Source organism: Actinomyces ihuae, assembly GCF_001457875.1.
GTDB classification, from domain to species: domain Bacteria; phylum Actinomycetota; class Actinomycetes; order Actinomycetales; family Actinomycetaceae; genus Pauljensenia; species Pauljensenia radingae_A.
The window spans coordinates 115,344-230,686 of record NZ_CZPX01000005.1 but is presented as its reverse complement, the minus strand read 5'-3'; the positions used below and the strand labels follow the sequence as shown (position 1 = coordinate 230,686).

At 58.2% G+C, this 115,343-nt stretch carries 90 protein-coding genes and 1 tRNA gene (1 of these 91 only partly in view); 57 read left to right on the top strand and 34 right to left on the bottom strand.

Annotation, left to right across the window (positions count from 1 at the left end; translation table 11 throughout):
- Positions 1-123: 123 nt before the first annotated feature.
- Positions 124-1,038: a D-hexose-6-phosphate mutarotase gene (locus tag BN3002_RS05720; RefSeq protein WP_058237068.1), complete on the bottom strand. Its 915-nt coding sequence runs from the start codon at positions 1,036-1,038 to the stop codon at positions 124-126.
- Positions 1,039-1,386: 348 nt separating this feature from the next.
- Between BN3002_RS05720 and BN3002_RS05715 the strand changes: the two genes are divergently transcribed.
- Positions 1,387-2,952 carry a hypothetical protein gene (locus tag BN3002_RS05715; RefSeq protein WP_154955705.1) on the top strand — a complete coding sequence of 522 codons (1,566 nt, stop codon included), beginning with the start codon at positions 1,387-1,389 and terminating at the stop codon, positions 2,950-2,952.
- Between the two features lie 339 nt (positions 2,953-3,291).
- A complete protein-coding gene (typA, locus tag BN3002_RS05710; protein WP_058237066.1) occupies positions 3,292-5,211 on the top strand; it encodes a translational GTPase TypA in 1,920 nt (639 codons plus the stop codon).
- Positions 5,212-5,290: 79 nt separating this feature from the next.
- Here typA and BN3002_RS11545 read toward each other — a convergent pair whose 3' ends face one another.
- Entirely contained in the window at positions 5,291-5,476 is a 186-nt protein-coding gene (locus BN3002_RS11545) for a putative acetyltransferase (RefSeq protein ID WP_058237840.1), read from the bottom strand.
- A 306-nt stretch (positions 5,477-5,782) separates the two neighbouring features.
- Between BN3002_RS11545 and fdxA the strand changes: the two genes are divergently transcribed.
- From fdxA to BN3002_RS05690, 3 genes are all read left to right on the top strand, one after another.
- Positions 5,783-6,121 (top strand): ferredoxin, encoded by a 339-nt coding sequence (fdxA, locus tag BN3002_RS05700; RefSeq protein WP_058237065.1) that lies wholly within the window; start codon positions 5,783-5,785, stop codon positions 6,119-6,121.
- Between the two features lie 90 nt (positions 6,122-6,211).
- Positions 6,212-7,390, top strand: a complete 1,179-nt coding sequence (gene dapC, locus BN3002_RS05695; protein ID WP_058237064.1) for a succinyldiaminopimelate transaminase — start codon at positions 6,212-6,214, stop codon at positions 7,388-7,390.
- 136 nt (positions 7,391-7,526) lie between these two features.
- Positions 7,527-8,885, top strand: a complete 1,359-nt coding sequence (locus BN3002_RS05690) for a citrate synthase (protein ID WP_074026197.1) — start codon at positions 7,527-7,529, stop codon at positions 8,883-8,885.
- Positions 8,886-9,497: 612 nt separating this feature from the next.
- Here the strand turns inward: BN3002_RS05690 and dapD are convergent.
- Both dapD and BN3002_RS05680 read right to left on the bottom strand, forming a co-directional pair.
- The gene (gene dapD / locus BN3002_RS05685; protein ID WP_257525482.1) at positions 9,498-10,520 is read right to left on the bottom strand and encodes a 2,3,4,5-tetrahydropyridine-2,6-dicarboxylate N-succinyltransferase; all 1,023 of its coding nucleotides are present in this window, start codon (positions 10,518-10,520) and stop codon (positions 9,498-9,500) included.
- 199 nt (positions 10,521-10,719) lie between these two features.
- On the bottom strand, positions 10,720-11,553 hold the full coding sequence (locus tag BN3002_RS05680) for a Maf family protein (protein ID WP_058237063.1): 834 nt from the start codon (positions 11,551-11,553) through the stop codon (positions 10,720-10,722).
- Positions 11,554-11,821: 268 nt separating this feature from the next.
- Here BN3002_RS05680 and BN3002_RS05675 point away from each other — a divergent pair, with 268 nt between their 5' ends.
- The 6 genes from BN3002_RS05675 to galE all read left to right on the top strand — a co-directional run bounded on the left by BN3002_RS05675 (position 11,822) and on the right by galE (position 18,864).
- Entirely contained in the window at positions 11,822-13,078 is a 1,257-nt protein-coding gene (locus tag BN3002_RS05675) for an adenylate/guanylate cyclase domain-containing protein (protein ID WP_092648733.1), read from the top strand.
- Positions 13,079-13,313: 235 nt separating this feature from the next.
- Positions 13,314-13,994: a response regulator transcription factor gene (locus BN3002_RS05670; RefSeq protein ID WP_058237062.1), complete on the top strand. Its 681-nt coding sequence runs from the start codon at positions 13,314-13,316 to the stop codon at positions 13,992-13,994.
- 223 nt (positions 13,995-14,217) lie between these two features.
- On the top strand, positions 14,218-15,543 hold the full coding sequence (locus BN3002_RS05665) for a HAMP domain-containing sensor histidine kinase (protein ID WP_058237061.1): 1,326 nt from the start codon (positions 14,218-14,220) through the stop codon (positions 15,541-15,543).
- Positions 15,544-15,739: 196 nt separating this feature from the next.
- Positions 15,740-16,939, top strand: coding sequence for a 5-(carboxyamino)imidazole ribonucleotide synthase (locus tag BN3002_RS05660; RefSeq protein ID WP_074026257.1), 1,200 nt, complete (start codon positions 15,740-15,742; stop codon positions 16,937-16,939).
- Positions 16,940-17,125: 186 nt separating this feature from the next.
- The gene (gene purE, locus BN3002_RS05655) at positions 17,126-17,707 is read left to right on the top strand and encodes a 5-(carboxyamino)imidazole ribonucleotide mutase (RefSeq protein ID WP_058237060.1); all 582 of its coding nucleotides are present in this window, start codon (positions 17,126-17,128) and stop codon (positions 17,705-17,707) included.
- Between the two features lie 161 nt (positions 17,708-17,868).
- Complete coding sequence (gene galE / locus BN3002_RS05650) at positions 17,869-18,864, top strand: UDP-glucose 4-epimerase GalE (RefSeq protein ID WP_058237059.1); 996 nt, start codon at positions 17,869-17,871, stop codon at positions 18,862-18,864.
- Between the two features lie 186 nt (positions 18,865-19,050).
- Here the strand turns inward: galE and BN3002_RS05645 are convergent, their stop codons facing one another.
- The 4 genes from BN3002_RS05645 to BN3002_RS05630 all read right to left on the bottom strand — a co-directional run bounded on the left by BN3002_RS05645 (position 19,051) and on the right by BN3002_RS05630 (position 23,580).
- Positions 19,051-20,673 carry an LCP family protein gene (locus tag BN3002_RS05645; protein WP_257525481.1) on the bottom strand — a complete coding sequence of 541 codons (1,623 nt, stop codon included), beginning with the start codon at positions 20,671-20,673 and terminating at the stop codon, positions 19,051-19,053.
- A 262-nt stretch (positions 20,674-20,935) separates the two neighbouring features.
- On the bottom strand, positions 20,936-22,120 hold the full coding sequence (locus BN3002_RS05640; RefSeq protein ID WP_157843512.1) for an LCP family protein: 1,185 nt from the start codon (positions 22,118-22,120) through the stop codon (positions 20,936-20,938).
- 288 nt (positions 22,121-22,408) lie between these two features.
- Positions 22,409-22,900 (bottom strand): DUF2304 domain-containing protein, encoded by a 492-nt coding sequence (locus BN3002_RS05635; protein ID WP_257525480.1) that lies wholly within the window; start codon positions 22,898-22,900, stop codon positions 22,409-22,411.
- Between the two features lie 5 nt (positions 22,901-22,905).
- Positions 22,906-23,580, bottom strand: coding sequence for a glycosyltransferase family 2 protein (locus BN3002_RS05630; RefSeq protein ID WP_058237057.1), 675 nt, complete (start codon positions 23,578-23,580; stop codon positions 22,906-22,908).
- A gap of 124 nt (positions 23,581-23,704) precedes the next feature.
- Between BN3002_RS05630 and BN3002_RS05625 the strand changes: the two genes are divergently transcribed.
- From BN3002_RS05625 to BN3002_RS05615, 3 genes are read left to right on the top strand one after another with little or no spacing between them, the layout of a single operon-like run.
- Positions 23,705-24,367, top strand: coding sequence for an acyltransferase (locus tag BN3002_RS05625; RefSeq protein ID WP_058237056.1), 663 nt, complete (start codon positions 23,705-23,707; stop codon positions 24,365-24,367).
- Entirely contained in the window at positions 24,367-25,488 is a 1,122-nt protein-coding gene (locus BN3002_RS05620) for a DegT/DnrJ/EryC1/StrS family aminotransferase (RefSeq protein ID WP_058237055.1), read from the top strand. The genes BN3002_RS05625 and BN3002_RS05620 overlap by 1 nt, the downstream gene beginning before the upstream one ends.
- Positions 25,489-25,493: 5 nt before the next feature.
- Complete coding sequence (locus BN3002_RS05615; RefSeq protein WP_058237054.1) at positions 25,494-26,525, top strand: Gfo/Idh/MocA family protein; 1,032 nt, start codon at positions 25,494-25,496, stop codon at positions 26,523-26,525.
- Positions 26,526-26,608: 83 nt separating this feature from the next.
- Here BN3002_RS05615 and BN3002_RS05610 read toward each other — a convergent pair whose 3' ends face one another.
- Entirely contained in the window at positions 26,609-28,810 is a 2,202-nt protein-coding gene (locus BN3002_RS05610; RefSeq protein ID WP_058237053.1) for an acyltransferase family protein, read from the bottom strand.
- Between the two features lie 132 nt (positions 28,811-28,942).
- On the opposite strand from BN3002_RS05610, the gene BN3002_RS05605 reads away from it, so the two are divergent.
- On the top strand, positions 28,943-31,498 hold the full coding sequence (locus tag BN3002_RS05605) for an FG-GAP-like repeat-containing protein (RefSeq protein WP_058237052.1): 2,556 nt from the start codon (positions 28,943-28,945) through the stop codon (positions 31,496-31,498).
- 140 nt (positions 31,499-31,638) lie between these two features.
- Positions 31,639-32,880: a hypothetical protein gene (locus BN3002_RS05600; protein WP_058237051.1), complete on the top strand. Its 1,242-nt coding sequence runs from the start codon at positions 31,639-31,641 to the stop codon at positions 32,878-32,880.
- A 44-nt stretch (positions 32,881-32,924) separates the two neighbouring features.
- Here the strand turns inward: BN3002_RS05600 and BN3002_RS05595 are convergent, their stop codons facing one another.
- Together BN3002_RS05595 and BN3002_RS05590 are read right to left on the bottom strand one after the other, a co-directional pair.
- Positions 32,925-34,010, bottom strand: a complete 1,086-nt coding sequence (locus BN3002_RS05595) for an acyltransferase family protein (RefSeq protein ID WP_058237050.1) — start codon at positions 34,008-34,010, stop codon at positions 32,925-32,927.
- A gap of 36 nt (positions 34,011-34,046) precedes the next feature.
- Positions 34,047-35,567 carry an asparagine synthase-related protein gene (locus BN3002_RS05590; protein WP_157843510.1) on the bottom strand — a complete coding sequence of 507 codons (1,521 nt, stop codon included), beginning with the start codon at positions 35,565-35,567 and terminating at the stop codon, positions 34,047-34,049.
- Positions 35,568-35,821: 254 nt separating this feature from the next.
- On the opposite strand from BN3002_RS05590, the gene BN3002_RS05585 reads away from it, so the two are divergent.
- Both BN3002_RS05585 and BN3002_RS05580 read left to right on the top strand, forming a co-directional pair.
- Positions 35,822-37,294, top strand: a complete 1,473-nt coding sequence (locus BN3002_RS05585; RefSeq protein WP_058237048.1) for a hypothetical protein — start codon at positions 35,822-35,824, stop codon at positions 37,292-37,294.
- Between the two features lie 161 nt (positions 37,295-37,455).
- Positions 37,456-38,673, top strand: coding sequence for a lipopolysaccharide biosynthesis protein (locus tag BN3002_RS05580; protein ID WP_257525479.1), 1,218 nt, complete (start codon positions 37,456-37,458; stop codon positions 38,671-38,673).
- A gap of 2 nt (positions 38,674-38,675) precedes the next feature.
- Here BN3002_RS05580 and BN3002_RS10745 read toward each other — a convergent pair whose 3' ends face one another.
- The gene (locus tag BN3002_RS10745) at positions 38,676-39,893 is read right to left on the bottom strand and encodes a glycosyltransferase (protein ID WP_082628555.1); all 1,218 of its coding nucleotides are present in this window, start codon (positions 39,891-39,893) and stop codon (positions 38,676-38,678) included.
- 81 nt (positions 39,894-39,974) lie between these two features.
- Between BN3002_RS10745 and BN3002_RS05570 the strand changes: the two genes are divergently transcribed.
- Together BN3002_RS05570 and BN3002_RS11115 are read left to right on the top strand one after the other, a co-directional pair.
- Entirely contained in the window at positions 39,975-41,069 is a 1,095-nt protein-coding gene (locus BN3002_RS05570; RefSeq protein ID WP_257525478.1) for a glycosyltransferase family protein, read from the top strand.
- Positions 41,066-42,325 (top strand): glycosyltransferase family protein, encoded by a 1,260-nt coding sequence (locus BN3002_RS11115; RefSeq protein ID WP_154955704.1) that lies wholly within the window; start codon positions 41,066-41,068, stop codon positions 42,323-42,325. The genes BN3002_RS05570 and BN3002_RS11115 overlap by 4 nt, the downstream gene beginning before the upstream one ends.
- A gap of 25 nt (positions 42,326-42,350) precedes the next feature.
- Here BN3002_RS11115 and BN3002_RS05560 read toward each other — a convergent pair whose 3' ends face one another.
- The 3 genes from BN3002_RS05560 to wecB are packed head-to-tail and all read right to left on the bottom strand — an operon-like array spanning position 42,351 to position 45,805.
- On the bottom strand, positions 42,351-43,499 hold the full coding sequence (locus BN3002_RS05560) for a glycosyltransferase (protein ID WP_058237045.1): 1,149 nt from the start codon (positions 43,497-43,499) through the stop codon (positions 42,351-42,353).
- Between the two features lie 57 nt (positions 43,500-43,556).
- Positions 43,557-44,711, bottom strand: a complete 1,155-nt coding sequence (locus tag BN3002_RS05555) for a glycosyltransferase family 4 protein (RefSeq protein ID WP_058237044.1) — start codon at positions 44,709-44,711, stop codon at positions 43,557-43,559.
- A complete protein-coding gene (wecB, locus tag BN3002_RS05550) occupies positions 44,708-45,805 on the bottom strand; it encodes a non-hydrolyzing UDP-N-acetylglucosamine 2-epimerase (protein WP_058237043.1) in 1,098 nt (365 codons plus the stop codon). The genes BN3002_RS05555 and wecB overlap by 4 nt, the downstream gene beginning before the upstream one ends.
- Before the next feature lie 98 nt (positions 45,806-45,903).
- Between wecB and BN3002_RS05545 the strand changes: the two genes are divergently transcribed.
- From BN3002_RS05545 to BN3002_RS05515, 7 genes are all read left to right on the top strand, one after another.
- Positions 45,904-47,193, top strand: coding sequence for a nucleotide sugar dehydrogenase (locus BN3002_RS05545; protein WP_058237042.1), 1,290 nt, complete (start codon positions 45,904-45,906; stop codon positions 47,191-47,193).
- A gap of 53 nt (positions 47,194-47,246) precedes the next feature.
- Positions 47,247-49,127 carry a glycosyltransferase gene (locus tag BN3002_RS05540; protein ID WP_058237041.1) on the top strand — a complete coding sequence of 627 codons (1,881 nt, stop codon included), beginning with the start codon at positions 47,247-47,249 and terminating at the stop codon, positions 49,125-49,127.
- A gap of 47 nt (positions 49,128-49,174) precedes the next feature.
- Complete coding sequence (locus BN3002_RS05535; RefSeq protein WP_058237040.1) at positions 49,175-51,220, top strand: DUF6541 family protein; 2,046 nt, start codon at positions 49,175-49,177, stop codon at positions 51,218-51,220.
- Between the two features lie 126 nt (positions 51,221-51,346).
- On the top strand, positions 51,347-52,540 hold the full coding sequence (gene glf, locus BN3002_RS05530; protein ID WP_058237039.1) for a UDP-galactopyranose mutase: 1,194 nt from the start codon (positions 51,347-51,349) through the stop codon (positions 52,538-52,540).
- Positions 52,540-54,543 (top strand): glycosyltransferase, encoded by a 2,004-nt coding sequence (locus tag BN3002_RS05525; RefSeq protein ID WP_058237038.1) that lies wholly within the window; start codon positions 52,540-52,542, stop codon positions 54,541-54,543. Before glf ends, BN3002_RS05525 begins: the two co-directional genes overlap by 1 nt.
- A gap of 21 nt (positions 54,544-54,564) precedes the next feature.
- The gene (locus BN3002_RS05520; protein ID WP_058237037.1) at positions 54,565-55,449 is read left to right on the top strand and encodes an ABC transporter permease; all 885 of its coding nucleotides are present in this window, start codon (positions 54,565-54,567) and stop codon (positions 55,447-55,449) included.
- Positions 55,450-56,211: an ABC transporter ATP-binding protein gene (locus tag BN3002_RS05515; RefSeq protein ID WP_058237036.1), complete on the top strand. Its 762-nt coding sequence runs from the start codon at positions 55,450-55,452 to the stop codon at positions 56,209-56,211.
- Positions 56,212-56,267: 56 nt separating this feature from the next.
- Here the strand turns inward: BN3002_RS05515 and BN3002_RS05510 are convergent, their stop codons facing one another.
- Positions 56,268-57,251 carry a hypothetical protein gene (locus BN3002_RS05510; RefSeq protein ID WP_058237035.1) on the bottom strand — a complete coding sequence of 328 codons (984 nt, stop codon included), beginning with the start codon at positions 57,249-57,251 and terminating at the stop codon, positions 56,268-56,270.
- Positions 57,252-57,514: 263 nt separating this feature from the next.
- Here BN3002_RS05510 and BN3002_RS05505 point away from each other — a divergent pair, with 263 nt between their 5' ends.
- The 3 genes from BN3002_RS05505 to BN3002_RS05495 are packed head-to-tail and all read left to right on the top strand — an operon-like array spanning position 57,515 to position 62,806.
- The gene (locus BN3002_RS05505) at positions 57,515-57,784 is read left to right on the top strand and encodes a WhiB family transcriptional regulator (RefSeq protein ID WP_371935782.1); all 270 of its coding nucleotides are present in this window, start codon (positions 57,515-57,517) and stop codon (positions 57,782-57,784) included.
- 4 nt (positions 57,785-57,788) lie between these two features.
- Complete coding sequence (locus tag BN3002_RS05500; RefSeq protein WP_157843509.1) at positions 57,789-61,322, top strand: glycosyltransferase; 3,534 nt, start codon at positions 57,789-57,791, stop codon at positions 61,320-61,322.
- Complete coding sequence (locus tag BN3002_RS05495; protein ID WP_058237032.1) at positions 61,319-62,806, top strand: DUF5719 family protein; 1,488 nt, start codon at positions 61,319-61,321, stop codon at positions 62,804-62,806. The genes BN3002_RS05500 and BN3002_RS05495 overlap by 4 nt, the downstream gene beginning before the upstream one ends.
- A gap of 19 nt (positions 62,807-62,825) precedes the next feature.
- Here the strand turns inward: BN3002_RS05495 and BN3002_RS05490 are convergent, their stop codons facing one another.
- On the bottom strand, positions 62,826-63,200 hold the full coding sequence (locus BN3002_RS05490; protein ID WP_307781418.1) for a metallopeptidase family protein: 375 nt from the start codon (positions 63,198-63,200) through the stop codon (positions 62,826-62,828).
- Positions 63,201-63,338: 138 nt separating this feature from the next.
- Here BN3002_RS05490 and BN3002_RS10905 point away from each other — a divergent pair, with 138 nt between their 5' ends.
- On the top strand, positions 63,339-63,815 hold the full coding sequence (locus BN3002_RS10905; protein WP_082628673.1) for a DUF3499 domain-containing protein: 477 nt from the start codon (positions 63,339-63,341) through the stop codon (positions 63,813-63,815).
- 1 nt (position 63,816) lies between these two features.
- Here BN3002_RS10905 and BN3002_RS05480 read toward each other — a convergent pair whose 3' ends face one another.
- On the bottom strand, positions 63,817-64,656 hold the full coding sequence (locus BN3002_RS05480; protein ID WP_058237031.1) for an RDD family protein: 840 nt from the start codon (positions 64,654-64,656) through the stop codon (positions 63,817-63,819).
- On the opposite strand from BN3002_RS05480, the gene BN3002_RS05475 reads away from it, so the two are divergent.
- A complete protein-coding gene (locus BN3002_RS05475; RefSeq protein WP_058237030.1) occupies positions 64,655-65,668 on the top strand; it encodes a stage II sporulation protein M in 1,014 nt (337 codons plus the stop codon). The two genes, BN3002_RS05480 and BN3002_RS05475, sit on opposite strands and share 2 nt — an antisense overlap.
- Positions 65,669-65,674: 6 nt before the next feature.
- On the opposite strand, the gene BN3002_RS05470 is transcribed toward BN3002_RS05475, so the two are convergent.
- Genes BN3002_RS05470 through BN3002_RS05450 form a run of 5 tightly spaced genes read right to left on the bottom strand, consistent with a single transcriptional unit; the run spans position 65,675 to position 71,420 of the window.
- Entirely contained in the window at positions 65,675-67,054 is a 1,380-nt protein-coding gene (locus BN3002_RS05470; RefSeq protein ID WP_257525477.1) for a DUF58 domain-containing protein, read from the bottom strand.
- Positions 67,051-68,049 (bottom strand): AAA family ATPase, encoded by a 999-nt coding sequence (locus BN3002_RS05465; protein WP_227469282.1) that lies wholly within the window; start codon positions 68,047-68,049, stop codon positions 67,051-67,053. The genes BN3002_RS05470 and BN3002_RS05465 overlap by 4 nt, the downstream gene beginning before the upstream one ends.
- Positions 68,050-68,068: 19 nt before the next feature.
- Entirely contained in the window at positions 68,069-69,250 is a 1,182-nt protein-coding gene (locus tag BN3002_RS05460) for a DUF4350 domain-containing protein (protein ID WP_058237029.1), read from the bottom strand.
- A complete protein-coding gene (locus BN3002_RS05455) occupies positions 69,247-69,978 on the bottom strand; it encodes a DUF4129 domain-containing protein (protein WP_058237028.1) in 732 nt (243 codons plus the stop codon). Before BN3002_RS05455 ends, BN3002_RS05460 begins: the two co-directional genes overlap by 4 nt.
- A 14-nt stretch (positions 69,979-69,992) precedes the next feature.
- On the bottom strand, positions 69,993-71,420 hold the full coding sequence (locus BN3002_RS05450; protein ID WP_058237027.1) for a DUF7847 domain-containing protein: 1,428 nt from the start codon (positions 71,418-71,420) through the stop codon (positions 69,993-69,995).
- A gap of 163 nt (positions 71,421-71,583) precedes the next feature.
- Here BN3002_RS05450 and mtrA point away from each other — a divergent pair, with 163 nt between their 5' ends.
- The 6 genes from mtrA to secA all read left to right on the top strand — a co-directional run bounded on the left by mtrA (position 71,584) and on the right by secA (position 80,876).
- Positions 71,584-72,264, top strand: a complete 681-nt coding sequence (gene mtrA, locus BN3002_RS05445; RefSeq protein WP_058237026.1) for an MtrAB system response regulator MtrA — start codon at positions 71,584-71,586, stop codon at positions 72,262-72,264.
- Positions 72,245-73,903 carry an MtrAB system histidine kinase MtrB gene (mtrB, locus tag BN3002_RS05440; RefSeq protein ID WP_058237025.1) on the top strand — a complete coding sequence of 553 codons (1,659 nt, stop codon included), beginning with the start codon at positions 72,245-72,247 and terminating at the stop codon, positions 73,901-73,903. Before mtrA ends, mtrB begins: the two co-directional genes overlap by 20 nt.
- Positions 73,900-75,639 (top strand): LpqB family beta-propeller domain-containing protein, encoded by a 1,740-nt coding sequence (locus tag BN3002_RS05435; RefSeq protein ID WP_058237024.1) that lies wholly within the window; start codon positions 73,900-73,902, stop codon positions 75,637-75,639. Before mtrB ends, BN3002_RS05435 begins: the two co-directional genes overlap by 4 nt.
- Positions 75,640-75,687: 48 nt before the next feature.
- Positions 75,688-76,461 carry a ComF family protein gene (locus tag BN3002_RS05430; protein WP_257525476.1) on the top strand — a complete coding sequence of 258 codons (774 nt, stop codon included), beginning with the start codon at positions 75,688-75,690 and terminating at the stop codon, positions 76,459-76,461.
- 177 nt (positions 76,462-76,638) lie between these two features.
- Positions 76,639-77,313 carry a ribosome hibernation-promoting factor, HPF/YfiA family gene (gene hpf / locus BN3002_RS05425; RefSeq protein WP_058237022.1) on the top strand — a complete coding sequence of 225 codons (675 nt, stop codon included), beginning with the start codon at positions 76,639-76,641 and terminating at the stop codon, positions 77,311-77,313.
- Between the two features lie 584 nt (positions 77,314-77,897).
- Positions 77,898-80,876 carry a preprotein translocase subunit SecA gene (gene secA, locus BN3002_RS05420; RefSeq protein ID WP_058237021.1) on the top strand — a complete coding sequence of 993 codons (2,979 nt, stop codon included), beginning with the start codon at positions 77,898-77,900 and terminating at the stop codon, positions 80,874-80,876.
- A gap of 85 nt (positions 80,877-80,961) precedes the next feature.
- Here secA and BN3002_RS05415 read toward each other — a convergent pair whose 3' ends face one another.
- Positions 80,962-81,444 (bottom strand): Rv3235 family protein, encoded by a 483-nt coding sequence (locus BN3002_RS05415; protein WP_058237020.1) that lies wholly within the window; start codon positions 81,442-81,444, stop codon positions 80,962-80,964.
- A complete protein-coding gene (locus BN3002_RS05410; protein ID WP_058237019.1) occupies positions 81,441-82,589 on the bottom strand; it encodes a LysM peptidoglycan-binding domain-containing protein in 1,149 nt (382 codons plus the stop codon). Before BN3002_RS05410 ends, BN3002_RS05415 begins: the two co-directional genes overlap by 4 nt.
- A gap of 117 nt (positions 82,590-82,706) precedes the next feature.
- On the opposite strand from BN3002_RS05410, the gene BN3002_RS05405 reads away from it, so the two are divergent.
- Positions 82,707-83,279 (top strand): hypothetical protein, encoded by a 573-nt coding sequence (locus tag BN3002_RS05405; RefSeq protein ID WP_058237018.1) that lies wholly within the window; start codon positions 82,707-82,709, stop codon positions 83,277-83,279.
- Positions 83,280-83,286: 7 nt separating this feature from the next.
- On the opposite strand, the gene BN3002_RS05400 is transcribed toward BN3002_RS05405, so the two are convergent.
- Complete coding sequence (locus BN3002_RS05400) at positions 83,287-83,502, bottom strand: helix-turn-helix domain-containing protein (protein ID WP_058237829.1); 216 nt, start codon at positions 83,500-83,502, stop codon at positions 83,287-83,289.
- A gap of 258 nt (positions 83,503-83,760) precedes the next feature.
- Between BN3002_RS05400 and BN3002_RS05395 the strand changes: the two genes are divergently transcribed.
- The 3 genes from BN3002_RS05395 to BN3002_RS05385 are packed head-to-tail and all read left to right on the top strand — an operon-like array spanning position 83,761 to position 86,286.
- Entirely contained in the window at positions 83,761-84,381 is a 621-nt protein-coding gene (locus tag BN3002_RS05395) for a CpaB family protein (protein WP_058237017.1), read from the top strand.
- Positions 84,378-85,688, top strand: a complete 1,311-nt coding sequence (locus BN3002_RS05390) for a CpaE/TadZ family protein (RefSeq protein WP_058237016.1) — start codon at positions 84,378-84,380, stop codon at positions 85,686-85,688. The genes BN3002_RS05395 and BN3002_RS05390 overlap by 4 nt, the downstream gene beginning before the upstream one ends.
- A gap of 58 nt (positions 85,689-85,746) precedes the next feature.
- Positions 85,747-86,286 carry a DUF6912 family protein gene (locus tag BN3002_RS05385; protein WP_141757304.1) on the top strand — a complete coding sequence of 180 codons (540 nt, stop codon included), beginning with the start codon at positions 85,747-85,749 and terminating at the stop codon, positions 86,284-86,286.
- Positions 86,287-86,298: 12 nt separating this feature from the next.
- On the opposite strand, the gene BN3002_RS05380 is transcribed toward BN3002_RS05385, so the two are convergent.
- The 3 genes from BN3002_RS05380 to BN3002_RS05370 are packed head-to-tail and all read right to left on the bottom strand — an operon-like array spanning position 86,299 to position 91,621.
- Positions 86,299-89,490 (bottom strand): AAA family ATPase, encoded by a 3,192-nt coding sequence (locus BN3002_RS05380; protein ID WP_058237014.1) that lies wholly within the window; start codon positions 89,488-89,490, stop codon positions 86,299-86,301.
- Positions 89,487-90,776, bottom strand: coding sequence for an exonuclease SbcCD subunit D (locus BN3002_RS05375; protein ID WP_058237013.1), 1,290 nt, complete (start codon positions 90,774-90,776; stop codon positions 89,487-89,489). Before BN3002_RS05375 ends, BN3002_RS05380 begins: the two co-directional genes overlap by 4 nt.
- 35 nt (positions 90,777-90,811) lie before the next feature.
- The gene (locus BN3002_RS05370; protein ID WP_058237012.1) at positions 90,812-91,621 is read right to left on the bottom strand and encodes an inositol monophosphatase family protein; all 810 of its coding nucleotides are present in this window, start codon (positions 91,619-91,621) and stop codon (positions 90,812-90,814) included.
- Between the two features lie 93 nt (positions 91,622-91,714).
- Between BN3002_RS05370 and BN3002_RS05365 the strand changes: the two genes are divergently transcribed.
- A complete protein-coding gene (locus BN3002_RS05365; RefSeq protein ID WP_074026193.1) occupies positions 91,715-92,455 on the top strand; it encodes a glutamine amidotransferase in 741 nt (246 codons plus the stop codon).
- A 101-nt stretch (positions 92,456-92,556) separates the two neighbouring features.
- Here BN3002_RS05365 and rsgA read toward each other — a convergent pair whose 3' ends face one another.
- From rsgA to BN3002_RS05350, 3 genes are read right to left on the bottom strand one after another with little or no spacing between them, the layout of a single operon-like run.
- Positions 92,557-93,630 carry a ribosome small subunit-dependent GTPase A gene (gene rsgA, locus BN3002_RS05360; protein WP_058237828.1) on the bottom strand — a complete coding sequence of 358 codons (1,074 nt, stop codon included), beginning with the start codon at positions 93,628-93,630 and terminating at the stop codon, positions 92,557-92,559.
- Positions 93,627-95,066 carry a 3-phosphoshikimate 1-carboxyvinyltransferase gene (locus BN3002_RS05355; RefSeq protein ID WP_058237010.1) on the bottom strand — a complete coding sequence of 480 codons (1,440 nt, stop codon included), beginning with the start codon at positions 95,064-95,066 and terminating at the stop codon, positions 93,627-93,629. The genes rsgA and BN3002_RS05355 overlap by 4 nt, the downstream gene beginning before the upstream one ends.
- Positions 95,063-95,569, bottom strand: a complete 507-nt coding sequence (locus tag BN3002_RS05350; RefSeq protein ID WP_070726395.1) for a DoxX family protein — start codon at positions 95,567-95,569, stop codon at positions 95,063-95,065. The genes BN3002_RS05355 and BN3002_RS05350 overlap by 4 nt, the downstream gene beginning before the upstream one ends.
- Positions 95,570-95,762: 193 nt before the next feature.
- On the opposite strand from BN3002_RS05350, the gene BN3002_RS05345 reads away from it, so the two are divergent.
- The 4 genes from BN3002_RS05345 to BN3002_RS05335 all read left to right on the top strand — a co-directional run bounded on the left by BN3002_RS05345 (position 95,763) and on the right by BN3002_RS05335 (position 99,216).
- Entirely contained in the window at positions 95,763-96,491 is a 729-nt protein-coding gene (locus tag BN3002_RS05345) for a sigma-70 family RNA polymerase sigma factor (protein ID WP_371935781.1), read from the top strand.
- A complete protein-coding gene (locus tag BN3002_RS05340) occupies positions 96,488-96,799 on the top strand; it encodes a hypothetical protein (RefSeq protein ID WP_058237008.1) in 312 nt (103 codons plus the stop codon). The genes BN3002_RS05345 and BN3002_RS05340 overlap by 4 nt, the downstream gene beginning before the upstream one ends.
- 175 nt (positions 96,800-96,974) lie before the next feature.
- Positions 96,975-97,049, top strand: coding sequence for a 50S ribosomal protein bL37 (locus BN3002_RS11475; protein WP_371935780.1), 75 nt, complete (start codon positions 96,975-96,977; stop codon positions 97,047-97,049).
- Between the two features lie 757 nt (positions 97,050-97,806).
- The gene (locus tag BN3002_RS05335) at positions 97,807-99,216 is read left to right on the top strand and encodes an Nramp family divalent metal transporter (protein ID WP_227469278.1); all 1,410 of its coding nucleotides are present in this window, start codon (positions 97,807-97,809) and stop codon (positions 99,214-99,216) included.
- A gap of 34 nt (positions 99,217-99,250) precedes the next feature.
- On the opposite strand, the gene BN3002_RS05330 is transcribed toward BN3002_RS05335, so the two are convergent.
- The gene (locus BN3002_RS05330) at positions 99,251-99,853 is read right to left on the bottom strand and encodes a GDSL-type esterase/lipase family protein (protein ID WP_058237007.1); all 603 of its coding nucleotides are present in this window, start codon (positions 99,851-99,853) and stop codon (positions 99,251-99,253) included.
- Positions 99,854-100,188: 335 nt separating this feature from the next.
- Positions 100,189-103,971 carry a multifunctional oxoglutarate decarboxylase/oxoglutarate dehydrogenase thiamine pyrophosphate-binding subunit/dihydrolipoyllysine-residue succinyltransferase subunit gene (locus tag BN3002_RS05325; protein ID WP_082628548.1) on the bottom strand — a complete coding sequence of 1,261 codons (3,783 nt, stop codon included), beginning with the start codon at positions 103,969-103,971 and terminating at the stop codon, positions 100,189-100,191.
- A gap of 272 nt (positions 103,972-104,243) precedes the next feature.
- Between BN3002_RS05325 and BN3002_RS05320 the strand changes: the two genes are divergently transcribed.
- The 10 genes from BN3002_RS05320 to BN3002_RS05275 all read left to right on the top strand — a co-directional run.
- The gene (locus BN3002_RS05320) at positions 104,244-105,581 is read left to right on the top strand and encodes a hemolysin family protein (protein ID WP_058237006.1); all 1,338 of its coding nucleotides are present in this window, start codon (positions 104,244-104,246) and stop codon (positions 105,579-105,581) included.
- A complete protein-coding gene (locus BN3002_RS05315) occupies positions 105,578-106,627 on the top strand; it encodes a hemolysin family protein (RefSeq protein WP_058237005.1) in 1,050 nt (349 codons plus the stop codon). Before BN3002_RS05320 ends, BN3002_RS05315 begins: the two co-directional genes overlap by 4 nt.
- Before the next feature lie 258 nt (positions 106,628-106,885).
- Positions 106,886-107,986: a M23 family metallopeptidase gene (locus tag BN3002_RS05310; RefSeq protein WP_058237004.1), complete on the top strand. Its 1,101-nt coding sequence runs from the start codon at positions 106,886-106,888 to the stop codon at positions 107,984-107,986.
- On the top strand, positions 107,977-108,741 hold the full coding sequence (locus tag BN3002_RS05305) for a glycerophosphodiester phosphodiesterase family protein (RefSeq protein WP_070726404.1): 765 nt from the start codon (positions 107,977-107,979) through the stop codon (positions 108,739-108,741). The genes BN3002_RS05310 and BN3002_RS05305 overlap by 10 nt, the downstream gene beginning before the upstream one ends.
- Before the next feature lie 59 nt (positions 108,742-108,800).
- Positions 108,801-109,478, top strand: coding sequence for a DUF4126 domain-containing protein (locus BN3002_RS05300; protein ID WP_074026192.1), 678 nt, complete (start codon positions 108,801-108,803; stop codon positions 109,476-109,478).
- A gap of 84 nt (positions 109,479-109,562) precedes the next feature.
- Positions 109,563-109,635, top strand: a tRNA-Arg gene (locus BN3002_RS05295).
- 96 nt (positions 109,636-109,731) lie between these two features.
- The gene (gene argS, locus BN3002_RS05290; RefSeq protein ID WP_058237002.1) at positions 109,732-111,411 is read left to right on the top strand and encodes an arginine--tRNA ligase; all 1,680 of its coding nucleotides are present in this window, start codon (positions 109,732-109,734) and stop codon (positions 111,409-111,411) included.
- Positions 111,412-111,456: 45 nt separating this feature from the next.
- On the top strand, positions 111,457-112,911 hold the full coding sequence (gene lysA / locus BN3002_RS05285) for a diaminopimelate decarboxylase (protein ID WP_058237001.1): 1,455 nt from the start codon (positions 111,457-111,459) through the stop codon (positions 112,909-112,911).
- A 100-nt stretch (positions 112,912-113,011) separates the two neighbouring features.
- Positions 113,012-113,851, top strand: coding sequence for an aldo/keto reductase (locus tag BN3002_RS05280; protein WP_092648689.1), 840 nt, complete (start codon positions 113,012-113,014; stop codon positions 113,849-113,851).
- A 239-nt stretch (positions 113,852-114,090) separates the two neighbouring features.
- Positions 114,091-115,343: the 5' portion of a S8 family serine peptidase gene (locus BN3002_RS05275; protein ID WP_157843508.1), read on the top strand. Its footprint extends 976 nt past the window's final position; 1,253 of the gene's 2,229 nt are visible here — the first part of the coding sequence; its start codon is at positions 114,091-114,093; the stop codon falls past the right edge of the window.

Genomic DNA, 115,343 nt, shown 5'->3' with positions numbered 1-115,343 from the left:
ATTGGGGAGTGAGGATCTAGGGCACTTCGGAGAGTGAGGTTTAGGTGACACTGGTGAGCAAGGATCTGGCGCGACCTCGCGAGTGAGGCGCTGTGCCATAGCTTCTCGGTGAGGGATCGCTGCTCACTCCATCGAGTCAACGTAAATCGAGACAGTCATGGTGTGAGACTGGTCGGGTTCGAGTTCGATCGCTTCGTCTGCAACGTTGCCGGACTCGACACAAACAAACTCTTGCCATGCGCGCGATTCAAGATCATCAAATTGGCCAACCGTGTCTGACCAGGGGTTCCACACGATCGTGTTGGCCGAGCCGGACTTTTCAATCGAGACGATCCGCCGGAAACGGGGATCGCGGATCTGCACGTTCGCATCAGAGTGATAGATCCGGTCCGTGTACCGTACGAACGTCACCTCACCAATTTGCTTGCGCGAGTGGTCGCGTGCAAGCGACTTGTCGTCGTAGAAAGCGCCGTCGAGGCCCTCAATCGTGACGTCTTTGATGTCGCCAACCGCCACATAGGTGTGGAAAGCTTCCTGAAAGGTAAACGGTCGAGTGTCTGTGTTCGTCACAGTCAACCTCATCATCAGGGAATCGGCTACGTCGATCGAAAGGTTCGCCTCGAAACTGAAAGGAAAATAGCCGTCGGCGCCTGGCTGGACTGGCTGGTCCGACTGGCTGGAATTCTGTGAAGGAGAATGAGCCAGGGCGAATTCGGCATACGTGGAGTCGCTTTCCCCGCGCGCAATGTCCTTGTCGGCAGGATCTGGGCTGATCTGAGTCCACATAGCGGTGCGCGCGAAACCGTGTTTGGGAGCTTCAGGATCACTCAGATGAGCTCCGAACCACGGCAAACATATTGGGACCCCTCCTCGTGGCGTACGGACACCATCGTGTGCTGCCAGCGGAGACATCCAGATCACGGGTGTATCAGAGTCAACCGTCCACTCGAGCACCTGAGCGCCGAACGGGGAGATCGACGCCCGCGAGGATGAACCTTCCAGGTTAAGGGGAGTGGGAAGTGCTGATGAATCCGTCATGGTTTAAGAGTAGAGCGAAACAGGCTTTCATGGGCGCATTCGCCATGCGGGCTGCACAAGAAGGAATAACATCATTCGGGCTGTGCGCCATTCGGTGGGGCATTGGCGAGGGAGGCTGATGCGCTGTTGCCTTCACCGTGAACTACAGGAGCCCGAAGCGGTGCGAGGGAGGGGGCGGAGTTGGTGAATCAGTAATTCTGGGGAGGTGCCGTGTGCGTGGATGAGCAGTATCCACAGGCATGTGGCTGGCTATGGTCTTATCCACACTACTTTCACCCGTGGAGGCCACGTCCACAACTCGGTGACGGCCACTGCCAGGTGGCCGTGTCGTACTGCACAGTGGCTGCCATGACCACTAGGAAAGGCATAAACAGCGAGCCAGAACTCCGTCGCAATGGCACAGTCACGATCCCCACGGAGTCGAAAGAGGCGCGTGGCGATACCCACGGCGAGAACCCGGGCTCATCTGCTACGAGGCCCATTCGCGAGGGGATCCGAACCTTGACGCACTGCGAGCGCTTTGCTGCCTCGCGTGGTTCACCAGTTTTGCGTTTCCGCTCGCGCACCCTCGAGCAGTGGCAGACAGACCTTAAAGAACTCGGCGGAGTGACGCAGCCTCCCTCGGTCATGTGTGCCGATCGTGAAATGGTTGGCTCGCGCGTCGTGACATCGACATATGAACTGCGGCGGGCTGGAGTGGAAACCTCACAAATTGAGAGCGCGTGCCGCTCTGGACACATTGTTCACCTGGCGCGCGGATGGTATGTATCGCGCCGGCTATTCGACGGCGAAATGATGCATGCGGTCGCGGCGATTTTGCCTGATGATGCTGTTTTTGCCGGTGAAACCGCCGCTTTAATGTATGGGGTTAGTGTGCGGGATAGCCATGAGGCTGATGACGCCTTTCGGATCTGTGTGCTTCGCCCGGCCGGCACTCGCGCAGTACGCCGACCTGGTGTTGCATGCAGAGTTATGGAAGTTGATGAAAGCGAAATCGTGAGCATGGAGGGCATGCGCGTCACGAGCGCTTTGCGCACAGTGTGCGATGTTGCGATGGGGGCGACGATTGACCTCGCGACAGCGTGGATTGAAGGCTTTTTGCGCCAGGGACTCGTAACAGTGGACGAGCTGGTAGAGGCCGCGCAGGCGAGGGCTGGCAGGCGAGGTGTACGGATTTTACGTGCTGCGATTAACAATGCCGACATCAGATCCGAATCAGTTCAGGAAACTGCCCTTCGTCTGCGTTTACGTGAAGCAGGCCTTCCCCGTCCAATTCTTCAAATCCCTGTGCGTGTCAGCGCCACACAGCAAGGCCGAATCGCGAAAAGTAGGAGCATGAGTGAGGCGCGGGACTCGGTGACGGACAGCGAAGAGTCCCTCGTTTGCCCGCAGAACAGCACCAACTTGTGTGGAGGGCATGCCAGCGGTAAAGGCTCGTTCCGAATCGATCTGGGATGGTGCCTGCCTGCACAAGATGGTGGGCGCTCGAAGCTGCAAATATGCAGCCTCGGACGGTCGAGGGCGGACTCGACAGGGGCGCGGAGCGAGGGCGCGCACCATGTGCCCGGAGGGGCTACTGGTGAGATCTCAAGCGGGTTAAAAAACGCAGCGGTGAAGATAGGTGTCGAATATTTTGGCGAGGAGTTCCATCCGGAAACTGGTCCACAGGCCGAACATGACCGCTGGCGGATCCAGGTTCTTGAAGAGGCTGGGTGGACTATCCTCGTGGTTCGTCGTAAAGATCTTCGCGGCGAGACGCCGTATCTCGAAAGAAGGATTGCCCAGCTGTTAGGCCATTCGGCTTCCATTCCCATGCGGCGCTCGTGGAAGAAAGCGCTTTTTGATCGGCGTCGAAATGCGTGGACGCGGGACGAGTCGGTGAGCCATAGCTGGCAAGTGGCGGCGGTGTGCTGACCCTAGACCGAGCGGCGGCCGAAACGTCGCGATGCTGACCAAGCCGCTTCGACCTTAGGGGATGAGAACAAGTACACGATGAGACGTCGTGATCGATAAGAGCCGCAGTTCCAGGATGAAACGGAACACATTGTGTGTCGTAAAGTGTTCGATTTCGCATGCTCGTCTCTATCGGAGACGCCGATGAGTGATTAATCTGGTATTTCGTGTGCACAGCTGCGTGAAGAGGAATCGACCCCTACACTCAACTGGCAACCCCAGACGTTTATTGCCGAGTGGTCGCTTGCACGGGTCCACTCGGCGCATTTTCTTCGATCGTCGCCATAAAGGAGGCAGGCAATGCCTGTGCGTCAGGACATTCGTAACGTCGCTATCGTCGCCCACGTGGATCATGGGAAGACCACGCTTGTCGACGCAATGCTCTGGCAATCAGGAGCCTTCTCCGAACATGATTCGGTGGAAAAGACCGGCGAACGCGTCATGGACTCGGGTGATCTTGAGCGTGAAAAAGGCATCACGATCCTCGCCAAGAACACTGCTGTGCACTACCGCGGGCCCGCTGCGCAAAAACTCGGTCTGACCGAAGGCGTGACCATCAACGTCATCGACACCCCAGGTCACGCCGACTTTGGCGGCGAGGTTGAACGCGGGCTGTCCATGGTCGACGGCGTCGTCCTCCTCGTCGATGCCTCTGAAGGTCCGCTGCCGCAAACACGCTTCGTCCTGCGCAAAGCCCTCGAAGCTCAACTGCGGGTAGTCATTGTTGTCAACAAAGTGGACCGCCCCGATTCGCGCATTGAAGAGGTCGTCTCGGAAACCACTGACCTTCTGTTGTCCTTGGCTGAAGACCTCATGAACGAAGGCGTGGAAGCGGATGTTGATGCATTGCTGGACGTGCCCGTGATTTACGCATCAGCTAAAGCAGGCGTCTCCTCATTGACGAATCCCGGCGACGGCAAGCTTCCGGAAGAAGACCTCGAGCCACTCTTTGAAACCATCTTGCAACGTATTCCCGGTCCCAGTTACGACGAGGGGGCTCCTCTACAAGCCCATGTCACCAACCTCGATGCCTCTCCTTTCCTAGGGCGTCTGGCGTTGCTGCGCATGCACAACGGCACCCTGAAAAAGGGACAGAACGTCGGGCTCGCCCGTCATGACGGCACCATCAAGTCTGTTCGCGTCACGGAGCTACTACGCACAGAAGGTTTGGAGCGCGTGCCTGCTGAAGAGGCTGGCCCCGGCGAGATCGTTGCAATTGCCGGCGTCGACGATATTACGATCGGTGAGTCGCTGGTCGACCTCGACGATCCTCGTCCACTTCCCTTGATCAAGGTGGATGACCCCGCGATTTCCATGACCGTGGGAATCAACACCTCGCCGCTGGCTGGGCGTGTCAAGGGTGCGAAAGTGACTGCTCGCCAGGTTAAGGACCGTCTCGATCGTGAACTGGTGGGTAACGTGTCGTTGCGGGTTTTGCCGACTTCTCGGCCCGATGCGTGGGAAGTTCAGGGACGAGGCGAGCTTGCGCTCGCAATCCTCGTCGAACAGATGAGGCGTGAAGGGTTTGAGCTTACTGTCGGTAAACCACAGGTTGTGACCAAGGAAATTGACGGTAAAGTTCACGAGCCGATGGAGCAGATGACCATCGACATTCCTGAGGAGTATCTGGGCGCGGTGACCCAGCTGATGGCTCAGCGTAAAGGCCGCATGAACTCGATGGCTAATCACGGGAGTGGTTGGATCCGCCTCCAGTTCACGATCCCTGCCCGCGGGCTGATTGGCTTCCGTGCGCGTTTCTTGACTGAAACTCGTGGAACGGGAATCGCCTCGTCAATTTCGGAGGGATATGCTCCGTGGCAGGGGACGATTGAGCAGCGGCTGACCGGCTCCTTGGTTGCTGACCGTGCAGGGCAGGCAACGCCTTACGCGATGACCAACCTGCAGGAGCGCGCATCGTTCATTATTGAGCCGGGGTCAGAGGTTTATGAAGGTCAGGTTGTAGGGGAGAATCCCCGTAACGAGGATATGGACGTCAATATCACGCGTGAGAAGAAGCAGACGAATACGCGTTCGGCCACCGCTGATGTGTATGAAACGTTGACTCCGTCGCGAAAACTGACGCTGGAAGAGTCGCTGGAGTTCGCGTCTAATGATGAATGCGTTGAGGTCACGCCTGAGGCGATTCGTATTCGTAAGGTCGTGTTGGATTCGCAGGAGCGTTTTAAGATCGCAGCGCGTCAACGTCGTAAAGATAAGTAGTCTAGGTTTTTTCGCCGAGTAGACGCGTGCAAGCGACCACTCGGCGAAATTTCAGGGATGGTTGCCTTTTCGTGCCCTGCTACCAGCGCGCAGGAGGGACGACTTTTCCGGTCACCATCGTGTCCGCTTCGACACGAACGATTCCCCGCCGCGCCTCGATAGTAACGTGGTCGGGCGCAACTTCCAGTAAAGTCCCCAGAGCATCGCGAAAGCCTTCGCCTTCGCGATACCTCACCACGACCCGAGTGCCAACTGCCCATCTCATCCAAGGAAGCTCAGGCGGTTGTTTAGGAAAGCCGTGTTGAGCCCTATTGGCAGGTTGTGACGTGTTTTCTGAGAACATGAGCTTTCTTTGATTGATTGGGCGCCACTGCGACTAAGTGGCGTCTTTACAGGAGAAATCGCTGAGAGTCCACGCGCAAATGGTGGTCGCAGCCTGAATGCTGTCGCATATGAGTGATAATAGTGGCACTAATATAGTCAACGCGTCGAGCTGTGCGATGAGCCGGCAGTCCCGTGGGATATGTGATGGCCTCGAGTGCACGTCGCGTTGAGAAGAGGGAGGGATCTCATGACGTATGTCATCGCGCAACCTTGCGTGGACGTCAAAGACCGTGCTTGCGTGGATGAATGCCCTGTGGACTGCATTTACGAGGGGAAACGATCGCTGTACATTCATCCCGATGAATGTGTTGATTGCGGGGCATGCGAACCTGTGTGCCCGACCGAGGCCATTTTTTACGAGGATGACCTTCCCGAAGAATGGTCGGATTATTACCGCGCGAATGTCGACTTCTTCAAAGATCTCGGCTCGCCAGGCGGCGCGCAGCGTGTCGGAGCACAAGAATTCGACGATGAGATGATTCAGGATCTTCCGCCTCAAAACGAGGAGTACCTGTCCCAAAACTGAGGCAGTCCCATCAGTGCATCGCTGTGATGACTATATTGGCGAGTGGTCGCGTGCAAGCGACCACTCGCCACTTATTTGCTGGAGACTTGTATGAATACTCTGCTCCGTCCCTTGAATTTGCCTGACTTTCCCTGGGACAGTCTGGAACCGGCGCGCGCACGCGCCGCGGAGCATCCCGGTGGCGTGTGTGACCTTTCGATCGGCACACCGGTCGACCCCACACCCACGATCATCCAGGACGCCCTCGCCAATTCCACTAATGCTGCTGGATATCCTCGGGTTGAAGGCACGCTGGAACTCCAGGAGGCAATGGCTCTGTGGGCATCGAAGCGAGGTATGGTTCCTCTCCAATCTCCACGGGAGGCAACTGCACAATCGGCGGCCGTCATTCCGACGATCGGGTCGAAGGAAGCGGTCGCATGGCTGCCGTTCGAACTGGGGTTGACTAGCGATGACACCATCCTTGTGCCGGAAGTTTCCTACCCTACATATGACATCAGCGCCCGCCTCATCCGTGCGCGATGCATCCGCGTGGATCCAGAGCGCGTCGACACGTGGCCTGACGCATCCCTCGTCTGGGTGAACTCGCCGTCGAACCCCACTGGGCACGTCCTCACTCGCGAGAAGTCGCATGCAAGCGTCCAATGGGCGAGAGAGAAGGGCGCGATAGTGGTCTCGGATGAGTGCTACGCCGCCTTGCCTTGGCAGGCTCCTTTTACTTCCGAGGGTGTCCCATCCTTGCTTGATCGCGACATTTGCGACGGTGACCCAACCGGAATCATAGTCCTATACTCCCTGTCGAAACAGTCCAATTTGGCTGGCTACAGAGCCGCACTGATGGCGGGGGATCGCGACCTGATCTCTCGAGTTCTCACCGTGCGACGCCATACGGGAATGATCCTCCCCGCGCCCATACAGCACGCGATGGCTGTCGCACTCACGGACACCGACCACGTTGAGCACCAGCACGCCCTGTATGGAGCTCGCCGCACCATTTTGATGCGTGCCCTTGAGGACGCGGGGCTGTGCGTCGACCCGCACTCGGCAGCAGGTCTTTACTTATGGGTAAGCGATCCGAGTGGACGCATGAACGGCTGGGACCTTGTCGACTGGTTTGCCGAGCGTGGAATGATCGTGGCACCAGGCGACTTCTACGGAGAACGCTCAACCAACTTCGTACGAGTCTCCCTGACCGCGACCGACGAACGCATCCAAACTGCGGCCCGCCGCCTCATTTCTGACGGGTTTGCGAGCGCGAATAGTCGCTAAGATCCAATGCGACGAGGATGGGGCTGCGCTACTGGATGTGAGATCCCTGCGCGAGCTGACCTCGGGGGTATTAAAGTAGGACTATAAGCCCATGCGTCGATGTAGTCGCGCCTGTTTGAGGAGGTAGTACATACCGATGAGCACTGAAGCTTCCGATCAGTCAACGAAAGCAGCCCCGTCCTCGTCAAAGCCACATGACGCCGAAGCTAAACCGGACGGCTGCCTGACTATTGGTGACAAGACGCTGCCGCTTGAACGCGTCCATGCGACCGCCGGCTCTGATGGCGTACGCATCACGAAAATGCTTTCAGACACTGACGTTGTGACGTTGGACCCCGGCTTCGTCAACACCGGATCGTGCGAGTCTGCCATCACGTTTATTGACGGCGCGAAAGGAATCCTGCGTTATCGTGGATACCCCATTGAACAGCTCGCGAAGCATTCCTCCTTCCTCGAGGTTGCCTACCTGCTGATTTATGGTGAACTTCCCGACGCGCAGACACTTGAGCTGTTCATCCGTCGTATCCAGCGTCACCGCCTGCTTCACGAGAATTTCAAGGCGTTCTTTACAGCATTCCCGCACCGCGGGCACCCGATGGCGATCCTCCAGGCAGGTGTCGCCGGTTTCGCCACCTATTACGAGGACACGCTGGATCCGCGCGACCCCGAGCAACTCAACGTGGCGCTCGTATTGCTGCTGGCGAAGCTTCCCACCATGATCAGCTACATCGCGAAGCGAGCCGCCGGCCTGCCACTGCTGTACCCAGATGCTCAACGTTCCTACACCGAGGATTTCATCCGTATGACGTTCGGCATGCCGTACCAGTCCTATGACATTGATCCGGCGCTGGTGCATGCTCTCGACACATTGTTCATTTTGCACGCCGATCATGAGCAGAACTGCTCGGCGTCCACCGTCCGCCTCGTCGGCTCCTCGCAAGCCAACCTGTATGCATCAGTGGCAGCGGGAATTGGCGCGCTGGCAGGTCCGCTTCACGGCGGTGCCAACGAAGCCGTGCTGAAGATGCTCAACCAGATCATCGAATCGGGCGAATCAGTTCAGTCCTACGTTGAGAAGGTTAAAAACAAGGAAGAGGGCGTGCGCTTGATGGGCTTCGGCCATCGTGTGTACAAGAATTACGATCCGAGGGCGGCCATCGTAAAAGAAACGGCTCACGATGTGCTGTCTCGTCTGGGCAAACGCGATGAGATGCTGGATGTCGCGATGGAGCTCGAGGATATTGCCTTGAATGACGATTACTTCAAGGAACGCAAGTTGTACCCCAATGTTGACTTCTACACTGGCCTGATTTACTCGGCGATGGGCTTCCCAACCAAGATGTTCACACCGCTGTTCGCACTGGGGCGTCTTCCCGGCTGGATTGCGCAGTACAAGGAGATGACGGAGGACCCGGCAACGAAGATCGGTCGGCCCCGTCAGGTCTACATTGGTGAGGTTGAACGCGACTACGTGCCGTTACGCCAGCGTAGCTAGTCCGCGCAGTTTTTGTTTTTTCGCGAGTGGTCGCTTGCACGCGACCACTCGCGAGATCTTGTTGAGGGCTGGGGGACTTCTCCTTCCGCGTTTCGGTCTGTGTGGCCTAGTTGCGGGCGACTGGACGCGAGGACTGTGGATAAAACTGTGGACTGTGTGGAACCAGTCGGCGCAGTCCCGGAAATCGTTGGAAAGACGCCAATTTGACAATTAAGTTTGGGTGCGCTACAGGGTGTGACCTTACTGAAAAGGTGCAGTAATCCACAGAAAATATGAGAAAAATGACGAAATTGTGGATAGCGTGAGCCACCCTCGTGCAGTATCAACCACGGGCATAAGCAGCGCCCAGCACCCCTGCAATAGCCAGGCACCTAGAAGCTGGCTGGCCCACTAGGAAATGACTGATCTCGGAGGTCCTATTTGCTGGGAGCGAGGAACATGACGTTACCCCGCTATCTCCACGTGACGCTCAAATGCGATGCGGCTTCCGGCTTATTAGCACCCGGACGTGCCGCCACGCGTCGCTGCACCCAGCATCACGATCACGTCACGAGGAGGCTGACCTCCATTCAAAGACCTAACGGTGGGGGAGAGCTCAAGTATGCGGCTCGGCTAGTCGTCCTCGTGGTTTTCACGATGATGCTGCTGCGGGTCATTCCACTCGATTGAGCGGCCTCCGCGCGCGTGGGCTTCAACTCTGCCGGACACGGAGCGCTTGAAGAGAACATTCGAGGCTCCGGCAAGTTCACGAGCCTCCACTGTTCGCGGTTCTGCGAAAAGACCGTTCGCGCCCGGAATGACGCCGCCTCCAGGCATGAGCGCCACCTGGGTATCGGCTGTCAGGAACAGTCCGGCTTCGATCACGCAGTCATCACCCAGCGGAATGCCCAAGCCGGAGTTTGCGCCCAGCAGACAGCGTTTGCCCAGGCGGACCTGGTCGTCGCCGCTACCGCTCAGAGCGCCAATGGTCGAAGCTCCGCCGCCTACGTCGGATCCATCACCGATGACAACGCCGCGCGAGATACGGCCTTCGATCAGGCTGCGGCCCAGCGTGCCCGCATTGAAGTTCACGAACGCGGCATGCATGACTGTTGTGCCCTTCGACAGGTAGGCACCCAGGCGAACTTTCGCACCGTCAGCGATCCTGACTCCATCTGGCACGACGTAGTTCACCATCGGGGGGAACTTATCCACGCCGGTTACGGTGACAGGACGGCCGAGGTGTTGGCGCAGGCGAAGGCGAGTTCCTTCGAAGTCATCGATCGGACACGGGCCTGCCGACGTCCACACAACTGAAGGGAGGCGCGAGAAAATGCCGTCGAGGTTGATCGTGTTGGGCTTGACGAGCCGGTGGGACAAAAGATGCAGGCGAAGGTAGGCATCGGCGGTGGATTGAGGGCGATCCTCTAGGTCGGCGGTGCATGTGACAACCTGTGTGTGCACTCCGCGAGCCTCATCGCGTCGTTCCAGTTCGGAGAGCATATCGAAGAGCTCGGCGTCTGGGGCCGAGTTAGAACGTTCGCCCAAATGGGGGTGCGGGTACCACACGTCCAGTGTGTGACCATCGTCGGCAACTGTTGCCAGCCCAATTCCCCATGCGTTCATATTGTGGGTCTCAGTTGTGTCCTCAGTCATGGTCTCAGTTTACGGTGCTTGGCATTTCCCGGAAGGACTTTGGCGAGGGGGAGGGCTGCAGGCGGCTCGCAGGTGGGTGCGATAGTCGACGAGGCATGTGCCGAGTGGTCGCTTGCAAGCGACCACTCGGCACACAAGAGGATTGAAACGCGATCAGGTTTTCCCATATTGTGAGATCGTCGAATGGTTTGAATGGGTGTCAGTGCCCGTTGGGCCTGTTGTGCTGATCCCATAAGTCGGGCCAGAATACGTCCAGCTCAGCCAGCATCGACCGAAGGAGCGGCAACGAGATACCAACAACGGAGTGGGGATCCCCCTCGACGCCCCGGACGAATGCCCCTCCAAGACCATCGATCGTGAATGAGCCCGCCACCTCAAGCGGCTCACCCGAGTCAACGTACGCTTTGATTTCTTCGTCGGTCATTGAGCCGAAATATACGGTTGTGGAAGCTGAACGCCCGGCCGTTCGCGCAACTTGATAGGCCACGTCCGTCGACTTGGGCGTGTTAGCGGCGGGTTCGGGGGCACGGGACGGCTTCACGCCAGCAAGGGGAGAGGCACTCTCTTCGTCAATCGAATTGTGGCTTTGCGCTGTCAGGAGGGCGACGCAGTGCCCTGTCCACAACGTGCCGCTGCGTCCTTGCATCGACCTGATGCGTTCGATGGCAGTCAGGCGGTTATGCGGCTTTCCATACATGACGCCATCCAGTTCGAACATGGAGTCGCAGCCCACGACGATAAGGTCTTCGTGTGTGCGATCTTCGGCACGAACCTCGTCGACGGCCGTATTGTCGAGGGAAACGCAGGCCAGCCTGTCTGCCACCGCGAGGCATTTTGCCTGAGCCAAAGCGAGAACTTGGTCGGCAGGCGATGGGTCTTCGTGTGCAGGGTCACTTGACGAAGAGAAGGCTTCTTTGAGCCGTCGGAGAACTTCGTTCTCATCAACATCTGACACCATGACAATCGGTGTGATTCCTGCTGATAGGAGCGTCGCGCGGCGCGCCGGCGAACGGGAAGCCAAAACTAGATGCATACCGCCTAGTGTGTCACTTCGACGAGTGGTCGCGTGCACGCGACCACTCGCGGATAACGGGGAACGTGACGATCGACACATAAGGCGCTATGCTATGGAAGGTTGCATTCATGCAGGTGGCATGCCAATCGCGGAAAATTTCCGCGTTGGGGCGATACGAACGCTACTTTCACAAGTGTGTCAGGCGAAGAGATAACGCTACGGCTTACGCTGCGCGATGCAGAATACTGATGCAGAAGGATGCGAGTACGGAAGGGAGGAATGATGCGTGACTGGACAGTGCGAAGCTGACATTAGCGACATGAACAATGATCAGCGAGACGGTCACAGTGATGCTTCGTCGAGCAGAACTTCTGAGCACCCGCCCTCACGTCCGGCCAGTTCAGTTGTGCCCTCAGAAGACGATCAACCGTCCGCGCAGCCGGGCTCGCCATCTTCTATGCATCACGAGCAGTCGCTTGCACGCGACCACTCGGCGCAAGCGGGGGAAGAACGGGGAAGCGTGCAGGCGGGAGTGAGCCGCGGGGCGGGAGCCACGATACGCGAGTACGAGGAACAATTGCTAGGCGAAATCCCGCATCTGACCGTTGAAGACCTTGCCAACGCGGTTGGCGGAACCGTTGACGACGTGAATGATTTCTGGACGACGATGGGCTTCCCGGACGCCGACCCCGAATCGCCGCTCTTCACCCACCGTGACCAGGAAATTTACGCCAAGTGGACTCAGCTCGTCGCCGATGGAAGTGTCGACCGATCCACCGCACAGTCTTTGCTCCGAGCCCACTCCCACATCACCGACCGCCTGGCGTTGTGGCAGGTGGAAGCGTTCGTGGAAGATTCTGTCCGCCGCCTGAGGCTTGATGATACAGCGGCCCGCCTCGTCACACTCGACCAGATGCGCCAGTACGTCGACCTGCTGGGCGAGACCCTCGTCTACTCCTGGCAGCGACAGCTGCACTCGCTCCTGGATCGCGTCGACCATGAAGTCTCGCAGCGCGGGCACGAATCAGCCAAGCGTCGATTCCCGCTGAACCGATCCCTCGGTTTTGTCGACATGGTCTCATACACGGCCTCCTCGACCATCCTGGGCGGCAAGCTAGTTGGCCTGATCCAACGTTTTGAGGACGCGAGCCGAATCGCTGTGACTCAAGCAGGCGGCAGAGTCGTCAAGATGATTGGTGACGCCGTGTTCTTCATTGCTGACGATTTGCCCACCGGACTGAATGTGGTGACCTCCTTGATTGAGCGCCTTAACGCCGATGATGACATTTTGCCGGTTCGCGCTTCCTTCGTACGGGGTGACGTGTTCTCCCGTTCAGGTGATGTATTTGGACCGCCGGTGAACCTCGCGTCTCGTCTGGTGGATATCGCGCCGGTTGGGCGAATCCTGACTGACCCGACTACCGCCGCGGCAGTTTCCGCGGGTAAAGGCGGCAAAGGCTATGCGATCGAAACCTTCCCCAGCACAGAACTTCGCGGCTTCGGCCTCGTCTCTCCATACCTGCTCTCGCGTCAATACGAATAACGGTGGTGGACGAGGGGAGAGCGCCGCGTCAGTTACAGCGTCTGTTTTAAGCTGCGCGCATAAAATTCCATCTCGTTGCCTTCGCCTCCGGCCTGCTCAAAACACCTGCCACGTGAGACAACGGTGTGACCTCGCTCGCTCAAAGGCCGCGTTCTCCTCGTTAAAGAACGGTGCAAATTGAGATGAAAAAGGTCAAGTAATGTGAAAGAGCGCTCCTAGGATGTACCATTAAGCCGTGACTACAGTACTGCTCGTCGAAGACGATCCCGCGATTTCCGAGCCTCTGGCTCGCGCCCTTGGGCGTGAAGGCTACGAGGTCCGAGCTCATGGCACTGGTAAAGGCGCTCTCAATGAGATTGATGGCGCCGATCTAGTTGTCCTCGATTTGGGCTTGCCTGACATTGACGGCCTTGAGGTTGCGCGTGAAATCCGCTCGCAAGGCCGCACCACACCTATCCTGATTCTGACCGCTCGCACTGACGAGGTAGACATGGTCGTAGGCCTGGATGCCGGTGCCGATGACTATGTGACCAAGCCGTTCCGCCTGGCTGAGCTCCTGGCTCGTGTGCGCGCTTTGTTGCGCCGCTCGGTCGGTGACGTGTCAGAGGATGAGATCAGCGCTCAGGACGTGACAATCGATGTCTCTGCACACAGGGCGTTCGTCGGATCGCGTGAACTGCATCTGACTGCCAAAGAATTCGAGCTGCTGCGAGTGCTGGTACGTGAAGCCGGCAACGTGGTCGAGCGTGAAGCGCTGATGCGTGAAGTGTGGGGGTCTGACCCATCAGGGTCGACCAAGACGCTGGATATGCACGTGTCGTGGCTGCGCCGCAAGCTCGGAGACGATGCCGGGTCGCCGCGCTATATCACAACCGTGCGTGGAATGGGTTTCCGTTTCGAAAAGAACGGTCACTAGGCCGCTCCTGCTCGAAGCCTTGCTGCGCTCCCCTTGCTGCGCTGAGTTTGGAATTGGCGTGGCCTACTGGTGGATGCTCATCCTAGCAGTGAGCCAACGCTGACGCCTGTTAGTCCCTGCCGGCGCATGCACGTGCTCGCAGTCAGCCAGTGTCGACACGTTGCGGTGCAACCGGTCAGCGCTTGCACAAAACGATGGGCTGACGCCAAGATTGGAGGGAACGATGAGACGCCGAGCAGCAAAAATGATCCTGGCTGCCGTAGCAGTCGTTGTCCTGCTGATGGGTATTCCGGGTGCGACGATCGGCTCCATCATGGCGTGGCAAAGTGAGCAAAATGCTCTGGACGCGCGCGTCGAATCCCTCATGCGGGCATCTGACCGCCGCATTTCGGAGGGCACGCAGATTTCTGAGCATCTGGTTGAAGCCTGGGCGAAACCGCTGGTCGTGGAAGAGGCTGATGCGTGGACACGTGTGAAGGCGCGCGGGCAGGAGGAAATCGTGGTGGGTGAGACCATCTCGGGCCCTAAACTCAGGTCGTCGGAATCATCTTCGCTGGGGACGATCGTGACGATGGAAACTTCCGCGATGCCCGCGATACGTCGCGTTATCGGTGTGATTGTCCTGTTCATCGGTGGTGCAGCACTATCGATGCTAGTTGGCTGGGCTTTGGCGAAGCGGCTGTCACGCCGACTGTCCGCTCCGCTGATTTATCTGGCTGCTCAGGCCGAGCAAATTGGCGCCGGTATGGTGCGTGCGCGAGTGAAGCCATCCGGCATTGAGGAAATTGACTTGGTCCAGGATGAACTGGCCAGAACAGCAGAGCGCATGGCGGGGCGCTTGGCGGCAGAACGCCGTTTTTCCGCTGATGCTTCTCACCAGCTGCGCACGCCTCTGACGGCTCTGTCGATGCGGCTCGAGGAGATCGAGATGATCGCTGAGCAAGACGAAGTGCGTGAAGAAGCATCCAGCTGTCTTGAACAGGTCGAGCGCTTGACGACCGTGGTGACGGACCTGCTCGACACGTCCAAACGCACCAGCGGGCACACGGAGGCTATCCATGTGGTGGAAATATTCAACACGGCTCGCGAAGAGTGGGAGAGTGCTTTCACGCAGGCCGGTCGGACTTTGACTTTCACCGATGAATCGGGTGCTTCGGTGCTGGCCGATGCAGCGAAGCTCGGGCAGGTGCTGGCAACACTGATCGAAAACTCCTTGCGTTACGGTGCCGGCGAAACGCGAGTGGTTTCCCGCAAGTCACCCACGAAGCGCGGTGTGATGATCGATGTGAGTGACGAGGGCGAGGGTGTCTCTGAGGAACTGGCTCCCGAGATTTTTGACTACGGCGTATCCGGTCACGGGTCCAGTGGAATTGGGCTGGGATTAGCGCACGACCTGACCGAAGCGATGGGCGGGCGACTGGAACTGACGCAGGCAGCGCCACCGGTATTCACCGTGTCACTCGCGGCCATTCCCGCGTCGATTGACCCCGACCGAGTCATGCCGCAGGGACCCCTGGTATCAATGGGAAGGCGCTCGCGGCGCTTCTGATTTTTATTGTGTGTGCCGAGTGGTCGCGTGCAAGCGACCACTCGGCACACACAACCCTAGTGCGCTGGGATGTGACGAAGCCGCGGGTGAGCGGTAGATTCTATGTGTGAGCTCATCAAATACTGCGCAGTCACCAGTCGAAGAATCCGCAAACACGGCAGCAGCCGTCGACAACCTCGAAGCGCCAAATGGTCACGTGGCGTCTCATACCACCGGGGCACCTAGCGGTGCGCCAGCGCCTTCTGCACCTCGCCCTGTCATCGCTGTGATTGGTGGTGGTCAGCTGGCGCGCATGATGCAGGAAAGTGCCATTGCACTGGGAATCGACCTACATGCGCTGGTTGAAGCTGAGGATGGTGCAACGGGCTCAGTTGTTGTGCATTCAGTGGTGGGGGACCCCTCGGACATCGATGCTGTGCGCACGATCATCAGCGGCGCGGATGTGCTGACGTTCGAGCATGAACACGTTCCGCAGGACATCCTCAGGCAAGTAGGATCCGACATTGCAATCAATCCACCTGCATCGGCTTTGCTGTACGCGCAGGACAAGCTCGCTATGCGTGAACGCCTCACTGACGCCGGGATTCCGTGCCCCCGTTGGGCGAAGGTCACCACACCCGAGGAACTGGCAGCATTTGGCGACGCGGTTGGATGGCCGGTCATCGTGAAGACACCGGTTGGCGGCTATGATGGTCATGGCGTGCGGGTTGTCGGCGATGCTCATGGTGTTGACGATTGGTTCGACCGTGGAGCGCCGCTCCTTGCTGAAGAAAAGGTGTCATTCACGGTGGAGCTGGCCGCCCTCGTCGCCCGAAATCCATCCGGTCAGGTGCGCTCATGGCCAGTTGCTCAGACGATCCAACACAACGGAGTCTGCTCCATTGTGCGGGTGCCTGCACCAGGTATTTCTGCCGAGCTTGCCCGGCAGGCGGAAGATCTTGGGGAGCGTATTGCAGTTGAGCTGGGAGTCACCGGTGTTTTGGCTGTCGAACTCTTTGTTGCTGATGGGGTTGACGGTGCGCGCGTGTTGGTGAACGAGCTTGCCATGCGACCGCACAATTCGGGTCACTGGACGATCGACGGGTCTGTGACCAGTCAGTTTGAACAGCATCTTCGCGCTGTGCTCGACCTGCCGTTGGGGAGCACGCGAATGACGGCGCCTGCCACGGTCATGGTGAACCTACTGGGGTCGAATCGACACGATCCCAGCGAGGGCCTGTCTCAGGCTTTGGCATCGAGTCCGGAAGCAAAGATCCATCTGTACGGCAAGTCGGTGCGACCCGGCCGGAAGCTCGGACATGTCAACGTATCTGCGACTACGGTGGAAGAAGCTCAGGCCGCAGCTCAGGCGGCGGTCGATGCGCTGTTCGGCGAGCCGGAGGAGGAGGACGGCTAGGCCCGTCACACTGGTCGGCATTGACGAGGGCGACGCTCTGCGGCGTGGCACGTTGAGATTAAGACAGGGGTCTGCCTGATGATGAGGTGGCGGCGCGCTGTGAGTGCGCAAAGCACCAATGAACAACACGAGAGGACACGGAGCACCATGAACCTACAACCATCAGAGGAATCCACGAGTGGTCGCATGCAAGCGACCACTCGGCGCGGCGAGGGTGGCGACGCGTTTCCTATCGTGACCCCAACCGGTCAGAATCCACTGGTCGGGGTGGTCATGGGGTCGGATTCAGATTGGCCGACGATGAAACCTGCCGTTGATGCCCTTGCAGAGTTTGGCATCGCCTGTGAGGTCGGTGTCGTTTCTGCGCACCGCATGCCTGAAGACATGGTGAATTACGGCAGGTCAGCGTCCGAACGAGGTCTGCGTGTCGTCATCGCAGGTGCCGGTGGTGCAGCGCATCTGCCTGGCATGCTCGCAGCGCTCACCGAACTGCCCGTCATCGGTGTTCCGGTACCACTGAAACACTTGGATGGTGTGGACTCCATGCTGTCGATTGTGCAGATGCCTGCTGGCGTCCCGGTCGCCACGGTGTCAATCGGCGGTGCACGAAACGCTGGATTGTTGGCGGTACGTATCCTCAGCGTCGGTACCGACGAGGCTGCTGCCGATCTTCGCGCCCACATGCGAGCTTTCCAGCAGGATCTGCGCGCAGTTGCCATGAACAAAGGAACACGCCTGCGCGATGAACTGGGTGGCCAGAAGCACTAACACCTTTCACTACCGTTGTCGATCCACCAACCAGTACCTGCATCTATCTGGCCCAGCGTTCGGACCGATGCGCGCCGCCCTTCGAATCACACTGAGAGTTCGTCGGACGGTCACGCACCACGCGCGTGACCTGGCATGCATATCCGTAATACAGTAGTGGCATGAGTATTCTTGTATGTGGCGGCGCCGGCTACATCGGCGCACATGTAGTACGGCTTCTCCAGCAGCGCGGTGAACGCGTCATCGTCGTCGACGACTTGTCGTATGGAACGGCTGACCGTATCGGCGACGCGAAACTCATCAAAATCGATTGCGCATCCGATGAAGCTCGCGGCGTTCTGACCAACGCCATGGTCGATGAGGACGTGGACGCAGTAATCCACTTCGCCGCCCGCAAGCAGGTTGGCGAATCGGTGGAGCGCCCCGCCTGGTACTACCAACAGAACATCGGCGGCCTCGCCAACATGCTTCTGGCAATGCAGGACGCAGGCGTCACCCGCATGATCTTTTCCTCTTCGGCCGCGGTGTATGGCATGCCGCCCGTCGAGGTCGTCCCCGAAGACATCGAGAAGAAACCAATCAACCCATACGGCGAGACCAAGCTCATCGCCGAGTGGATGATGGCGGACTGTGAACGCGCATGGGACCTGAACTGGATCGGCCTGCGCTACTTCAACGTGGCAGGTGCGGGGTGGAACGACCTGGAAGACCCCGCGACCCTCAACCTGATTCCAATGGTGCTGGATCGCATTTCCAAGGGCGAGTCCGCCAAGATCTTCGGCACAGATTACCCCACGCCGGATGGCACCTGCATCCGCGACTACATCCACGTGCGCGACCTGGCTCAGGCACACATCGCCGCACTTGATGCTCTTGAAGATGGAAAGCCGGAACATCGCGTGTTCAACGTTGGCACTGGGAAAGGCACATCCGTTCGCGAGGTCATAGACGGTTTGCGCGAAGTGTCGGGCTGGGACTTCCCGGTCGAGGAGCTGGATCGCCGCGCCGGCGACCCGCCTCAGCTCATCGGCGATTCGTCCCGTATCCGCAAGGACCTGAACTGGACGCCCGAACTGGATGTCCATGACATCCTCAGCTCCGCATGGGAAGCGTGGCAGGCCGGCCCTCGTCACTTTGAGGTTCCCGCCAGCAACTAGGAGCCGGCGGAGTTTACAGGCTCACGGGTCGCCCTCGTCATTGGTGTTTTCGACAGTGACGAGGGCGGCTTTGTCATGTCGCCGCCAAGGATAGGGGAGCGTGCGCACGTGGTGGCGCTCGTTTAGTCTGCAGGTGGCGCGCACCATTGAGTGTCGGCCGACTACAAGGTGGACCGCACTAGCGACCTACCCGTCAAGCTGGTTGAGGTCCTCTGGCGTGATCTGGCCGCGTGCGACTTTGGCGAAGAACTCGGGCGCGGTTGTATCGCGCAGCAAAACGGCTGAGCCAGATCCGATTTCAAAGCCCATGGATTCGATGGGCGGTGCACCCATGAGTTGGGCGTCACTGGCTGACTTGAATGCCCACACCAATCGGGCAAGGTCGGTTGAATATGCGGACTTGTCGGCGGTGAGTGAACTCGCTCCGGCGCGTTCAACTCTCAGGGTGGCTATCGGGTTGAGCAGGACACTGGGGGACAGGGCCGTGCTGATGGTCTTGGTGATGACCTGGCGTTGGCGCTCGGCTCTGCCGATGTCACCGAGCGGATCTGAATAACGCATGCGTGAAAATGCCAACGCGGTGCGACCATCGGCGTCGTGGCATCCGGCCTGCCAGTTCAGCTCGGACAGCTCGTCATTCACGTCCATGTCGAGGCACAAATTGATGCCCCCCAGCGCGTCAACGATTGTTCCCACGCCGCCCATTCCGATTTCGACGTAGTGATCCACGGTGAGTCCGGTAAGCGATTCGACCGTTGCGACCAGCTGGTTGGGACCTCCCAGGGAGTAGGCTGCGTTGAGCTTGATGTCGCCGTAGTCCGGATCCGACACGTACGTGTCGCGAGGCAGTGAAATTGCGGTGGCCTGACTGTTGGGCGCGACGTTGATCAGCAGAATCGAGTCGGCTCGAGCGCCCTCGGTACCGTCAGCGACGGCTCCATCGGCCCGGGAATCTGAACCGACGAGCAGGTATGTGGTGCCAGGAGTGTCCGCGTTCGTGGTGAGTGCGTCAACTCGCCCGAGGTGCTGGTTCGCATCCCAGACGAGGAATGCCGGCCATCCGATGATGAGCACCAGAATGATGACGAGGACGAGTGGCCAGCGCCTGTGACGCCGGCGTCGCGGGCGTGCGCGGTCGCGCGCGGATGAGCTGGAGGGTTCTGAGGGGCCATAAGGGCCGGACGAGCTGTACTGTTGCGCTGGATGCGAACGCTCAGGAATCGTCCATTGGCGTGGCGGATGAAAAGCCTGCTGGCGCGGCGTCGCGGGCGTCCCGTCATCGTTGGTGCCAGAGAGCGCAGCGCGTTGAGATTGAAGCTGACGCACCTGGTCGGCCGGCAGGAACGAGGGTGGCTGGTGCCGCTGATTGCGCGGCGTGGTGTGTGATGGCATGCGCCTGGTTGGCTCCACCGGCTGATTGTGAGCGGAGGATTGCTGTGAGGACTGGGTGCCGGAGCTGTGTGAGGACGCACGGCCCAGGTGGACAGGGCCGCCACGATCTGCACGCGAATGTGAATCGGCGTGAGTAACGCTGCTTCCTCCGGACTGTTGGACGCGAGAAGAGCTGGATGATGGGTCAGGAGTACCACGGCGAGCATACGGATCACGGAAGGAACGGCGCTGAGGTACCGCCGCGGGGTTCGGATCTGCGGGAGCATCAGATGCTGTGCGGAGGTGGCTCGCTGCACTGCGGCCTGGCGAGCGCTGCGCATCTGGCGTGCGGCGATGCTCGGAGGTTTTGTGCGCATCATTGGCACGAGGGCGAGACCGACCCGGGTCAGGTGCAAATGACGGGGGATGGTCTGTCACGTCGAATATTCCTTACTCGTTGAGTTCTTCGGCAGTGCGTCGCATGCAATCGAGAATGCACAGCATCATAGAAGCGAGAGACTTCGCGGCACGCCAATGGGTACCGGTGTCTAATTTACGTTGTATTGGGCTCAAGGTGCTCGTATGCCTGATCGGTGTCTCAAATCCTGTCGCTCAGTGTGGCGCCGAGTGGTCGCTTGCACGCGACCACTCGGCACCACAAAAAAGACGAGGACGCGTGCGAAACGTATCGGCTTGACCTTTAGTGGCCGGTCGGAGGACAACTTGGGGTGCTCTCAGCTGACTCATCTGAGAGATCCTCTGACAGTGGATCAGGGCTCGGCGCCTCGTTGGTTGCATTACCGCCGTCAATCTCGGTGTTATCAGAGTCGTCGAATGCCCCGGAGCTGTCATCACTGGATTGTCCATCACTCTCAGGGTAGGGGACTGTGCGCATCACGCCGTTGCCGTCGCGGTACTCACTGCCAGGTGGGTACGGCTCATCGTTGGCAAGAGCGTTCCACACGTCAGTGGCGTCGGGCTCAACTGCGACGACCCTGTTGGGGTCGTAGTCGTCTGGCGTGTTCGGCATCATGAGGAATTGGATGTTTTCACGGCTGATACTTGCCAGTGACATGAGCAGTCCCGCGTCATCAGTGATGTCAGCGAATTCACTGGACATCTTGAGTGCCGCCAGAGTCTGCTTGAGGAACGACAGCAATGCCGGCATATCGGTGATGAAGTTCTTGGACAGTAGTGTGTTGAATATGACACTAAAGAGTGCCTGCTGTCGGCTGATCCTCTCAATGTCGGACCCGTCAGAATCCTCCACTCCGTAGCGCACGCGCGCATAATCAAGAGCTCGCCGCCCATCGAGGTGCTGACAGCCCGGATCAAAGTAGATATCCGACTTGTAGTCCTCAATGTATGAAGGAACGTCAAACCAGACTCCGCCGAGCGCGTCCACCATATGCGCAAAACCAGCGAAATCGACGACTACGAACCCGTCCAGCTCAAGTCCTGTCAATAACTCGACAGTCGCTTTCGTGCATGCGATCCCGCCGGCGATGTCATCTTTGCCTGCCCCGTCAGCAAAGGCAGAGTTGAACTGACCATAGTGTTCGTAGGTCTCGTAGCCTTCGGCTGACTGGCATGAGGGGATCGTCGTCATCAGGTCGCGCGGAATCGACACCACCTGTACCCTCGAGCGATCCTGCGAGATGTGCACGATCATCGTGGTATCTGAGCGAATGGTGTCGATCTCGTCGGGATCGCCATACGCGTAGTCTGCGTTGTTACGCGAATCAATGCCGGAAACCAGAATGTTCAGTGCTTTGCCGGCGAAAGGATCCCCTGGTGGTTTCTCTTCGTCGGTCTTGCCACCCTTGTCGAAATCGCTGATATCGATGATGTTTTCGGAGAGTTGGTCACGAAAATCTTTAATCACAAAGAAGCCTGTACAGCCTGCTAACAATACAAGCGAGACCAGCACGCCGAGGACAGCGCGAATCGCGCTGAAGTATCGAACTTCAGTGGCGCTATGTTGCATTGCGCGAAACGCAAGAAATCGTTTGGCTGTACTCATTGAGTGTGATTGTACCGGAAAATCGTTATCCAAACGTTATTGAGACTGCAAGGTTTGTCGTGTCGTTCCTCGTGCATATGCGGCCCCTGGCGTGCCAGCGTACGCAGCCCGAGGTCAAAGCGCCATCGTTGCCCAGATTGACCGCCGATGCTACTTGTCGTCAGCGTCATTATCGAGGGGGGCGCCGGCATCTTTCGTTTCATCGCCATCTGGCACAGGTTCCGTTGAATCCTTGGCATCGGCAGGGAAAACGCTGTCAGAGGTTGTCCCAGAATATGCATCGTCATCACGATAGTGAGGAAGCGGCGGGTGTGTTGACAGCGCGATAGCGCGAGCTAACTGAGTTAAACGTTTTTCCGTATCGGCATCGCGCCGATACGTCGTGGCAACTTGCATGAAGAAAGCCAAAACCAACGCGTAGAGCAGGAGGTTGATGCCTCGCTCCACGCCCAGCCAGGCGGCCAGACGGTTCAGCAGACCGGGAAAGAGCACCGCGAATGCTGCAAAGACGATCATCAGCAGCATGCCGAGGCGTTTGAGCGCCAGTTGGTTCGGATTGCGTATGGGACGCATGACGAACCATGCCAGCAGTAGCAGCCCCGCCAGCAGGAGTAGCTTGATAAGCCAGTAATTTGTCAACATGTCGCTCACCCCATCAGCAATTCGACGAGGATATTAATGGAGTTCAGCAGTGACTGTCCCTTGGAGCGCGAGTAGTCGGTGTAAATGATCGTGACCGGAAATTCCAGCCACTTCATCTTTGAACGCGCCAGTTGGGCAACGATTTGAGAAGCATGTGCCATACGGTTTTGCGTCAAATGCACGTGTTCGACAGCGTCGCGGCGCAGTAATCGCAGACCGTTGTGCGCATCGGTCAGTTTCATTCCGGTGCGCACGCGAGTCACCAGCGCTGCCGTTTTCAGCACCACACGCTTGAAACTGGAAATATCGACGTGACCTTCAAGGAAGCGGGAGCCGAAGATAATCGGCGTGTCGGTATCGATTGAGGTGCGGCGCATCGCAACGGCATCTTCGACACGGTGTTGTCCATCGGCATCAAAGGTGACGGCGTAGGTGCCGTCGGTGCGGGTGAGGAAGTATTCGAATCCAGTTTGTAGCGCCGCGCCCTGACCGAGGTTAATGGGATGCGTTACCACGTGTGCCCCGGCTAGACGCGCCTGTCTGGCGGAATCATCTTTTGACCCGTCATCCACGCACACAATGTTCGGGAACGTGCGCCGCGCCTGCTGGATCACCTGTCCGACAACTGTGGCCTCGTTATATAAAGGCACAATCAGCCACGTGTCCTCATATCGCTCCATGCTGGCATTATTCCACACCGGTGCGCACGCTCTGCCTGCGCATTGCCGAAGTGTGCGGGTGGTGCCTGTGATCTTGGGCTGTGAGTGCGTATGATTAAGTGGCTACAGTACGTCAGGAGGGTATATGCCCAGAATTGTTGATACTGCCGATGTTGCATCGAGCGCGTCCATTGGCGAAGGCTCCAGCATCTGGCATCTCGCCCAGGTACGCGAAGATGCTCACATCGGTGAAAACTGCATCGTTGGCCGTGGCGCCTATATCGGCGAGGGCGTTCGCATGGGGAACAACTGCAAAGTGCAGAACTACGCCCTTGTCTATGAGCCCGCATCCCTTGCCGATGGTGTCTTTATCGGTCCGGCAGCAGTCCTGACCAACGATCACTTCCCCAGGGCCGTCAACCCGGATGGAACCATCAAATCTGCATCTGACTGGGAGCCGGTTGGCGTCACCATCAAGGAAGGCGCCGCAATTGGCGCTCGCAGCGTGTGCGTGGCGCCCGTGACGATCGGCGCGTGGTCCACAGTCGCTGCCGGAGCAGTCGTCACGAAGGACGTCCCTGATTTCGCCCTTGTTGCCGGCGTGCCAGCCAGGCGCATTGGGTGGGTCGGCCGCTCGGGCGCACGCCTTGAACCAGTGGATCGACATGACATTGACGAGGGCGCCCGCAGCGCTCTCGAACCGGTGAACGAGGGGCAGACACTGTACCGCTGCCCTTTGACTGGTGACCTGTACTACGAAGAACAATCAAGTGATGGACAGACAACGTTGAAAGAGGTTTCTCACTAATGGAACGTGCATTTATCCCGCCTGCAAAGCCACTGATCGGTGACGACGAGCGTCAGGCTGTTGACGATGTGCTCGCAACCGGAATGGTTGTTCAGGGCCCTCAGGTCAAGGCTTTCGAAGAAGAATTCTCTGAGCAGGTTGTCGCAGGCGTGAACTGCGTGGCCGTCAACTCCGGCACATCAGCTCAGCACGTCGCCACGCTGGCCTCACAGCTGCCGGAAGGCTCTGAAGTCATCGTTCCGTCGTTTACCTTCGCTGCCACCGGCAACTCCGTTGCCATCGCCGGAGCCAACCCTGTGTTCGCTGATATTGACGTCAACACGTTCACCCTCGATCCGGCCAGCGTTGAAGCTGCAATCACTGACAAGACCGTAGCCATCGAGGTCGTGCACCTGTACGGCCTGCCGGCCAACATGCCAGCCATCCTTGAGATCGCCAAGAAGCACAATCTGCTGGTCTTCGAAGACTGCGCTCAGGCACACGCCGCGTCGATCAACGGCAAGCCGGTGGGTACGTTCGGCAGTTGGGGATCCTTCTCCTTCTACCCGACGAAGAACATGACGTCCCTTGAGGGCGGCATGGTCACCACCGCTGACGATGAGCTTGCTCGCCGCTGCCGCCTGATCCGTAACCAGGGCATGGAAAAGCAGTACGCCAATGAGTTGGTCGGTCTGAACAACCGTATGACTGATGTGGCTGCTGCTGTTGGTCGCACACAGCTGAAGAAACTCGCAGGCTGGACGAAGACCCGCAAGGAGAACGCTGCAAAGCTCAGCGAGGGTCTCGCCTCTGTGAACGGAGTGGTCACCCCGACCGTGCCGGAAGGCTACTCACACGTCTACCACCAGTACACAATCCGTCTGGAAGGCGCGACCGGCGAGGAACGTGATGCATTCCGCGACGCACTGAAAGACCAATGGCAGGTCGGCTCCGGCGTGTACTACCCGATCCCGAATCACCGCCTGCAGTCCCTGGCACCCTACGCTGAGGGTCTTGAACTGCCGAACACGGAAAAGGCTGCCCGCGAGGTTGTCTCCCTGCCGGTTCACCCCTCCCTGTCGGCTGAAGACCTGGATCGCATCGTTGAGGCCGTGTCCGCATGCGCCAAGGCTGGAGCGTGAGTCGCATGACATCATCAGCACCCGAGCGGCATCGCATCGAAAAAGGACAGCCTATTCGCGTAGGTGTCCTCGGCATCGGTTCGATGGGACGTCACCACGTGCGCAATGCACGCTCAACCGAAGGGTTCGAACTGGTCGGCATTGCCGATCCCAGCGGTGACCGCTTCGGCGTTGCCGGTGACATGCCTGTTCTTCCAGACGTTGATGCTCTGATCGAAACCGGGATTGACGCCGCCATTGTTGCTGTCCCCACCATTTTCCACGAGGAAGCGGCTCTCAAACTGGCTGAAGCTGAGGTTCACACACTGGTTGAAAAACCGCTTGCCGCAAGTGTCGAGGCCGGACAGCGTCTGGCTGACGCGTTCAACGCAGCAGGACTTGTCGGCGCTGTTGGCTACGTGGAGCGTTGCAACCCGGCGATCATGGAGATGCGTCGCCGCGTTCAGGACGGCCAGCTCGGTCAGGTCTACCAGATCGTCACGCGTCGCCAGTCCCCATTCCCTGCACGCATTTCAGACGTGGGCGTTGTCAAGGATCTGGCCACTCACGACGTGGATCTGGCCGCATGGGTCGCCGGCTCCACCTATGCCGAACTGTTCGCTCAGACCGCATACCGGTCAGGGCGTGAACACGAGGACATGGTCACGGTGTCGGGTCGATTCGCTAACGGAGTGCTGGTCAACCACCTGGTCAATTGGCTCACTCCGTACAAGGACCGCACCACGATCGTCACCGGCGAGCATGGCGCGCTGGTCGCCAACACCGTGATGGGGGATCTGACCTTCTTCGAAAATGGCCAGATGCCTGTCCAGTGGGATCAGATCGCCGCATTCCGCGGAGTGTCCGAAGGTACCATGACGCGCTACGCGTTGACCAAGCGTGAGCCGATCGCCGTGGAGCAGGAGCACTTCCGTGACGCCATTTGGGGCGTTGGCGATGAGCACGTCACGATGAATGACGGCCTTGCTGCGCTGCGCGTAGTCGAAGCAATCCTGAAGTCCGCTTCATCCAATGAGGTCGTGCACTTCGATAACTGAATACTGACGCACTTGTCAGGTCACCACTTAACTTGGTGACCGCCGGACGCCCTCGTTCATTCCATGTGGATTGGCGAGGGCGTTCATGCGCCCAGAATCTCACCAACTTTCCTGCTGAATGCGGGAGCCATTGTCTTCGCATAGTCGAGCGTGACGTGATTGTCGTCAAGGTAGACGGAAATGTTTCCGATGAGGGTCGGGCACACCTGATCGAAACAGAAAGCCTGATCCGTCATGTCAATCTGCATGAAGTCAAGGCTGGAGCTGAGCTGGTCGGTCGGATCAGCGTCAGGGAAATACGCAGCGCGCTCCAACAGGCATCCGCCGTACGTCCCGTCGGTTGGATTGGAATCAGAGCAGTCAAAGAGGTTCCGCTCTGAGCGCAGATTGTCGCGCACACCGACCACCGGGATCCCACGCTCATTCAGGTAGGTGACGAGGTCTTCCAGACCGCTGACCAGGCTTTCATCATGGGAATCAGGAGAAGCGGCCGTACTGACCAGCATCACCGCATCGAAGTCGTGCATGTCCATGTAGTCCAGCAGATTCTGGTTGCGTTCCTGACAGGTCCCCTCGTAGCTGTCCGGCATTCCCCACGAGCACCCGCCCTGCAGGACGGCAGTCGCATTCCATTGTGCCGCGTCCAGGAACATGCTGACCTGCGTCAGAATCATCTGTTCAGCGTGAGAATCTCCGGCAATCAGAATGTGGCCTTCGGAGTGCTGGTCATCTGCCGCATAGGTTCGGCACGACCCGTCGTCAGTGTTGAACAGGCGTTGTCCATCCGCGTCACACGGATTGGAATACGAGGCCCACTGCTTGTCCAAGGCAAACGGGCTGGGCAGCGGATCCTCGTCAAAAACAACCGGCTGCATGTTGCCGTCAGTGGTCGCATCGCTGTCAGATGCGGAGTATGTGCTCTCACTGCTCGTGTCGAAAATCGTGGCACCGGGGTGAGTTTCGGAGACCACGTTATTCTGCAGATCCGTGAGGTTCATCAGGTCGTCCTGAGCTTTGACATGCAGAGTCCAGTACGTGGCGGCCAGAGGCACACCTCCAGCCAGAACGCTTGCCAACGCCACGATCGCCTTGTTGCGGGTACGTGCATTGACCCAGCGACCCTTGCGCGCCGGATCATCGACTGCACGGGTCAGAACTATTGCGACAACGATGGACACTGCGATGGCAAGCAGTCCCTCGATCACCGTGAGTCGGTGCTGGCCGAGGGCAGCCAGCGTGAGCGTGAAAATGGGCCAGTGAACCAGATATACGGCGTAGGAAATGTCGCCCAGATTCGGCAGCGGCCGCGTGGACAGAAATGCTGCGGCTGAGCGAGGCGATTTGCTGGGGAAGAGAAGGATTGTGGAAACCGCGAGCATGGGGACTGCGGCCATGGGACCTGGATAGGTGCCGATGCTCACCAGGCTGTAGATCACCAGGACGACCAGACCCACCCATGACATCAGGCGGCCCCAGGGGCGCAGGTGACGGAGCCATGGCGCTGCGGCTGCGATTGCTGAGCCGAGGGAGAACTCCCAGATTCGTGCACGTGTATCGAAATAAATGCTCGCGTCATCTGGGGCCGCAGTCAGGAGCCACATCAGTGACGCAACGGTCATTAGCGTGAATGCAGTGCAGACGACAGGGCGAATCAGGTGCCGCTTCCTGCGTGCCAGCAGAACACACAACGTCATGAGGAATGGCCAGAGCAGGAACACCTGGCCCTGCATTGACATGGACCACAGGTGCTGCAGAGGGCTGGCAAGCCCGGAGTCATTGGCGTAGTAGTCGGCGGCAACCGACACCAGGCGCCAGTTCTGCCAGTAGGTCACTGACGCGAATCCCTGGATGGCCTGTTCGATCCACCGTGAGCGCGGAAGAATGATGAAGGAGGCAATAACGGTGGCGAAGACAGTGACAACGAGGGGCGGAAGAAGCCGCTTGAATGTGTTGGCCCAGCGCTCCAGGAAAAACGGCATGCGTCCAGCTTCTGAACGACGCATGAATGAGGATGTCATCAGATAAGCGGAAATCATGATGAATGCGTCAACACCGATGGGGGAGCCGATGCGCCATGCGTGGTAGAGAAGCACCTGCACCATGCAGATCGCCCGCAGACCCTGGATATCGAAGCGACGGGGAGACGCTTTGATGGGCTGCGCGGCTACATGAGGAGGCGTTGAAGGGCCTTGTGGGCGCTCGCGGCTCAATGCCGAACGCGGGTGTGCTTCAACATTCACAATTATCGAAGCTATCACGGGGTAGATCAGAAAGCGTATCGTCATGCGGCTTGGAAAGGGCGAAAGTGATGTGACATTTGGCTGTCCTTTATGTGGGGGACTTGCCCTGAGTGACCTGAAGAACCGCCAATATGTGCATATTAGAATGCTATGAGCACGTTGATGATATGAGGTGGAATGATAGAAATCGCTCGTTATTTCAGTGCCGCTGTTTTCCTTTCTCTTGCGGCTGCGAGTATGCCCGTCGCCGCTCTCGCAACGGATAGCGACTACTTGGGAGACGACCAGACGGCAGGAAGCCAAGGAACATCGACCGAAGAAGACAGGTCGACATCTTCTTCTGAGGATCCAGCACATACTGGTGCGGTAGAAGGAGCTCCTGAGGAGGCTGGGAATACTGGCCAAGCTGATGAGTGGAAAGATCCTGAAGGCAGCGGGCTTGAAGAAGAGACCAGTGCTCGCGAAGAAGATTCCTCTCAACCGCAAGATCCACCTGACGACTTTTCGCCCCAGACTTCTGTGAGATCACATGACGGCGGCATCGTGTCCGTCCAGTCAACAGAAGTCATCGGCAACGGCTGGACTGTCGGGGACATATACAACGCCGGGAATTTTGACGCCAGCGGAAGCGGCGACCTGTTTCTTGTCACGGGTGACGGAACGCTGTGGCTGTATCCGCGTTCCTCTCCCACAACCTTTCAACCACGTCAACGTGTCGGCCAAGGATGGGCAACACTGCCGCATGTGATGGCTGGCATCGACTTTGATGGTGATGGCCACACAGATGTGCTGGGCGTTCACCCCAATGGGGCGCTTGTTTTGTACCCGGGGTCGGGATCAGGATCCTTCAAGGCATCCAGACAGGTTGGACAGGGTTGGGCTATTTTTGATCGGTTGATTGCGATTCAGCGTGGTCCAGGTGGCAATGCAGCAGTTCTCGCTTTCAGAGATAACCAGATGAGCGTATACGGAACAGATGGTAAAGGAACGTGGAAAGCGCCTCGTCCCGGGAGTTTCCCGAATCATCATTGCGCGCCATTCCCGGCGAGCGATCTTTTCGACACGGGTCATTCATCGATTATTTGCCTGTCATCAGATGGTGATATTAATATGCATGCGACGACCGATGGACTGGCTTATTCGTCGTACGCTTCGTTGAAAACCTCTTTCGAGGCACCTGTTTTCGCCCAGTCCAACGGTTATGCGGGCGGTGGTGAGGGGAGTATCGATATTGCCGATGCTCGCGGCCTTCTTTATTCTGTGAAGGTTGCAGGCTTGAGTGGATCAAGTGATTCGGAGCCGTCGCATCCAGCACCTGAATCTCCTGGACCTGACGACGTGTGGTACGACATTAGCTTGTCGACCCACGAAATGATCGGAGTGGGCTGGCCGCAGTCAAGGGTGTATTCGATGGGCGATTTTGATGGGAATGGCCATGCAGATTTCGCTTTGGTTAATTCGAATGGTCAGCTGACTTTCTATCCCATGAACTCATCTACTCGCTTTGGCAGTCCGCGCGTTATTGGTCAGGGGTGGAATGCAGTTCGAGACATTTACACAGGAATTGACTTTAATGGGGACAATCGCAGCGATATATTAGCCCGCATGCCAGATGGAAGGCTGCGACTGTATCCTGGCGATGCACGCGGTGGATTCCTTGCGCCGTACTACGTTGGTCAGGGGTGGGGCAGCTTCGCGAAAGTTTGGTTGCTACGCAATGGGCCGAATCACCACCCGGCTATCTACGCATTGGACTCTGATCAAAGTCTCATGCTCTATTCGACAAATGGCCAAGGAACGTTCCTGCCGCCACGCAACCTCGGAAAAGTCGATGACCTGCTCTCTCATGCTTTTTCTGCAGATGACTGGAATAGCTCGGGTCGTTCAGATCTCATCTCCCGTGATGACAATGGTCACCTGTACGTTCTTCAGCAGAGCCAGAGCGGACGCTTCGAACCACCACGACTCATAGGGTGGGGATGGCAGAGTATGTCGCCACTTCTTGTTGGAAATACCTCGCATTCATCCAAGGAGCTTGTTGCTGTGGACACGCGAGGGATCCTGCACCTGTACTCTTTCACCTACAGAGGAACTAACCGCTCCTTCAGGAGTATTCCCTTACCGAAACCGACGTATGCTCATCGGGTACAGGAAACCGATCAGTGGCTCACGCATCCCATTTCGTGGCAGGGACAACCTGACGGATCAACGTGCGGGCCGACGTCGATGTACATGGTTCTCAATTACCTGGGTTACCAGCAATCTCGCTATGCGACGCACAGCTTATCGATTTGGAATCTCGCATCTTCAAGCTACGCGGCAGTAGGAAGTGGTGCCTCAGGGGGAACATCGTGGGAACACCACCGGTTATCTGTCGGCCTGAACCGATGGATGGGAACTCAGTCCTACCGACAGACAACATTCCCCAGTGGGTGGGATTTCAGAAGCAAGGTTCTCGACAGTTTTCAGACAGGGCGCCCGGTTCTGGTGGACACGATTGAGAGTTATGGAGGCCCCCACTATAACGGTCACACTGGGACCAGTTCGCACATCATTGTTGCGTATCGCTACCACAAATCAAATGCGACAGTGGGGTTTGTTGATCCGGGAGGGCCTGGATCTGCTATTACCGGATATAGCGCGCAGCGTTACTTTGATTACTTTGACGCTAACCGTTTTGCGGAGAATTTCCTCGGCAATTATGGCGGCGGCGGCCATGGAATGGTGTATTGATGCGCCGTACCCATCTGCAGTTTGTAGCTGGAGCACTAACGTGTGCTGCGATGTCGGGGCTGTGCGCATGTACAAGTTCCTTTACGGGGAGTATCCAGAGCGACCATGGCCAATCGGGCGCGCCTGAGGAGAATACCGGTGTGGCTCAGCAAAGCGAGCCGCAATCCCTGCCCGCAGCAGGAGGTCTGCGGGATCCCAGCACGTGTGAACGACAGGCGCGTGAACCCGCTGATATTTCTCGTGCAGTGCTGGCTGTCTTAGGCGAACCGATCTCGACGGAATCTGTCATTATTGATACGACCTCGCAAGCAATCGCCCCCTTCCGAAGCACGACTGTCGGGTCGACTATTGACAGCGGATCTCCACTGCAAATGATCGGCATGGGCGAAAGGGGCGAAGCTCTGGCGGTTGTGCAGGTACTGCCGCGTGCTGAACATTCCAGTCCGACTCATGTAGGAATCATTGAAGGCAAGAAGTTTTATCCATTTGTGTCGACGAAACTGCTGCCGGAGCAACCGCCTACCGCGCTCACGCCGGCTCCTCTTGCAGGGACAATCGCACATGGCCACGCGATATGGACCGAACAGCTTTTCGACGGGACGCCGTCCAACGCGTGGTCCATGGCGTGGCGTGTGATGGGAGCGCCGCTGACGGGTCAGAAGATGGCGACCGAATTGCTCTCATCATGGGCGCTGACTGGTCAGAGCAGTCTTCCCGTCGCCTCCGGATGGGTTCCACCTGCTTTCGATGGCACATATGCGTATGTACCAGCTGTGCTTCCGGCCGATGGACAGGACAATGCATATGAGGAACAAATCCTCCAGGTCGCTTTGAACAATCCTGGAACTGTCATCTCGCGCGAACAGGGGCGTTTGCCCGCTGCCATTGGTACAGACGTGGGATGGATTCGTGACACGACCGGGAACGGACCAGAGTCAGAATCTGACGTATTCACCCTTCACTGGGCGAAGCCGAGCCGACACGATATTGAAATTCAGACAGGTGACTTTTTCAAAGTACAGTGGCTTGCGGGCGACGAACACTTTATTGTGATAGTTTTCCAGGATCAATGCTCCGCGCGTTCTTGGCTGGGGCGCTTCGATCGTGAAAAGGATGCTTTCACGGGGTGGGTCTATCAAAAGTCCGATGGAATTGCGTTATCGTTGAACGATTCAGTCGCAGTATGGGGCAATGGGTCAGGAAATGTCGGCTCTGAAATGTATCGATGGGACCTGATGACCGATAGTATTACCGCCCTGGGTGCTAACGAGGGATTTTCTGTTCCCTTCAGCGGAGGCCATTTGATGACAGCGATTCCTTCATTTGGAAAAGAATCGGGCGCGCCGCTAGTCCAATGGGCTCTTGAAAAGCCCATTGACTGAATGGTCGGTTGCTGAAAGCACTTCCGTTTTCAAACGGCCTCGGCTCAGAATGCCTTAGGTGAAAGGTGAGAATCGCCCCACCTACGAAGCCTCCTTTCTAGAGGTTTTTCGATCAATAAGTGGAGTCCGCCGGCCGCAGCAAGCGCGATGATGAATACGACGCACCACACAGGGATAGTCCACACTCCCCACGAAATGAGTCCAGTGAAGCTCTTGAAGGAATAGAGGACAGTAGCGTGGACGAGGTAAAAAGCATACGACCATTCACCGCCTGTCACGAGGAACCGGTGCCTCAGGGGTGAATAGTGCCCTTCGATGTCCGCCGATGCGCAGATACCAATCATTACGGTGTAGGCGAGTGCCAGGATGACGGGAGTGAAAGTCCTTAAGGAGCTGATGAAAGGGCCTGATTGGTCGTGATATCGCGAATTCAGGAGCCAGTAAAAGGCGATGACGCCAGAAATCATGACGTAGGTAGACCACGCAGGAAGATGAAAGCGTACGCCGGCGCGCAAAAGATGAGCGAGCGTCATCCCGAGAAAGAATTCCCAGAGTCTTTCCAACGGAGGAGAAATCATAACTCCTGAAGCACGAAGCAGGCACATGACAACGCCTACCCCAACGGCACTCGTCAACAGGGCAGAGGAAGCTTTCTTTTTCATCGTTCTGCTCGGATTCACCAAGGGGTGAAGGAAATAGAAGAATGCTTCACACGAAAGAGTCCAAGCCGCGGGATTTCCTGAAAACAGTACCGCAGGCTGGGTGGAAAACCCCTGGAGCAAGATGATTGACAGTGCAATGACTGGAAGTGAGAACTGCTTGACCCAGGACTGATCATCAGGCGGTGTGGAAAAAGAATAGAAAACGAAAAGACAGGGTATCAATGCCACGAGATGGGCCGGCCATATCCTGGCGAATCTTCTCCACCAGAATTGTCGAATGCCCGTTGACGGCGCGGCTGACCAAGTGAGGACGAAACCGGAAAGAACGAAGAAAAATGAAACACCCGTATATCCCACGTTCAGGAGCGACTGATGCCGAAGGGGTGCCAGATTCGCCATATGGTATGCGAAGACGCCAAATGCTGCCCACCATCGTAAGCCGGTCAGGGAATCAAGGCGTTTATGCATCGGCAATTTCTTATGATTGAGAATAGGAAGCGAGATCTATTGGTCGGCTGGCGGAAGTAGATTCTCATGCCCACACCACCCTTTTTCCACGAATTCCTTTGCCCATAGCCCGACTTGCTTTTTCCCGCACAGATATGCGCGGAGCTGCTGTAGGCGTGAAAGACTTGAATAAGCTTCGAAAGCCATAGGATGGTTCATCATAATGCGGACTGAACGATACTTGGCAATAAAGTTGTCGGCACGCGTAGCTTTTGCTACGGCTTGTAGGGGACGCTTTATGGCGGGTGTCAGTCGGATGGGTGCCTGATGAAATAGCCGTGCGTCACGGCCGGTTGCTTCCTGATAAAGATGGGAGGTAAATCTTGAATACCATTCGCGGGTAAGAGTCAGGTGCGATCCGCCCTTTAGCCATAGCATCCAAAATTCATGGTCCAGCATCGGCAGTGCCCACGAATAGCCAAAGAACTCGTACGTCGACATTGAATTATTGATATATTTAGCCTGTCTTTCCCTGAGGTTGAACCATTCGATAAGCTCTTGTGTCGCTCGGGGATTATTTCTGGAACCAATTTCTAAAGCTGCTCGTTGAAGTTCTGCTTGCCAAACCGGATCGCGGCCAATGGCATGATAGCAGCCTTGAAGATTAGCGTGGTGTTTAGTTATTGCGGCCAAGATCTCTTTGTACGAATGCCCTTTTTCGCAAAGATTTTCGTCGTGCATATTGCCGACAATCGTATGGCCAGGCAGGAAAACAGCATCGTCCTCGACGAGCTTGTTTTCTTTAATAACACTAAGTGGATACCAATCTTGAATGTGTGGGAGTGATGTTCCTTTCCAGGTTTTTCTGAGAAAGTGCTCGAAATCAGATCCTGTCACAGCTTTGTGGACTTTTGAAGTATCAAGGGGGACCACAAACCAGTCAATTCCTAATTCATTTGCAACCAGATGCGAGATGTTGACTTCATCGCTGTCATCTTTTCCGTACGTAAATGCGATCACATTTTCGACATGTTTCAACCGTAGGTAGGATGCGAGAAGCCGTGAGTCGAGCCCTCCGGATAGAGGAATGACAAGTTGCCTTTCCCCGACGACGTCGAGGAGGCGCCCTATGCTGCTATCGAGCGCATGCTTGAATAAGTCACTAAATTCTTCAGCATCGGTAACACTGTCTGGAGAGAAGGCATATCGCGTGTAAAGGCGAGACTCTTTCTCCCCATCTTTCTTAAGGATGACGTAGTGGGCGGCCTCAGTTGAACAAATGCTTTCTGCGAGAGTGTAAGGGCCGATACAAAAGCCTGTACTCTCAAATATCCGAGCCTGTTGGTCATTCCGCTCGAGTGATTTCAATGTGCGAGTAGCCTCGAAGTCGTCGGTAACTAACCACGTTCCGTTAACAAATGCATAGGCAAGCGGATGGGAACGAATCCGGTCACTGGCTATAATCGGGTTTTCCTCTCGCTCATCGACGATAGTCCAGTGGCCAGGAAGTTTCGCCAAAACGTCTTCATTTACGCCACTGGATAACATCTGCATGATGAGCTGCGTATCGCTGGACATTGACCAGACGTGGAGCCTGCCTGAAGAGTCTGTGACCCACCGGGGGGATGTCAGTTTGAGATCGAAAAACTTCATTAAACGCTCCCTTCGACGAGCGAATGTGGAAGAGCAGGAATCGCAGTCAACATCATACAGAAGAGAACCACAAGTACTGCTTCAGTTCTGTGTGACGGGACCTAAACTGGTTAGACAATATAGAGTATTGTCTTGCTAGACTCGCGGACTTGCCAGTGAGATATGCAGGAGGACAGTTCATGCTGGAGATACCAGGCGACGCAGTTTTTGCTTACTCAATTACCCAGGAGCCTGATGAAGCTTTTGCCCAGTCGGAAGAGCTCGCTGGTTCTCTATTTCTCAATACAACCGAGAAGACTGAGAGCAGAGAATTCACAAATGCGGAAGGGTCCTCACAGGCTGTTGTTATTGGTTTTTGTGTTGATGCGCATGGTGAGCGATCCCGTGACGAAATACCGCAGATGATTCTCGAGGCTGCAGCCGAGTCGGGAATCAAGTACGCATATGAGCTGTGTAACCGTCTCGCAGGCAAATACGTCGTCTACTTAAGTGTTGATGGCGTAGAGGTAGTCTGGGGGGACGCGACATGCAGTATGTCCGTCTTCTATACTCACGAGGATCCCGTGGTGGCCTGTGGTGTGTCAGAGAATCTGGTAGGTGCTTATGTGAGCAACCGTTCGGATTCTCAGATGGTGAAGATTACAACGAATGCTCCTGATGGTCAGCCCCTTCCGAACAATGTGACCAGCTTTGACCATGTCAGAATTCTTCTCCCGAATCATATACTTTATGTTCGTCAACAATATGCCGAACGTGTGTGGAGGACCCCGGGTCTGGTCAGACGGACAGCTCTCGATGAGGTCGTAGTGAAAACGCTTCTTCTTATGAAGAATATATATCGAGAATATAATAGGTATTATGACTTGCTGTGTCCGTTAACTGCTGGATATGACAGTAGGATTAATTTTGCCTTTATGAAGGAACTGGGTGATAACCCGGCAACATTCACCTTCCGGCATCCTTCATTCACGGATGAAACGCCGGATTTGAAGATTTCTCATGTAATATCTGAATATTATGGCGTGCCGCACTCTATAGTTATGGACTCCCGTATGGAGGAATCTGAAAAGAGCTATTATAAAAGAATTGTCGGTAGAGATGCAACTGATTATTCGCTTAATCTAGCGCTTACCATTAGAAAAACATTCGGTAATAGAGCGATTCTCAACGGGAATATAATCGACCAAATAGGTAAAAGTGTTACGGGTAATAACGTTCCCGATAGACTCGCTTCGCCATCCTTTGTTCGTTCCCGTATTTACAATAGCGGCAAACCAGCCTTGCAGATACTCGGACTCTATCTTAGGGACGTGAGGCAAAATTGTGGAAATGATGTGTTTGATGTTTTAGCCTGGGAACAGGACTGCTGTAGATGGGGTACTCAAAGTGATATTACCTATGGCATGTGTGGTGTGAACATGCTTACACTGTCAAACTGTCGAGAACTTATCTTGGAATGGATCAAGATCCCGCGAAAGCAACGCGTCCGCAAGGAGCTCCATAAATCGCTCTTCCAGCAGCTAGACCCGAAGCTTCTTTCTTTCGGCTTCACACCCGAGTCTAATATCAAGAGAATAGTGAGGCTCAATTGGCCAATATTCTATCTCAGTTGTTATGGGTACGGTTGGTACGTTTCAAGACACTCACGTTAGAAGAACTTAGGACGGTGAAATGCCGGTGAAAACGAGAGAATCTTCTATCTGAGGAGGTGAAAGAATTGCGGGGGATCTGGCATCGACTACATGAAAAGCTGCTGCGCGAGAAGAATCGTAGTCCAGTGGTATCTGCGATCTTGACTCTGATGACGGGAACCATGATCTCCCAGATCGTCATTTTTATATTTCAAATTTTTATCAATCGAATTTATACTGACTACGAAAAAGGGCTTTTCGGAATATATGGAACCATTACCTCCTTCGTTATCGCCGTAGCAGCGTTGAGATTTGATGTTACCCAGATGTTGCCCAAATCAGATACTGTTGCTCGTGTTTTGAAAAAGATTGCAACTCGTTCGATAGTGGTCTCCTCTTTTTTGACTTCACTATTTTGTATTATATTTTCGAAGTTTCTTGAAGATAGGTATCATCAATCCCAGGAATTATCGAAATGGCTAATGATTTCCGGTTTGACTGTCTTCTTGGTGGCAGAGATAACGAATATTCAGTACTGGTTGACGCGAAAAGAGAGATTCGGAGCTCTTGCTTCCAACCAGGTTCTTCAGTCGACAAGTATTGTCTTCTTTCAACTTATAATGGGACTGTTGTGGAAGGGAGGTCTGGTCGGTCTTATAACGGGAACGATCATGGGTCAGTTGGTCGGGTTTGTCGCAATAAAGATCCGCACTCCAGAGCTCCGTGGACCCATACCGGATAATGCGCCTTCGATGCTTTCGCTAATGAGGCGCTATAGAAAGATGCCCTTGTTAAACGGTCCAAACGTACTTGTAGACTCGGTTCGCAATATGGGGATTAATTTGTTGATTGGTTCAGTGGCCGTCGCCGCTCTTGGCCAATTTCAACTAGCGTGGGCCATTATGCAAGTTCCCGTTGGACTTATCGCAGGCTCAGTTTCGCAGGTATTTCTCAAGAAGCTTGCAGTTGTTGAACATGGGAAGATGTCAGGTCTTGTACGTTTTACTTTGATTCGAGCAGCGTTTGCTGCAATTGGGCCATTTGCTTTGCTATTCGTTCTGGCACCATGGCTATTTCCATTCGTTTTTGGCGCCCAGTGGGATCAGGCTGGCTATTTTGCTCAAGCACTTACACCATGGCTGTATATGACGGTCCTGACTTCTCCCATATCGAACATATTTGTCGTTACCGAAAATCAACGTCGAATGCTGATTTTTGCTGTTTTGTACTGTGTTGTTCCTTTATTGTGGTTGTGGTTCTCGCCGCTGGCTTTGCTCCCGACCGTATTTGCTCTTGGCGGGCTTATGGCACTAATGCTGGGTGTGATGCTGTTGCTAGCGTGGAAATGCGCCGTGGATTTTGACAGGAAGCCGCCTGCTTGTGAATCTTCTATCTCGTAGGTCTAAGACATATGCCTGCGGAAGCAGTCGAGACTGTCACGGTAGAATTTGCCTGATGAAGTGGCAAACGTCGTTTCGCTGAATCGCTCGCGTGCCCGTTTGCGGATTCGTTCTGGCTCAAAAATGCGTGGATTGCCGTAGAGGGCATCACAGGCGACAAACTGCATTGCTTGTGCAAGCTCGCTTTCATCGTCTATCGAAACGGTTACGCCTTCCGAAGGCCCTATCATGTATTGTCCTCCCCACGTTCGGGTTCCGATGCAGGGCAGGCCTACCATCTGCGCCTCTGCGAACACTGCGCCGGCTGATTCGACAGCGCTCGCAAGCACAAACGCATGTGTGTGTGACAGCAGATTGAAGATTTCATTTCTGGGCCGAGAGCCGAGGAAGTCAACCGCATCCGCGACGCCGAGATCTGTGCAATACGCTTTGAGGCGAGCTATTTCTCCTGATACTCCTCCTCCTATTACTACAAGTCGTGTATGCGGAATGGTGTTGCGTAGCCGGGCGAAAGCTCGGATAGTGAGTTTTGGACGTTTGTTGTCGCCAAGATGTGAGACATGGCTGAAAATAAAGTCACTTCTGGAGACATAGGAAGGTATGGGAACGCTCTGGGCGTCATTAGGAACAGGCAAAGTGATGACTGTCCAAGGAGATGTGGAATAATACGATTCAAGCTTTTTTGCAAAGAGTGGAGACACGGTGGCGCGTCCCTGGGCTGCTCTGACAAGGCGCATAATTTCGCGGGTACGCGGTGAGTTATGTGCTCGTTTTATTGACGAAGGTCGGTGCTCGGTGAGGCAATAAGGAATACACCAACGTCTTGACGCAGCAGCAGCGAGATAAATTCCTGGGTAAACTGAATGGGCGTGCGCGATTGCTGGTCTACCGCAATGGGCCTCATACAGTTGAAAAGCCTTTTTCGCTTGAAGTGCAATCACGGAGAATTCACCGGGCAGCTTTTCTGAGGGGATATTTCTGACGGAACCGCGGACAACGCCAATCCCCTCCTCGATAGTGAAATTGAGTGGCTCGGCCGCTTTCCAGGGTTGCTGGGACGTGAGTGCGATGATACCAACTGTGAAGCCGGCTTTTTTCAGCATCTGGGCCTGTTCGCGGAAGAAAGTTCCATTCAAAGGAGAACTGGCACTCGGATACCACGATGGGAGAAGGAGCACATGAGGTGAAAACGATAACGAGCTGACTGAGGACCCTGTCATCTTTTGAGCATAGAGGATTTCGAGCTATCCTGGCGCCCTGTAGGATAGTGTCATCCAATTCCTGATGATGCGAGGCTCAAAGTGCATTCCACACCGACGATGATTTTTCATGCGCCCTATCCGATGGAGCCAAATCCCACTGCAGCCTCGCGTCTGCGTCCCCTGCGGATGCGGCAGGCTTTCGCGGAAATCGGCTACCACGTGATTGACATGTCAGGGACGACGCTCGAAAGGCGCAGAAAACTGGCAGCGTTGAGAAGGAAGCTTCGGCAGGGGACGAAGCCGGAGTTTCTCTACAGCGAGAACTCCACGCAACCCAATGTATTCGCTACGAGCGTGAAGTCAGGATTTGCGCCGATGCTTGATAATGCGATCTTGAGTCTTGTGCACAGGCACGGCATCCCATCGGGTGTTTTCTACCGCGATATCTACTGGAAATTTGCACATGCCCCAGCAAAAACTGTCATTGGCAAGCTGTCGCCTTTTTTTCACCGACTCGATATGCGTGGATACCTCCGCAATAATGTGCATTTTTTCCTGCCCTCTGAAGGCATGGCAACCTATCTCAACCTGCCGAACGACGCAATGTTTTCTGCTCTTCCACCCGCAGGGGATAGTGGACGCACAATGCCGCTTCCAACAGGTCCGCTGAGATTGTTTTATGTCGGTGGGCTCGGCGGGCATTATCGTCTTGATGCGCTCTTCGCAGCCCTTAAACAAGAACCAAGTATTGAACTGGAGCTAGTGACGAGGCCTGAACAATGGAAGGCAGCCCTTGCTCAGGACTCTTCATTGGGCAGCGACCAGATTCATGTGCATCACTTGAATTCAAGTGAACTTGATCCGCTGTATGCGGATACTCACATCGGCATTCTTGCTGTTGAGCCGAGTGACTACCGGAAGTTTGCTGCGCCGGCGAAACTGTTCGAGTATATTTCGCGAGGGCGACCAGTTCTCGTGACAGCTGGAACCGAGGCCGCACGGATCGTCAACAAACTGGATGCAGGCTGGCAGGTCAATTACGGAATTGCTGATATTGCCCAGATCTTGACTTTCTTGAAAGCTCACCCTGAGGACGTTAAGCAGAAAGCGAGGAATGCTCGCATAGCGGCTCAGACTAATACGTGGAGAGACCGTGCTCGCTCTGTTGCCGAAGTCTTGACAGAAAGCAAGTGACAAAGATGAATCAATCATTTCGTGCCCGCCTGCTTGATTTTCTCCACGACGCCGCATTTTCCCTACCTGCGCCTGTGGCTGATACTGTCATGAAGCTTGCAGGGCCGGGTAGCCCCCTATATCCGGTAATTCGCAGAGCTCAAGGATACAAGCCCTACCCGCTTCCATCCCCGCTTGCGATTCCCGACGCGCCTATTCGAGTACTGATTGCGCCCGTAAACTTTGCGGAACAGGCGTGGCAGTGGGCACATGCTCTAGAACGTTCTTATCCGAACATAAATGCACAAAATGTGATGGTTGACTTTCCTGGAGCGTTACCATTCCGATCCGATCGAGTTATTCCCTACGGCGTTTTCACGCTCTCAAAGGATTGGGCACGCAAGTATTTCGAACAGGTCTCACAGTTTACGCATGTGCTGGTCGAGGCGGAGGAGCCTCTTTTCGGGCCACTATTTAACTTCAGCGTTGAAAAAGAAGTGCGAGCTTTACAGTCGCGGGGAGTTTCTGTCGCCGTGTTGTCCCATGGTTCTGATACGCGAAATCCTCGCGCGCATGCGCGGCGAATCCACTCCTCTCCTTTCGATGAAAACGACCCTAAGACGCAACTACTCCAACGACGTTCAGATCGTAACCGGCAGCTGATCGAGCGTTTAGGAGTACCAGTTTTCGTTTCGACGCCAGATCTGCTTGACGATGTTCCGCAGGCTCATTGGTGCCCACTCGCGATTAACCCTGACGAGTGGGGATCAAAGAGTAGCGGAATGGGAGACAAAACGTCGAGCGAAAGACGAAGCCTCCTGCAGGTAGCACATATTCCAAGTCGCTCTTGGTTGAAGGGCTCTGAACAAATAGTTCCCGTGCTCGAGCGCCTTGATGCGAAAGGAATCGTGGAGAGTAGATTTCTCGAATCAGTGCCTCGGAATGAGATGCCCGTAGCCTTGGGAAGTGCAGATCTTCTGGTTGAACAAATCACGATGGGAATTTATGGAACAACGTCGCTCGAAGCGATCGGAGCGGGATGCATTCCGATAGCGCATATTGATACCCGCTTTCGCACATATATCGAGAAAACTACCGGAATCAAATGCCCCATTGTCGAGGCGCAAGCGGACACGTTGGAAGAAACCATTGCAACTCTTGCTCGCGATAAGAACAGGCGTGAATCAATCCTCGAAGAAAATAAGCGCTATCTTGCGCTTGTCCACGATGGTGAACTGAGCGCGCGTGCGCTATATGAAAATTGGATATCCGCCTAAAGCTTTTCCTTCGGGACTCCGATAGCTAGGAGCCCAATAGTTCTTCCATAATAGTCCGAGCAACCGCAGCTTCATTCTCAAAGCTCAAGGCATGTGAAGCTTTGTGGCTAGCCTGTTTGAATGCTTGTATCTGCTGTGAATCAAGTGAATGCAAAGACTCTACGATTTGCGGAATATCGAAGCCGCCAGATAACACTCCTAAACCGTATTTATTGACTACGTCCGTCATTTCTACAGAAGGGCCGACGGCCAAGGCAAGCCGCGCCTGAATGAAGTCGAAGAATTTGTTTGGCAAAGCTAGGCGGGCATTCGTTGTAATCGGTTTGATCCAGTAGACACCAACATCGAACTGGTTCAAGACAAAAGGCAAATCAGAAGGGGAAACAGGGTCATGAAAGGTAATTCGATCGCATCCACTGGCTTTGGCTTGTAGTTCCCGTAAATACTTACCTTTATCATTCGCTGGCACCAAATACAGGTCAAGCGTGAATTTGTCACCGGCTTCAATCACGGCGTCAATTGCAGTGTCCAGCGCGCGGCCTGCAACTGCGCCGCCTGAGTGAACCAGTCTGATAGGACCGGAGTCGTTAACCGGGCTAGGGGAAAGATCGACCCATGGCGCCGCATTCCTCATAAGACGAGGCCGGATACCATAGTGCTGCTCGTACAACGAGGCAATTCTCCCCCCGACAGTTGTCGCTGCGCTCACCTGTGGAAGCCATGTGCGGCAGATGTGATCAATCCAGGGAGCAACGAGCAGGCGCCACGAGAGAATCTGAGTGCGTTCCTCCGGTGCCCATTCATGCAAGTCTGCCCACACCGGCGCGCCGTGAGCCGCTGTCAGCGCGGCAGGCAGTGCCCGTGCATCGTTGGCCACGACAACATCAAATGAATGTCCTTCCAGAAGACGCAACGCTTCCTTCGTGGCCGGAGCATCTAGGTCGACCGAAGAGTGACGGTGAAGCGCAAGCTTGGCGACACCGGATGGTGTCTGAGGCAAAGAGGCAGCAGATTGAGGAACCTCAAGGTGCTCGGTTGAATACGGGGTTGTCGGCCCGTATCCAACGGTTGTGACGTCACCGAATTCCTGAAGTACGCTCAGCTGGCGAAGTACGCGTGCGTCGCGTGCAAGAGGAGAAAACGAAAGACACAAAATACGTGGCTTCTGACTCATGTGCTCGCTTCTTTCTGCCTTTGACAAGGCATGGTGCTCTGTCTAAATACCGTGAACCTAAAAGGCTTGCGCAACGACCTGTGCAGCGCGCCTGGATGTCGCTGGCAGCGAACGATGCGAGATGACCCACTGGCGCAGCCTCTCGCGCTCGCCTGCCTCGCGGTGCATTGCCATATTTCCTGCCTGAATCATCGCGTCAGCTACTTCGTCCGGGCTGAAGCCTGCGGTACGCCCTAAACCGGAATTGCGAATGTCGTTGGCAGGAGGTCCCTGTCCGATATAGACAACAGGTGTTCCCTGAGCAAGAGAGACAAGGATCTTGGTGGGATACGCATAGTCATAACCACCCGGGCGAATCGATGCGAGTGAAACATCGGCGCTGGCGTACCAGCGCTGAGCCTGATCAGGAGGAACAGGCTCATGGAAAACAATGTCCGTGGATGCTGCTCGACCCAGTTCAACCAGGTCATCCCATGCGTTTCCCTGTCCAAGAAAGACCAAAACAGCCTTCGGAAACACGGTTTTGACGCGCGGAAAAGCCCTGATAAAGGCGTCAGGAGACTGCAGCGATGAGGCGGTACCTGCGTAAAGGTAAACCGGGCCGCCAGCGTGAGGAAAACCGTCGGGCAGGGGAGTGCGGTCAAGCAACTCCTGCGTTTGAACGCCGTTGGGCACCACGCTCACATTGACAGCCCCCAGCTCCCGAGCGCGCTGAGCAACCCCCTCAGACACAGCAATGACACGTTCTGCACCTGTGAGAGCAAAACGCTCAATACTGCGCAGGACCCTGACAACTAGAGGCTTCATATGTTCGGCTTCGGCAGCGTCAGACAAAATGTCGCACGCGTAATAAACGTAGGGAATTCTCCGGAGACTGCATGCGATACGCGCGACGGACCCGGTCGTAGGAGGAGGCTCAACCACAACAGCATCGGGTCTGCGGCATGTCAGAAGACGGAAGAACAGGGGAATGTCAAAGGACATGTACTGCGCATAGCCACGCACGGCGCCAGCAGAATCCCGCAGAACAGGGAAGCGTTTGATCAGGACTCCTTCGTCAGTTACCGAACCGCGAAGGGAACCAAAACGCGAGGTCAAGACGGTGACGTCGTGCCCATCCATCGCCAGCGCATGCGCAAGCCCGCGCAGACGAAGGGCGGCCGCCGCAGGCTCGGGGGCGAAGACCCGGGTGGCAAGAACGACGCGACTCACCTGACGCGCCCTGCCCAGTTTGACAGTACTTCTGCCACGCGCTCGGCAGCGTGGCCATCACCATATGGATGGGCATCAGCTTCAGCAGGTTCGGCCGGATAAGAACGTGAAGCAGCCGCCGCCAGATCCGAACCAGGCTCCACCAACTTGTTCCAGCCAAGATGTACGGTTTCCACCCACTCGGTCTGTGGGCGGACCGTCGTGCAGGGAACGCGCAGCAGGAACGCTTCCTTTTGCAGTCCACCCGAATCAGTGATCACACCACGTGCATGAAGCGCTGAGGCAATAAGGTCGGGATATGCCAGCGGGGGATGAACGAGTAGGTTCCCGCGCGGGTGATCGTTTGACAATTCGATGCCATGCTCCTTGCACTTGGCAACAAGGCGGGGGTGGGCAAGCAGCACAACGGGATGATCAACGTCTCCTAGGGAATCGAGCACTGACAGCAGTCGATCGCGATCATTGGTGTTTTCTGCCCGGTGAATCGTGGCCAGCGAGTAGGATCCTTCAGCTAACCCAAGCTCGTTCATGACAGGGGAGGGCAGATCTTTCACCTGGTCGCGGATCTGGAGCAGGACATCAGTCATCACGTCTCCGACAATGACGGTGCGCTCTTTCAAACCTTCATCGGCAAGGTGGCGGGCACCTTCATCAGTGGGCGTCAGCAACAGATCTGCGGCATGATCGGTCATGACGCGGTTAATCTCTTCGGGCATCGCGCGGTTGAAGGAGCGGAGTCCCGCCTCCAGATGTGCGACTGGAATATGGAGCTTCACAGCGCTCAAAGCCCCAGCCAAGGTGGAATTTGTGTCTCCATACACAAGAACCCAGTCAGGATTATGGCCGGTAAACACATCGTCGAGGGCGGCCAGCATCTTCCCTGTCTGCACGCCTTGAGAAGCTGATCCCACGCCCAGGTGAACGTCAGGCGCGGGAATACCGAGGTCCTCGAAAAAGACATCTGAAAGCATAGGGTCATAGTGCTGCCCCGTGTGGACGATCACGTGATCGATCCCAGCTTTATCAAAAGCGTGGGCAATCGGCGCCAACTTGACGAATTGGGGACGTGCCCCGACAACTGAAACAACGCGCATGTGGGCACTTTATCAGTGGAGACGTTGAGATGCTGGGATGATCGTGTGGAAGCGGTTAGAATGTGTGCGTTATCGCTGACAGATGGAAAGAAGTTTTCATGCGTATTGCAGTTGTGGCTATGGGAAAGATCGGGCTGCCGCTCGCCGTCCAGTTTGCAAGCAAAGGGCACGACGTCATCGGCGTTGATGTCAATGACAAAACGGTTGCAACCGTCAACGAGGGACGCGAACCATTCCCGGGGGAGGCTCACCTGGCTGAAAAACTCGCTGAGCTTGTACCCGCCGGAAAACTGCGCGCCACCACGGACTACGGTGAAGCAATCCCAGAAGCGGAGGCAGTCGTCATAGTTGTTCCACTGTTTGTCAACGATGAGACGTGGGCACCTGATTTCGGATGGATGGATCAGGCCACACGCTCGCTGGCCGAGCACCTGACCAAAGACACACTGATATCTTATGAAACGACTTTGCCGGTGGGCACCACCCGCGGACGCTGGAAGCCGATGATCGAGGAGATTTCCGGCCTGAAAGAAGGGGAGGACTTCCACCTCGTCTTTTCACCTGAGCGTGTACTGACCGGCCGCGTGTTCTCCGACCTGCGACGCTACCCGAAGCTGGTAGGTGGTCTGAGCCAGGAAGGCACTGACAAAGGCATGGAGTTCTACCGCTCCGTCCTCGACTTCGATGAGCGTGACGACCTTCCCCGCCCCAACGGTGTGTGGGACATGGGCAGCGCCGAAGCTGCAGAAATGGCGAAGCTTGCAGAAACGACCTACCGTGACGTGAACATCGGGCTTGCCAACCAGTTCGCCGTATACGCCGACAAGGCCAACATCGATGTCAAGCGTGTCATCGACGCATGCAACTCACAGCCATACAGCCACATCCACCAGCCCGGAATCGCTGTTGGCGGGCATTGCATTCCCGTCTACCCGCGCCTGTACCTGTCCACTGACCCCGACGCGTCAGTGGTGCGCACAGCTCGCCAGTTCAACGCGGGCATGCCTGAATACGTGGTCTCGCGAGTTGAGGGCGTCCTCGGAGACCTTAAAGATCTGAAAGTTGTTGTGTTGGGAGCCTCGTACCGCGGCAAAGTCAAGGAGACAGCATTTTCCGGTGTATTTGCCACAGTTGACGCCCTGCGTGAGCGTGGTGCTGAGGTGCTGGTCCATGACCCGATGTTCACCGATGATGAACTCGCACACTTCGGATGGGACGCCTACCACCTGGGTGAGCCGGTCGACGCTGCGATTATCCAGGCGGACCATCCTGAGTACAAGGACATGACTGCTCAGGACTTGCCCGGCATTCGCCTCCTGTTCGACGGCCGCCGGGTGACCGATCCTGCCACATGGGCAGGAACCCCACGCATGGTAATCGGTGAATGAGGCCTTGGGCGAGGTGCCCCGAGAATCCGCCTACCTCGCCTAAGATGAGCGCTATGACTGCCCCGCGAATTGCTGCCGTCGTTGTTGCCTGGAACAGAGCCGAGCTCCTACGCGAAACGCTTGGAGCGCTAGCCCAACAGTCCCGGCCGCTTGACGACATCATCGTGGTAGACAACGCCTCGACGGATGACACACCGCAGGCCATTCAAGGCAGTGAGGCCGTCACAGACACCGTCACGCTTCCCTCGAACTTCGGCGGCGCTGGAGGATTTGCTGCCGGCATTGCCCGAGCAGTATCCCGAGGCGCTGACTTTGTGTGGATTATGGATGACGACACGGTGCCACACGTGGACGCCCTCGAGCGACTTTTGGAAGCACGGGCAGAATATCCGGGCGAACCTGCAGTTATGGCGTGTCGGGCGGAATGGTTCGATGGGCGTGAGCATCCAATGAACAAGCCGCGTCGCCGCGCCTTCCTGAGACCTGTCCTGCATCAGCATGCTGAGGCGGCAGATAGCTACCAGATTCGAACGGCATCTTTTGTGGCGATCCTGCTTGACGTGCGAGCGATCCGCGAAGACGGTTTGCCCGAAGCGGCATATTTCCTGTGGAATGACGATTTTGAGTACACAGCGCGTCTTCTTCGACGCAGAGTGGGCTTGTATGTTGATGCCGCGCGCGTCGAACACCGCACGAAAACTTTTGGAAACTCTACGGCAAGCCCTGGCGCACGCTTCGTCAACGAGGTGCGAAACAAGATGTGGGCGTTCGGACGTTCGCAGGCTTTTGGGCCGATCGAGCGGTGCGCATTCATGGCGATGACCACGATGCGCTGGGTACGCTTGCTGGCCACGTCCCCTGATCGCACTCAGCTGTGGAACTACCTGAAAGAGGGCGTGGAGCAGGCAAACGAGGAGCCGTCCTCTACCGCCGATGTGCTTTCGGATACGCCAGTGGCGTGTGAAGCAGCGCAGTTGGATCGACGAGCAAGCAGGCAGGGGCAAAACGGGACAAGTGACCTATGCGAGCGTATACAGCAGGAGCAGGCAGATACTTTCGTGGCGGAAGGCGCCGCGTCAGATGAGACACTGCCATTCTCAGTTCTCCTGCCTGTATACATCAAGGACGATCCAGCACATTTCCAGAGGGCTCTCCAGTCTGTAGGTGCAGACCAGAGTCTTGCTGCTAACGAGATCGTCATTGTGTGCGACGGTCCCGTGAGCCCGAAAATAGATGAGATCCTAGATTCTGCGCGTCATGGCAGATCGCCACACCTCGTCGCTGATATACCGGTCAAAGTCATCAGACTGGAGCGTAACAGAGGCCTTTCAGCAGCCTTGAACGCGGGTTTGCAGCACTGTTCATACGACATTGTCGCCCGAGCCGATGCCGACGATATCTCTGTTCCTGAACGATTTGCACGCCAGCTGCCAGTCATGGAGCAGGGATTTGACATTGTGGGAGCGGCGATCGTGGAGTTTTCAGTAGACGAAAATGGCACTGGGATGATCAGAAGGCAGCCGACTCACCAGCATGACATCGTGAGCGCCTTTACCTTTCATGACCCGTTCAACCATCCCGCGGTCGTTTACCGTGCAAGTGCAGTGAAGGAAGTTGGTGGCTATCAGCATCTGGACCTGATGGAGGATTACTGGCTTTTCGCGCGGATGGTTGCTAGCGGTGCGCGAGTTACCAATCTTTCCGACGTCCTCGTGAAGTATCGGGTGGGAGCGGGGGCCTACCAGCGGCGCGGAGGACTTCGGCTACTGAAAAGTGAGGTCGAGTTGCAGCGTCGGCTAAGAAGTCACGGAATAACGACTCGAGGCCAGCTAGTGCGTAATCTTGCAATACGTGCAACCTACCGAATTGTGCCAACCGGTTTGAGACGGGCGGGATATCGTCTATGGAGACAGCTAAGCCAGCCGCAAGCCTGAAATTCGCCCAACTGTTCGTTGCTGCCTAAGGAAGTTGATGTATCAGAATGACTGACTTGTCACCATGGATCCATGTCTTCCCCGGCTTCCTTCTTTTACTCATTGCGATCGTGTTTCCGGGCGCCTTGCTTGCATGGGCAATGGGATATCGGAGACGTATCTTCCTGATCGCCACTCCCTTGCTCTCAGTGTTCCTCATGGGGACGGGAGCGATCGTGGCACAAAGGGCTGTTCGTCCATGGGGATGGGGAACTTACATCAGCTGGACACTCCTGTGGGTCGTAGGCGCATACGTTGTGCGAGGAGCCCAACAACTCATACGTCGCCGACGAAGTGCGAACCACGCGCGAGTATCTGGCTCGACTGCCTGCATTCGAATTCCACCACCTGCGAATATCGTGGCGTACTCTCTGGGCGGTATGCTGGCCATCTTGGTCAGCGCCTACGGAGTGATTGCTCCCATAGGCAACCCGGCGCGCCCCCCACAAACTTGGGATGCTGTTTTCCACCTGAATGCCTTACGGTGGATCCTCGATACAGGGGACGCATCGACTCTGCATCTCGGTGCCGTGGCGACGTCAGATGGTACACCAGTCTTTTATCCTGCGGGGTGGCATGACTGGGCAGTATTGGCTGTTCCAGGGACAGCGGGAGACGTGGTGGCTGCGGCAAACGTTTCTGCACTGGTCATCGCTGCGCTTCTATGGCCCTTCACTGCAACGATGCTTGCAGCAACACTGAGTAAGCGCAGAACGTGGATATGGGCGATCGGACCTATAGTCGCGAGCTGCTTTACGGCCTTTCCCGAACGTCTGATCTCATATGGAACACTGTGGCCGACTGCGTTGTCATACGTGCTTGTCCCTTTGGTAACGAGCATCATTGTTGAAATGTTGCGTAATCACTGCTCACGTAGGGCCTCACTGCTCGTCCTTATGGTGATGGGCCTTGGTGCTATCGGCATCGCCCATCCGACGGGCGTCATCGTCGCTTTTGTCTTTGTCGTGTGGCGCTTTATCGGACACCTGGCGGCGCTTGGAAAGAACCGGGTCCGTGCGGGAGCAAGCTGGAAAATCTTAGCGTGGAGCATGCCGTTTGTCCTCGCCGGAGGACTCTTCGGCCTGACACGCACAAGTTTTTGGCGATCAACTACCGGATATGAACGTCTGAAACCATTTGGAGAGTTTCAGCGCGAGCTGAGGGGAGCGCTAATTGACGCCCAGCTTCCCGATCAAATACACGGCAATCAGCAAGGGATAATTTTACTGGGAATTCTGACAATAGGTGGGATTCTCGTCTGCGTTGGTCAGAAACAGGGATGGGTCCTTCCGGCCTGGGCATCCATCGTAGCCCTATATCTGATTGCTGCAGTACTGTGGAAACCGGGCCTGAAGCTCGTGGGCCTGTGGTACACAGATCCTGCTCGTATAGGCTCAGCAATTCCCCTCATAGCTGCGCCGGTGTCTATAGTCGCGCTGGCGACGGTGATTCATGTCGTGCACTGGCACTGCGCGCGTGCGTTGGGAGCGGACGACAAGCGACGCTCACTGCGTCCCCTGCTATTGCTGACCTGTTTCGGAGTCACGATCGGGCTCCTATACGTCCCAACGGGTAAATACGGGCGCACAGTAGGAGCGCACCAACTGTACCTGAACTATATGCAGCTGAACCAACAGGGCTACAGTTCTCTGGTCTCTGATGCTGAATTAACGATGATGGCGAGAATAAAGGAAGAAATCCCCCCGGATGCCGAGGTAATCGGAGATCCGATGAATGGTTCGTCCTTGTTGTATGCGGTTGCCAATGTTGATGTCACTTTCCGCCACATCACCGGGTCATACGATCCTGACCTGCTTGATGCCGCCTATAACATCTCAGACATGCTGGAAGATCCTGAAATCTGTCGCGTCCTGAATGCGCACGACATTCAGTACTATTACACCGACTCGTTGACATATTGGCCGGAAGAAGCAGATACGCGCCCACTATCTGTGGGACTGCGCGAAGGTCGATTCTTGACGAGGCATATGCGCTTGGTTGATCGAGGCGGAACTGCGGCGCTCTGGAAGATCACACCTTGCGAGGAGAAATGACGATGCCTGTGCGATTGAGTAGTCTGTGGTGGCTTACCTTAAATCAGAGCCGAAAGGCGCTAGCATTTAGAGCTAAGTGCATCCTGCGGTAGGCAACCGCGCCAATTAAGGATTAAGGAGAATGCAGTGGAGAAGGACCAACCGGATCTCGTTGTGGTGGGTGCGGGCCTATTTGGACTGACGATCGCACAACGAGCTGCAGAAGAGCTTGGACTCAAAGTCGCCATCATTGAGAAGCGCTCCCACATTGGTGGAAACGCATGGTCGGAAGAAGAACCAACCACCGGCATTGAGGTCCACCGCTATGGCGCTCACTTATTCCATACATCCAACGAGCGGGTGTGGGAATACGTCAATCGCTTCACTTCTTTTACGAATTACCAGCATCATGTCTACACCACTCACAACGGCGAAGTGTTTCCCATGCCGGTCAACTTGGGCACCATCAACCAGTTTTTCCGCGCGGCGTACACTCCCGACCAGGCGCGCGCGGTCGTTAAAGAGCAATCCGCCGAACTGGGTGACAAGAAGCCGGAAAACTTTGTCGAAAAAGGAATCTCCCTTGTCGGGCGTCCGCTCTATGAAGCATTCTTCATGAACTACACAGCCAAGCAGTGGCAGACAGAGCCAGAGAACCTTCCCGCATCGATCGTCTCGCGCCTGCCAGTTCGATACACCTATAACAATCGGTACTTCAACGACACCTATGAAGGGCTGCCAACCGACGGTTATGGCGCGTGGATGGAAAAAATGGTGGACGACCCGAATATCACGGTGTACACCGATACCGATTTTTTCGACGATTCACACGAACTCAGCCGATCCCATGTTGTCGGCAAGATTCCAGTTGTGTACACCGGCCCGATCGACCGTTACTTTGACTACGACGAGGGTGACCTTGGATGGCGCACCATCGACTTGGAAGAGGAAATCCTCGACACCGGAGATTTCCAGGGAACATCAGTGATGAATTATGCAGACCTGGATGTTCCGTACACCAGAATTCATGAGTTCCGCCATTTCCACCCCGAACGCGACTACCCGACTGACAAAACAGTGATTCATCGCGAATACTCCCGTTTTGCTGAACGAGGCGACGAACCGTACTATCCCATTAACACCAGCGATGATCGCGAGCGTTTGGAAAAGTACCGCGCCAAAGCTGACAAAGAGCCCAATGTGTTGTTCGGCGGCAGGCTTGGAACATATAAGTACCTCGACATGCACATGGCGATCGCCTCTGCGCTGACGATGTTCGACAACGTTCTTCAGCCTCACTTCGCTGATGGTACGCCGCTAAAGTCAGGAGAAAACAACTGATGAGCATCACGTCACACCAGGACTACACCCAGGTCGCGCGAATAGTCTTTCCCGCACAGGGGGAAGAGGATCTGCTGCCCCTGTATGTAGATTTCGGCCGGGCACACAATTCGACAGAACCCATTGATGCCGGCAGCAAGAAGGCGCGCAATGCCACACTGCGTAGTCTTGCCATGCAACGCCATGGGGGCGAAGACCATAGCGCATTGATCAACGGGGACTCGACAATGAGGCTGCCTGGAGGTCTTCGAGTCTCATTCGCGTCAGTCTTTAACGCGTTTCCCGCGAGCTACTGGCGCCAGTGGACCCGTGCGACAGCAGCACGTCTCGAAGTAACGATCAAAGGACGTGCATCGGTCCTGGTCTACAAGTCCAATGCTCAGGGACGCTTCATCCGTATCGACTCCGCAACGGTCGATTCGCGGACCGTTGAGTTCGACATTTCACTGAAGACGTTTGCCGATGGCGGCTGGATCTGGTTCGACGTCATTGCATCAGATGAAGACGCGCAGTTCCTCTCCGGATGCTGGAAAGTGGACGCGTGCCCTGACGGTGATGCGTCCCTGTCGATCGGCATCACCACCTTTAATCGCCCTGATTACTGCGCAAAGACAATCCTCGCCCTTGGTGAAGCCGAAAACCTGAAGGATATCCTCAAACGGGTATACGTCGTCGATCAGGGCAACAAGTACGTCAGCGATGATGAGCTCTATCCGAAAGCAGCGGAGTCGCTTGGCGATAGGCTCGTCATGATCCACCAGGGAAATATGGGAGGCTCCGGTGGATTCTCGCGCGGCATGTACGAATCGGTACAAGCTGACGAGACAGAATTCCACATGCTGCTTGATGACGATGTCATCGTGAACCCCGAATCAGTCGAACGTTTGGTTCGCTTCGCATCACTGTGCCGTAACCGCACGATCGTCGGTGGGCAGATGTTCGATCTTAACGACCGTGCAGTTGCTCACTCCTTTGGCGAGGGAATCAATACGTGGCGCTGGCTGTGGGGACCTGTTCCGGGAACTGAGAATCGCATTGATCTTGCACTGGCTAATCTCCGTCAGCGTCGTGAACTGCACCGCAGACTCGACGTCGACTACAACGGCTGGTGGATGACGCTCATTCCTGTCTCAGTGATCAAAGAAATTGGCTTGTCCTTGCCGATCTTTATCAAGTGGGACGATCTTGAATACTCGCTGCGCGCCTCCGAGCATGGCGTGAGCACAGTGACCCTCCCAGGGGCAGGTCTGTGGCACGTAGCGTGGGGTGACAAAGACGACGCACGCGACTGGCAGGCGTACTACCACGAGCACAACAGGATCCTGACGGCTCTTCTGCATTCGCCATATGACCACGGTGGCCGCCTGCCGTACGAGCTCACGACACTTGACGTGAAGCACTCTGTATCTGCTGAATACTACGCCCAGTCAGCGCGACTGATGGCAGTGCGCGATATCTTGTCTGGCCCTGAGCATCTCCACCGCACCCTCAAGACGCGCATGCAACAGCTTCGTGAAATGACGAAGAACTTTACTGACGCGCAGTACAAGTCAGAGCCGGATGCCTTCCCGCCGATTAATCGTCTGAGCCGTTCGCGTTTCAAGAAAGGGCTACCCAAGGGGCCAAATATGCTGACCTTGGGGCCTTGGACACTGAAAACACTGATCCGGTTGATGACGCCTCCGAAAGAAAGCGCAAAACAGCATCCGGAAGGATTTGTTGCACACGCTGACTCGAAGTACTTTATTTTGAGCCAGTTTGACTCTGTCCTCGTCACGAAAGCGGACGGCTCTGGCACAGCATGGTACAAACGAGATCCACGGAAACTGCGCAAGCTCCTGAGTCAGTCAATTTCGGCCAGAAGCCAACTGATCAGCCGCTGGGATGAACTTTCGGCGCAATATCGACAGGCTCTTGCGCATATCGTCTCGCTCGACGAGTGGGCGAAGACTTTTGGTATCACGTCCAATGAACCAAGTGAAACTGCCGCCGCGGAGTACTGATCGAACAGAATTCTTCTATTGATGACTAAAGAACTGAGTGAATACCCACTTCGAGCGCCCGGCCATTCGGCCGGTTTGCTCGACTTGGGACGATGGAGTTTCCTCCTGCGCCTGTTGGTGAAGAAAGAACTGCGGGTACGCTACAGAGGGTCCGCGCTGGGCATGGTGTGGAGCTATGTAAAACCAGCGGTCCAACTGGTCGTTTACTACATCGCAATGGGTAAATTCATGGGCCTGGGTCGTTCCATTCCCAGCTACGTGGTCTACCTGTTCGCCGGCATGGTGATGATCAACTTCTTCAACGAGATCCTGTCCAACACCACGCGATCGATTATCTGGAACGCTCCGCTGGTGGGCAAGATCTATCTACCACGCGAGCTATTCCCGGTCTCAAGCTTGTGGGTCGCCTTCGTCCATGTTGTTCCGCAGATCGTTGTGCTGATAGTCGGAGCACTCCTCTTCGGATGGAGACCAACCCCAGTGCACATTCTGGTCGGTGTACTTTCAGTGCTGACGATCGGCATGTTCTCCCTCGGTTTAGGTCTGCTCTTCGCGGCTTTCAACGTCTTTTTCCGTGACGCTGAAAACTTCGTTGACTTGCTGTCGATGGTTGCTATCTGGGTCTCGCCTGTGTTCTACCAATGGCATATGGTGGCGGATGTCTTCCCTCGGTGGCTTGTCAACCTCTACATGCTGAACCCTCTTGCGATGGGCGTCGAACTGTCTCACTTCTGCTTCTGGGCACCGACGCAAGGCGTTGTCGAAGCCGGCCATACGAGCTGGGACCTCATGGCCCCAAACATGCCCGCACTGATGATGGGATCCTTCGTCATTGCGTTTGGTGTGCTGCTCATCGGCCAACTGGTCTTCCACCGTCTTGAAGGTAAGTTCGCACAGGAGTTGTAAATGAACGATCCTCACAATTCTGGGTCCGAAGCCCTCGAGATGGTCCGGCTTGAACACCTCGACAAGGAATTTCGGCTGCGTCACACCCGTTCCATCAAGGAGTACGTGGTGTGGACTTTGAAGGGGCGCAAAGACGAACTGGACGATTCCTTCAAAGCGCTTGACGACCTGTCATTGTCAATCCACCAGGGTGAGTCCGTGGCACTGCTCGGCTTCAACGGATCAGGAAAATCCACCACGCTCAAACTGATCAGTGGCGTGATGCGCCCCGATCAGGGCACTGTTCTGGCCCGTGGCAGAATCGCCGGTTTAATTGAAGTTGGCGCGGGAATGCACCCGGATCTGACCGGACGCGAAAATATTTACCTGAATGCGGCGATTCTGGGCATGAAAGAAAAGGAGATCGACGAAAAGTTCGATCAGATCGTGGCGTTCAGCGAGATCGAAAAATTCATCGACACTGAGGTGAAATTCTACTCCTCAGGTATGTACATGCGGCTTGCTTTTTCCGTTGCCGTCCACTGTGAGCCTGATGTCTTCCTGGTCGATGAGATCCTCGCCGTGGGAGATGAGCCTTTCCAACGCAAGTGTATTTCGAAGATGGAAGAGCTTCGGGGTACCGGCCAGACGCTTGTTGTTGTCAGCCATGACCTCGAAATGATTAAGAACATTTGTGAGCGCGGCATCGTGCTGGATCATGGAGTCAAGAAGTTCGATGGGTCAATCGTTGAGGCCGTCGACTTCCTCCGCGCCTCTCGATAAGAACCAGTGTGCCGCCGGAGTGGGGGCCACCCGCGCTGTGCGAAGCCGCCAGAAGGCTAAGGGCGCAGCTGCGCGCGTTCTTGGGTAGCGATGCGGGCGATCTGGTCGGCAACGGCTGGATCGTCTCGGTCAAGCCCGCCGCAGGCGATGATGACCAGAGGGCGGCTGCGGCTCAGCGCCCAGAGCAGCAGACTCGTATCTGCAACCAGGCCCCGGCTCATCACAGCGATACGAGGCGGCAGGTCGATGCTGCCGCGCAGGGATGCCGGCGTAGCGCTGTCAGTGCGTGGAGATCCGGGCACAGCACTGTCACCGCGTGGGGACTCCGTCACACCGCCGTCCGTATTCACAGACTCCGACGCAGCGCCCTCATCGTGCGCAGCGCCAGGCGCGCCGCCGTCAGTCTCCCACAACTGCCCCCACGCTAGATTCGAGGGCTCATCGACCCGCCAGCCGGCAGAAAAAGTAGGCAACTCATCAACACCGAAGTCCGGCACATCGTTGTACCCCGACACCTCAGCGATCGCATCCATCATCGCGCCGGGCAGGTCCCCGTCCCATTGCAACGCCAGCGCAGACAAGTTATGCGCATACACACTCACACCGGCCTCATCAGCGGCGCACGCCCGCTCAGACACCTCGCCCGTGATCAAAATGTCGGCGTCCCCCTCGTCCATGAGGGCCACGTCAACGGTGCGCCACCCGCACAGCCACGAGGCACCCGCCCACAGACACCCTTGCCACGAAGACGGCATGTCCACGCAGATCCGTCCGCGCGGCTGACAGTCCTGATCGTCGAGGGGGACCTGCCCGCTCGGCGCGTTGATGCTGCGACTGTCACCGCTGCCGGCGCCGGCAAGGTCACCCCACTGGTTCATCGCGGAATACTCCATCAAAAGGTTCGCGATCTTGGAGAACCAGCGGGCCAGAACAGGGCCGGAGAGCTCGGTGCGCTCAATGGGGGAGGCTGCAAGGTCGTACCACGTCAGTAGTGGCAGCGGCTGTCTTTGAAGCAGGCTGACCAGCTGATGAAGAGTCATACTCGGTACGTTAGCGAAAAAGGCGGGGGAACGGGGGGTGTGCCCGCGCAAACCCGTGACATTGCAGGCTGAATAACGGTTAGGTCACCGTGAGTGGCCACGCTAACCCGCGATGCGACACAGCGACAACTCGACACGCCGAGTGGCGGAGAAAAAATCGCAAGCGAACTTGACACCGGCGGATAACAACGGTGTAATTCAGGTACGAACTGTTTACGGCGAGGGGACGATAAATCGTGTGGAACATCCTGGGTGACGGACCTCTGACATGGTCCGAGGCTGCGGATGTCGAGGCATTTGCCCGTGCTGATGGCCCGCTGGCGTGGCAGCAGCATGCGCTGTGCGCACAGACAGATCCAGAAGCCTTCTTCCCGGAAAAGGGAGGATCGACGCGCGAAGCGAAAGCTGTGTGCCAATCATGCTCAGTGCGCGAAGAGTGCCTGGAATACGCATTAGCTCATGACGAGCGATTCGGAATCTGGGGCGGATTGTCCGAACGGGAGCGTCGCCGCTTGCGCCGTGCCGCTGGCTGACAACATGACCTCCAGCGCTTCGCACCGCTCGGCGCACACTTCGCCACCCTCGTCCACCCCTGAACAATCAGACGCTGACGTCTCACCTCATGGCGATGAGCCAGGTTCACGCCGCGCGCGCAGCCACACTGCTCACGGCGTTGTCGCCGTGCTGGTCACCCGTTCGACGAATGACAACCGTTGCCGCGCAGCCGCGGTCAGTATCGATTCCCAGGCCGAACAGCCCGAACACCTCGTCATCATCGATGCGGAAGCTGGGGATTCCCGGCCACCTCACACTGCCGCCCAGGCTGACGAACACGCCACGCTCGACAATGCCATTCGTGACTTCACGGTTCCGACCACCTTCGTCTCAACACCAGGTGCGCGCAACCTCTCTGACGCCATCCACCGGGCATATGCCGACAACGATCGCGTGGCTGAACTGATCGATAATTCCACGTGGCTGTGGATCATGCACGATGACTGTGTGGCGCACCCACAGTGTCTGTCTCGTCAGTGGAATACCGCCCAGAGCGGACGCACAATCGGCGTGGTCGGTGCCAAACAGGTCGCAATGGACGGCTCACGCCTCCTTGAGTTGGGTATTCGCGCCACCCGTTCAGCACGGCGAGTCGACACAGTAATGCCCGATGAGATCGATCAAGGTCAATACGATGACACGTCCGATGTCCTCGCGGTCGGCACCGCCGGCATGCTGGTGAGCAGGCAGGCATGGACGAAACTGGGCGGCTTGAGCCCCTACCTCGGACCTTTCGGTGACGGACTGGAGTTCGGCCGCAGGGCGCGGCGCGCCGGGTACCGCGTCGTCGTTGACCCGAAGGCACGAGTACGACATGAACAGGCCAGCCTGCATGACCAAGGCACTGACCATCCCGATGACGCGTCTTTCCAGGCACGCCGATATGCCCAGTTGTTCAACTGGATGGCGGCTGTGCCGTGGTGGCAACTGCCGCTGCTCATGGTGGCTCTGACCGTGTGGACACCGCTGCGTGCCATCGGCAGGATCATGACCAGTGCCGCCCACCTGGCGATACCTGAGCTGAGCGCCTGGCTCAAGCTGATCGCACACACGCCCGACCTGATTCGCGCACGCCACCTCGCCGCCCGCACCGCCACACTGCCCCGACGAGTACTCGCATCAGTGGAAGCCAGCCCACGCGAGGTGTGGCGCGCCCGTAAACTTCGAGCCCGCACCATTCGCGCACGCAACGACATGGACGAGGGCGACCCCATCCAGCATGCCTCACTGCGCAGCTACCGCATGACCAGTGCTGTGACGTTCACAGTGATGACCGTGATCACTGTCGTACTCAGCATCGTCCTCTGGCACTCGCATCTGTCCACCCTGCGCGGAGGTGCCTGGCTTGCATTGCCATCGACATGGAAACAGACGGCGCAAGCCGCGCTGACATGGTGGTTGCCGTCAGGCAGTGGAATTGCTGCTGTTCCTGACCCGTTCCTCGTTCTTCTCACGGTGCTCATTGCGCCGTTGTGCGCCTTGGGAGTATCCCCAACGTGTGCGACTGCTCTTTTGCTGGCCGCAGCCATACCGGCATCGTGCCTGACAATGTGGGCCCTTTCGTGCGCTGTGACGACCTCAGTGCGCCTGCGAGTCGTCATGTGCATGGTGTGGGCCTGCCCCCCGACATTGCTGCTGGCTTTACTCCACGGACGTCTCAGTGCTTCCCTCGTCCACGTCTTCCTGCCCCTGGCAGCGTGGGGCTGGATACGACTGATCAGCCGCGCAAAGCCAACACTGGTCGTCCCGAGCGCTGATGGGGTGGCAACTCTTGACCGCCATGCCCGTGCCGGCGGAGCGTGGGGGATTGCGGCAATCAGCCTGGCCGTCATCGTGAGCGCGGTGCCTGCCCTGATGGGTGCGGCTGTGCTGATCGCCGTCGTTGCACTGGTGAGGTGGAGGAGGCGTGCCGCCACCCTCGCGTGGTCCCTCGTGCCTGCTGGAGTTGTGATCACCCCATTGGTCAGCGCGGCGATCCGCACTGGCGGTACAAGCTGGCATGCGCTCATTACGCCTGGCGGTGGAACACTTGCAGTTCCTCCTGCACAGGCCTGGCAGATTGCACTGGGTCTGCCCTTTGACATTCGTGCCCCCTACGGAGAACTCAGCAGACACAACCCGTCGGTATGGACGTGGTTGAATATTCACGGTTTGACCACAGCGCTCATCTGCGGGGCGGTCGTTATTGTCATGCTGGCGGTGTGCGCCCTGTTGAGCATCCTCCCTGTGCGTGTCCATGAGCCCTTCACCCGCATGTGGGGAATGGCCGTGGCAGCGCTGAGCCTGTTCGCAGCCTACGGTGTGAGCACAGTGCCAGTGGCACTGGGGGCCGATGCTCATGCCCCTGTCGGATGGCTCGCTGCAGACACGGTAGCCTATGCGTGGCCCGGCCCCTTTATTTCACTGGGACTGTTGGGCATGACCCTCGCGCTGTCAACGTGCAACAGTCCGTACTACACGGCCAAGGCTGAAGACGGTGAGCTGACTGTGCGCATGCGCGCATGGTCGCAGCGCCCGCCTCTCATCCGTAGCGCAGCCACCGCACTGGTTGCCTGCACCGCGCTGGTCCCCATGATCGTGTGGGTCACGATGATGATGGCGCCCCCAACGGCGAGTAGAGTCACCGCCACATCGCGCCCGGCCCTGCCAGCTGTGTCCACTCACGCACAGGAATCACCGCGAGGCGGACGCACCCTCGTGATCGCCCCACTCGAACCGTCCGCTGAAGCGTTTGGCTCAGCCGAGGGGACAGGCGCGGCCAGTCCACATGATCATCAGGAAGACGAGGCCGCGACGCGCGCTCACGGCGCACTGGCCGCGTGGATCCTGCGCGCCCAGGACGTGTCATGGACCGATGATTCAGCGCTGACACGATGGGCCCGTCTGATCGCAGTCAGTCCGAGCGAGGCGGATGGCGATGCAGCCCTCCCAGACCCCGCATCCGCGCAGCTTCTCAGCGCACTCGCCACGCTGGTTGCGACCCCTGACGAGCAGGCTGCGCGCATCCTGTACCAGCACAACATCGACACAGTGGTGTGCACCGGATCGAAAGGTTCCCACGCGGCTGCTTCTCATTGCCAGGCCAACGTCGAAGAATCACTCGACAAAGTGGCGGCACTGGAAAAAGTAGGTAACACGGATGCGGGTGCCCTGTGGAGAGTCCGACCAGATTCGGCCCAGCCCGCACACTTACGGATCGGCACGACGCCGATTGACTCCACTCAACTCGGCACGTCAGTCGCCCTTGATACTGGAGCAGGGGTGGACGAGCGAGCCCCTGCCACCCTGGTGTGGGCGGAGCGTTCAGATGCGCGCTGGCATGCCACTGTGGACGGGCGCGCACTTGAATACGTGACACCCTCGGAAGCCACCTGGGCTCAAGGCTTTGCACTGCCAGAATCGGGGCACCTTGTCATCACCTGGTCGTGGTGGCCGCAGACCCTGTGGCGCGTTGTGCTCGCTGTGGCCGGAGCCGCCTGCATTATGGGCCTCGTGCCACTCAGGAGGCGCACATGAGTACCGCGCACACATCCACAGCCGTGCCCCGCACGAAGCTGGCACGCTCACGGCGACCGATGGTCGCCGCACTGATCACGATTATGGCTATCGCGTCAATCTGCTACCTGGCCGCACGCTCCGCCACAACGCAGCCCAGTGCCATCGGCCCGGCCCGTATTGAAGCTCCGGTTGTGACGGCGTCCCCCTCGTCAGTGACACTGGGCTGCCCGGGAGGCCTGGACGACCCGCAAGCCGTCGGCAATACGCGGATGCCGGCGCAATGGTGGGTGTCACCTGCCGGATCCTCTGGTGTCAACGCTGGCGGGAACGATGCTGCAAAGAACGAACCACACGTGGCACTCACCGTGACAGGAGAGCGCGTGCAACGTGCCACCGCGCTGGTGCTGTCAGGAAACGGCGGAGGAGAACTGCGCTCCTTGGTGCTCGACACATGCCGACCAGCTCTGCAAGACCAGTGGGTTGCGCTCGGAAGTACTCTCGTGGGAGAGGACGTGGTGCTCCAACTGGTCAACCCATCCGACAAGTCGACACAGGTTTCCATCGATGCAATCAGCGAATCTGGCCCGACCACCACGCCAGGACCTGCCGTCGTTGTCCCGCCCCAATCACGCATGTCGCTGCTGGCAGCCTCCTGGTTCCCAGGATATGAGCGCCTTGCACTGCACGTTCGAGCCGACGGTCCCGGCGTCATCGCCTGGGCACAGTCATCCGGCATGAACGGTGAGACACCGTTGGGACTGACGCGAATTGCAGGGCAGCCAGCATCGCTGGACTCCGTCGTAGCGTTGCCGGATCGCACCGCACTCGAATCAGCAGCCATCCGTATCGCCGTACCCAGCGGAGAGAACGCGCAGGTCACGTTGAGCGTGCTGAACCCCGTGGGAACAACGCCGTTGGCCGGCACCGACCAGCTCACCGTGGACAATGGGACAGTTCTGGATGTGGATATTTCCACGCTGGATGACCAGGCTCGTGCAATTCGCGTCCAATCAGATGTGCCCATCGCGACAACCGTGATGGTGAAGACGGTTGGGAGCCAATGGAACGGGTCGCAGACGCACTGGGAAGACAAAGATGCATCCGTCGGGGTCGCTCCCGTCACGACGCTCACCATCCCGGCTCGCCAGGACCTCGGGGCACTCCTGAGCGACATTCTGGCTGAGGAGCAGGTGGCTCGTCCAACAGCCCTCGAAACTGCCAGCGGTGCAGAACTGAGCACCATGTCCGTGCTTGTCACCACCGGCGCGAACGCCACACAGGTGAGTATCGGGGATCTCACATACGACCTGCCGGCCGGGACGAGCACGCAGATCGATCTGGACGAAGCAGCTGAGCAGACACTCGAAGCCAGCCAGCCGGTCCACGTCAGCCTCGCACTGAGTGTGAAGACACCGACAGGTATGCTTCACGCGGTGACAGGGCTGGATCACGCCGGATTAGGACAAGGCCAGGAAACGATCCTCATGACGCCCAGCCGATAAGCGGACCGGACTGAAGCGACTACATGTCGAAATACTCTTCGAGCTCGTCGGGCGGAATCGCCAGAATATGCGAAATACGGTCAGCCAGAATCTGACGCATCACTGTGTCCATGTCTGAGCGCGCGCTGTGCAGCTCCATCGCCCGGCGATACACGACGATACGGTCACGCAGCCCGCGCCGGCGATCAGCGGGAAAAATGCGGGCAATGACCACCGAATGGTCCTCCCACGCAGCAGGATCGGACGGTGGAACATCCTCCACACCGAATTCAATGGTCGCCACAGCTGGCCACCGTTCAGTCAGCTCACTGACAGCATCTTGAACGCAGCGCACAAACTGTGCGCGCCGCGTCATGCGCGCAGGGATGCCCGGAACAAACTGTGGTCCGCGCATCCCTCGTCCGTGGCGATCACGACGACCTTGACTCCGTGTAGGCACATGGCCACTGTAAGCGATGACATGGCGAAAATGGCAGTCAACCTTGGGTGTGCCTCCACGCAACCGGCGTCAGGCCACCCTACAGTAGAAGGCGTGATGCTGGCTCGACACTGTTCCAAACCCGGATGCGCAGGGGCTCCTGTTGCAACATTGACGTATGACTATGCCGATTCGACGGCCGTCCTCGGTCCACTGTCAACAGCGAGCGAGCCGCACGCATACGACTTGTGTGAACGCCACGCGAATAATCTGACTGCCCCTCAAGGATGGCAAATCGTGCGTTTGCAGAGCTCGTTTGACCCGGCACCACCATCGGGCGATGACCTGATGGCGCTCGTTGACGCAGTCCGCGATGCCGCCCACACCGATTCAGCCTCACCAGTGGCTCAATGCGTCGCGCACCACGCCCAACAAGGCGACCCGGCTGCTCCCTCGTCAATTGACGGGAAAGACACACCCAACCGCCCCTGGCAGGCTGAACGCGGCCCCTTCGCTGGTGATCACGAGGCCAGAAAATCACGGTTCCATGTGATTACGACACAGGGAATGACTCCTGAGGACAAGGAATAATTCAGGCAGCACCGATCTCAAAAGGCACGGCGCCTGTGCGTGACCTTTGAACTTCATCACGGTGATGGCGACGCACGTCGCGCACATACTCGCGATTACGCAATGTCACCAGGAATGCCGCGATGAAACGCTCCGCATCAGCCGTGGGCGGGGCAGGTGAGACATACTCCAGCAACGAGTGGGCGTACTCCGATGTGAGCTGAGCGCGCTGAGCTGGCGACATGGTTGCGATCGTGCGCATCAGATACAGGCCGTACGCCCTCACGTCACTTCCAGGATCAGTGAACAACGCAGTGTCAGCCCATCGCTTCAACTCCGGTGGCATCACCAGGGGAACAAAATGTGCCGGCTCAGGCAGTCGGACCACGATCGTTCCTGCAGCGATATCACCCAGACGCTTTGACTGCTTGTTGACCAGCGATGTCACCGCGGCAACCGACCCCATCGTCATGAAAATTTCCAGGAGCGCGGACACCGCTCGCATCGCGATCTGACGCATCGTGACAGGACCACCGTCATCTCGAACAACCTGCAGGTGGAACGCCCATTTGCCCAGTGAGCGACCATGCGTCAAAAACTCCACAGTCATCGGGGCGATCAGGAAGATCATCACCATCGTGCCGATGACACCGATGCGTTCCAGTGACCCTGAGTCAAAGGTGCCCAGAAACGCCATCAGCAAGAACACGCTGCCGAAGGCGGCGATATACACATACATATCGATAAGGAGAGCCAACCCACGCACCACGGGGGAGGCGGGGTAGACGTCCAGGGAGACACCCTCGCCGGTTTTCAACCGGTTATCGGAAATCTTGCGTACGGGCGAGACGTTTGGGCTCATGTATGACATGCTAGCTCGAGTGGACATAGATGCGCTGAAAGCTTCGCGGTCGCCTTCATGGGATCGACTCCATACGCTTGCACGGATGCGCCGCCTGGACGGCGATCAGATTGACGAACTCAGCCTGCTGTACAGGCGTGCATCTTCGGACCTGGCGATGATACGCGCCACCATGCCTGATCCGGATCTCATCCACCAACTGTCCAACGACCTGGCGCGGGCGCGTTCACGCCTGACCGGAACGTCAGGTGCGTCCCTGGTTGGCATGGCTCGATGGTTCAAAGTGACGCTGCCTGCCGCACTGTACGAAGTGCGGTGGTGGACAATCGGCATCATGGCGTTGTTCCTGACGATTACCATTACTGAAATTGTGTGGCTGGGACGCAACCCCGCTGCCATTGAAACGCTGATGGAGCCGGAAGCAGCACGATCATTCGTCTTCCACGACTTCGTGGAGTACTACTCACAAGACACGAACGCCCAGTTTGGCGCATCCGTATGGTTTAACAACGCATTTATCGCCATCCAGATGATCGGCGCGGGTATCACCGGAATCATGCCGTTCGTGATCATTTACAACAATGCTGTCTCCATGGGGGTAACAGGTGCGCTGGTTGTGCACTATGCGGGGCCAGCTTTCTTCCTGCATTACATCCTTCCGCACGGTCTGCCCGAGCTGACGGCGATCTTCATTGCCGGTGCGGCAGGGCTGCGCCTGTTCTGGGCTTTGATCAGCCCTGGTGGTACCACCCGCGGACGAGCCCTTGCGCGAGCTGGCAGGTCAATGGTGGTGATTTGCGGCGGCCTGGTGATCCTCCTGGCAATCTCCGGTTTCATCGAAGGATTTGTGACGCCATCATCATTGCCGAACTGGATTCGCATCGGCAGTGGGGTACTGGTCATCACCGCATTGTGGCTGTACACGTTCATCCTCGGAGGGCGTGCCCACAAGCTCGGGATCATTGGCGATCTGGAATCGGATGCCGGGTACGCGCAACCCGTTGCTGCCTGACCTGTGCTAGGCCAGTCCCTGGCCTTTCAGCTGCACATACAAGTCAGCCAGTTTGGCGCTGAGCAGACCCGCCGACACGTCGAGCGTCATCACACCGATGCGATTGAGTTCCTCACAGGCCTGACGGATCTCACGGCGGGCAGCGGAAGCAGCTGCCGCGCCATACACCTGATCAATCGTGTCAGATTCTGACAGCATGTGATCCAGATGCGGGTCACGCGCCGATGCTACGACCACACGATGATTGCGCGACAGGGCTGCCACAGAATCCACAAAGTCAGGATCTGACCCCAACGGCGGAACTTCGGTAACCAGGACCAGCAGCGAATGGTGATGCACCATGCGCCCTACTTCCACAATCACCTTATTCCAGTCAGTAGGTTCAACGGTGGGCTGCACGCCGGCAAAATCGATCGCCAACTGGTTGAGAAGGTGCGGCCCCGTCAGACCGCTGACACGGGCACGCACCTGACGGTCAACCGCCATCACGTGCACCTTGTCCCCACCTCGATCAGCTAAAGCCGCCAGAAGCAGCGTCGCTTCAATACCTGAATCCAGGCGAGGCGCCGACCCGACATCCACCACGTCAGCGTCATGCGTATGTTCTTCAACTACTGACAGGTCGCTGCTGCGAATCATCTCCACATCTGTGGGGCCCAGAAGCAGGGATCCTGCGCGCCCGGTATCCACAACGATCACCACGTGGCGATCTCTTTCAGGGCGCCACGTGCGCACCATGAGGTCGCGTGAGCGGGCAGTGGCACGCCAGTCAATGTCACGAGGGTCATCACCGATGACATACTCGCGCAGAGAATCAAACTCGGTGCCCGGTCCGCGCAGAACCGTGGCCGTCGACCCATCCAGATCGTGGAGGCGCTGCAGTCGGGACGGGAGCAGGCGGCGCGAGCGGAACTCCGGGATCACTGTCAGCGTCAGGTCAGCTCGCAACGACACCTGACGGGACCCCAGCCGAAGTGGACCCCACGCGCGCACGGTGACAAAATCAGAAAAAACCGTGCCACGCCTGGCAGGAAAAATCGCTGTCCGCAATCGCGCCTTACCGTGCGCCTCGAGACGCACATGGTGACGACGAGGCTCCTGGCGCACCGACGGCGGCCATGCATCGCGCACATCCATGTGCACGACCCTGCCGGAGGGATTTGCCAGAGTGAGGGTGCAGACTGAATCAGTGCCGGCACGAATAGGTGAAGGCGTCTCCCTCGTGACTTCCAGCCTTCGCGGCGAAAGCGCGAGCGCACTGTCAACCAGCACCATCGCCACCACGAGGAGGAACCACGCGACCGTCAATGCCATCGTGGGGAAAAAGATGATGGGGATGATGCCAAGCGCCGTGAGGGCGACAGCTCTCCACGAAGGGATAATCACCGTGGAACCGCCACCGTCGCCAGGACGTTGTTGATCACTGCCGTTTTTGTCGTACCTTCCAGTTCTGCTTCAGCATTCAGTGAGAGACGATGCGCAAGAGTTGCCGGCGCCATCGCCTTGACGTCATCAGGAGTGACAAATGATCGACCCATCAGGAACGCCCACACCCGCGACGTGGCCAACAGGGCGGTACCGCCTCGTGGCGAGACACCGAGCGATGTTGCCGGGGAACGACGGGTTGCCTGGACAAGATCGACGATGTAGGCGATTACTGCGTCGTCCACGTTGATGTGCGCAGCAGCCTTTCGGGCCAGAGCCAGATCATCAGCCGTGGCGACAGGTTCCACTCCCGCCTGCCTGAGCTGCAGAGGATCGAATCCGCGCTGGTGACGCGCCAGCACTTCCCGTTCCACATCTGCCGGCGGAAGCGGCATGTCGAGCTTGACCAGGAAACGGTCCAGCTGCGCTTCAGGCAGGGGATAGGTTCCCTCCTGCTCAACGGGGTTCTGCGTGGCGACCACCATGAACGGCTCACGCAGACGATGAGTCGTGACATCAACACTGACCTGGTGTTCTTCCATTGCTTCAAGCAAAGCGGACTGGGTCTTTGGTGGGGTGCGGTTGATCTCATCGGCCAGCAGGATATTCGTAAAGACCGGGCCTTCGCGAAACTCGAAGGACGAATCGCCCGCGTTCCACACCATCGACCCGGTGATGTCAGCCGGCATCAGGTCGGGCGTGAACTGGACTCGTGTCATCTCAAGATCCACAGCCGCAGCAAGGGAGCGCACCAGCAGTGTCTTCGCAACGCCGGGCACACCCTCAATCAGTGCATGTCCGCCTGCCACGAGCGCAATAATCAAGCCGGTGACGGCCTGATCCTGGCCGACAACCGCTTTGCTGATCTCGGAGCGGATCCGCAGCAAGGATTGCTGGGCTGACTCGAACTCTTCTTGAGAGAACTCGTGAGAAGACTGGTGAGGTGGGGTGCTCATCTGGTCATTGGTCATCTGGTCACTCATGGCGAATATCAGCCTCCAATTGTTTGAGTTCCTGTGCAAGGCGGGCAAGATCCTGATCGTTGGCGGGGGCCGGCCCCCACAATGTGTCGTCAGCACGCATCACATCCACACCTGAGGCTCTAATCGCCTCGGTCAGCGCGGCGCGTGAGGAATGGTCGGTGACCCCCAGGCGGCGGGCAATCCTTCGTGCCGTGTGGACGCGCAACGACGTGGCTGCGTGGGCGTGCGCACGGTTGGAACGCAGGAGTCGTCCTCGTCCCTGGACGGTTTCAATGGCGGGGACAGGCGTGGGCAGGTTTTCAGGAACGAGGCGACCAAGACGCACGCCTTTGACCCACGCCAGCATTGCCATCGTCAGGCCCAGCAGTAAAATTCCGTATTTGAGCCACAGCGGCATCGGAGGGGCAGGTGCGGCAACCGTCGTGCCGGCGTTCAGTGAGCCCACGAACCACACCAGGTTCGCGTTGCGGCCCAGGGTGTTCAACGCCAACGCAGCATTACCCGCCTGAGCGATCGTCTTGTTCTGCACCACCGCCCCGCCGGGGATAATGGCGCGGTACTGGTCACCCTCGATCTTCTCAGCGTAGACAAATTGGCCGGAAGACTGCTCGAAGCACCCGGTCCACGGTTCGTGCACGCTGACTGTGACCTCGGACTTCGAAATCTTTCCGGCCCGCTTGGCCGCCTCGGACCGGCACGTTGAATCCTCCAGCAAACGAACCGTCGCAGGGACGTCCGGTTTCAGGACACCAGGCAGAAGCTGGGACGTGCCGGCAAACTTGACGCCGTTGAATTCCGGGCCGGTCATCTGACCGTTCGCGATCCACACGATTGAGTCGATCCGGTCGGTGTACATCTGAAAATTCAGTGGCACCACATCTCCTGCGACTGCGAGCGTGGTATCAGGCTGCTGAGCGCGGGCGATAGCGTCCTCCGGCGAAGACGTGACGAAGACATTCACCCCTTGTTCGCGCAGGACTTCAATGAGGGCGGCCGAGCCTTCATCGTGCAGATTTCCGGCGGAAAATGGGCGCCGATCCTGCGAATTGGTCGGGATAATCAGCAGGAGCGCCATGCACGCGACAATGATGCCGATCAGGATCAGCAGGGGTTTGCTTTCGCGCAGTCGTTGCCGTGCGGACAGCGTGGCGACCGTGGCTCGTTGCTGATTCACTTGGCCCCCTGGGCTGAGGGAACACGGTCAGCGTCTGAGGGTGAGTGTTCAGATACTGAGCCGTCTGGAGACGAGTCGCCTGACGGTGGGTCACCTGCGAGTGATTCGCCTGAGGAGGTGCGTGAAGTGCGTAGCGCTTTCGTCAGTTTCATCAGGCGGGTGACATCGTCACGTGTCGGAGTTGACCTGCCGTACAGGACAGCATCGAACAGCGCGGCCGCATTGACGAGGGAGTCGCGCGAGTCTGGAAACTGCGCGCTGGCAGCCGTGGCCGCTTCATGAGCGGTCAGGCCAGGCGTGGCACGCACGACGTCACGCTCGTCAAGACTCAGGACCAGGTAGCGCATTCCCCAAATGAACGCCTGTGCGAAGTCCGCCTCTTTCAGATAGCTAGATGCGTTGTCATGCGCCTGGCGTGCGGAGACGTCCTGGTCGGACATGACCGAATGAGAACGCACACGGTTGCGTAGGCGAATGGGGTTGAGGATCAGCGCGACAATGAGAAGCACGGCAAAGACAGCCAGCGCCACCATGAGAATCTTGAAGCCGGGCAATGTAGGGAAAGACTGCTCCTGAAGAAATCGCAGGATGCGCTGCAGGAGTGTCTCACCGGACTTGTCGACGGGGTCTGGAAACTGATAGCGCGTCTTGGAAAGCTCGCGTTGGAGCCACTCCTGAGCCTCTGGGGCATCCGGAGTGACGGGCACGTCCAGGTTGACGATTCGCATCAGTGGCCTGCCAGTCAGGCGCGGGCAGCTTGAGCCAGGGCGGGGCCGAGGTTTTCCTTGCGCATGCGTTCATCGACATACATCAGTGTCGTAAAGCAGGCGACGACCGGCAGCGTGATGGCTTGCGCGATCGTTGTGCCCAGGACGGACGAGACGAACAAAATGGTGGGGGAGCCGGTCAATGCGAGCAGGCCCGTGACGGCACCGACCACGCCGCTGGCGACAGATACAAGCGCAGTGAGCAGAATGTAGATCAGCGCGTAGCGTCCGAATGTGCGCCAGAAACTGCCTTTGGTCAGCTTCCATGAGCGTTTGATGGAGTCGATCAGGCCGGCGCGTTCGATGACGATGACGATTTCGACGTACAGGAGTCGAATCAGCAGGAACAGGTAGACCAGTGAGAAAATGAGTGCCGCGACGGTGGCAACAAGGAGCATGATGACAATGCGCTGCATGTCGCTTTCCTGAGCACTTCCCAACTGAGTGAGCACGAAGATCATCAGCGCACCGATGGCGATGCTGGGGATCGACAGGAGCAAACCGTACAGGGACAGCACGCCTACGCGTGACTTGATCTGGTTCCACGCTTCCGCCAGTGTGCACGCCCTGCCCAAAACAGCGTCCTGAACGGTTGCGCACAGCACGCCGGTGACCAGCACGGTGGAGATCGTCAGAAGAACGGTGGTAGTCACCGCGTTGATACCGAGGTTGGTGGCGATGCTGGACAGGTCGGACAGGATGAAGTCAATGAGAACGGTTGGGTCTTCGTCAGTTTGGTCGATCAGCGGGAAAAGCTTGTTGAAGACCGAATCGACCGTCAAAGACGAGATGATCGCGGTGATCACTGCGACGATCAGGACGACGACAAGGGTGAAACCGAAAACAACAGACGGGTTCGAACGCATCGCACGGAACGTTCCCTCGAACAGTTCACCGATCTGGAGAGGGCGCAGCGGAATGACCCCTGGCTTGGGGTCACCCAGGCCCCATTGCTGCGCCCGAGGAGCATTCTGCGGGGCAGGGCCGGCACCGGGAGCAAAGTTCTGATCACCGCCCCCTGGCGCCGAGTGGTCGCTTGCATGCGACCACTGGGCGGAAGCCTGTGAGGCTGGCTGGCTGGGTGCGGCGAATTGGTCAGATCCATTGGCAGGCGGAGCGAACGACGTGCGCTGTCCCCACCGCGGTGGCGGAGCACCCCAGGATGAATCAGGCCCTTCACGTGAGTCGGAACCTGGCTTATAGGCTCCGGCGTGGCCAGATGCCCCGCCGGTAGCGGTGGAATCAAATTGTGATGCGGAAGACGCGGATCCAGAACCTGGTGCTGACCAGGAAGCGTCGTGGCCGGCTTCGGGCGCGGTCTGATTGGCCTCGTAAGGCGGAGACGACGATGCGCCCTCCGATGCCGATTGGTCGAATGTACGCGACTGATCGCTTTCACTCATGGTCTGACTCCTTGGACATTAGTGTCAGTGCAGTGATCGTTTTTAATCGTGCCATGAAGTCATGGACAATTCTATTTTTCACGACCGTGAGTGCCACAAAAGGAACGGAAGTTGAAAGCGGGTCGGCTGTAAAAATTGTCCATTTCGTGACACTATTGTGATTATGGCAGCACATATCCTGGTGGTAGATGATGACGTCGCACTGGCGGAGATGATCGGCATCGTCCTCGAATCTGAAGGCTTCATCGTCACCGCAGTGGAAGACGGTGCTCGTGCGCTCGATGAATTCCACACCGATGCTCCAGATCTGGTGCTGCTGGACCTGATGCTGCCGGGAATTGACGGCATTGAAGTATGTCGTAGGCTTCGGCGCGAATCCGACGTTCCCATCGTCATGCTGACGGCACGCTCCGACACTGCTGACGTGGTGGCCGGACTCGAAGCCGGTGCAGATGACTACGTACCCAAGCCGTTCAAACCCAGGGAACTTGTCGCCCGTGTGAAGGCCCGCCTGCGAGGTCGAGACGAAAGCGCCGAGGAACACCTGCGCCTGGGCGAACTGTCCATTGATGTGGCCGGACACGTGGTGCGCCGAGGCGGCGAGACCATCGCGTTGACACCGCTCGAATTCGACCTGCTGGTTGCGCTGTGCCGCGCCCCGTGGAAGGTGTTCACGCGCGAGGAACTACTGGAAAAAGTGTGGGGCTACCGTCACGCTGCCGACACTCGTCTGGTCAACGTCCACGTCCAGCGTCTGCGCTCGAAGATTGAACGCGATCCGGAGCGCCCCGAAATCGTCATTACTGTGCGCGGAGTGGGGTATCGTGCCGGAACAGGGTCGTGACACTGCACCGGAATCGGACGCGGCCACTCGGCAACCGCGCTGGCATGAACGCCTGTGGCTCTGGCAAAAGGCACGCAGCTCGCTTTCAGTGCGTATCGCCCTGTCACTGTGCGCCTCGGCGCTGGCACTGCTGATTATCTTTGCTCTGATCACGTCCGAGCAGCTCACCGACAGTGTCTTCGATAACAGGAAAGACGCCATCTTGGAGGACGCTGGTGTTCGATTCGCTTCCGCGCAATCCATGTTCGACCAGTCGACAGCCTCCAGCCCTGACCAGGTTCAGGAGCTGGCGCGTCGAATGGTGGCTAATGTGCGTGGTTCAGCTGCCGGCGCCGGAGCAGTGTCGGTGATGGTGCTTCGCTCGCCCTCGTCCGACACTAATTTCCGCATCAACGAAATTATCAACGTCGACTACTTGACAACCATCACGGACCCACTGCGTGACGCGGTTGTTGAATCGACCAGCGGTCAGTGGCAATCCGTGGCGCTGCACGACAGGGATGGCAGTGAACAGCCGGGCATCATCGTCGGCTCTCAGGTCAACCTGCCGCGCGCCGGGCTGTACGAAATGTACATTATCTACTCGCTCAAACAGGAACAGAACATCATCACGATGGTGATGCGCTCTCTGGGCTGGGCCGTCATCCCTATTGCGATCGTGTTGCCGCTGGCAGTTTTCCTGATTCTGTATCACCTGATGGGTCCGGTGCGCATCACCTCGTCCGCCGCATCGCGACTGGCCGAGGGCGACCTGCACGCACGCGTACCGGTGACAGGTGTCGACGAAATGGCTCGCTTGGGACAGGCCTTCAACAACATGGCGGATTCCCTGCAACACCGCATCACCGAGTATGACGAGCTGTCGAAACTCCAGCAGCGTTTCGTCTCCGATGTCTCACATGAACTGCGCACCCCGCTGACCACAATCCGCATGGCGGAAGTGATGATCTGGAAGGATCGCGACAACTTATCCCCATCGACGAAGCGATCTGCCGAGCTCCTTCACGAACAGGTCGAACGCTTTGACTCCATGCTGGCTGATCTGCTGGAGATTTCCCGTTACGACGCCCGAAGTGCCCTGCTGGATGCCGAGTCCACGGATCTGCGTGCACTCGCAGCGAAAGTGGTCAACGATCACAATGAACTGGCTGAGCGTCTCAACGTGCCGATCATCATCCACAACCCAGAAAACAGATGCGACGCAGAGATCGATTCGCGCCGCGTCGAACGAGTTGTCCGCAACCTCGTTGTCAATGCGATCGAACACGCGGAGCGCCGCGCCGTTGATATCGACATTGCCGCCACCGACACCGATGTCGCCCTGCGGGTGCACGATCACGGCGTGGGGATGAGTGAAGAGACCGTTTCCCATGTCTTCGACCGTTTCTTCCGAGCCGACCCCGCTCGCACGCGCACAACGGGTGGAACCGGGCTGGGTCTGGCAATTGCGCGCGAGGACATCAACCTGCATGGCGGCACCATTGAAGCCTGGGGCGTGCCGGGAGCAGGATCTTCATTCGTCATCACGTTGCCGCGCAAGGTGGGCACAGCCGTGGCATCCCGCCCGCTGGAACTTTGGAAGGATGAATGGGGCGAGGGACGCGAGGATGGTTCGTCCGAAGGAGGCGAGGCGGAATGAGGCTGAATCGAATCGCGCGTGCATGCGGTGTGCGGCACCGGTCAGCAGGTTCGCCCGTCTCGCAGTCGCCGGTCCTTATGCGTGCACTCGCATGCGCAACAGGCATTGCGATGGCATTGTCAGCTGCTGCCTGCTCAGTGTTGCCGACTGCCAGCTCGCCCCACCCGTTCGACGTTCCCACGCCATCAGCCGAACCGGTTGAAGTGGCGGCAGGTGGCCCGGCTCAGGGCAGCACCCCGGACATGTTGGTGTCCGATTTCCTGCTGGCGTGCGCTGCCGGCACAACTGACGATTTTGCAGCGGCGCGCCTGTATCTGACCGAAAAAGCTGCCCAGACGTGGCAGCCGACCACAATGATTCAGGTGTATGCGACCGCGTCGACACCCTCGACACAGTTGCAGGAAGGTACGGGCGATGTGACGACAGAGGTCACTGCCCCCGCGGTCGCAACAATCGACGCCAACGGTGTGCTGACACCCTCCGAATCGGGTTCTCAGATCGCACGGTCGTTCCACTTGGTCCAGGAAGATGGTCAGTGGCGCATCGATTCTCTGGACGATGGGGTCATGGTGTCGGAAGCATCCTTGGCAGCCTCCCACCAGCTCGTTTCCTTGTATTTCCCGTCCAATGACGGGGGAGCGCTGGTGCCTGATCCGCGATGGTATCCGATCCGCCGCCTGGCTACTCACCTTATGGAAGGACTCCTCGCAGGACCATCCCAGTCGATCGCGCCGGCCGTCACCTCGGCGATTCCAGAAGGCGTAGCCCTAGGCGCAGGAGGAATCAGCGTTGACAACCAGGTGGCCAGCGTGGCGCTTAACGGGCAGGTCGCGCCGGTACAGGACCCGACGGAACTGTACTGGCAGATCTACACCACGTTAACGCAATCCACGTCCGTCACCTCGGTGCGCATTGTGTCTGAGGGTGCGACGATCGAGGACCTGGCAGTGCCGCTGGGTCCCGACTATCGCATGGACAGTGCGGTGGGGATTTCAGATACAGGTTTTGTCAGCGTATCTGGCAATTCCACGCGCCTGCTTCTTACCCCGGAGCAAATTGGGCCAGACGCGTCAAAGCCGGCAATTGGACCCACCTCTGATGCTGCGATGGCGTGGGTGGGGCAGGACACTGTCTATATTGCTGACGGTGATGGCGGGCAGGTCGCGCATCCGGTCGCCTCGCCATCATGGCCCTCAGTCGACCGCTTCGACATGGCGTGGGCAGCGTCGTCAACCACGCCAGGTTCTCCCATCTACATCATGGGGCTGGGCGGCACCTACATTGAGCTCCCCTCACCATTTGACCACTCCCACACTATTCACTCGGTGGAGGTCTCACCCGACGGTGCGCGCCTGGCTCTGATCCGCGAAGTCGGTACGACCCGTTCGGTGTGGGTCGCGCCGATCGTGCGTGACCCTCAGGGAGTGCCGACCAGCGTGGGCACGCCCATCCAGGTCAGCGCCACGTCTGCCACGGTCAATGACGTGTCGTGGGCTGGCACCGTGACGCTCGTGTTCGACGAGTCCGCCTCGGATTCTTCACCTCAGATCCGCATCGAGCCCCTGGGTGGATTCGGCTCCACCATGCCTGTGCCTGGTGAGGTCGAGATGATCAGTGGAGGGGCGACACCCTCGAACATCTACATCCGCACCCGAGAAGGGAACCTGTATTCGCGTTCAGGGTCGGTGTGGCAGGCCGTGGGCGCCCCCGTTCGCGAGATTTCCTATCCGGGCTGAGACGGGTTATCCACAGAACGGCCCGTGTGAGTCGACACGAGGCACCTAATGAGGTCTGCTGGAGGAGTGGATTACGCCGACGCAACTCACCTTTTGCATCACACATTGACGAGGGTGTCCCATGCACTGTCGGACCTGATCTTGCCCGTGCAATGCGTGGGGTGCGGTAAGTGGGATGCGATTCTGTGCGAGCGTTGCCGTGCCATTGCCACGAATGATCCGGGCGCCTGGCAGGCGGTTGAGGTGAACGAACAGCAGATGATCATGGCGTGGGCACTGGGCGAATATGCGGGAGCGCTGCGTTCGATCGTTCTGGCTGCCAAGCATCGTCCACGCGTAGATCTGAGTGAATTTCTGTGGCGCTGTGGGATCACGCTGGGGGAACATGTGGCGCGCGAGGCGGCGTGGCGAACACTTGATGCGGATGAAATATGGGTCGTGCCGGCTCCGTCACGCTTTGCCAGGCGTTTTCGCGGACAACTCGTGGCGCTCGATGTGGCGCACGGAGTAGCGGTGGGTCTGTTGCATGCGCGCGTTGATGCTGATGATGGGCGCTCGTGGATGCGTGTGCGCGTCATCGATGCAGTGCGCTTGCGTGTGGGAAGCAGCAGCCAGTCTGGGAAAAGCGGGGCCGCTCGCGCCGCAGGACGCAGCGGGTCGATGATTCGGCGTGTCGATATTGTGCCCAAAGTGAACGTCATCCTCGTCGATGATGTGATGACGACGGGGGCGACGGTGCGTGAAATGGCGCAAGTGCTGGGACCGTCGGTTCAGGCGGTCGTCACCCTGTGTCGGGTCAGTGCGACAGGCACACCCCAGTAACGTGAAATACGTCACGACCATGCATTATGATGGAAGGCACATAACAGAAGGCAGGTCGGTTCCGTAACGTCGGGCCTGCCGCGATACAGGGGGTGATAGCAACACTCACCGCTCATCGCAATGAAGCGTGAGCACTGTTGACGTGGGCACCGGGCCCACTGAATCTCTGGAGGAGACATGGACATCACAATTGTCGGACGTAATGCCGAAATCCATCCGAATTTCCGTGAGTACGTTGAAGAGAAGGTGTCGAAGACAACGCAGTTCTATCCGCGGGCACAGCGCGTGGACGTGGAATTGACCCACGAAAGGAACCCGCGGCAAGCCGACACCGCTGAGCGTATCGAGCTGACGGTCTACGGGAAAGGCCCCGTCATCCGTGCCGAAGCAACCTCAGCGGACCGTTATGCGGCAGTTGATATCGCAGCGGGAAAGCTCTTTGAAAGGCTGCGTCGTGCGCGCGACCGCGCGAAAGATCATCGGCGCCATTACCAGCCACACCCGCATGAGGAGTTCGATCCGCGCACCCTTGAATCCGAACTTGAACCCGAGGCAAAGCCAGCCGCCGCGCCTCGTGCCGAACTGAAGAGCGCGTACGACCTCAAGCCGGGTGAGGCCCGTGAAGAACAGCTGGGTGATTCTCCCGTCATTGTCAGGCAAAAAGTCCATGAAGCTGAGCCGATGAGTGTGGATGAGGCGCTCGACCAGATGGAACTGGTTGGTCACCCATTCTTCCTCTTCGTCGACAAGGAAACGCACCAACCGTGCGTGGTGTATCACCGTCACGGCTGGACGTACGGTGTGATCCGCCTGAATACTCGAATCGGAGAAGGCGAATCGCGAGACGACTAGGCGAAATAGGTCAAAGCATCGGTGTAAGCGCTGACCTGATAGCCATCGCGCTGGCCTGTTGTTCATAGTGCTGTCAGTTCATCGTGCTGACCTGTTAGTTCACAGCGCCGGCCTGATAGGTCTTGGCGTCGGCTTAAGCGCTGACTGGCCCCTTATGTGGCCCGCTGCCAAGGCAGCGGGCCACACCTCTGTCTATGCGAAAGCCGTGCCAGCTGTAGATGCGAAACCTATGCCAGCAGTCGGCATTTCCGCCCATGCTCACCCCGTGCCCCATGTGTCGATCTCAGCTGCCTGCAGCGAAGGGCGAATGGACCTATTCGTCTGTGACCTGCATGAATAGAGGCGAATGTAGTGGAACATCCGTACGGTAGGGCGCGAGATCGACAGTTGGGGTTGTGGGGGAGTGAGAGGACGGTCGAATACGCGACGACAAGGTGCTGAGTGTGACTGAGAGCGAAAGAGTTGAATGCCATTAATCGTTTGTGGCAGATTTTTCGTAGACTGTATAAGCGTGATATGCGCCTTTTAACTAGAGTGCGTGCACGTAGGGGCAAGGTGCCTCGAATGAGACGTCAGGAGAACCGGTGTCACTGATTGACAAAATCCTCCGAGCTGGAGAAGGACGAACGCTGAAGAAACTCGAGCGTATCGCGAACCACGTGGATGCACTTGAAGAGGATTTTAAGGCACTGACCGATGAAGAACTTCAGGCTAAGACCCCTGAATTCAAGAAGCGCTACGAAGACGGCGAGACGCTGGATGAACTGATGGTGGAAGCGTTCGCCACAGTTCGCGAAGCTGCCTGGCGGACGCTGCGTCAACGGCCATTCCACGTCCAGGTGATGGGCGGCGCTGCCCTGCACATGGGCAACATTGCCGAAATGAAAACCGGTGAAGGTAAAACTCTGGTTGCCACGATGCCCTCGTACTTGCGGGCCCTCACCGGCAAAGGCGTCCACGTGGTCACCGTCAATGACTACCTGGCGCACTATCAGTCAGAGCTGATGGGACGCGTCTACCGCTTCCTCGGCATCAGCGTCGGATGTATCCTCACCGGCCAGACCCCAGACGAGCGACGCAAACAGTACGCCGCCGATATCACCTACGGCACGAACAACGAGTTCGGGTTCGACTACCTGCGAGACAACATGGCTCAGCGCACTGAAGACATGGTGCAGCGCGGCCATGCCTTCGTCATCGTTGACGAGGTTGACTCGATCCTGATTGACGAGGCGCGTACGCCTCTGATTATTTCCGGGCCGGCGACCGGTGATGTCAACCGGTGGTACACCGAGTTCGCGCGCATCGCGAAGCTGCTGGAACGCGACGTGGACTACGAAGTCGACGAGAAGAAGAAAACGGTTGGCATCCTGGAACCCGGCATCGATAAAGTCGAGGACCAGCTGGGCGTGGAGAACCTGTACGAAGCCGCCAACACGCCGCTGATCGGTTTCCTGAACAACTCCATCAAGGCTAAGGAACTCTTCCACCGCGACAAGGACTACATCGTCAGTAAGGGCGAAGTCCTCATTGTCGATGAGCACACCGGCCGTGTGCTGCCCGGGCGCCGCTACAACGAAGGTATGCACCAGGCGATCGAAGCGAAGGAAAAGGTCCAGATCAAGGCTGAAAACCAGACGCTGGCAACCATTACGCTGCAGAACTACTTCCGCTTGTATCCTGAGGGGTCACGCTCCGGTATGACGGGTACGGCTGAAACGGAAGCCGCCGAATTCTCCAATACCTACAAGATGGGTGTCATTCCGATCCCGACGAACCGGCCGATGATCCGTAAGGATCACTCCGACCTTGTGTACCCCACGCTGAAAGGCAAACTCAACGCGATCGTTGAGGATATTGAGGAACGCCACAAGGTTGGACAGCCGATCCTGGTGGGCACGACGTCTGTGGAGAAATCCGAAGTGCTGTCCAATATGCTGCGTCAGCATCACATCTCCCACCAGGTGTTGAACGCCAAACAGCATGAGCGTGAAGCTCAAGTCGTGGCAATGGCTGGCCGCAAGGGCGCAGTCACCGTTGCCACCAACATGGCTGGCCGTGGTACCGACATTATGCTGGGCGGCAACTCGGAGTTCATTGCGCAGTCCAATCTTGCTGCCAAGGGTCTCGATCCGACTGAGAACGCTGAGGAGTATCGCGAGGCGTGGCCGAAAGCACTGGAGGAAGCCGAAGCGGCAGTTGAAGCTGAACGCGAAGAGGTGCGCGAGGCCGGTGGCCTGTACGTCCTGGGCACTGAGCGCCATGAGTCGCGACGCATTGACAACCAGTTGCGTGGTCGTTCCGGCCGTCAGGGAGATCCGGGCGAGTCTCGTTTCTACCTGTCAATGGAAGATGACCTGATGCGCCTGTTTAATTCAACGATTGCGCAGCGCATTATGGCCTCGAACGCATACCCGGAAGATATGCCACTGGAGTCCAAGGCTGTGTCACGCTCGATTGCCAGTGCACAATCGCAGATCGAAGGCCGTAACGCTGAGATCCGCAAGAACGTCCTCAAATATGACGACGTGATGACCAACCAGCGCGAGTTGATTTATGACCAGCGTCGTCAGGTCCTTGAGGGTGCTGACCTGCAGGATCAGGTATCCTGGTTCATGGATCGTCTGGTTGAATCACTCATTGCTGAGCACACGCAGGAAGATTCGGCTCACGATTGGGATCTGAACGAGCTGTGGGCAGCGTTGCGCTCCTACTACCCGGTATCAGTGAGCGCCAAAGAGGTGGCCGAAGCTCACGGCGGGCAGGACTCATTGGTGCGCGATGACCTGAATTTTGAAATCAGGGGTGACATCCACACGGTTTATGAGCTGGGCGAGGAGCAGCTCAAACAGAATCCGTTGGCAATTCAGCAGCTCGGGGAAGATCCGATGCGTGACCTCGAACGCCGTGTCGTGCTGGCGACGGTCGACCGCCTGTGGCGCGAGCACCTGTATGAGATGGACTACCTCAAGGAAGGCATCGGCCTGCGTGCAATGGGACAGCGCGATCCTCTGGTCGAATACAAGGCTGAGGGCGCGCAGATGTTCCAGGCGATGATGGAGCGTATCCGCGAAGAATCGGTTCAGCAGATCTTCGGCTACCTGCACCAGTTCGAACTCGCGTGGCAGCGTCTGCGCGAACAGGGCGTGCTTTCACCTGCTGGTGAACAGGACGATGAGGCTGCTGAAGAAGACACGACCGGAGCGCTGGAAACTGCTTCAGCGCTGTGGGATTCGGAGGATGACGCCAAGGAAGGGAACTCAGACGAGGCGTCAGAGGCTGAACGTGAACAGCAGCGCCGGATTCGTCAGATGCAGCAGGAAGCCGAGCAAAAAGCTGCAGCTTCGTCTGCAGCGCTGGCGCGTGCTACATCTGTGATGGGTGATGTGGGCCAGCAAAAGCAGGCAGCACGCTTGAAGTATTCATCGAGTAACACCGCTGGCGAGGCGTCGCCTGCTGGCGGTCGGGCTGCTGGACGAGGCAGGAGCGGTAACGCGGCTTCGTCTGGCGGCGGGAACCGTGCGCAGCGTCGTGCTGCGGCCAAGCGGAGGAAAAACCGCTAAGGCATCGATACCTGGCAGGCGAGAGATCCGCTCTCTTTGCAGGCGAATTCCCTATGCCTCCTGACAGGTAGTGCGCGGGCAGATTCTAAATGATGTCGAGAGCGGTGGCGAGCCATCGCCCTCGAAAATCTTCCAGCCTCAGCGCTGCTGCCCTGATCCGGCCGCACACCGCAAAGACGACGGTGGTTTCAAACGTCCCAGGTTTGATGGCGCACGTGCTCACTGACATGACGCGACATGGGGCAGGGCTGGTGCGCCGCGCGGGGAGCGCGCCGCCCGGATCGAAGTCCGTGGCATCAATCTGGTCGTAGAGCCCCGGCACGACCCACCGTCGAAGCTGCATGATGGGTCTGCGTCCCAGCAGAACCTCAATGATGCCGCGCGTCAGGTTGGCTGCCCACGTCCCTGCGTCGGGCAACGTGTCGCGCGCAATGGGGCGCGCCGGATCGGGCTTGAGGCGCTCTTCAAAATCGAGGACGAGCGGGGTGGGCATATCTCGACGTATATCCCATCTCAGGCAGCCATCTGTGCTGCGGGAGTAACGTTCGGCTGCGCGTATCGTGCTCATGAGTTCTCCTTAGGGGGAATCGTGATAACTGTTCCTGGGTGGATCAGGTCAGGATCGTCTCCGATTACCTCAGCGTTCGCATGGATCAGTCGCTCGACATGGCGGACGATCGTGGCATCGGATGCTGAGGCGGGGAGGGATGTTTCAGCGATCGTCCACAGACAATCGCCAGGCTGGATTTCGTAGTGGGTGGCGCTGCCCGTGTTGGACGAAGCGGTGTTGTGGGTGGGGGCGGGCGAAGCATCGTGTCCTGCGGCGCCAACACCGTGTGAGTGGACGGATGGGGCTGCCTGTCCGGCAGAACTTAAACCGTTGGAGGAAACAGGTGAAGCAGGCTTCCCCGAGGAATCGGTGCTGTATGCGTGCGAGGGGGAGGCGGGCTGCTTGGATGAGTCGGTGCCCTGGGAAGCCGATGATCCAGCAGGGTGGCTGACTTGAGGCGGAGTGTTCTTCGCAGATGGTGCAGAGTGCTCGGTCTGTGTCGACGGCCCAGAGTGCGAGGGTGCCATCGCGTTGCCTTCTGGTTGAGTGTCGTGTGGCATCTGGTGAGAAGGGGAGGGAAGCTGTGCGCTTGGACCTCCTGATTGCGCTGTCGAAGTGGATTGTGCGGTCAACGCTGGCCAGGTCAGATCATCGGGAATCGCGGAGTCACCCTCGTCGATGGAAGAAAAGGTAAGAACGTGCGTGGCAGATGATGTACTGGTCAGAGAAGGGGTGGAAGGCGTGAGTGGCGCGGCAAAAACCGGCATTCCAATAGCGCTGATCGCGGTGGTCGACACGCTCAACGCCAGAGCATGACGCGCGATTACTGCGCGTGCCTGCTGCGTGCCGAAGCGACGAATAAAACGAATGAGAGCCCGCGACAGTGCATCAGTGCGCGACGAAGCTGTCGCGAGGAGTGCCAGGAAGACGCAGAGCTGGTTCCATGCCAGAAAAACCGTTGCAACACCGGCGATGATCAGAGCAATCAACAGCTCCGGTCGATACAGATCACCTGATCGCACAATGAGGACAGCGAGGTAGGCGGTCAGTGCGAGGAGAGGTACACCTGCCCAGGCAGTGACCGTCACCAGCCCACGATTGCAATCAGTTCCATCCATGACATCCGTCTCGGCTACGTATCCAGACCTGCTGTCTCCATTCATATCGAACTTCTTTCGTATCAGTTGATGTTAGTTCGTAAGAATTGATTAGAGTGTGCACGAAAGAATAATTGATGTCAAGTGGTGGCAGTTCCTTTTAGTTTGTGCCACACTGTGCGCATGGATCTGGATCGCCTTCTGGCAGACTTAAGTGCGCGCTTCGATGCTGAACGGCGCGAGGAAATGGACATTCTTGTCGACGAGCTCGCAGATGTTGAGTGTGCGCGTGTAACGATGTCAGCGCGCCTGCTCGCGACGCGGGGGAGTAACTTGAACGTCTTACTGCGCGGAGGTGAGCGCATGGCAGGAATCGTTCGAGACTGCGCGCGTGAGTGGATTGTGATCGACAATGGGGTACACATGGTGCTCATCCCGGCTCACGCCATTGTCGCAGCCTGGCCGCTGGGAAGTCGCGCAGCCGATGAGTCAGCGCTGGCACATGAGGTGGCGATCAGTCACGTTCTGCGCGCGCTGAGAGATGAGAATGTGTACGTCGTCATCGACCATGAAGGCGGCCAGCACGCAGGATATGTCTGTGCCGTCATGGGTGACCACTTTGATCTTGAAAGCATGTCCAGCGGGCAGGCTCTTGACACGCGTGACTTCACCACTCCAGTCGTCATGTCGCTGTCGACGGGTGGGATACGCACACTGCGTGCGCCGAGCCAGATGGCAGATTCGCTGATGATCTGACGCGCCGTTAGCTGTGAGCCGATTCGACCTTCATGCGCTCACGAGTAGCCGCGTACTGATCCTGAATGTACTGCTCGAGAACACTGGCTTCGACCCGCCATGCCTTCTTGCCGCCAACCTGGATTGCAGGAAGTTCCCCCGACGTCACCAGTGAACGGGCGGCGGACATCGTCAGGTTCAGTGTTTCAGCGACGTCGGCCAGTGTCAGGAATCGTGAAGTCATACCCATATCATGACATTTCCTTTCAGTTCAGTAAAGCTTTATTCACTTGTTGTGGATATAGTGCGGTGTTCATCGAAAGTTGCGTGTCCACTTTGTGAGCATGTGGACGAGGCGAGAGGACTCCTCGACGAGGCCTCATGTGTGAAGATGCAGGTCAGAGCGAACTGACCGCAAAGGCAGTGTGTGGGGGCGAGCGGAAGTTTTTGTGGATAACTCCACATCGAGGAAAAAACCGGGCATGATGTGGGAGTGCCACATATGAAGAACACCGCCCGAATACCGCGCCGGCGCAGCGTCATACGTGATCCGCGATTCCTGATCGGCATCGCACTCGTCACGCTGTCTATCCTTGCGTGCACACTCCTTGTATCTCATGCCCGCGGCGGAGTGAGCATCTATCAGGCAACGCGCGACATCGCTCCGGGAGAACCGCTGGACACGTCGAATCTGCAGATCGTGGATGCACGGCCCGAAAGCAATGCGTATGTGCAGCGCGATGAGCTTCCTGACGGAGCGCTGGCGTCGCATAGCATCGGAAAAGGTGAGCTGATTGCAACGGGAGCAGTGACAACGGACGAAGACGACGATTATCGCCGCCTCGTGATCGACATAGGTGCCGGACTACCGGAGTCCACTGCTACCGGCACATCCATTGAACTGTGGTCGATCCCTTCAGCCTCCATGAGCAAAGACCATCAGTCCCACCCAACGGTCGTATCGGGCAACGCCGTTTTTATTCGCAGTGTCGAGGGCGCCGCAGGAATTGGTGCTGCATCGGTGCACAGAATTGAAGTACGTATCCCATTTTCTGACGTCTCAGCCGTGCTTGAAGCTACGGGAGGAAACGGAACGATCACGGCCGTTCCGATCGGACAATGAGCGGGCCGATCGGTGTGATCGTGTGCGCGCCGACCCAGACGGAGGGGCGCCTCGTCCAGGCGATCAACGAAAGCGAGGAGTTTACTGTGTCGCGCCGGTGCGCTGACCTGACGGAAGTGCGGGCATGCGCGCGCTCATCGGTTGCACAATGCGCCATTATTGATGCTGATGATCCTGACCTTGATGCCCGCATCGTGGAGGACCTGCACGCGCACCATATCGGTGTCATTGTTCTCGCGCCCCTGGCTGATGCGCCGTCCTTACGTGCGCTGCATGCTGATGGAATTGCTCAGCCCGATTCACCTGATGGGATCGTGGATTCGCTGCGCGCCTTGGGGATGAGTGCATCTTTTTCTCCGGAGAGCGGTGAGCTTCCCCAAACGGGGGAGGATGCGTCCGGCCGACGGGAAGCCCAGATAGCGCATCAAAAGCGCTCCTACGCATTTGCCGACGGTGATGACGAGTTATCAGACGGGCAGCGCAGCGTTGACGGGACTGCGGAATTCGGGAAGATCGTCTGTGTGTGGGGGCCGTCAGGTGCTCCCGGAAGGTCGACAATCGCGTTCAACGTGGCGGCGGGTGCGTCAGCCAGTGCGCGCGTCCTCCTCGTCGATGCTGACACGTGTGCACCATCCCTGGCTCATATGGCGGGTATTGCGCAGGATGCGTCGGGTATCGCTGTGCTCTCACGGACTGCTGCGCGCACTGATGTCGGAGCCGACGAGATTCGGGGAGCTGCAGTACCACTGACCGATTCCCTCGACATTCTCACGGGAATCACGTCGCCGCAACGGTGGCGTGAGGTATCACCGGCAGCGGTGGTCAGCGCACTGTCGGCGGCCCGCTCGCTGTATGACCTCATCATCGTGGACGTGGCTGCAGCAACGCTGGATCCGGTGGCACCGGGGAATCGGCATCAGGGGTCGCGCGATGACCTGGTCGCGGCAATTGTGCGGAGCGCTGATGCGGTAATGTGCGTGTTTCGTGGTGATTCTCTGGGGATCAATCGGCTTGTGGACGCGTATCAGTGGGTAGGCCAGATCGCCCCGCACGTCGAGCCGATCCTGGTGGCCAACCATGTGTCATCGTCGGGAGCAGGGCCTCGACCTGTCAACGCGATTGTCCAGGCCCTCGCTCCGGTGATTCCCGGGCGCAGTATTCAACTTGTCCCGGAGGACTCGCGCGTGAGCGCCTCCCTGCTGCACGCGCGGGCAATTGTTCATGCCGAACCTGATCAGCCGATCGGTCAGGCGTTGGCTGCGCTGACCCAGGTGGTGTTGGCTGTGCTTCCTGAACATGCTGCGTGATGCTCACCGCGGCAAGCGCGCGGCACTGATGTGGGACACTGGAGGCATGCGATTGTATGTGCCAGCGGTTTTAGACGAGTTATCTGCCGATCAGCCGCCTGTTCGACCAGGGTATGTGGCGATTCTTGAGGATGGGCTTCGAGGCGACGACATTGAGGAGCGTGAAGACTCTGCGATGAACCAGGCTGCTCTCGCCTCACTCGAATTGATCCGCGATCGCCGCGATGCAGAGGACGAAGAAGATGGTGACGAGGCTCGCGCATGCCCTGATTCACCTGCCTTCTGTGTGCCGGCACGCCGAGTTGTCATCGCGTGTGAGGCTGAGGCTGAGGTCAGCGATGAGGCAGGCGACCTGGCCGCTGTGCATGTTGCACAGGCACGTCCCCAGACGTACCGGTGGGATGATGTGGTGGCTTTCTTCATTGATGACGCGGAGGCGGCGCCGCTGGTTGAGCGCGTCACGCAGGCCCTCACTGAGGACGATGTGACCGGGGCTCTTGACGCGCTGTGGGATGAACCGTTGCTGTGGTTTGACGCGAGTGAGCGCACCGCGTGCGCTGGTGGTGGCATCGTCAGCTGCGGCCGTACCCACGTGTGATTCTCGAGGTGCCTATGCGCGTACCCGCAGTGTTGATCCTCCCGAAGCCACTGGTATGACTTCGATCTGGTCTAAGATCCGCGACGTCATGTCTGCGACGTGCGAAATCACGCCGATGGTACGCCCTGATGTGTGCAGGGACGCCAGCTGCGCCATCACCGTGTCGAGGGTGGAGGAGTCAAGTGACCCGAAGCCTTCATCGATGAACATCGTGCGCAGTTCGATGCCACCGTTTTCGGTGGTCACGACATCGGACAGGCCCAGTGCCAGAGCAAGGGAAATGTAGAATGTTTCTCCTCCCGATAACGTCTTCGGGGAGCGTACCTTGTCTGTTTCATGGTCGAGTACCGTCAGGCCGAGGCCTTGAGCTTTATTGCGCGAATAGTCCTTGTCTGAACGAATCAGCTCGTAGCGCCCGTTCGAAATTGTCATGATACGAGGGTTAGCGCAGGCCAGAACGTCATCCAGTCGTCTACCGAGCACCCAGTGGGACAGAGAAGTTTGCGGTGAGTCCGCCGAGAGCTGACCCGATGATGCCAGCTGCGAGAGGTAGTCAAGCGGCCCGAACGCGTCGCGGTTCTTCACCAGTGTGTCGAGGCGTTCCTGAACAGTTGCCACAGCTTTTTTCACATCGGCAGCAACCTGCGAGCTGGCGCCGGCACGTTGGGCTGCTTCACGCGATACTGACTGAGCGTCTTCGTAGCTGCGCGCTGCGGCGTCAACGTCGGGACTCCGGGACGTGTCAACGTCTTTCAGGCGCTCGGATTGCAGGGAATTGTGCACGTGTGCGTCATCTCGATCAAACGCTGTGATGCGAGCATCCATTTCGCTGATTGCCACGTCGGTGCGCATGTCAGCGCGCACCTGGGCGGTGCCACCATCGCCTTCAGCGTAGCCGTATCGTTCGAGGGCATCCGCCTGTTCAGCCAGCGCCTGGTCGACGGCAGCTCGCGCGTGGATGGCGTTTTCACAGGCTTGTCTCAATGTGTCAATGGCGTCGATCTGCACTGTGATGTCGTGATCTATGTCCTGCAAGGTCGCTTCGCCATCGCCGTGGACGCGCGCCGCTGTACACCGCTTCTCATCAGTCTCTAGAGCTGCCTGCGCCGTTTCAATGTCGTGAGTCAGGCGATCACTGCGGCGGAGCAGGTCACGGCATGATTGGTCGTCACGTGTGCGCTGCGTCCGAAGTTTCTCGGCGGTCTTCTGGTCGTGTTGCACCGCTTGTAGAGCAACTTTCAGAGCGTCGATTGTGCGTGCTTCGTCTGCCAGTGCGGCTGTCAGATCCTCCACGCTTCCGTCAGCTTGCTGCCCGAGGGCATCCCATGTGGAACGAATCGATGCGCATTGCGCGCTTAACTGGGTGAATGCATCCTGTTCCTGCTGATACTGCACGTGCAACTGGTCGATGTCAGCAGGATCGACGGTGCCCGCCTCGCCTGCCTGGGCAGGGGACGGGTGCTCGGTTGAGCCGCACACCGGACACGGCTTGCCGGATTCCAGAGTCGAAGCAATACGCAGGGCTGACTGCGCGAGCAGTGCGCGCCGCGCCTGCTGAATAGTGTCATGAACTGTGTCGATGCGCGCCTGAGCTTGTTCAGCTTCGCGTATCGTGTCTTCTAACTTCTGAGCAACAGTGACGGCACGGCGCGCGGCGTCGAGCCGCTTGTCGAGAGCCTCGTGGCGCGTTTGAGCCGCGGTGAGGTCGATCGAAGCGGTCGTTGCCCGCTCATCGGACGCAGCCAGGGCTTCCAACTGTTCGGCATCGTTGCGCATGCGCTGACGCAGCAACTCCTGCTGCCGGTTAAGCTGCTCGAGCTGACTTTGTTGCCCCTGCAAGGCTTCGCGTCGCTCTGGCAAAGCGGCCTCCACGGCGGCCAGTTCAGAGATTTTGATGTGGCGAGTGTGCAGAGTGTCATGGGCGCGGGTCAGCGTGAGCACCGTGGCAGCTATCTCACTGTCATCTGCCAGGGAAGGCTCGCGCGATTCGTCGGTGTCCAGACCTGACAGGTAAGCAGGATCGACGTGGGCACTGCGGGCAGCAGCCATCGCGTCCGCCAGTGCATCGCGCGCGTCGACCTGACGCGTTCGAGCCTCGTCCAGGCGATGGAGAACAGGAATAACGTGAGCTGCCTGGCGTGCTCGAGCCAGTTGGGTGCGCACTGCGTCAATGTCGTGACGCTCAGCGTTGAGTGTGCTCGCGCGTTTTTCCAGTTCGATGCGCTCACGCACACGCCGGGCGAGGTCAGTCGCGGCTTGCAGCTGCTTGCCCAGTTCTTCTGCAGTGTGCGCACACTCATGCGAGCGTTTCAGATCATCGTGTGCTTGATGCTCAAGAATCCTCTGACCATCCTCCAGATGCGTACGTATGGCAGCATCGTCAATGCCGATCAACTCGACCAGCATGGCGGCAGTGATCGGTGGAGAATCGTGTGCGCTGAGCTCTGCCGTCGACTGGTTTTCGTCGGACCCACTTTCCTGGGCGCTGGGCGGCGGTGTCGAATCAGGGTCTGTGCCACCGAGTGCCTGCCATAACTGCGCGGGCAGTGAGTGAATCAGTGAACTGACCCGTTGCTGATCGTGTTCGAGGCTTCCTCGCGCCGCCTTGGCCTTCTCCTTCAGTGCCGTTTCGAAATTGACGAAAAGAGAAGTCTGGAAGATGCTGGATAGCAGTGCGTGACGATCTTCAGATGAGGCAGTGAGAAACTGGGAGAATTTTCCCTGCGGCAAAATCGCTGTTTGCAGATACTGAACGCCGTTGAGACCGATGAGGTGAGTGATCTCAATATTCGTATCTTTGACTCCGGAACAAAGCGCATCGACGGTGACGTAGGTGCCGGATTCGTCGGCTCGAACCTTTTCCAGGTGAGCACTCTGGTTGATGGCAGTCTTACGGCCCTCACGCGTGAACTGGGGAGTACGCGTCACGCGGAAGATACCCGCATCTGTTTCAAAGACCAGGGACACGCGCGAGGGTGCCTTCTCATCAACCAGCGTTGAACGCAGACGTGCATTATCTGCATCGCCTTGACGTGCAACTGTGCCGTAAAGCGCGAAGCTCACGCAGTCAAGAATCGTCGATTTTCCAGCCCCGGTCGGGCCGTGCAGCAGGAAAAGCCCACCATCGTCGAAGCGCGTGAAGTCCACTGTGTGGTGAGAGATAAACGGGCCAATACCTTCCAGATCAAGGCAACGAATTTTCATTGGACGCTCCTGACCTGGATCTGCTCCCACACTGAATCAATGACTGACCGCTCTGCTTCATTCAGGGAACGGCCGATCGTCTGCTCGAAGTACTCGTCAATGACGGCACGATCTGAGCGCGCGGCCTGTCTGCTCGGACCGGTAAGGCGTTGGCTGGCGGGCACGGGTGGCGCATGCAAGATGGCGAGCGCGTAGGGAAAGACGTGACGGATGCGTGCAATCAGGTCACGCGGACGAATGTCGTCAGTTACCGTGATCGAGACGAAGTCGTCTCTCTGCTCCGCATACTGGTCAGAAATAACCTGTTCAAAGGGCCCCTCGATCACGTCGAGATTGCGCCAGATAGGGGTGGGAACGGCCTCAATGTCGGTGAGTGTGCCTCCGTCAATATGAAGAAGCGTCACCGACTGGGTGGAGGAAGCCTCAGAAAAGGAAAACGGCATAGGTGATCCGCTGTAGCGGATCGTGGCGCTGCTTCCGCTGATATTTTGCGGCCGGTGGAGGTGGCCGGCAGCCACATAGTCAATACCGTATTCGTCGAAGACACCCGCTGGCACCGAGGCGACCCCACCGACCTGGATGTCGCGTTCTGATTCAGATGGGGCTCCGCCTGTGAAGAATGCGTGCGACATGACGATTCGCACGCCGTCATCGCTGTTCAGAGCGCCACTGGACTCATCGTTGTCACGCCCGCCGTCATGTCCGCCGGTCGCCTCACCGCTGCGCATACCGTGTCCACCGTGGCGAGCCTCGATATCGGCACCGATTCGGCGCAACGCAGCACTTATGACGGCCTCATGCGAACGCACCAACGGAATCGCCTGGCCATCCTCGTCAATAATGTCAGACAGGGGTTCGCGCACCAGGTCAGGCTCGAGGTAGGGAATCGCGTAGATGGTGGCATGCTCACCGTCGCTGGACGTGACGACGATGGGGCGGTCAATGTCCTCGATGGTGGAAGCAATCGTGAGTGAGTCTTGAAGAAAAGGAGCGAGGTAGCCCAGCCGAATGGCGGAATCGTGATTGCCGGGAATGATGATGACACGAGTCAGTGAACATAGGCGAACAAGGGCGTCCGACAGAGGACGGAGAACGTGGGCGGGAGGGACTGCTCGATCGAATAAATCGCCGCTGATGAGGAGCGCATCGACGTGGCGCGACTTCACCAGATCGATGAGCCACTCGAAGAAGAGGTCGCGCGCTGGGGACAGGTCGGCCCCGTGCAGGGTGCGGCCAACATGCCAGTCAGAGGTGTGCACAATCAACATGCTGTCAGTGTGCCCCATGCCATGTGCATTTGCGTACCGCCCCGGCAAACACCCTAATCAGAGGTGCTGTCAGGCCAATCCAGCTGGGTCAGAATCTCCTTGTGAATCAGTCCGTTGGAGGCACACGCATTGTCACCCCACGGGCCGTCCTCGCCGGTCAACGACGTGAAAGAACCGCCAGCTTCAGTCACAATCGCACAGCACGCCGCCATATCCCACACGTTCAGTTCCGGTTCGCATGCTGCATCGACCGCACCTTCAGCGACCAGCATGTAGCTCCAGAAATCACCGTAGGCACGGGTGCGCCAAAATGATGACTGTAGCTGGAGGAATTGCCCTCCTCGATCATGGTGGAGCCATCCGTCCAGCGAGGAATACGACAGGGACGCATCCTCGATCGAATCCACCTTCGACACGGAGATTTTCTTCGCTCGCATCAACGAGGTGCCGGTCCACGCTCCCTGGTCAGCAGCAGCCCACCAGCGCCGCTTCAACGCGGGCGCAGAGGCAAGTCCCATCACGACCCGATCATCTTCAACCAGAGCGATCAGCGTTGCCCACACCGGCACACCGCGCACAAAATTCTTCGTCCCGTCAATCGGATCGATGATCCACCGGCGGGCAGAATGGCCCGACGAGCCTCGTTCCTCACCGACTACCGCGTCGCGCGAGCGCACGTGGGACAGCTGGGAGCGGATCAAATCCTCCGCCGCACGGTCAGCATCGGTTACGGGAGTGAGGTCGGGCTTGGACTCAACCTGAAGATCCTGCGCACCGAAACGATCCATCGTCAGCGCATCCACCTGGTCTGCGAGGACGTGCGCCAGGCGGAGGTCCTCAATGTAACGGCGAGTATCAGACATGCTTCTACAGTATCGGCATTTGGCGTGTAAAGTCCTATCTCACGGCGGCGCTTCGCTGAGCGCAGCGGGACACATTCCGTTTACAGTATGGACATGTCACAACCATTCCTCATGCTGACCTCACGTAGCGAAGAAGTCGTTGCACGCGATGAGCTGATTAACCTGCCGCGCCTGGCAGGCCTGTCATCCGATGAGATCGTCCATGTGCGAATGGAAGCTGACCCCTTCCCATCAGTCAACTTCGACGAGTATTCCGGAATCATTCTGTGCGGATCACCGTTTGACGTGGCCGCTCCTGAAGACCGGAAAAGTCAGGTACAGCACGATATTGAGCGTAATCTTTTCGCACTCTTTGACCGCCTCCTCGACGAGTCCTTCCCCTTTTTCGGAATCTGCTACGGCCTGGGTCTACTTGCTGTGCATCAGGGCGGACGCGTCGGACCTGAAGCTGCCGAGGAGATCTCCGCACCGCAGATGACACTCACGTCTGCCGCCGCAGGGGATCCGCTGTGCGAGGGAGTGCCCGACACGTTCCGCGCATTCGTCGGCCACCACGAGGCCGTGACCGCCATGCCTGACAGTGCTGTGCTCATTGCGCAGGGACCGTCTATCGCGCCAGTGCAGCTGATCAGGGTAGGGGAGTCGTGCTGGGCCAGCCAGTTCCACCCCGAACTTGATCACGCAGGTATTGACGTGCGAATCCGCGAATATGCGGACCGGGGTTATTATGCGCCGACTGAACGTGCCCGCATTGAGTCGGAAACCGCGTCGGCCGATGTGTCGGGCGCGCACTTATTCCTGCAAAACTTCGCTCGCCATTTCCGCCGGGGCTGAACTGCTTCTGGCTGCCAGGCTGATCTTCGCGGTCGGCTCAGCTCCCGCAGTCGGTCTGGCCCCTCAGGGGCGGCTAGCCCGAGTGCGCCGATCGGCGCGCGTCAGTGGTGAGCTCTTGCGCTAGCCGTGGACTCGAGAAGTCGGCGCGCCGAATCGACAATCCTGCGCCGCCTGTCCGATTCGTCACTGCTGACCGGTTGCGCGTTGAAAGGTTCCTGCCCACTGATCCATGCGTCCAGCGCGCATGAAGGCTCCGACTCCAGATGCGTGCACATCGGCAAGCACCACGAACACACATCCTTCAGCTCAGGGAACACCGCCAGTACATCGGATTCGTCAACGTGGGCCAGGCCGAAGGAACGGACCCCGGGCGTGTCAATCACCCACCCGCCTGACGGCAACATGAAAGCTTCCAACGACGTGGACGTGTGCCGCCCTCGTCCAGTCACGGCATTGACGTGACCCACACTGCGATGCGCATCGGGTACCAGCGCATTGATGAGCGTGGACTTACCCACTCCCGAATGGCCGACGAGCACCGACGTCCTGCCTTCCACGTGAGCGCGCAGTTCCTCCAAACCAGTCGTGACTTGCCCACAGCCGCCTTCATCGGTTCCTGAAGCTGTCGTCACGACAAAGGGGACACCAAAGCCGTCGTAGGTACGAATAATGTCGTCAGCAGGCGCCAGGTCAGACTTCGTCAGGACGACGAGGGATTCCATACCTGCCTCATGTGCGGCAACCAGACACCGGTCAATCATCCCGATCCGAGGCGGCGGACTGGCCAGCGCCGTAACGATCACCATCAGCTGCGCGTTTGCCACGATGATCTTCTCGCGCTGTTCAGGCACATCCTCACGCGAGCGCCGCAGCACCGATGAGCGCTCCTCAACAGCGACGATGCGCCCCAGAGTATCTTTCGCACCCGACAGGTCTCCCGTCAGCCGCACTCGGTCACCGACAACGACAGAGCCGCGACCCAGCTCGCGAGCCTGCACTGCAACAATGCGTACACCGCTATCGGCGGCAACAATGAAACGCCCGCGGTTAATCGCAATAACGCGACCCAGCGGGCGGGTCGACCAGTCCGGGCGCTTCTTGGTGCGCGGCCGGGATCCTCGACCAGGACGCACTCGCACCCGCGGATCATCAGTGCCGATATCGCGTCTGTTCACTGATCCCCACTTTCGGCCGATGCGACCGTCGCCTGCCACAGCGCGACAAAATCAGGCAGTGTCTTACCTGTCGTCCCAATATCGAAGACGCGCACGCCGTCCACCACCAGTCCGATGATTGCTCCGAACGTCGCCATGCGGTGATCGTGATACGTGTGCAGGTCCGCTGCGTGGAGCGCTCGCGGGCGAATCGTCAGCGCATCAGGGTGCTCTGTTACGTCACCGCCCAGTCGCTCGATCTCGGTGCGCAGAGCGCTCACACGATCCGTTTCATGCCCTCGCAGATGACTGATTCCCGATAGATGCGACTCGGTCGATGCGACAGCTGCCAGCGCCGCCACGGTCGGCGTCAGCTCACCGATGTCACTCATATCACGGTCAACGCCGAGCAACCGGCCACGCTCGGGGCCCTTCACGCAGAGGATCCCGTCGGCATCCACGTTGACCTGCCCACCCATCTGCTGAGCGATCTGACGAAACGCGTCACCGGGTTGCGTCGTGTGCACGGGCCAGTGCGGGATTCGCACCTGCCCACCGGTGACCAGAGCAGCAGCGATGAACGGCCCGGCGTTCGACAGGTCGGGCTCGATGGCAACGCGGCTCAGGATCGGTAGCTCCGGCTCAATAATCCACGAGGGAGCCTGTGCGTCGGTTGGTGTTGTGCTGCCACAGGTCGCACTGTCAGGGCCGTTCAGGCCACCCTCGTCTGTGCCGGAGCGAACGGTCACACCCCATTCCTGGAGGGTTCGCACGCTCATCTGAATGTGCGGCAGAGACACCACCCGGCCAGTGAGTCGAATCTGAACCGGCCTGTTCATACGGGTGGCGAGCAGGGGAGCGCTCAACAGCAGCGCTGAGGCAAATTGTGACGACTCGTGTGTATCAACGTCAATCGTCATCGGTGCATGGCGGTTGGTCACGCCATCACTGCCGCAAATATCAGCGGGAATCCCGTCGAGTTCGAAAGGCAGGAAACCTGGTTCGCCATGACAGGTGATACGAGCGCCGGCACTGGTCAGAGCGCTCAGGAGTGCATCCAGAGGGCGTACGCGTGCTCCCTCGTCGCCGTCAAAAAACGCGTGCATGCCGGCCGCGGCGCACAGGGCGGGCACGAAACGCATGACGGTTCCGGCAAGGCCGCAGTCAATGTGTGCGCGCGCCTCGCCCATCGTGTGCCGAGAGGGACGCACGCGCGCCGATCCTGTGGAATCCCAATCGACAGTGCAGCCCAATTGTTGGAGCGCATCGGCCATCAGGCGTGTGTCACGCGAATCCAAAGCTCCGTCGATCACACACTCATTCGTACTCTGAGCGGCCAGAATGAATGCACGATTGGTCAGCGATTTTGAACCGGGAACTGTGACGCTGGCATCGATTCGCTGGTGAGGTTCGATGAAAGGCGCGGACCAGAGGGGAAGCAAAGCCCCCGCCGTCATGCCTGATAGACCTCCGAAGCGTCATCCCATGCCTGACTTCGTGCCGCACGCAGCTCGGAGCGGTGATCGGCCCAGTTGCGCAGCTTCCACGTGGCGGATGGGCGTCCCTCACGGTCGGTCGAGGCGATGACCAGGCCGCCGAACAAAGCGAAATCCTTGATCAGGCCGTTCCTCCACGCAGCGCGCTGATCGGGGGTTCCCTCCGTCCACACGGGGTTGTTCACCAGAGCCAGAGGGATGGAGGTCAGAGCCAATACCGCTGCAGAGGTTCGTGTGGCCTTGCCCAGAGCCAGTGACACTCCGGCGACAGCGGTCACGCCGCCCAGTGCGCGTGTGGCAAGTTTGAGCTGGCCATCGCTCAGCGTCAGGCCGGTCTTGTCAAGCAGCGGACGTGCCGGTTCAATGCGCTCCACGTGTTCGTCAGGATTCCTGATTGCGCTCACCCCGGTTGCAATGAATGGGAGTGCGAGCAATGGTCGTGCGACTAGGCGAAGAATATTCATGATCCTATGGTCTGCCCTTCTGGATGATCTGGCGACTGTGAAGAAGCGATGGAACAAATTCAGTTCCCCGCTCGTTATGAAGTATATGAGGCAACAGAGCATCCGCGGGGCTTTTCAGGCAGGTGACACGCGATATCAGGTGGGCGTGACCGGCCTGACCGGCCTGGCCGGCCATTTGGCACTAATGTGGATGCTGATGGCACACACATTCACTCACACCCACAGCGCCGAGGATACCGCTGCTGAAACGGCTGCGGATCTGGATCCGTCGACGCGCGTGGATGGCGAATCTGACGGCGGGCAGGTCACCCTCGTCAATGAGTCTGTGGCCAATGGATCTGCGCTTAAAGAGTCTGCGCCGGCGGGGAAGAAGGAACGTTTCGAGGCTGAAGCACTCCCGCTGCTTGACCAGCTCTACGGCGCGGCACTGTCGATGACGCGCCACCGGGCTGATGCTGAGGACCTAGTGCAGGAAACATTTGAGAAAGCCTACGCAAAGTTCGACCAGTACAAGCCGGGCACGAATATCAAGGCCTGGCTGTACCGGATCCTGACCAACACGTATATCACGCACTACCGCAAGGCCAAGCGCTCCCCGAAACGCTCGGGCACGGAAACGGTGGAGGACTGGCAGCTGGTCGATGCCGCGTCTCATTCGGAAGAGGGGTTGCGCTCAGCTGAAGCCGAAGCACTTGACCGCATTCCGTCCGACCAGGTACGCGACGCGATGGAGGACTTGTCAGAGGACTACCGAGTGGTCGTGTGGCTGGCGGACGTCGAGCAGCTCAGTTACAAAGAAATCGCTCAGACGCTGGACATTCCAATCGGCACGGTAATGTCGCGTCTGCATCGCGGCAGGGCGGCATTGAGGAAATCTTTGGCAGGTCTTGCGCGCGAATACGGGATAGGAGACAACGCATGAGATCACTCATTCACATCACCTGTTCCCAACTGCGTGCACACGTCGGCGAGATCGTGGATGTCGAGATGCGCACGTGGTCGGATTGTCACGACGAGGGCGACGCTGCGCGCGCGATCCCGATCGAAGCGTTGGATGAGCGGGCGGCTGAGCTGTTGGTTGCTCATGTGCAGCGCTGTCAGACCTGTCAGCGAGCCATCCAACGTGAGCGCCAGTTCCGGCAGATGCTCAAGCGGGCCTACTTGGCGCGCACGGTGCGTGCGCCTGAATCGCTGCGGATGCGGATCTGCAGCGTGTATGAACAGGAGTAATTGGCAGGGCTTGTGGACCTGAGAGCCAGGGTCGACGGGCGTGAATGCCGGGGCAGTGGAGGAGAGTACCAAGGCCGGGGACGTGAGATTGGTTTCGATTAGCCTGAGATATTTGTGACTTGGGTCAGTCTATGGAAAACTGGGCAAGTTGATTCAACAATTTGAGGAGGCCGTGATGTCGAAGCGTGGTCGTAAGCGCCGTGCACGTCGCAAGAACGCTGCCAACCATGGCAAGCGTCCCAACTGCTAGTTGGTGTGCGAGCAAGCTAATCTGACGCACGTCACTGACCGGATCTCACGATCCTGAGGCCGTGCGAGTAAAGCCCAGCATCTCATGGTGCTGGGCTTTTTTATGTGCCTGGGGCGACAGGCGGTCGCGGGCGGGGAGCGCGTTGGAATGGGGTTAATACCGGGTTAATGCCCGAAATGTGGGTTAATGCGCGAATGTCTGTATGGCGTGAGCGGTACACGCCGGTTGTGGACTTGAAGGGCTGACATTCGGCTCCGCAAGCGCAGATCTAGCTCGAGTAGGTGCACATTCCCCTAGATCTAACTTGGGCAGGTGCACATTCCCCTAGATCTTCGCGTTTTTGTGCACGAACCCCTAGATTTAAAAACCCTGTCCTCGGGCCAGTTTCCAAAAGCGCTGGTCACAGCCTATGAGGCTGTCTGTGGGCATCTTCGCTGACGCTTGATCTAGGGGTATGTGCATTTTGCGAGTCAAATTTAGGGGTATGTGCAACGAGAGACCTTAAATCTAGGGGTATGTGCATCGAGAGATCCACATTGGGGTCGCTGGTCCTAGGCCATGAGAGCCGCTGTGATATGTGGCGCAGCGATCTCCAGATGAATTACGGTTAGCCGAAAACGAGGTATCGTATATCCGTGAGATCCTGCGAGGAGTTCTCACGCCGTGCCTCTGGGAAGCTGCCTGGGCTTATTCGAGGCCAGGCGTTTGAGGGGATTCCTCGCACCGAGGGATTGATAAAGAGAAAGAGAAAATGCACGTGAAACGTGAGAGTGGAGTGCGCACGACTGGACGCGACGATGCAGCACCGCGCACAGACGGTCGCCGACATTTAGTGACCCTTGCTAACGGGCCGTCTCTGCAGGAGATCAACGGAACTGTGGCGATCCCTGATAAGAATGCGAGCTTCCTGTGCCAACTCTTCGCTTTTTCGGGCCCGGGCGCCCTGGTCGCGGTAGGTTACATGGATCCGGGCAACTGGGTAACTTCCATCGGCGGCGGTCAGCAATACGGGTATCTGCTGCTCAACGTCATTCTGGTTTCCTCGCTGATCGCGATGCTGCTGCAGTACATGGCAGCCAAACTTGGCATCGTTGCCGGCATGGACCTGGCGCAGGCTACGCGCGCCCACACCTCGCGCACACTCGGGCTCGTCCTATGGGTCGTCACCGAGCTCGCCATCATGGCGACCGACCTGGCGGAAGTCATCGGCGCAGCTATCGCCTTGCACTTATTGTTTGGACTGCCGCTCATCGTCGGTGTCCTCATCACCGTCCTCGACGTGCTGCTGCTCTTGCTGCTGATGAGCGTCGGTTTCAGGAAGATTGAGGCCATCGTCGTCACGCTGATTCTGACGATCATGGCGGTTTTCCTGTACGAGGTCATCCTTGCGCAACCCAGCATCCCCGACATGGCGAAGGGTTTCTTGCCGTCACCCCAGACGCTGAGCCGCGGCGAACTCACCATGGCACTTGGCATTGTGGGCGCAACCGTCATGCCCCACAACCTGTATCTGCATTCATCCATCGTGCAGTCTCGTTCCTACAACCGACATGACGAGGGCGACCAGGCTCGCGCCGTACGTTTCGCTACGTGGGATTCGAACATCCAGCTGGGTGCAGCGTTCGTGATCAACTGCCTCCTGCTGCTTTTGGGTGCTGCGCTCTTCTTCGGTTCCAGCGAGGACCTGTCCACATTCGGCTCGCTCTACGATGCGCTCCAGAATCCCTCGCTGGCAGGTACAGTTGCCAGCCCGGTTCTGTCCACGCTCTTCGCTGTCGCACTGCTGGCCTCGGGCCAGAACTCAACGATTACCGGCACGCTGACGGGCCAGATCGTGATGGAGGGTTTCATCAGGCTGCGCATTCCGCTGTGGGCGCGCCGCGTCATCACCCGCGTCATCACTGTGATTCCTGTGTTGGTCTGCACGATTGCATTTAATGGTTCCGAGGTCGCCCTCGAAGAACTCCTGGTGGGATCGCAGGTATTCCTGTGCATCGCATTGCCGATTTCAATGGTGCCGCTGGTGTGGCTGACATCGTCGAAGAAAATCATGGGAGAGCGCTTCGTCAACGCGAAATGGGTCGCAATCCTGGGATGGGTGTCCACCATCGTGCTGACAATCCTCAACCTGAAACTGATCCTCGAAATCGTTGGAGGGTGGCTCTGATCAGCGCGGCAACCTCGCCGCGGCCGGCAGGGTGTTACGGCATCGGGTCAGCGTCCACCCACTCAAACCAGCCTTGGTGAAGAACCAGGTACGCCATCAGCGCGTATCCGGCTTGCGCCGGCAACGTGAGCTCATGGGGGGAGCGGGCAGTGGATGCGGCCATGTCAGCGATCCACTGGTCATGTGCGACCAGGGGCTCCAGGCACGTCACGTAGGTGATACCCCGGCGGTCACACACTTCCGCACATGCTCGGTCAAGAGCCGCCAGCTGCTGCTGCTGGGCGCCGGCCAGAGGCGGTGGGCCGACCACAAGCGTGGAGATGCCGCGCTCGCGCGCACGGTCGACAATATTGGCCAGATTCAGGCGTGACCGCGGTGTAGATAACCCACTGGGCACGTCGGCCGCACCAACGGCTACCACCATGTGCAATGTGTCGGATGAGGAAATCCGCGCGTTGACTTCACTTTCCCACCTGGCAGCGAGACCTGCGGTTGTTTCTCCAGGAACGGCGAGGGGCATGACGGCAGGGGCTGAGGCAAAACGGGTGCGTGCAATGACGCGTCCAACCCACCCTAAGGCTCGGGGGTCACCGATTCCGGCAACCAGGTCATCACCGATCACGCAGATGCGCTTCACTGGTTTCCTCCTTCATGCACCTTCCACTAGATTAGCCGCTCGCAGCGCCCATCACATGTAACGCAAGCTGGCAGGTCAGATTCTGGCGCGACAGGTGTTCAAAGGCATGTGGGAACGACGAAGAAGCTCCGCAGATCGAGGTTCACACACCAGCTGTGCACGGGCCTGTGAGGAGTGAGGAAGAAGTTCCGCAGATTCAGGCCCGCGCGCTAAATGCCCAGAGTCCTGCTTAGATGACGGGGCGGATGGTACAGAAGCGGAGCTCACATGCCAAGTGCCCCTCGAGCGCGAGAGGCGCAAATCGAGGAGCACGAGGCGTCTATGAAGCGAGCAGGTCAGTCCTCGCCAAAGAGTGTGGCGAGCAGTTCCGCGAGCTGGCGCTTGTGGGTGGAGGCTCGGCCTGCCGCGGGGGAAGCGGACGCAGGACGCGACACCACGGTGGGCTGCACGCCCAGTTCGGTGAACACGTTAAGCGCCATGAACGGCCACGCGCCCTGGTTGCGGGGCTCATCCTGCGCCCACATAACCTCAGCACCCGGGTAGCGATCCAGCTGCTCACGAATCTCATCGATCGGCTTGGGGTAGTACTGCTCGACGCGCACGATCGCAGTCGACCATGCTTCCTTCGCCTCACGTTCCTTGACCAGGTCGTAGTAGAGACGGCCTGAACACAACACCACGCGATTGACATCGGTGACGCGCTGGTCGACCTCGCCAATGACGGGCAGGAAGCGGCCGGACGTGAAATCGTCGATCGACGAGCTGGCTGCGGGCAGACGCAGCAGCTGCTTGGGCGTGAACGCGATGAGGGGTTTACGAGGGCGCCTGTAGGCCTGCGTGCGCAGCATGTGGAAATGCTGTGCCGGTGTCGACGGCTGACAGATCCACATGTTGTTTTCGGCGGCCAAAGTCAGATAACGCTCAATGCGCGCTGACGAGTGGTCGGGGCCTTGCCCTTCATAGCCGTGGGGGAGCAGAAGGACTACCGAGGAGCGTTGTCCCCACTTCTGCTCAGATGAGCTGACGAACTCATCGATCACTGACTGGGCGCCATTGGCGAAGTCACCGAACTGTGCTTCCCACACGACCAGCGCATCAGGACGCTGAACCGAGTAGCCGTATTCAAATCCCATGACGACGTACTCAGACAGGGGCGAATCGTAGATTTCGAAGATCGCCTGATCGTCGGTGAGGAAGTTGAGCGGAGTGAACTCGCGGCCATTGTTGTGGTCATGCAGAACCGCGTGACGCTGGACGAACGTTGCACGACGGGCGTCCTGTCCGGAAAAACGCACCGGAGTTCCTTCCATGACCAGCGAGCCCAAAGCGATCAGCTCACCAAAGCCCCAGTCGATCGGGCGCGTGCCCGTCGCCATTTCCTGACGCCGTTCACACAGCTTCAGCATCTTGGGATGGGGAACGAAGCCATCAGGGAAGGTGTTGAATGCTTCACCGATGCGTTCGATGGCGCCTACCGGAACGGGGGATTCCCAACCGATCATCATGCCCTGGCCAGGCAGCTGGGATTCAGGAACCTGCCAGCCTTCCTCACGGGTCTGCGTGAGGATCTTGTTCAACTCGTCTTCGTATTCCTTGATGGATGCTTCGACCTCTTCTTCGGTCAGCTGCTCGCGTCCGATCAGGTTACGCATGTAGACGGTGCGGGTTGATGGGATCTGACGGATCAGTTCATACATGACGGGTTGCGTCATCGACGGATCGTCGCCCTCGTTGTGGCCGCGTCGGCGGTAGCACACCAGATCCACGATCACGTCCTTATGGAAGCGCTCGCGATAGGCCATTGCCAGATGTCCCATGCGCACCACTGACTCGGGATCATCGCCGTTGACGTGCAGGATCGGCACCTGCAGGCCTTTGGCCAGGTCCGTCGGGTAACGGGTTGAGCGTCCCGATGTCGGGCCGGTTGTGAAACCGATCTGGTTGTTGACGATCAGGTGGATGGTGCCGCCGGTTCGATATCCCTTGAGCTGAGACAGGTTCAGTGTTTCCTGCACGACTCCCTGACCGATGAAGGCGGCATCGCCGTGGATCAGAATCGGCACAACCGAGAAATCATCGTCATGGAGCTGATCCTGCTTGGCGCGCACGATGCCTTCGAGGACGCCGTCAGCGGCCTCCAGGTGCGACGGGTTTGCAGCCAGATACACCTTGGTGGCCACACCGTCTTCACGGCTGAACACGCCTTCAGTGCCCAGGTGGTACTTCACGTCGCCGGAGCCTTCGTCCTGCGGGTTTTCGTTGCCTTCAAACTCAGAGAAGATCTGCCCGTAGGACTTGCCGGCAATGTTGGCCAGTACGTTCAACCTGCCGCGGTGAGCCATGCCGATAGCCACCTCAGGTAAACCGGCCTGTGCTGCATCCGACAGGATCGCATCAAGCAGTGGAATCAGCGATTCGCCGCCCTCCAGTGAGAATCGCTTCTGCCCGACGTACTTGGTCTGGAGGAACTCCTCGAAAGCCTCCGCGTGATTGAGAGTAGACAAAATGTGGCGCTGTTCCTCAGGCGAGGGCACGGAGTAGGGCTTCTCGATGCGCTCTTGGACCCATTTGCGCTGCTCAGGATCCTGAATGTGCATGTATTCAATGCCGATGGTGCGCGTATATGTATCGCGCAAACGATCGAGGATTTCCCTCAGCGTCATGTAGGATTCCCCGCCAAAACCGCCTGTGGGGAACTGACGATCCAGATCCCACACCGACAGGCCGTAGCTGGTGATATCCAGGTCAGGATGGCGCCGCACACGATAAGCCAGCGGGTCAGTGTCAGCAGCAAGGTGCCCGCGCGAGCGGTATGCGTGAATCAATTCCGCAATACGTGCAGGCTTGCCTTTTTCGCGCTCAATGTCGTATTCGCGATCAGGCTCCCAGTGATAAGGCGGGTGGGGAACATGATAGGTATCGAAGACGCGATCCCAGAATCCGTCCTTGCCGGACAGCTTGTTGTCCATCAACCGCAAGAACTCGCCGGATGCCGCACCCTGAATAATGCGATGGTCATAGGTGGAGGACAGGAACATCGTCTTGCCGATGCCGAGCTGAGCCAGACGGCGAGGGGACACGCCCGCGAATTCGGCGGGGTAGTTGGTCGCGCCGACACCGACGATGAATCCTTGACCTGTCATCAGGCGCGGGACAGATGTCGTCGTGCCGATCGTGCCGGGATTCGTCAGGGTCACGGTGCCGCCCTGGAAATCATCCGGGGTCAGTTCACCATCGCGAGCACGACGCACCGTGTCGTTATAGGCGGCAACGAACTCGAGAAATGTCAGTGTGTCCGCTTCCTGCAGGACCGGCACCATCAGCGAGCGCTTCCCGTTGGGTTGCGCCACGTCGATCGCCAGCCCGAAACCGACGTGCGCGAGACGCTCAATTTGCGGCCGGCCCTTCTTGTCGGTGGAGTAGCGCACGTTCATTGACGGCATCTCGCACATGGCTTCCACCAGCGCGTATCCGATCAGATGAGTGAACGAGACCTTGCCGCCGGTCGTGCGAGCCAAGTGGCGGTTGAGCAGTGAACGGTTTTCGATCAGCAGTTTTGCCGGTACCTGGCGGGCAGATGTGGCGGTCGGAATCGTCAGCGACTGGTCCATGTTTTTCGCCGTTGCCCGTGCAATGCCCTTCAACAGATCGGTACGATCTTCGGTCCGCGCATCCTCATTGAGCTCAGTGGCCGCGCGCGCCGCCGTCATGCGCGTGTAGGGCGAGGTGGCTTCACTGGTCTGCGCCAGTGGTGCGGGAGGAAGGTCGGATCGTGTGACCAGCATCGTGTTGGCTGGACGCTCTTCCTCCGACTCGTCGGCAACGTCACTTGCCGAAGTCCGGTCGGCTTCGTCGCCGTCCGGTTCGCTGGCTTGTATGTCCTCTTCAGCTGTGACGCGTACATCGGCTTCGTCAGCCTTTTCGAGGGCGTCGACAGCCTTGAAGTACTCGCGCCAGGCGTCGTCAACTGAACTGGGATCCTCGTCGTACTGGACCCTCATGTGGTCAATCCACCACTGCTGATCCTTTTCGGACTCATGAGTTGATTCGTGTTGATCGGAGGCGTCCACCGTGGTCACTCCTATCGTGGAAACGTGAGGTTTGCTCGCCTCCAGCATAGAGGGTTTTGTGGGGAAGTCTCTCGATATTGAGATAATTTATCGAGTTTTTGTCAAACTGTGCGTGTGCTGGCCAAATACCCACCCAATACTTGTCTATTCCTTTACATATTGGTACGAGGGTGGCCGCGCCGCATGTCCACCACTGTTCATGCCCGAACATTTGCCTGTACACTATTGGTCATCATGGACAGTGACAGTTGCCCCTTGACATTCACTTTAATGATGCCTAGCGGTGTGCCCAGTCAGTCGCACACACATGAGGTTGCCTCGTGGTTTTAAACATCATTTTCTTGCTGCTCGGAGTTGTGCTGACATTCGGCACCTTCATCTTTGTGTCCTCGGAGTTTTCCTTGGTTGCACTTGACCAGGCATCCGTCGAACGGCGAGCATCAGCAGGCGATAAGCGCGCAGCACAAGTCCTGAAAGCCACACGCACGTTGTCCACCCAGCTATCTGGTTCCCAGGTCGGAATCACGCTGACAACTATTTTGCTGGGCTATACAACTCAGTCGGTTCTGACCCGACTGATCAACGACGGCCTGATATCCGTGGGATTAGCCAGCGCCATTGCTGGAACAATCGGCGTACTCGTCTCAGCCGTGCTCATCAATGCATTTTCGATGCTCTTCGGTGAGCTGCTGCCCAAGAACCTTGCTCTGGCGCATCCGCTGAAAACCGCCGGTATGGTGGTGCCATTCCAGATGGCGTTCACGTGGATTTGCAAACCGATCATCTTCCTGCTCAACGGCACAGCGAACGCGATTTTGCGGCTAATAGGCATTGAACCCCAGGAAGAGATCTCCTCTGCCCGGTCGGCGTCCGAACTGGCCGCCCTCGTGCGTCACAGTGCAGAAGAAGGAACACTGGACACCTCCACCGCATCTTTGTTCACGAACTCTATTCGAGTCGGTCAGCTCTCCGCCGTGGACGTGATGTCCGATCGAGGACTGCTGTGCACGCTTGGATCCGACGCGGTAGCTGCTGACGTCGTGGCACTGTCGAAGGAAACTGGTCACTCGCGTTTCCCCGTCATTGGTGATGACAGTGATGACGTGCTCGGTTTTGTCTCATTGCGCCGCGCGGTTGCTGTGCCGTGGGAGAAACGCTCTGACGTGTCCGTCCTGTCGTCCTCTCTGCTCAACCCCGCCCCGAAAGTGCCCGAGACGATGTCTCTAGCTCCGCTGCTGCTTCACCTGCGTGAAGAGGGCCTGCAGATGGCTGTTGTGGTGGACGAGTATGGCGGAGTTGCCGGCATCGTCACCCTGGAAGACGTCGTGGAAGAAATCGTCGGAGAGGTATCCGACGAGCATGATCATCGTCGTCTCGGTATACGCACTCAGGTTGACGGCACATACCTGGTGCCCGGCAGGCTGCGGCCCGACGAGCTGGCCGACCGGCTCGGAATTATCGTCCCCGACGAGGGCGGCTACGAAACCCTGGCTGGGCTGATCATTGACAATATTGGTCGCGTCCCCGAAACAGGCGACACAGTGGTGGTCGATCGTGTGCGCCTGACTGTCACGCAGATGCAGGGCCGGCGCGTCACGCAAATTGAAGTGGAGCCTCCCCGGACCGATGACCAGGAGCAGGAGGATGAGCTGATATGAGCCCCGCACTTGGCATCTTTCTGACCATATTGCTGTTGGCCATCAACGCGTTCTTCGTGGCGGGTGAGTTCGCCACCACCTCGACCAGGCGATCACAGATTGAGCCTCTGCGTGACAAAGGCGTGCGCGGCGCCAAGCAGGCGATGTACGCGCTCAAACATGTCTCCCTCATGCTGGCGATTTGCCAGCTGGGTATTACGGTGGCCTCCACGTCACTGGGATTCGTTGCTGAACCGGCGATCGCGCACCTCATTCACGACCCGCTGGTGGCAATCGGAATGCCGTCAGCAAGCGCTCACGTTGTCGCGTTTGTTGTGGCCCTCCTGATCGTCCTGTTCGCACATGTGGTGTTCGGGGAAATGGTGCCGAAGAACATCTCGATCGCCATGCCGCACACCGCGCTGCTGATATTGGCTCCGCCGCTCGTCGCGATGGGACACGTACTGCACGGTGTTATTCATGCAATGGACAACGCAGCGAACTGGTTCCTGAAGATCCGCGGAATCGAGCCACAGTCGGAAATTTCCGCGACCTTCACCGTCGAAGAAGTCGCTTCGATCGTCAAGCTGTCGGAGCGCGAAGGAACAATCTCGGACGACCTGGGACTGCTCAGCGGAGCACTCGAGTTTTCTGAAGAAACCGCGAAGTCGGACATGGTCGCCCTCGACGATCTGATCACGGTTCCTCGCGACGCGACACCCCACGATGTCGAGCGCCTCGTGGCGCAAACGGGATTCTCACGCTTCCCGGTGACTGGAGACGGCGACGAAATCATCGGCTACATTCACCTCAAGGACATCCTCTATGCCGATACTGAAAAGGAGCGTCTGGAGCCGATCACCGCATGGAGGATCCGGAAGATGGATCGCGTCCATGAAAATGACGAAGTGGAAGACGCCCTGCGACGCATGCAGAAGTCGGGGACACACTGTGCACTGGTGATGGGGGAATCGGGGGCAGTCATCGGTGTATTGTTCTTGGAGGACATACTCGAAGACCTGGTCGGTGAAGTCAGGGATTCCCTGCAGCGCGGACAGATCGGGTGACACTGTGCGGCAGAGATCTCGGCGGGGGAGTGCAACGTGCGTGATGGTGCCTACTGGCGACCTGATGTGATGAATGACCCGTGCGTCTCACGCGGATTAGGCTTCCCATCTGGCAGTGCATCAGCTAGCCTCGGTCACAGGCCGTTATAGTTTTGTGATCAGAGCTGTCGCGGGTTATATTGATGTCAGTGCTATGCGGCGCAATCAACAAGACGATGCGTCGAGGGCGATATCTGTGGAATTCAGGAAGGAACGGGCATGGGATCTGCGGAATTGACACCGCAAATCGATGCGCCACACACGGTACCTGAACAGGGTCACACTATCGCCTCCCCGTTTCCTCGTCGCAGCACGATCCACCAGCACACACGCCCTGAGTCCATCGACGCGCTCAGCGTGATCTCACCTTTCCCATCTCGCCGCTCGCTGCATGCGGACGCGTCGCCCTCGTCAATCGACGACGAAGCGGCTGACACCTCGCGAAATGAGGCTCTGGTCGGACTGGCCGCGCTTCCCAAACGGGCTGATCGCCACGCTCGTCCAACACGTTCACGACGCGTGCGACGCACCACGACAGCCTATACGAGGCAGAATAATGCGCCGTCGAGCCGCCTACGCACCCGCAAACCGCTGGCTCTCAGCGTCCTGGCTGTCGCCACTATTGGAATTGCGATCCCGCTGAGTGCATTCCTCAGCCCGCAGGATGTGTCCAACCAGCCGGTCGCAGCCACCTACAGCGGGCCTGCTCAGACCAGCTGGGCGACGATTGGAAGCACGACCACGCATGCTGGGACGCTCGAGGCGTACGCCGGTGCCGCATCTCGTTCACGAGCACGCCAGCCACTGGACGTCGACCCGTGTGTGCAAGCAGAAGGTGCCGCTGACGGAAACCGTGCGGTGCGTGAATCTGCCAATGTCATGTGGCCATTGAAGCAGGGCAGCTACGAAGTGACCTCACCGTTCTCCATGCGCGTCTCACCCATCTCAGGCCAGCTCCTCATGCATGAAGGCGTTGATATGGCGTCCACGCTGGGAGAGCCAATCCACGCGATTGCTGACGGCACGGTTGTCGAATTCAGCCAGGACTCCCGCTCAGGATCCTACGTGCGTATTGAGCACCGCCTCCCTGACGGAACCGTGTACTACTCGGCTTATGCCCATCAGAGTTCCAGTGACGTGCTGGTGAAGGAAGGCGACACCGTGACGGCCGGTCAGGTGATCGGTGCGGTGGGCAATGAAGGATGGTCCACAGGGCCGCACCTGCACTTTGAAATCCGTACGGCAGATGACACGCCGGTCGATCCGATGCAGTGGATGCCGGAGCATCAGGCACATTTCCTGGATCAGGTATGTCAGTAAATTCCCAGCGGGCAGATGAGCGAGGACCACTCATCATCGCTCACCGAGGCGGAGCTGACGAGAGGCCCGAAAATACGATGCGCGCCTTCCGCGGAGCCATCGACGCGGGCGTGATCCACCAGGAAACCGATGTGCACCTGACGCTGGACGGTGTCGTTGTCGTCCACCACGACCCCTCCATACAGGTCACACACGGTGAACCGGTCACTATTGCGCAACGTACGTTCGACCAGATCCGCAGCCTTGATACGGCCAACGGTGAGCCGGTTGAACGACTCGAAGACGTGCTGAGCAAACTGCCGCTGGCGCGATGGAACATTGATGCAAAGGTTGATGAGGTCGTCGACCCGCTGATCCATGTCATTGATCAGGCAGAGGCGTGGGATCGAGTTGTCCTTGCCTCGTTCAGTGAGCCGCGTCTGCGCCGCGTTCGCCACGCCCGCCCCTTCGCTTCCACGTCGCTGGGAATGTCAGGGATCGCGAGGCTCATGGGCGCAGCTTCGACCGCCTCAAGTGCGCGCACATGGAACGTTCCTGGACCTGACCAGGGAGTGCTTGCCGCACAAGTGCCACTGGCATTTAGAGGGATTCGCGTGGTCACGCCGCGTTTCATTGCCACGGCACACCGACATGGCCTGGCTGTCCACGTGTGGACACTGAACGCTGCCGCGGATATTGAACACGTCAGGCGAATGGGAGTGGACGGCATTATTACCGACCGGCCCACGATGGCCCTGGAACTCGCGCGCCTCTGATATTTGTTTACTGCACACAGAAGTAGCGATGCGACGTCCGGCGGTGCGAAAATCAACCTATGGAGATTCTGACTGCCACCGGCCTGTCAAGTGCTGCCGGCCTGAACGCGTACATTCCCTTGCTCATCATGGGCGTACTGGACAAATTCACGTCGTGGGTGAATCTGCCACCCGCGTGGAACTGGCTGTCATCATGGTGGTCGCTGGGAATCCTCGCAGTCCTTCTAGTCGTCGAAGTCGTCGCTGACAAGATCCCGGCCCTCGATTCAGTCAACGATATCGTGCACACATTCATTCGGCCGGCATCCGGTGGCATTGTCTTCGCCTCTGGTGTGGGTGCACAAACGGTTGCCACCAACGACCCGGACTCGTTTTTTGCCGACACGTCCAACTGGCTGCCCATCGTCATCGGACTGGTGATCGCGCTGGTCGTCCACCTGACGAAAGCATCCGCGCGTCCGATCGCCAATGTGGCAACCGCAGGCCTGGCCACTCCGTTCATCTCCGCAGGCGAGGACACGGCGTCCCTGGGGATCTCACTGCTCGCCGTGGTCGCCCCCATCATTGCTCTGATCCTGGTCGTCATTGTCATCGCATTCATGGCGTGGGCGATCGTGACGGTGCGCCGCTCCCTACAGCGCGTCCCACGATCAGGTCGTCACGAACGAGAGATCATCAGCGACGCGGACACCCTCGACAATTTCAACGATGCACGAGGGCGGCCTACGCGCGACTAAATGCCGGGTGATCCTTTCCACTGGCTGTGCGCGTGAGCAGGGGAGCGCCACTGCAGGCGGAAGTGCTAAAATCGACAGGCGTTGGCCCCGATAGCTCAGCGGATAGAGCGTCTGCCTCCGGAGCAGAAGGTCGCAGGTTCGAGTCCTGTTCGGGGCGCTCACAGGCAGGCGCTCAATGAGAGATTGAACGCGGGGTGCGCCACAGTGCGGTAACGAGTGGAAGCACGGTGCCGATGCCGTCTAATCTTGAACCATGACGCCTGAAGAACTTTCTGCACTGATCACGCGTATTGTGCGCGATGCCGCCCACGCCGGCACCATCACCCTGGATGAGGCTGACATCCCTGAAACAGTGACCGTGGAACGCCCTCGGCAACGCGAACACGGAGACTGGGCATCCAACGTTGCGATGCAACTGGCCAAGAAAGCACACACCGCGCCGCGTGCTCTGGCCACCGTCGTGGCAGACGCACTGCGTGAGAACGAGGGGATCGACAGCGTTGAGATCGCAGGTCCGGGATTCATTAACATCCGACTGGCCGCAGCCAGTGCCGGCGAGCTTGCGCGCACCATCGTGGAAGCAGGCGAAGCATATGGGCGCAACGACTCACTTGCCGGCACGCATATCAACCTCGAATACGTCTCGGCCAACCCGACCGGCCCGATTCATCTGGGTGGCGCACGCTGGGCGGCCGTGGGCGATTCGCTGGCCCGCTTGATCAGCGCGAGCGGCGCAGAAGTCACGCGCGAATACTATTTCAACGATCACGGCTCCCAGATTGACCGTTTCGCCCGCTCACTGGTGGCGCGCGCTCGCGGTCAGGAAGCGCCCGAGGACGGGTATGGCGGCCAGTACATTCAGGACATCGCAGACCAGGTGCGTCACGATGCGGCGGCAGCAGGGGAGCCTGATCCTGCCACACTGCCGGATGAAGAGGCTGTCGAGGCATTTCGCGCTCGCGGCGTTGACCTGATGTTCGCGCAGATCAAGGATCGCCTGCGCGCCTTCCGCGCCGAATTTGACGTGTTCTTCCACGAAGACTCCCTGCATACCTCCGGAGCCGTCACACGTGCCATCGAAATCCTGCGCGAACGCGGCGAAGTGTTTGACGAGGATGGCGCCGTCTGGCTGCGCACCACCGATTACGGTGATGACAAAGACCGCGTCCTCATCAAGTCGGACGGCCAGGCTGCCTACTTCGCAGGCGACGTGGCCTACTACCTGGATAAGCGCTCCCGCGGAGCAGACGCAGCAATCTACCTGCTCGGCGCTGACCACCACGGCTACATCGGCCGCATGATGGCCATGTGCGAAGCATTTGGTGACAAGCCAGGTGTCAACATGCAGATCCTGATCGGCCAGATGGTCAACCTGGTCAAGGACGGACAACCGGTGCGCATGTCGAAACGAGCCGGCACGATCGTCACCCTTGATGACCTGGTGGATGCTGTGGGCGTTGACGCCGCGCGCTACTCACTGGTGCGCGTATCGATGGATTCAAACGTGGACATCGACCTGGACCTGCTGTCCTCGCACACAAACGAAAACCCTGTCTACTACGTGCAGTACGCACACGCCAGAACCTGCAACGTGGCGCGTAATGCAGCTGAACACGGTGTCAGCCGAGACGCCGGATTCGACCCGTCCGCGTTGGACCATCCTGCCGACAGTGAACTGCTCGGAGTGCTTGCCACATTCCCGGCGCTTGTTGCGCAGGCCGCTTCAATGCGTGAACCTCATCGTGTGGCCCGTTACCTCGAACAACTTGCTGCGACGTACCACGCATGGTACGGGCAGTGCCGCGTCACCCCTCGCGCTGACGAGGACGTGACCGAGTCCCACGTGGCCCGCCTGTGGCTCAACGATGCGGTGACGCGGGTTCTGCGTAACGGACTGGCACTGCTGGGAGTGAGCGCCCCTGAGCGCATGTAGTGCACGCAGCTTGTCCAGCGCCAGGAATCGAGAAAGAGGACCACGATGTCAGCACATGATGCACAGGACGACCCGACTCTGATCCCCAGCGTGCCAGCAAAAGCAACCGTTGATACCCTCGTCTGTCCCGAGCCTTCCGAGCGTGCGGACATGTGGCCGTGGTCAGCTCGCCGCACAGATGATGGTGTCATCGAAATCGGTGGGTGCGCGCTGACGGAGATGGCCGAAGAGTTCGGCACGCCGCTTTTTGTTCTGGATGACCGCGACCTTCAGGCTCGCGCTCGTATGTGGGCGTCCACCATGACCGAGGAATTCTGGGACGGATACGGCATGAACGGTGGCGACGCATTCTATGCCGCCAAAGCTTTCATGTGCTCCCACGTGGCCCGCACCGCCACTGAACGTGGCATGGGCATCGACACCTCCACCTTCGGGGAGTTGACCAGTGCGCTGCGCAGCGGCGTGGACCCCGAGCGGATCGGCCTGCATGGGAACAATAAGTCGGACGAGGAAATCCGTGTGGCGCTCACTGCTGGTAACGGCCGAGGCATTGCCCGCATCTTCGTGGACTCACCTGGTGAAGTGGATCAGATTCAACGCATTGCGGCCGAGAGCGGCGTGACAGCGCGTGTCATGGTTCGAGTGAAGACCGGCATCCATGCAGGTGGCAACGAGATGATTCAAACCAGCCACGAAGACCAGAAATTTGGTCTATCGGTGGCAGGAGACGATGCGATGAGCGTCGTCCGTGCGATTCTGGATGCTCCGAACCTGACGCTGATGGGTCTGCATAACCATATCGGCTCGCAGATCGCTCAGGCTGAGCCTTTTGCCCACGCCGCACGGATAGTCATGGCTTTCCGCCACAGGATTCATGAGGAACTGGGTGTCCTCGTCGATGACATCGATCTGGGTGGGGGACTGGGCATCGCCTATACGTCAACCGACCCGATTCCACCCACACCTGCGCAGGTGGCGCGTGAATTGGCTACAACCGTTCGAGCACAAGCTGAGCGCTATCACGAACCAGTCCCGCGAGTGAGCGTGGAGCCAGGACGCTCCGTGATCGGCACGACAACGGTCACCGTGTACACGGTGGGTGCGGTGAAGGACGTGCAGGTCAGTGACGATCTGGTGCGCCGCTACGTGGCTGTCGACGGGGGAATGTCGGACAATATTCGACCCGCACTGTACGACGCGGAATATTCCGTCACGCTGGCGAATCGGCGGCTTAGTGCTCCGCTGGTGCGCTGCCGAGTGGTTGGAAAGCATTGCGAGTCCGGTGACATCGTCGTGAAGGACGTCGACCTGCCCGCTGACCTGCATCGCGGTGACCTGCTGGTGGTGCTGGCGACGGGAGCCTATGGCTGGTCGATGGCGTCGAATTACAACATGGTGCCGCGGCCAGGCGTTGTGGCCGTGCGCGACGGGAATGCTGAGGTTATCGTGCGTTCCCAAAGCGTGGAAGATCTACTGGCCTGCGACGTGGGCCTCGCCTGACCTGCGTGAAGCTGGGTGAAGCTTCAGGATCACTGGCAGCTGTGCGCCCTATTACGTCAATGCCACTTGCACCAGCGGCGCAGTGCGTTATGGTCGATGCATGGCTGATTCGACCTCTCACGTGAATGACATTGTGTTGAAACAGGGAATGACCATCCCGCAAGTTGGTTTTGGTACCTACCAAATACCGCCTGAGGAAACTGCAGAACGGGTCGAACAGGCGATTGAGGCGGGATATCGGCACATCGACACTGCCGCTGGATATCACAATGAAGCCGGCGTTGGTAAGGCGATTCGACGTTCAGGTCTGGAGCGTTCCGATATTTTCGTGACGACGAAGTTGCAAAATAGCGATCACGGTGCTGACCGAGCCATTGAGGCGCTGGATAATTCCCGACGTGCGCTTGGTCTCGATGTCATCGACCTGTATCTGATTCACTGGCCGGTTCCCTCGAAAGATCTTTTTGTCGAAACGTGGCGTTCCATGATCCGCATGCTCAACACGGGAGCCGTGCGCGCGCTGGGCGTCTCCAACTTTCTGCCTCATCACCTCGACCGTCTACGCGACGAGACGGGCGTGACACCGGTGATCTTACAAACCGAAGTTCATCCGTCTTTCTCGCAGCCTGACGTATTGTCCGATGCTCGTAACCGGGGAATGGTCATCGAAGCGTACTCACCGTTGGGCCAGGCGCGCGACCTCGAGGACCCGGTGATCCTCGACATCGCTGAGCGTGCCGGTGTCACCGCGGCGCAGGCTGTTCTGGCGTGGCATATGCAACGTGGTCGCGTGGTCATTCCCAAGACCACGTCGCCTGAGCGCATGGAGGAAAACCTGGCTGCAGCTGGTGTGAGCCTGCCGGAAACTGACTTGGAGGCGATCGATGCCCTCCACAGTGAAAGCGGCCGAATCGGGGCGCATCCGGACGAATTTGAGTAAAGAGCGTTTAAACTGGCAGAACTGCGTGTTGCGTAGGGGTTGTTGTGTGTCGCGGCAGTTCAGGCGTAGTTTAGACCAGAAGATATTGACACCTGTAGTGTGTGATCACGTTGTGGACAAACTAATCAGAATGTGAAACCTTGCGCCTTTCTTGAATGCATCTGACTTAACCTGCGGTTTATCTGAAGTTAAACTCTCAGATTTCTTTCAACATGGTAAAAGTGAGGTCAAGAATGCGTGTGCAGCGTAATGTAACGCGGGCTGCCCGGCTGACAGCAGTGACGGTTGCTCTTGGCGTGGCCAGCGCTGGCGTCGTCACGGGAGTGGGGAGTGCCCAGCCTGGAACACCAGCTGACGACGGTGTAGATGTGGAAGTTGCTCAATCTGGAGATGCCCCTCAGTCACCTGATGGCGCCCAGTCAGGACAGCCAGTAGCGGCGAACCAGCCGGCCGCAACAGACAGGGCGGCAGACGAGGGAACCCCCCAGGCGAACGATGCGAGCGATCCTGAGCCAGGTGTTCCCTACGTCCAGAATTTTGCGATTAACCTCAAGCGCGGCGTCAGTTCAGATCAGTTTAACTCTGCCGTGGCGGCCGTGCGTGAGACGGGTGCCGTGATCCTGCAGCAGTACCCGCAGATCGATTCATTCTTTGCTCAGACAGCTGACAGAAACTTTGCGGAGCACGTGCGCACAACACTGGCCGACAAGAAGGTGCCGTTGACGAACGTCGGACCCACCCGCTACGCCAAGGTTAAAGGTGACGAGATTGTCGTGGAAGCGGCTCAAGACTCAGCCCCGTCAGGGCAGCCAGGCACATCGACGAGGATGACGGGTCGCAGCCAGCTTGAAAAGAACAGTGAACTGGACCAGGAGTACACACCCGATCCTCAATCCGAAAAAGCGTGGGGTCTGAAGGCTGTCCGTGCCGACCAGGCAGCGGCCGTCGATGTCATGCTTGAGCCGGTCACGGTTGGTGTCATCGACTCCGGTATCGATGGAACTCACGAAGACCTCAAGGACCAGATCGATCACAGCAAATCCGTTGGATGCTCTCACAATGGTATTCCTGACACCTCGTTTGAGGCATGGCAGCCCTCCCCGACATCTGGATCTGATCACGGGACACACGTCGCCGGAACGATTGCTGCAGCGCACAATGGGATCGGCGTTGACGGTGTAGCACCGCATGCGAAACTTGCCGCGATTAAGGCAGGAAACGCTGATGGTCTGTTCTACCCCGAATACGTTACCTGCAGCTTCATCTGGGCTGCAGAACACGACATCGCGGTGACCAATAATTCATACTTCACCGATCCGTGGGAACACTGGCTTCCCACTGAAGAAAACCAGGCTGCAGGCCTGGAGGCCGTGACTCGCGCGGTTGCTTACTCCCACGACCACGACGTGCTCAACATCTCGGCTGCCGGCAATGACGATCGCGACATTGACAACGCGACGACAGACAGTGGCAGCCCGAATGATGTGGCTGG

What these genes read in the sequence shown, in the direction of transcription:
- BN3002_RS05720 (WP_058237068.1), bottom strand. Translation starts at nt 1,038, where the DNA reads ATGACGGATTCATCAGCACTTCCCACTCCCCTTAACCTGGAAGGTTCA.
- BN3002_RS05715 (WP_154955705.1), top strand. Translation starts at nt 1,387, where the DNA reads ATGACCACTAGGAAAGGCATAAACAGCGAGCCAGAACTCCGTCGCAAT.
- typA (WP_058237066.1), top strand. Translation starts at nt 3,292, where the DNA reads ATGCCTGTGCGTCAGGACATTCGTAACGTCGCTATCGTCGCCCACGTG.
- BN3002_RS11545 (WP_058237840.1), bottom strand. Translation starts at nt 5,476, where the DNA reads ATGAGATGGGCAGTTGGCACTCGGGTCGTGGTGAGGTATCGCGAAGGC.
- fdxA (WP_058237065.1), top strand. Translation starts at nt 5,783, where the DNA reads ATGACGTATGTCATCGCGCAACCTTGCGTGGACGTCAAAGACCGTGCT.
- dapC (WP_058237064.1), top strand. Translation starts at nt 6,212, where the DNA reads ATGAATACTCTGCTCCGTCCCTTGAATTTGCCTGACTTTCCCTGGGAC.
- BN3002_RS05690 (WP_074026197.1), top strand. Translation starts at nt 7,527, where the DNA reads ATGAGCACTGAAGCTTCCGATCAGTCAACGAAAGCAGCCCCGTCCTCG.
- dapD (WP_257525482.1), bottom strand. Translation starts at nt 10,520, where the DNA reads ATGACTGAGGACACAACTGAGACCCACAATATGAACGCATGGGGAATT.
- BN3002_RS05680 (WP_058237063.1), bottom strand. Translation starts at nt 11,553, where the DNA reads ATGCATCTAGTTTTGGCTTCCCGTTCGCCGGCGCGCCGCGCGACGCTC.
- BN3002_RS05665 (WP_058237061.1), top strand. Translation starts at nt 14,218, where the DNA reads ATGAGACGCCGAGCAGCAAAAATGATCCTGGCTGCCGTAGCAGTCGTT.
- purE (WP_058237060.1), top strand. Translation starts at nt 17,126, where the DNA reads ATGCAAGCGACCACTCGGCGCGGCGAGGGTGGCGACGCGTTTCCTATC.
- galE (WP_058237059.1), top strand. Translation starts at nt 17,869, where the DNA reads ATGAGTATTCTTGTATGTGGCGGCGCCGGCTACATCGGCGCACATGTA.
- BN3002_RS05635 (WP_257525480.1), bottom strand. Translation starts at nt 22,900, where the DNA reads ATGTTGACAAATTACTGGCTTATCAAGCTACTCCTGCTGGCGGGGCTG.
- BN3002_RS05630 (WP_058237057.1), bottom strand. Translation starts at nt 23,580, where the DNA reads ATGGAGCGATATGAGGACACGTGGCTGATTGTGCCTTTATATAACGAG.
- BN3002_RS05625 (WP_058237056.1), top strand. Translation starts at nt 23,705, where the DNA reads ATGCCCAGAATTGTTGATACTGCCGATGTTGCATCGAGCGCGTCCATT.
- BN3002_RS05620 (WP_058237055.1), top strand. Translation starts at nt 24,367, where the DNA reads ATGGAACGTGCATTTATCCCGCCTGCAAAGCCACTGATCGGTGACGAC.
- BN3002_RS05615 (WP_058237054.1), top strand. Translation starts at nt 25,494, where the DNA reads ATGACATCATCAGCACCCGAGCGGCATCGCATCGAAAAAGGACAGCCT.
- BN3002_RS05610 (WP_058237053.1), bottom strand. Translation starts at nt 28,810, where the DNA reads ATGACGATACGCTTTCTGATCTACCCCGTGATAGCTTCGATAATTGTG.
- BN3002_RS05605 (WP_058237052.1), top strand. Translation starts at nt 28,943, where the DNA reads ATGATAGAAATCGCTCGTTATTTCAGTGCCGCTGTTTTCCTTTCTCTT.
- BN3002_RS05595 (WP_058237050.1), bottom strand. Translation starts at nt 34,010, where the DNA reads ATGCATAAACGCCTTGATTCCCTGACCGGCTTACGATGGTGGGCAGCA.
- BN3002_RS05590 (WP_157843510.1), bottom strand. Translation starts at nt 35,567, where the DNA reads ATGTCCAGCGATACGCAGCTCATCATGCAGATGTTATCCAGTGGCGTA.
- BN3002_RS05585 (WP_058237048.1), top strand. Translation starts at nt 35,822, where the DNA reads ATGCTGGAGATACCAGGCGACGCAGTTTTTGCTTACTCAATTACCCAG.
- BN3002_RS05580 (WP_257525479.1), top strand. Translation starts at nt 37,456, where the DNA reads ATGATCTCCCAGATCGTCATTTTTATATTTCAAATTTTTATCAATCGA.
- BN3002_RS10745 (WP_082628555.1), bottom strand. Translation starts at nt 39,893, where the DNA reads ATGACAGGGTCCTCAGTCAGCTCGTTATCGTTTTCACCTCATGTGCTC.
- BN3002_RS05560 (WP_058237045.1), bottom strand. Translation starts at nt 43,499, where the DNA reads ATGAGTCAGAAGCCACGTATTTTGTGTCTTTCGTTTTCTCCTCTTGCA.
- wecB (WP_058237043.1), bottom strand. Translation starts at nt 45,805, where the DNA reads ATGCGCGTTGTTTCAGTTGTCGGGGCACGTCCCCAATTCGTCAAGTTG.
- BN3002_RS05545 (WP_058237042.1), top strand. Translation starts at nt 45,904, where the DNA reads ATGCGTATTGCAGTTGTGGCTATGGGAAAGATCGGGCTGCCGCTCGCC.
- BN3002_RS05540 (WP_058237041.1), top strand. Translation starts at nt 47,247, where the DNA reads ATGACTGCCCCGCGAATTGCTGCCGTCGTTGTTGCCTGGAACAGAGCC.
- BN3002_RS05535 (WP_058237040.1), top strand. Translation starts at nt 49,175, where the DNA reads ATGACTGACTTGTCACCATGGATCCATGTCTTCCCCGGCTTCCTTCTT.
- BN3002_RS05525 (WP_058237038.1), top strand. Translation starts at nt 52,540, where the DNA reads ATGAGCATCACGTCACACCAGGACTACACCCAGGTCGCGCGAATAGTC.
- BN3002_RS05520 (WP_058237037.1), top strand. Translation starts at nt 54,565, where the DNA reads ATGACTAAAGAACTGAGTGAATACCCACTTCGAGCGCCCGGCCATTCG.
- BN3002_RS05515 (WP_058237036.1), top strand. Translation starts at nt 55,450, where the DNA reads ATGAACGATCCTCACAATTCTGGGTCCGAAGCCCTCGAGATGGTCCGG.
- BN3002_RS05510 (WP_058237035.1), bottom strand. Translation starts at nt 57,251, where the DNA reads ATGACTCTTCATCAGCTGGTCAGCCTGCTTCAAAGACAGCCGCTGCCA.
- BN3002_RS05500 (WP_157843509.1), top strand. Translation starts at nt 57,789, where the DNA reads ATGACCTCCAGCGCTTCGCACCGCTCGGCGCACACTTCGCCACCCTCG.
- BN3002_RS05495 (WP_058237032.1), top strand. Translation starts at nt 61,319, where the DNA reads ATGAGTACCGCGCACACATCCACAGCCGTGCCCCGCACGAAGCTGGCA.
- BN3002_RS05490 (WP_307781418.1), bottom strand. Translation starts at nt 63,200, where the DNA reads ATGCGCGGACCACAGTTTGTTCCGGGCATCCCTGCGCGCATGACGCGG.
- BN3002_RS05475 (WP_058237030.1), top strand. Translation starts at nt 64,655, where the DNA reads ATGTATGACATGCTAGCTCGAGTGGACATAGATGCGCTGAAAGCTTCG.
- BN3002_RS05480 (WP_058237031.1), bottom strand. Translation starts at nt 64,656, where the DNA reads ATGAGCCCAAACGTCTCGCCCGTACGCAAGATTTCCGATAACCGGTTG.
- BN3002_RS05465 (WP_227469282.1), bottom strand. Translation starts at nt 68,049, where the DNA reads ATGAGCACCCCACCTCACCAGTCTTCTCACGAGTTCTCTCAAGAAGAG.
- BN3002_RS05455 (WP_058237028.1), bottom strand. Translation starts at nt 69,978, where the DNA reads ATGCGAATCGTCAACCTGGACGTGCCCGTCACTCCGGATGCCCCAGAG.
- BN3002_RS05450 (WP_058237027.1), bottom strand. Translation starts at nt 71,420, where the DNA reads ATGAGTGAAAGCGATCAGTCGCGTACATTCGACCAATCGGCATCGGAG.
- mtrA (WP_058237026.1), top strand. Translation starts at nt 71,584, where the DNA reads ATGGCAGCACATATCCTGGTGGTAGATGATGACGTCGCACTGGCGGAG.
- BN3002_RS05435 (WP_058237024.1), top strand. Translation starts at nt 73,900, where the DNA reads ATGAGGCTGAATCGAATCGCGCGTGCATGCGGTGTGCGGCACCGGTCA.
- BN3002_RS05430 (WP_257525476.1), top strand. Translation starts at nt 75,688, where the DNA reads ATGAGGTCTGCTGGAGGAGTGGATTACGCCGACGCAACTCACCTTTTG.
- hpf (WP_058237022.1), top strand. Translation starts at nt 76,639, where the DNA reads ATGGACATCACAATTGTCGGACGTAATGCCGAAATCCATCCGAATTTC.
- BN3002_RS05415 (WP_058237020.1), bottom strand. Translation starts at nt 81,444, where the DNA reads ATGAGCACGATACGCGCAGCCGAACGTTACTCCCGCAGCACAGATGGC.
- BN3002_RS05410 (WP_058237019.1), bottom strand. Translation starts at nt 82,589, where the DNA reads ATGAATGGAGACAGCAGGTCTGGATACGTAGCCGAGACGGATGTCATG.
- BN3002_RS05405 (WP_058237018.1), top strand. Translation starts at nt 82,707, where the DNA reads ATGGATCTGGATCGCCTTCTGGCAGACTTAAGTGCGCGCTTCGATGCT.
- BN3002_RS05400 (WP_058237829.1), bottom strand. Translation starts at nt 83,502, where the DNA reads ATGACTTCACGATTCCTGACACTGGCCGACGTCGCTGAAACACTGAAC.
- BN3002_RS05395 (WP_058237017.1), top strand. Translation starts at nt 83,761, where the DNA reads ATGAAGAACACCGCCCGAATACCGCGCCGGCGCAGCGTCATACGTGAT.
- BN3002_RS05390 (WP_058237016.1), top strand. Translation starts at nt 84,378, where the DNA reads ATGAGCGGGCCGATCGGTGTGATCGTGTGCGCGCCGACCCAGACGGAG.
- BN3002_RS05380 (WP_058237014.1), bottom strand. Translation starts at nt 89,490, where the DNA reads ATGAAAATTCGTTGCCTTGATCTGGAAGGTATTGGCCCGTTTATCTCT.
- BN3002_RS05375 (WP_058237013.1), bottom strand. Translation starts at nt 90,776, where the DNA reads ATGGGGCACACTGACAGCATGTTGATTGTGCACACCTCTGACTGGCAT.
- BN3002_RS05370 (WP_058237012.1), bottom strand. Translation starts at nt 91,621, where the DNA reads ATGTCTGATACTCGCCGTTACATTGAGGACCTCCGCCTGGCGCACGTC.
- BN3002_RS05365 (WP_074026193.1), top strand. Translation starts at nt 91,715, where the DNA reads ATGTCACAACCATTCCTCATGCTGACCTCACGTAGCGAAGAAGTCGTT.
- BN3002_RS05355 (WP_058237010.1), bottom strand. Translation starts at nt 95,066, where the DNA reads ATGACGGCGGGGGCTTTGCTTCCCCTCTGGTCCGCGCCTTTCATCGAA.
- BN3002_RS05350 (WP_070726395.1), bottom strand. Translation starts at nt 95,569, where the DNA reads ATGAATATTCTTCGCCTAGTCGCACGACCATTGCTCGCACTCCCATTC.
- BN3002_RS05340 (WP_058237008.1), top strand. Translation starts at nt 96,488, where the DNA reads ATGAGATCACTCATTCACATCACCTGTTCCCAACTGCGTGCACACGTC.
- BN3002_RS05325 (WP_082628548.1), bottom strand. Translation starts at nt 103,971, where the DNA reads ATGCTGGAGGCGAGCAAACCTCACGTTTCCACGATAGGAGTGACCACG.
- BN3002_RS05315 (WP_058237005.1), top strand. Translation starts at nt 105,578, where the DNA reads ATGAGCCCCGCACTTGGCATCTTTCTGACCATATTGCTGTTGGCCATC.
- BN3002_RS05310 (WP_058237004.1), top strand. Translation starts at nt 106,886, where the DNA reads ATGGGATCTGCGGAATTGACACCGCAAATCGATGCGCCACACACGGTA.
- BN3002_RS05305 (WP_070726404.1), top strand. Translation starts at nt 107,977, where the DNA reads ATGTCAGTAAATTCCCAGCGGGCAGATGAGCGAGGACCACTCATCATC.
- BN3002_RS05300 (WP_074026192.1), top strand. Translation starts at nt 108,801, where the DNA reads ATGGAGATTCTGACTGCCACCGGCCTGTCAAGTGCTGCCGGCCTGAAC.
- argS (WP_058237002.1), top strand. Translation starts at nt 109,732, where the DNA reads ATGACGCCTGAAGAACTTTCTGCACTGATCACGCGTATTGTGCGCGAT.
- lysA (WP_058237001.1), top strand. Translation starts at nt 111,457, where the DNA reads ATGTCAGCACATGATGCACAGGACGACCCGACTCTGATCCCCAGCGTG.
- BN3002_RS05280 (WP_092648689.1), top strand. Translation starts at nt 113,012, where the DNA reads ATGGCTGATTCGACCTCTCACGTGAATGACATTGTGTTGAAACAGGGA.